This is a genomic window from Aggregicoccus sp. 17bor-14 (genome assembly GCF_009659535.1).
Classification (GTDB): Bacteria; Myxococcota; Myxococcia; order Myxococcales; family Myxococcaceae; genus Aggregicoccus.
This window is the reverse complement of record NZ_VJZZ01000001.1, coordinates 726709-840421: the sequence shown is the minus strand read 5'-3', so window position 1 is coordinate 840421 and position 113713 is coordinate 726709. Positions and strand designations below refer to the sequence as shown.

Genomic DNA, 113713 nt, shown 5'->3' with positions numbered 1-113713 from the left:
GCCTTCCTCGCGGTCTACTTCGGGGGGCGGCGGCAGCGCCCGCGCTTCGGACGGCCCTGGCTGTGGGCGGCGCGGGGGCTCTTCGGCGGGGCGGCGGTGTTCCTCTACTTCCTCGCCATCGACCGGCTCGCGGTGGGCCCCGCCACGCTGCTCAACTGCCTCTGGCCGCTGTGGGCCGCGCTGTTCAGCCTCGTCTTCCTGCGCGAGCGCGTGAGCTCGCACCTGGGCGCGGGGCTCGTGCTCACCACCGTGGGCGCAGGCCTGGTCATCTGGAGCACGGTGCGCACGGGCGTGGCGCTCACGGTGGGCCTGGGGGCCTGGGCGGGCATCGCCTCGGCGGTGCTCAGCGGCGCGGCCGTCACCGTGGTCCGCGCGCTGCGCAGCGACACGGATGCGCCCACCGTGTTCCTCTCCTTCAACCTCTTCGGCTTCCTCTTCGCGCTGCCCTTCGCGCCCGTGGGGTGGCAGCCGCTCGACTGGAGCCTCCTCTGGCCGGTGCTCGGCGTGGGGGTGACCAGCGTGGTGGCGCAGATGCTGCTGACGTATGCGCTGGGCTTCGTGAGCACGGCCACCGGCGGCGTCGCCACGCAGCTCACGCCGGCCTTCAGCTGGCTGCTGGGCGCGCTCCTGCTCGGAGAGCCCATCCTGCCGCTCGCGCTGGTGGGGGCGCTGGTGTGCATGGGGGGCGTGCTCTGGGGGACGGGCGTGCACCTGCGCCTCTTCGCAGCGGCGCCGGCGCCCGCGGGTCCTGATCCGGCGGACCCGTAGCTTTCCGGGGGTGCGCGTCACTTTCTGGCCGCTGGGGCCACGCGGGGCTCGACAGGGCGGTGTGGGCGCGCTTGAGTCGGTGGCCGATGCCACGGGACTCGCTGCTCATCGCCGCGGTCGGAGACATTCACGGGCGGTTCCACCGGGTGGAGACCTGGCTGGAGGCCCTGGAGGCAGCGCACGGCCGGCCGGTGGACGCCGTGCTGGCGGTGGGAGACGTGGAGGCCTTCCGCCGCGCGGACGACCACCGCCGCAAGGCCGCCAAGCGCGCGATGCCCGCCGAGTTCGCCGAGTACGCGGACGGCAGCCGCCGGGTGCGCCGGCCGCTCTACTTCATCGGCGGCAACAACGAGGACTTCGAGGCGCTGCACGATGCGCCCGGAGGCTTCGAGCTCGCGCCGGACGTGCACTACCTCGGCCGCGCGGGCCTGCGTGAGCTGCTGGGCCTGCGCGTGGCCTACCTCTCGGGCATCCACGCCCCGCGCTTCTTCGAGCAGCCGCTGCTGCGCCCGCGCACGCTCGACACCTCGAAGCAGGCCGGCTACTTCCGTCAGGCCGAGGTGGAGCGCGTTTCGGGCCTGCGCGACGTGGACCTGCTGCTCGTGCACGAGTGGCCGCGGGGACTCGTGCCGCGGCTGCGCGAGGGAGAGCTTCCGCCCGGAGGCCGCCCGCTGCCCTCCTCGTGGGTGGGCAACCCCATCACGCGCAAGGTGATCGAGGCGGTGCGCCCGCAGTGGGTGCTGTGCGGCCACTCGCACCGCGCCTTCGCGGCCACGGTGGGCGGCGGCGCGCACCCGCTCACCCGCATCGCCTGCCTGGACCAGGCCGCGCGGCCCGACGAGTCGCTGCTCTGGATGGAGTGGGAGGGCCGCTCGCCCGTGCGCGCCGGGTGGGGCACCTCCGCCTCGCCCGCGTGGGAGGCCCCCGGCCGCTGGAGCCTCGAGTCGCTGCCCGTGCGCGGGCAGGACGCCGCCGCGGACGCCGAGTCTCCGGGGATGGCCTAGAAGCGGCCGGAGAGCGCGAGGCTGCCCGGGCCCGCCGAGAGGTTCAGCTGCGCACCCTGCGCCGCCGCGCCCGGCGCCTGCGAGAGGCGAGGGTGCAGCAGCAGCGGGATGCCCACGCCGAAGGCCGCGCCCACCACGGCGCCGGTGGCCACGTCGGTGAGGTAGTGCTTGCTCGCGGCCATGCGCAAGAGCGGCACGGTCGCCGCGATGGGCAGCCCCACCGCCCAGATGTAGCCCGCGTGCTCGTAGCCGCGCAGCTCGGCCACCGTGCCCACGCTGGTGACGAGCGCGAAGGCGAAGCTGCTGTGTCCGCTGTAGAAGGAGAGGTTGTTGTCCTCGGGCTTGTCGGTGAGGGGGCGCTCGGAGGCCGGCAGCTCGTGCACGAAGGGCCGCTCGCGTCCCGCGATGAACTTCACCGCCTGGTTCGTCAGCGCCGAGAAGAGCACCGCCTGGGCCACCATCGTCGCGTCCTGCGCCAGCTCGGTGCCGCTCGCGCCGCTGCCGCGGGCCGCGTACAGGCCGGTGCCGAAGGTCCCCGCGGGCAGCACGCCCAGCGTCACGACGTTGCTCCAGGTCCGCGCGTTCTTCTGCGCCTGCGCGCTGCCGGCGATGCCCCGGCCCCAGCGGTCCAGCGCGTTGAGGGTGTCCTCGCCGGCCGCGTTGCGGTCGCACCAGCGGCAGGGCTCCGGGGCGAGCTCGTCCTTGAAGAACTCGCTCGTCAGAAGCAGCGCCGCGGCCCCGCCCGTGAGGCCCAGGTCGCGCGCCCAGTCGAAGCGCAGCGGCTGCACCCGCGGGGCGTCCGAGGCGTGGGGGGCAGGGGGCAGGGCCTCGCGGGGCACCGGAGCGCCGGACGCAGCGAGCGTGGAGGCGACCAGCAGCAGGGGAATCATCATGGGGCGGGCAGCATAAGGGGACGTCACCCGCGGTTCTAGAATGTCCCCTGGATGCTCTCCTCCGCCGCACAGTTCCTGCAGGTGCACCCGGACGCGGCGCGGCTGCGCGCGGCGGTGCGCGCGCGCCCGGGGCTGCATCCGGGCGTGCGGCACGCGACGTGGGAGGACTTCCTCGGCGAGCTCGCAGGAGCCCGCCTGCTCGGCCGCCGGGCGTGCTCGCCGCTGGAGGCGCGCACGCTGCTCGCGACCGAGGCGGCCGCCCTCGGCCCCACGCGCTTCGGCGCCTCGCTGCACGAGCCTGCGTTCGCGCGCGCGGCGCTGGAGGCCGTGCTCGCGCTCAAGGGGGCGCGGCTCGGCGCCGCGGCCCTCCAGGACGCCATCGAGGCGCTGGCCCCCGAGCGCCAGCCCCGGCTGCGCACGCTCGCGCGCCTGTATGACGGGTACGAGCACCGGCTCGAGGCGCTCGGGCTCGCGGACCGCGAGGACGTGCTGCGCGGCGCGCGGCTCGGGCTGGAGCAGGGGCGCTGGCCCGAGGCCTGGAGGGGGCTGCGAAGGCTGCAGCTCACGGGCGTCTACGATGCGCCGCCCTCCGTCCTCGCGCTGCTGCTCGCGCTCGCGCAGGCCTGCGACCGCCGGGGCGCGGTGCTCGAGGTGGAGCTGCCTCCGGGCGGCTCGGCCGCGGCGGATGCGGCGCTCGCGCCGGTGTTCCGCGCCTTCGAGCGGCTCGGCGAGGCTTCTGGACACGTGGAGCTGGCCAAGGCGGACGTGAGCTTCGAGCGCCGGCCCTTCGCGCCCCTCGCCCGCGCACTCTTCGACCTGCGCGCCGCGCCCGGGAGCCTGCGGCCGGAGGGGGCGCTCTCGCTGTGGAGCGCAGGCAGCGCGCAGGAGGAGGCGCGGCTCGTGGCACGCGAGGTGCGCCGCATCCTCCTCGAGGGCACAGCCCCCGAGAGCATCGCCGTGGCGGCGCGCGCGCCGGGCCCCGAGCTGCAGGCCGTGGCCGAGGCGCTGCGGGAGCTGGGCGTGGCGGTGCTCGCGCCCCACGCGGAGCCGCTGGAGCAGGCGGGCGCGGTGCGGCTCGCGCTGGAGCTGCCCCTGCTCGTGGAGGAGGGCTTCCCGGTGGAGCGGGTGGCCGCGCTGCTCGATGCGCGCTACGCGGCGGCGCTCGTGGCGCACGGGCCCGAGGCGCCGGCGACCCTGCTCTCCGAGGCGGGCGTTCGCGACGACCGCGTGGGCGCGCTCGGAGCGCGCGGCGCGTACGAGGTGCGCCTCGAGGCGCTCGCGCGCCGCCACGCCCGCGAGCCCCTGCGCGCGCACGCCGTGCGGCTGCTCAAGGAGCGCTGCCTGCGGCTCATCGCGCTCGTCCGGGCGCTGCCCGCGGAAGGTCCGGCCGCCGAGCTGCTCGAGGCGTGGTGGGCGTGCGTGCGGGCACTGGGGCTTACCGACACCGAAGGCCCCTTCGAGCCCTCCGCTCTGGGCGCGCTCGCGCTCGATGCCCGCGCGCGCGACGACGCGGCGCGCGCGGCGCTCGAGCTGCGGGTGGCGGAGCTGCGGCGGGCGCTCGCGCTCTCGGGAGGTGGCCCACGGCTCACGCGCGCGGCGCTCGCGCGCTGGCTGCGCGCGAGCGTGCGGGACGTGCGCCTGCCTGCGCGAGGCGAGGCGGCGCGCGCGGTGGAGCTGCTCGAGGTGGGGGCGCTCGGCGGGCGCAGCTTCGAGCACCTCTTCGTGATGGGGCTGCAGGAGGGGCACTTCCCGCGGCGCGGGGCACCCAACCCGGTGCTGGGGGACTCGGAGCGCGCAGAGCTCAACCGGCTGCTGGGGCGCGAGGCCTTCCGCCTCACCGGCGGCGAGTTCGAGGAGCGCACCGTGTGGCAGCTCGCCGAGGACCGGCTGCTCTTCGCCGGCGCGCTCGCCGCGAGCACCGGCACGCTCACGCTGAGCCACGCGGTGGCGAGCCCCGGAGGGCAGGAGCAGCCCGCCTCGCCCTTCCTCGAGGAGGTGGAGCGCCTGAGTGGCCTGCGCGCGCTCCCGCGCACGCTCGCGCCCATCCCCGCGCTCGGCGAGGTGCTGACGGAGGGGGAGCTGCGCCAGCGCGTGGCGCTGGAGGCGCTCGCGCCGGTGCGCCTTCGCGCGAGCGCGCCGCACCCCGCGGCGGCGCTCTGGGCCCGCCGCTTTGCGCAGGAGCCCTGGTTCGAGGAGGCGCGCGCACACGCGGCGGCGGAGGAGGAGCGCCTTCGCTTCTTCGGCGAACCCTCGCGCGCGCCGGGCCCCTTCAGCGGCGCCGTGGACGCGGAGGACCTGCGCACGGTGCTCGAGGCGATGTTCTCCTTCAGCGCCGAGCGCCCGCTGTCCGCCTCCACCCTGGGCCGCTTCGGCAACTGCGCGTTCCGCGGGCTGCTCTCCTACGGCCTGCGCATCCCGGAGCCGCCGCTCGCGCCCGAGGAGCTGGACCCCCGCGCGCGCGGCACCTTCTGGCACAAGGTGATGGAGGAGCTGTTCGCGCGCCTCGCCGCGGAGGGGCTGCTCGGCCGCCCGCTCGAGGAGGTGCCCGAGGCACTGTTGGACGCGGCGCTGGAGGCGGCTGCGGGCGCCATCGTCTCGCGAGGCCCGGTGGGGCACCCCGCGCTGTGGCGCCTCGCGCGCGAGCGGGCCCGCGCCATGGCCCGGCGCATCCTCTCCAGGGCGCCGCGCGGGCTGCCCTTCCCGGCGCTCACCCCGGAGGCCTTCGAGCTGAAGTTCGGCCCCGGCGCGCCCGACCCCGCCTGGGCGCAGGTGGGGCTGGAGGGGGAGGGCGGCGAGGCGCCCATCCACTTCGAGGGCAAGATCGACCGCCTCGACACCGGTGCAGAGGTGGGCGTGCTCGATTACAAGTCCGGCCTCCTCGACTCCCCGAGGGAACTGCGTGAGCAGCTCTTGAGCACCGACTTCCAGCTCCCGCTCTACCTCTTCGCTGCACGCGCGAGCGGGCGTGAGCGCGCGCGGCGCGCGGGCTGGCTCAGCCTGCGCACGGGGGAGACCACCTACCTCTCCGAGCTGCTCTCCGACGCGGAGCTGGAGGACCTGCTCTCCACGGACCCTGCGGTGCGCGCGCGCGTGGCGCAGGAGGGGGGCCTCAACCTGAGCAACGCCGTGCGCGACCTGGTGCGCTCGCTGCGCCAGGGCCGCTTCCCCGCGCGCCCGAAGGCCTGCGGGGACTGCGGCTACCGCGCGGTGTGCCGCATCAGCGCCCGGCGCCTTCCGGCCGGAGAGGAGGCGCCGTGAGCGAGACGACCGGGCAGCCCCTCGCACTCGAGCGCAACCTCGCCCTGATGGCGGGCGCCGGCGCGGGCAAGACGTACAGCCTGGTGACCATGGCGCTGCACCTGCTCGCCGGGGCGCGCGCGGGCCACGCGCCGCTGCCGCCCGCGCGCCTGTGCCTCGTCACCTTCACGGACAAGGCGGCAGCCGAGCTGCGCTCGCGCCTGCGCGACCGCCTGGACGCGCTCGCGCGCGGAGAGGCCGGAGCGGCGCAGGAGCCCGAGCTGAGCGCCTCGCTCGAGCGCCTCGGCCGCGCCTTCCCCTCGCCCGAGCAGTGGCGCCCGGTGCGCGCCGAGCTCGCCTCCGCCTTCGTGGGCACCTTCCACTCGCTGTGCGCGCAGCTGCTGCGCCGCGGGCCCGCGGGGCTCGGCGTGGAGTCTGGCTTCGAGGTGCTGGAGGCGCTCGAGGCCCAGGCGCTGGTGCGCGACCTGTGCGAGCGCGTGGTGCTCGAGGCGCTCGAAGCTCCGGACGCCGAGCAGGGGGCGGCGGTGCGCGAGCTGTGCCAGGAGCTCACCTTCGCGGGCACGGGCTTCTCCGAGGGGCTGGTCGCCTCGCTCGCGGGCGTCTACGGCAAGCTGCGCGAGGAGGGCCTGCGCGCCGAGCAGGCCTCCATCTCCTCCGAGCCCTCTGCGCGCGCCGCCTTCCAGCAGGACGTGGAGGCCTGCCTCCGGCTGTGCGCCGAGGCGCGCGAGGCAGATGCCGCGGGAGCGTGGACGGAGCTGTGCGCCGCGGCCGAGCGCACGCTCGAGGGGATGACGCCGGAGAACTTCCTCGCGCCCGAGCGCTTCGCGGCGCTGGAGGCCTTGCTGCGCGCGGACGGCCGGGACGTCTCGCGCAAGAGCCGCGCGCCGGAGGGGCGGGTGAAGGAGCTGCGCTGGCGGGTGCTGGGCAAGAGCGACGGCACTGCGCTGCGGCTCGTGGATGCGTACGCCGCGTGGCGCACGGTGCCGTACGAGGAGGCCTTCCGCGCGCTGCTCGCGCAGGTGGAGCAGCGGCACGCGGCAGAGCTGGCCCGGCGCGGCGTGCTGGACTTCACCTCTTTGCTGGTGACGGCGAGGGATCTGCTGCGCGACCGGCCCCCGTTCCGCGCGCAGGTGCAGGAGCGCTTCGGCGCGCTGCTGGTGGACGAGTTCCAGGACACGAATCGGCTGCAGCTCGAGCTGGTGCTGCTGCTGGCCGAGCGGCGCGAGGGCGCCCCGCGCGCGCTCTCGCCCGAGAGCGCCCTCGCGCAGGCGCTGCCGCTGGAGCCCGCCTTCCTCTGCGCGGTGGGGGACCGCAAGCAGTCCATCTACGACTTCCGCGGCGCGGATGTCTCCGTCTTCACCCAGCTGGCGGGCAAGGTGCTCTCCGAGGGCGGCGCCGAGCACTTCCTGCGCTCCAACCGCCGCGCGAGCCCCGCGCTGCTCGCCTTCCTCAACGCCACCTTCGCGCAGGTGATGGCGCCGCGCGCCGGAGCGCCCGCGTACGACGTCGCCTACGCGCCCTCCGAGGACGACCTCTCGCCCGTGCGCCCCGAGCTCGCGGCCGGCCCGGCCGTGGAGCGGCTGTGCGCGGGGGAGGGCGAGGTGAGCGAGTCACTGCGCGCGCAGGACGCCGAGGCCGTGGCGCGCCGGCTGGCGGCGCTGCTCGCCCCGGGCGCCGAGCCCTGCGTCGCGCAAGGAGGCGAGGCGGGCCTGCGCCCCGCGCGCGGCGGGGACGTGGCGCTGCTGTTCCGGACCTTCAACCACCTCGAGCTCTACCGCCAGGCGCTGGTGCGCCACGGCGTGCCGCACCGGGTGCTGCGCGGGCGCGGCTTCTACGGCGCGCAGGAGGTGCTGGACCTCGCCGCGCTGCTCGCGCTGCTCGCGGACCCGGAGGACGCGCTCGCCTTCGCCACGGTGCTGCGCTCGCCGCTGGTGGGATTGTCGGACGCCTCGCTGCTGCGGCTCGCAGACGCGGACGGGCTGCGCCCCACCTCGCCGCGCCTGCAGCAGCTCGGCGCCCTGGGACTGCCGGCCGCGGAGCAGCTGCGCCTCGAGCGCTTCCTCGCGGCGCTCCCGTCCCTTCGCCGCGAGCGCGATCGGCTCGCGGTGCGCGCGCTGCTGCAGGCGGCGATGCGGGTGACGGGCTACCTGGAGGCACTCGCGGCCAGCCCCCACGCGGAGCAGGCCAGCGCGAACGTGCACAAGCTGCTCGCGCTCGCGGACCGGCGGGACGCGGCCGGAGCGGGCGGCTGCGTCGCCTTCTCGCGCGAGCTGCGCCGGCTCGCCGAGTCCGACCCCTACGAGGCCCAGGCGGACCTGCTGGACGCAGGCGACCCGCACGCGGTGCAGCTGCTCACCATCCACCGCGCCAAGGGGCTCGAGTGGCCGGTGGTGGTGGTGCCCGGGCTCGGGGGGCGCCGCCGGCCGGTGCAGGGCCGGGCGCTGTACGCGCGGGGCGCGGGGCTCGGGCTGCGCCCGTGGCTTCCGGAGGGCGAGGCGCCGCTGCGCTCGGCGCGCCACGAGGCCGTGCGCGCGGAGCTCGCCGGGCGGGAGGCCGCGGAGGCCAAGCGCCTGCTGTACGTGGCCCTCACCCGCGCGCGCGACCGGCTGGTGCTCTCGGGCGCTGCCGAGCACGGCGCATCCCGCTCGGCGTGGCAGCTGCTGGAGTCCGCGCTCGCGGCGGACCCGGGGCTGCGCGCCCTGGTGCAGGACGTGCGGGTGGACGGGCTTTCGCTGCCCCCGCCGCCTGCGGTCGCCCCCCTGGATGTGACGGCGGCCGAGGCGGAGCTGGACGCAGCGCTCGCGCGCGTGCGCGGCCCGCACCCGGCGCCGGCAGGTGGCGCGACCGCGTGCGTGAGCGCCGCGGCGCTGCAGGACTTCGCGCACTGCGCGCGCCGCCACGCCCTGCGGCGCGAGGGCAGCGGGCTGAGGGAAGCAGGGGAGTGGTGGGAGCCGGGCCCCGCGTCGGTGGACCTGGAGGCATGGGTGGCTCCGCGCTCGCAGGGCGAGCGGGTGCGGCGGCTGCTCGAGCGGGTGGACTTCCGGCTCGCCGCGGCCTCCGCGGCTGCCCAGCGCGCGCACCTCGAGGCGCTGGCGGCGGAGGAGGGCTGGGACACCGCGCCGGGCGCGGGCCAGGACGATGCGCACGGCGTGGAGGCGGTGCTGCGGCTCGCCGGCGGGGTGCTCGCGAGCCGCTGGGCGCGCTCGCTGGGGCAGGGCGCGCTGCACCGGCGACTGCCCTACGCGCTCCCGCTGGAGCTGCCGGAGGGCGGGCGCCTCACGCTCGAGGGACAGGTGGACCTGCTGCGCGAGCTGCCCGGGGGCGGCGCGGAGCTCGTGCTCTACAAGGACAGCGCGCGCCACCCGCTCGGCGCCGGGGCGTACCGCGAGGAGCTCGCGGCGGTGCGGCTCGCGGCGCGCGCGCTGCTGCCCGCCGGGGTTCCCGTGCGCGCCGGGGTGCTGTTCCTGCGCGAGCCCTCCCCGGAGCCTGCGTTCCCCGCCGAGGGCGAGGAGGCCGCGGGGCTCGAGGCCCTCGCGCGGGCCGCGCAGGGGCTCCTGGCGGGCGCCCAGGGTCCTGGGCTCCAGAAGGAGGGCTGCCAGGCGCTCTGCTGCGGATTCACGGAAGTGTGTTTCCCGGGGCCCGGTGCGTGATAAGGCGCCGCCCATGCCGAACGTCGTCGTCATCGGAGCGCAGTGGGGAGATGAGGGCAAGGGCAAGGTCGTGGACCTGCTCACCGAGCACGCGCAGGTCGTCGTGCGCTTCCAGGGCGGCAACAATGCCGGCCATACCCTGGTGGTGGGCGGGCAGAAGACCGTGCTGCACCTCATCCCGTCGGGGATCCTTCACGCCGGCAAGATCTGCGTGATCGGCAACGGCGTGGTCGTGGACCCGGCGGTGCTGGTGGGCGAGATCGACGCGCTCAAGCCGCGCGGCTTCCTCAAGGACGACTCGCAGCTGGTCATCAGCGCGCACGCCCACGTCATCTTCCCCTGGCACAAGCTCATCGATGCCTTCCGCGAGAAGGCGCGCGGCGGTGCGGCCATCGGCACCACGGGCCGCGGCATCGGGCCTGCCTACGAGGACAAGGTGGCGCGCCGGGGCATCCGCGTGCGCGACCTGCTGCACCCGGACCGCCTGCAGCGGCGCATCGCCGAGCGGCTCGCCGTGGCGCTCGAGGAGCTGCGCGAGCTGTGCCGCGTCTCGGGCCAGAGCGTGCCGCAGCTCGAGGCCGGCCAGGTGTTCGCCGAGTTCAGCGCGCTGGGCGAGCGGCTGCGCCCCTACGTGAAGGACGCCTCGCTCTTCCTCGCCGAGCAGGTGGCGAAGGGCAGCCGCATCCTGTTCGAGGGCGCCCAGGGCACGCTGCTGGACGTGGACCACGGCACCTATCCCTTCGTCACCAGCTCCAACTGCGTGGCGGGCAACGCCGCGGTGGGCTCGGGCCTGGGCCCCACCGCGATCGACAAGGTGATGGGCATCAGCAAGGCGTACACCACGCGCGTGGGCGGTGGGCCCTTCCCCACGGAGCTCACGGACGCCACGGGCGATCAGCTGCGCAAGGTGGGCGACGAGTTCGGCGCCACCACCGGCCGCCCGCGCCGCTGCGGCTGGCTGGACGGCGTGGTGCTGCGCTACGCGGTGCGCGTGAACGGCCTGTGGGGCATCGCCCTCACCAAGCTGGACGTGCTCAGCGGCCTGAAGCAGCTGGCCATCTGCAACGCCTACGAGATCGACGGCGAGCGCGTGAGCGAGCTGCCCGGGGATTACGAGGACCTCGAGCGCGTGAAGCCCATCTACGAGACGCTGCCCGGCTGGGACGAGCAGCTCACCGGCGTGCGCACCTTCGAGGACCTGCCGGAGAACGCCAAGCGCTACGTGCGCCGGGTGGAGGAGATCTGCGGCGTGCCCGTGGTCTGCGTCTCCGTCGGCGCGGACCGCGGCGAGACCGTCATCCTGCAGAACCCCTTCCGCGGCGAGTAGCCGGCGCGGCAGGCGAAGTCGCAGCTCCCCGCACCGTTGCATCCTGCGGGGCGCTGCGCGTCTGCAACTTACTCCGTCCATCTGCAGACGAAGTGCGGGCCTCGTCCGGCTGAACGCTGGGTAGGGAAAGGGACGCGTGGCAGCCCTCGCCGAGGCGAACTAGCTTTGGTGCATGACGGGGCGCGACGCAGAGCCGGGCAGGCAGACCTTCCGCCCGCGCAGGGTGCTGGCGCTGGTGATGGGGGTGGCGGGCGCGCTCTGGCTCGGAGTGCTCGTCTACCTCCTGCGCTTCGACGAGGTCCCGCTCAAGACCTTCCTCTCCGCGCTCTTCTTCGTCGTCTTCTTCGGCGTGTCGCTCGCCTACTACGGCCGCACGCTCATCGTGGTGGACGCGGCGGGCATCACCTACCGGGGAATCCTGCGCACGCTGCGCCTGTCCTTCCAGGACATCCGCAAGGTGGACGTGCTGCCCGGCCCGGTGACGGTGTACGCGGTGCGCGGCAACGGCCGCTTCCTGCACTTCACCAGCTTCTTCGAGCAGCACCGGGCGCTGGCCTCGCTGCTCATCGAGCGCGCGGGGCTCGGCCCCCTCGCGCTCTGACGCGCGCGGGCGGGACTAGCCGCCGGTGAGGGCCCAGGTCGCCGCGAGCCCCGCGAGCGCCAGCGCCGCACCGAGGCCGACGAGCCACCCCTCGAGGCGCGAGCCCTGCTCCCCGCGCGCCTCCACCGGCTCTCCGGGCTCCATGGGCTCGCTCGGCGCGTCCGACGCCGCGGCGGGCTCGGCAAGCGCGTCCGCAGCAGGCGCTGCGGCGGGGGCTGCGGGCTCGGCGAGCGGGGCCTGGTAGCGCAGCAGCGAGTGCCCCAGCTCGAGCACGTCTCCGTCCGAGAGCGCCGCCTCGCCGCGCAGCCGGTGGCCGTTGAGGTAGAGGCCGTTGGGGCTGCCCAGGTCCTGCACGCAGTACCCCTCGCCGTCGCGGCGCAGGCGCGCGTGGGCGCGCGACATCGCGCGGTCGCGCAGGCGGATCTGCGCGCGCTCGCCGCGGCCCACCTCCAGCACGGCCTCGGCGAGCGGGAAGCTGCGGCCGAGGTCCAGCCCGGTGAGGCAGGTGAGGCTCGCCGCGCGGCAGGGCGGGGCCGCGGCCGCATCCGCGAGCAGGCCGCGCAGCAGTGCCACCGTGCCCACGCCGCGCTCTGCGGCCGCGCCCGGCACGGCGCGCAGCCGCATCTCTCCCGGTAGCCACAGCACCTCGCCGGGCAGCAGCAGCCGCGCGACGCCGCAGGGCAGCGGCACGCCGTCCACGCTCAAGGGCTGGGTGGACTCCACCAGCAGGCGCTCGCCCTCCACGCGCAGCGTGAGCAGGGCCGCGGGCAGCCCCTCCAGCCGCACCGCGTCCCCCTCGCCGCCGCCCAGCTGGTGCTGGCCCGGCGCCAGCTCGAAGTGGCTCGTGCTCCCCAGGTGCTCGAACTCGAAGTGCATGGGGACGAGGACTGAGCAACGTGGGTGCCAGCGGGCGCCCCGGGCAGAAGTGCGCCGCGCCGTCCCGCCGCGTGGCGCGTGGTCTCGCCCTCCGGACGCCCTCCGGGGGCCGTCCAGGCGCCTGCGCCCGTGGCCGCACGTCCCGCTCCGCATCAGGACGTGGGACACGGCGCGCGCGCGGGCCCTAGGATGCGGCCCTCCGATGCGCGCCCTCGCTCCCGTCCCCGTGCTGCTGCTGCTCGCCCTCGCCACCCCTGGCTGCCGCGACGAGCAGGCCGGCCCGCCCGTGCGCTCCGCGCGCCTGCCGCCCGCGCTCGCGCCGCGCGTGCTGGACGCGGCGCCCCCGGATCTCACCTTCCGCAGCGGGGCCACCTTCGGCGGCGGCGCGGTGCAGTACCTCGGCTCGCGCGTGACGCCCGCGGACGCGCGGCCCGGCGAGGAGGTGCGGCTCGCCCACTACTTCGTCGCGCGCACGCCGCCGCCCGCGGGCTGGCGCTTCTTCGTGCACGTGCTGGACGCCGCCACGGGTCAGATGGTGCTCAACGCGGACCACGACTTCCAGGACGGCGCCGCGCCGCTCGGCGCATGGCCGGTGGGCAAGGTGATGGAGGACGTGCACCGCGTGCCCATGCCCTCGGCGCCGGCGCTCGTGGTGCTGGGCTTCTGGCAGGAGTCCGCGCGGCTGCCGGTGGACGACCCGCGCGCCTCGGCGGGCGCGGACCGCATGCGCGGCCCCACGCTGGGGGGCGCGGCGCCGCCGCTGCCCGAGTACCACGTGCCGCGCACCCGCAAGCCGCCGCGCATCGACGGCGTCGCGGACGAGCCCGCGTGGGCCGCCGCGCCCCAGGTCACCCTGCGCGGCAGCTTCGACGGGCGGCCCGCGCCGCTGCGCACGCAGGCGCGGCTGCTCTACGACGACCAGAACCTCTACGTGACCTTCGACGTGGAGGACCCGGACGTGTGGGGCACCTTCCGCAAGCGCGACGAGCCCATCTACGAGCAGGAGGTGGTGGAGATCTTCCTCGACGCGAACGCCGACGGGCGCACCTACAACGAGCTCGAGGTCTCCCCGCACGGCGTCATCTTCGACGCGTACTTCCCCGCGCGCCGCCAGGGCATGGACCTCTCGTGGGACTCGGGGATGCGCGCCGCGGTGAAGGTGCGCGGCACGCTGGACGACCCCAGCGACCGCGACGAGGGCTGGACGGTGGAGCTGCAGATCCCGCTCGCGCGGCTCGCCGAGGTGCCGCACCTGCCGCCGCGCGCGGGCGACCGCTGGCGCTTCAACCTCTACCGGCTGGACCAGCCGGACCGCCGCACGCAGCAGGGGCAGGCGCTCTCGCCGCTCTTCGTGGGGGACTTCCACGCGCTGCCGCGCTTCGCCTGGCTCGTGTTCGAGTAGGGCGCTGGGCCCGCGCGCCGCCGGGTTGCGAGCCGGCGGGCCCTAGCCGCCGAGCCCGTCGTGGAACTCCCAGTGGGAGTCCGCGACGGAGCGCTCGGTGGGGTCGCCGAGGAAGCGCAGGAAGCCGCGCAGCTCGAGCGTGTCCACGAGCTCCTCGGCCTCGAGCTCGGAGAAGTTGCGCCGGTGCACGAGGATGTCGCGCATCAGTGACTTGCCGCGCAGGTAGCCCACGGGCTCGCCGGGGCCGAGGGACGTGCGCAGGTCGCTCACCAGCTGCTGGAGGTCGAGGTCGTCCGAGATCATCGGCTCAAGGCTGGGGATGGCCCCCCGCCGCCGCAAGCGCCGGAAGGTCACGCCCGGCACTGCGCGGCAGGTAGGGGACCAGGCGTACGTCCCGGCCGTCACTCTCCAGGGTCACCGCCCCGTCGATGTCCGTGCGCAGACACTCCGTGCCCATCTGGCGGTAGCGCGCCTCCACCTCGGGGTGGGGGAAGCCGAAGCGGTTGTCCCGCCCCACGCAGAACACGACGTAGCGCGGCCGCAGGCGCTCGAGCAGCGCGGGGCTCGAGGAGGTACGTGAGCCGTGGTGGGGCGCCTTGAGCACCGTCACAGGGCCGAGCGAGGGCAGCAGCGCCGCCTCGCCCTCGGCCTCGACGTCCCCGGCGAGCAGCACGCTCACCGCGCCGTGGCGCACCCGCAGCACGATGCTGCGATCGTTCGCCCCCTCCAGGAGCACCCGGTCTCGCGGCGGCCCCAGCACCTCCAGCGTGGCCTCGCCGAGCGGGAAGGGCGGGTGGCCCACCTCGATCTCCTCCACCTGCGCGCCCGGCCCCGCTGCGGCGATGACCGCGCGCGAGAGTGGCCCGTCCGTCGTGTCCGCCGAGAGCCACAGCCGCGCGGTGGGCACCTTCGCGAGCACCGAGCGCAGGCCCAGCGCGTGGTCCGGGTGCGGGTGCGAGAGCACCGCGAGCGCGAGCCTTCGCACCCCGCTCGCCGCGAGGAAGGGCAGCACGTAGCGCTCCCCGGTGTCCGCGCCGCCCGGCACCCCGCCCGCGTCCACCACCGCGCTCTCGCCGCCCGAGGTGAGCACGATGGCGTCGCCCTGGCCCACCGAGAGGAAGGTGATGCGCAGGCCGGGCTGGGGCGCGAGCGCTGGCAGGAAGAGCGCAGCGAGCAGCCCCACTGGCGCGAGCCACCCGAGCCTGCGCGCGCGCCCCTCGCCCAGCGCCCACGCGAGCAGCCCCGCGCCATAGAGCGCGGCGGGCAGCGCCCCGAACGCGTGCAGGGGCAGGGTGGCGAAGGGCGCCGCGGCGAAGGCCCGCGTGAGCACGATGAGCAGCTGCGAGGCCCACGCCCCTGCCCACAGCACGGGCGTGGCGAGCGGCGCCGCGGCCACCGAGAGCGCCGCGCCTCCCGCGGCGAGCCCCGTGAGCAGCCCACACAGCGGCATGCAGACGATGTTGGACACCAGCCCCGCCACGCTCACCCGCCCGAAGGTGGCTGCCACCAGGGGGAGGCTCGCGAGCACCACCGCGGCGCTCGCGCACAGCGTCTCCTGCACGCTCGCACGCACCCGCGAGAGCCCCCGCCGCCATGCGCTCGCCGTCTCGGGCGCGGGCGTCACCTCGGGCAGGGCGAGCTGCAGCGCGGGGCCCAGCAGCAGGAGGCTGAAGACGGCCAGGAAGGAGAGCTGCAGGGAGAGGTCCGCCACCGCCGCGGGCTCCCACGCCACCATCAGCGCGCCGGCGGCCGCGAGGCAGTTGAGCCCGTCCGCGCGCCGCCACAGGCTCAGGCCCAGCAGCACCACCGTGGCCATGACGGCGGAGCGGATGGCGGGAGGCTGGCTGCCGGTGAAGAGCACGTAGGCCCAGACGAAGGGCACGGCCGCGGGCGCCGCGAGCCGGCGCGCATCCAGGCGGCGCGAGCGCGCGGGGCCCAGCCGCGGCAGCGCGCGCACGAGCCCGCGGCGCAAGAGCGCGAGCGTCATCAGCGCGAGCGCCGCCACGTGCAGCCCGCTCACGCTCAGCACGTGCGCGAGCCCGCTGCGGCTGAAGGCCTCCTCCAGCCCGTCGTCCAGCGCGGCGCGCTCCCCGGCCGCGAGCGTGAGGAAGAGGGCCGCGGACTCCGGCGTGGGGGCGAGCGCCCGCACCCGCTCGCCCAGCAGCGCCCGCTCGCGGCTCACCCAGCGCCGCCAGGGCGGGGCAGGGGAGAGCACCAGCAGCGCCCCGGCCGGCGCGCTCGCCGTGTAGCGCTGGGCGCGCCGGCGCCGCGCGGCGCCCGGGTCCGGCTGGCCGGGGTTCGCCACCGGCTCCTCCGGCCGCAGCCGCGCGGGCACCTGCACCCGCTGCCCGGGCTCGAGCGCCGGCGCTGCCCCGCGCAGGGTGAGCCCCACCCGCAGCCGCGCGGGCGCTCCGTCCACGCGCGCCACCCTCAGCAGCAGGCGCGTCGTGGCCCCGGTCGCATCTCCGAAGGGCTCGACCCGCTCCACCTCGCCCTCCAGCCTCACCGGTCCGGCGCCCACGCCCGGCGGCAGCTCCACCCGCGCCTCGCGGCGCGCGAGCCCCGCCCCCGCGAAGAGGCAGCCGAGGAGCACGGCCAGGTGGGCGCCTGCCCGCCTGCCCAGTGTCCAGGACAGGACGGCGAGCGCCGCTCCGAGCGCGAGGAATTCAGCGCGAGAGGGGCTCGTTGGGTCCGGGAACGCGGCGCCCAGCCCGAGGGCGAGCGCCGGGAAGACCAGAGGACGCGCGCCAAGGTCGCGCCACGACAGCCGTTCCACCCCTCACCCCCAACCCCGACCCGCCCCAACCGCCGTACCGCAGGAAAACCAACACCGTACTTGGGCGCCTTCTGAAGGGTCAAGCACCTCGCGTTGCTCGGAGGCGCGGATTGTGGTAAGAGTGGACGGCTTTCGCAGTGGCCGGCGTGTGAGCCATGCAAGGAGGCTGTACGAGTGCAGACCAGCTTTAAGACGGGCGACAAGGCCGTGTACCCCGGCCAGGGCGTTGGCGAGGTGATGGGCATCGAGCACACCGAGGTGGCCGGTCAGCGCCAGTCCTTCTACGTCCTGCGGATCCTCGAGAACGGGATGCGGATCATGATCCCGATCAACAAGGTGGGCTCGGTGGGCCTGCGCGAGATCATCTCCGAGGAGGACGTGAAGCAGGTCTACTCCATCCTCAAGGAGAAGGACATCTCGGTGGACTCCACCACCTGGAACCGCCGCTACCGCGAGTACATGGAGAAGATCAAGACGGGCTCCGTCTTCGAGATCGCCGAGGTGCTGCGCGACCTCTACCTCCTCAAGGGCGACAAGGACCTGTCCTTCGGCGAGCGCAAGATGCTCGACACCGCCCGCTCGCTGCTCATCAAGGAGCTCTCGCTCGCCAAGGAGTGCACCGAGGACGAGATCGAGGCGGACCTGAAGCGCATCTTCAACATCGCCGCCTAGGCCGCGCTCCCTGCCGTACCCCGTGCCCCGCCGCTCCCCGTCTCCGGGGCGCCGCGGGGCGCGGTCGTTTCAGGGGCGGGGCAGCCCCTCGAGCGCCTCGCGCGCCTCGCGGTTGTCCGGGTCCAGGCGCAGCGCCTCGCCCAGCGCCTCGCGCGCCGCCGTCCACTCCCGGCGCTGCAGGGCGCGCGCGCCCTGCGCTCCGAGTGCCCGCGAGAGCCGCCCGCGCAGCTCGCGTGCGAGCGGCCCCACGCCGTGCGCGAGCGCCGCGTCGTGCACCAGCGCGCTGCGCAGCCCGGCGACGGCCGCCTCCGGAGCGCCCTCGCGCAGCGCCCGCTCGGCGCCGAGCCAGTCGGCGCGCAGCGCGGCGAGCGGGGGCGTGAGCGCCTCGAGCCCCTCGTCGCGCGCGAGCGCGAGCGCCGCGTCCAGGTCTCCCGCCTGGTAGCGGGCGAGCACGGCGGCCTCGGCGCCCGCGGAGGGCACGCGGCGCGGCGGGCGCCAGAGCTGAAGCCCCGCGCCCACGAGCAGGGAGAGCAGCAGCGCGGCGGAGGCCGTCCCGAGCAGGGTGCGGCGCGGAGAGGAGGCGCGGGGCGCCGCGGGCTGGCCGGCGGGGCGGCGTGGAGCGCCCGCGCCGCGCAGCCGGAGCACCGCGCTGCCCAGGCGCAGCTCGTCCCCGCAGAAGATCTCCACCTCGCCGCGCACGCGGGCGCGGTTGACGAAGGTGCCGTTCTGGCTGCGCAGGTCGCGCAGCGCGAAGCGCTCGCCGTGGCGGGTGAGCTCGGCGTGGCGGCGGCTGATGGAGGGGTGCGAGAGGCGCAGGTGCGCGGCGGAGGAGCGCCCGATGACGAGCGAGCCCGGCTCCACCGGCAGGAGCTGGCCTGCGCCGGGGCCGCGCTCCACGTAGAGGAAGCGCTGCGGCAGCCCGGCCTCGTCCGTGCCGGGGACGCGGGAGGCCTCGTAGCGCGCCGCGAGCTCGCGGTCCTTGCGCCCGCTGCGCCGCCCCCGGGAGCGCTTGCCTGCCGGGAACTGGGGGACGCGCTGGGGCCGGGGGTCATCTGCCTGCAGCGGCGCCACCTCGCCGGCCTCGAAGGGGAGCTCGGCGTCCGGGAGCTCGGCGTCCCCGAGCTCCAGCGGCTGGGAGTCCTCGGGCGAAGCGGGGTGCGGCGGGCGCTTCGGGTCCGGAGGGGCCATGGGCGCGCATTCTTCCCCAGAAGGCCCCGGACAATCCATGCCGCGGCGCGGCGGTGCGCTACAGTGCCCCCCTCACCCCGCCATCCCCGCACTCCCGGGAGGTCCCCGCCGTGGCCGCGACGTCGATCAAGCTCTTCAACACGATGACGATGCAGAAGGAACCGCTCGAGACGCTCGAGCCCGGCGCCGTCGGCATCTACGTGTGCGGGCCGACGGTCTACAGCTACATCCACATCGGCAACGCGCGCACCTTCACGCTCTTCGACGTGGTGGTGCGCTACCTGCGCTACCGCGGGCTCCGGGTGAACTACGTGCGCAACTGCACGGACGTGGACGACCGCATCATCAAGACGGCGATGGAGTCGGGCGAGGAGGCCGTGGCGGTCTCCGCCCGCTTCATCCAGGCCTTCGTGGAGGACGCGCGCAGGCTCAAGCTGCTGGAACCGGACGTGGCCCCCAAGGTGAGCGACCACCTGCCGGAGATCGTCCGCATCATCTCGGTGCTGGTGGACAAGGGCGTGGCGTACGAGTCGCAGGGGGACGTGTACTTCTCCGTCAGCCGCTATCCCGCCTACGCGAAGCTCTCCAAGCGCAACGTGGACGACCTGCGCGCGGGCGCCCGCGTGGACCCGGGCGAGCAGAAGCGCGAGCCGCTCGACTTCGCGCTCTGGAAGGCGGCGAAGCCCGGCGAGGTCTCGTGGGAGAGCCCCTGGGGCCGCGGGCGTCCCGGCTGGCACATCGAGTGCTCGGCGATGAGCGAGAAGTACCTCTCCGAGAGCTTCGACATCCACGGCGGCGGGCTGGACCTCATCTTCCCGCACCACGAGAACGAGATCGCCCAGAGCGAGGCCGCGAGCGGCAAGCGCTTCGCGCGCTACTGGATGCACTGCGGCTTCCTCGACCTCGAGGGGGCCAAGATGTCCAAGAGCCTGGGCAACGTGGTGCACCTGCGCGACGCGCTCGACCGCGTGGACGCCGAGGCCCTGCGCTCCTTCTTCGTCTCCACGCACTACCGCAGCCCGCTCAGCTTCGCGGACAAGAGCCTCGCGGATGCAGAGACGCGCATGGAGTACTTCTACGAGACCCTGCGCAAGGTGGACGAGCGGGTGGGGGGCAAGGACTTCGGGAAGGGCGCGCTGCACGGCGAGCCGGGGCGCTTCCTCGCCGAGTTCGAGGCCGCCATGGACGACGACTTCAACACCGCGGGCGCGCTCGCCTCGCTCTCGGGGCTCTTCAACCTGATGAACGAGCTGTGCGACCGCCCGCCGGTGAAGGACAAGGCGCTGGTGGGCCGCACGCTGCAGGCGCTGCGCGCGGACGTGGGGCGCATCGGCGGCGTCCTGGGGCTGTTCGGAGACGCGCCGGCCGAGTGGCTGCTGCGCCGCCGCGAGCGCGCCGTGCGCGAGCGTGGCATCGACGTGGCCGAGGTCGAGCGGCTCATCGCGGCGCGCGGGGCGGCGCGCGCGGGCAAGGACTTCGCCGAGGCGGACCGCGTGCGCGGGGCGCTCAAGGCGCTGGGCGTGGAGATCATGGACACGCCCGCCGGCACCACGTGGAAGGTGGCTCCAGCCTGAGTTCGTGCTAACGCTTCGGGGACCATGAGAGGGTCCCCGATGCGCTCGCTCGCTGTCGCCGCCTGCCTCTTCGTCACCCCCGCCGTCACCGCCACCGCCCTCGCCGCCGAGCCGCTCGTCACGCCGGCCGAGCGCAGCGCCGCGAAGACGCTCGATGCGAGCGCGCTGCGCGCCCACGTGCGCTTCCTCTCCTCGGACCTGCTCGAGGGGCGCGGGCCCGCCACCCGCGGCGACAAGCTCGCCCAGAGCTACATCGCCGCGCAGCTCGAGGCGCTGGGGCTCGAGCCCGTGCCCGGGCCTGGCATCGACGGCTACCTGCAGCCCTTCGACCTGGTGGGGGTGAACGGCCACCCGCAGACGCTGGAGGCGCGCGCGGGGAGCAAGCGCACCGAGCTGCGCTTCCACGACGACTTCATCGCGGTGGCCGGCGAGCAGAAGGCGCGCTCCGAGCTCGCCGACTCCGAGCTCGTCTTCGTGGGCTACGGCATCGTGGCGCCCGAGTACGGCTGGGACGACTTCAAGGGCGCAGACCTCAAGGGCAAGACGCTGCTCATCATGAACAGCGACCCCGAGGACGACCCCGCGCTCTTCGCCGGCAAGACCCGCCTCTGGTACGGGCGCTGGGACTACAAGTACGAGCAGGCCGCGAAGGCGGGCGCCGCGGGCGCGATCATCATCCACACCACCCCGAGCGCGGGCTACCCGTGGAAGGTGGTGCAGAGCTCGTGGACGGGCGAGCAGTTCGACCTGCCGGCGGGGCAGGGGCCCCGGCTCGCGGTGAAGGCGTGGACCACCGAGGAGGCCACGCGCAAGCTCGTCTCGCTCGGCGGCAAGGACCTGGACGCGCTGCGCACCGCGGCGCAGCGGCGCGACTTCCGCCCGGTGCCGCTGGGCGTGAGCGTGTCCACCGCCTTCACCAACACCGTCTCGCGCCGCCCCACGGCCAACGTGCTCGCGCGCCTGCCGGGCAGTGACCCCCGCTTGCGCGAGGAGGTGGTGCTCTACACCGCGCACCACGATCACCTCGGGGTGAACGCGGACGCGAAGCCGGGCGAGGACGCCATCTACAACGGCGCGGTGGACAACGCCTCGGGCGTGGCCGAGATGCTCGCGGTCGCGCGCGCCTTCCGCGCCCTGCCCAAGGCGCCGCCGCGCACCATCGTCTTCGCCGCGGTGGCCGGCGAGGAGCAGGGCCTGCTGGGCAGCCAGTACCTCGCCGAGCACCTGCCCATGCCCAGCGGGCGCGTCGCGGCGAACATCAACCTGGACGGCGCCAACATCTGGGGCCGCACCACGGACGTGACCGCCATCGGCCTGGGCAAGAGCACCCTGGACGGGCCGCTCGTCGCGCTCGCCCGCCTGCAGGGCCGCACGGTGAAGCCGGACCAGATGCCCGACCGCGGCTTCTTCTACCGCTCGGACCAGTTCAGCTTCGCGAAGCTGGGCGTGCCGGCCGCCTACTTCAGCAGCGGGCAGAGCTTCCGCGGCCGCCCGGAGGGGTGGGGCAAGCAGCAGCGCGAGGCGTGGGAGGAGGAGCACTACCACCAGCCCTCCGACGAGCTGCGCCCGGACTGGGATCTCTCCGGCGCGGTGGAGGACATGCAGCTCGCCTTCCTGCTCGGCGCCCACCTCGCCCGCCAGCCGCAGATGCCCACCTGGAAGCCCGGCGACGAGTTCGAGGCCCCGCGCAAGAAGGCGCTCGAGGCCCTGAAGGCGGCCCCGCAGGCGCCCGGCGCGACCCCCTCGCGCTAGCGCGGGGCCGGTGCCCCGTCGCCTGCTGGGCAGCCGGGGCCCGAAAGGTGAAAAAGAGGGGCGCGAGGACCCGGCGACCGTGGCCTGCGGGTGTTAGATCCGCAGGCCATGCCCGACTTCAAGATCGTCAGTGATCACAAGCCCCAGGGCGACCAGCCCCGGGCCATCGGCGAGCTCACGGAGGGCATCCTCCGCGGCGACAAGCACCAGACGCTGCTGGGCGTCACCGGCTCGGGCAAGACCTTCACCATGGCGAACGTCATCGCCAACGTGAAGCGGCCCACGCTGCTCATCGCGCACAACAAGACCCTGGCCGCGCAGCTGTACGGCGAGTTCAAGGCGGTGTTCCCCGAGAACGCCGTCGAGTACTTCGTCTCGTACTTCGACTACTACCAGCCCGAGGCCTACATCCCGTCGTCCGACACCTTCATCGAGAAGGACTCCTCGGTGAACGACGAGATCGAGCGCATGCGCCACTCGGCCACGCACTCGCTGCGCACCCGCGACGACGTGCTCATCGTGGCGAGCGTCAGCTGCATCTACGGCCTGGGCAACGCGCGCTCCTACGTGGACCTGGCCATCACCGTGCCGCTGGGGGCGGAGCTGGGGCGCGACACCTTCATGCGCCAGCTGGTGGCGGCGCAGTACGAGCGCAACGACCTGGACTTCCACCGCGGCACCTTCCGCGCCCGCGGCGACACGGTGGAGGTGTTCCCCATCTACGAGGAGGAGCGCGCCGTCCGCATCAGCTTCTTCGGCGACGAGGTGGAGAAGATCATCGAGTTCGACCCGCTGCGCGGCACCACGCTCGCGGCGCTCGAGAAGGTCGTCATCTTCCCCGCGAGCCACTACGTGACGGAGGAGAGCACCCGCAAGCGCGCGCTCACCACCATCCGCGACGAGCTGCAGGAGCGGCTCGCCGAGTTCAAGCGCGAGGGCAAGCTGCTGGAGGCGCAGCGGCTCGAGCAGCGCACCATGTTCGACCTCGAGATGATCGAGCAGGTGGGCTACTGCAACGGCATCGAGAACTACTCGCGCCACTTCTCGGGCCGCCAGGCGGGCGAGGCCGCGCCCTGCCTCGTGGACTACTTCCCGCGCAACATGCTGGTGGTCATCGACGAGAGCCACCAGACCGTCCCGCAGATCGGCGCGATGTACCGCGGCGACCGCAGCCGCAAGGAGACGCTGGTGGGCTTCGGCTTCCGCCTGCCCAGCGCGCTGGACAACCGCCCGCTCAAGTTCAACGAGTTCGAGGAGCTGGTGCCGCAGGCGGTCTACGTGTCCGCGACCCCGGCCGAGTACGAGCTGCAGAAGAGCAAGGGCGTGGTGGTGGAGCAGATCATCCGCCCCACCGGCCTCATCGACCCCGAGGTGGAGACGCGCCCCGCGGGCAACCAGGTGGACGACCTGCTCGAGGAGGTCCGCAAGCGCGTGGCCAAGGGCGAGCGCGTGCTGGTGACCACGCTCACCAAGCGCATGGCCGAGGATCTCACCGAGTACTACACCGACGTGGGCGTGAAGGTGCGCTACCTGCACTCGGACATCGGCGCCATCGAGCGCACCGCCATCATCCGCGACCTGCGCCGCGGCGAGTTCGACGTGCTCGTGGGCATCAACCTCCTGCGCGAGGGCCTGGACATCCCCGAGGTGAGCCTGGTGGCCATCCTCGATGCGGACAAGGAGGGCTTCCTGCGCAGCCACGTGAGCCTCATCCAGACCATCGGCCGCGCCGCGCGCAACCTGCACGGCCACGTGCTCATGTACTCGGACCAGATGACCGACTCGATGAAGAAGGCCATCGAGGAGACCAACCGCCGCCGCGCGGTGCAGAAGGCCTACAACGAGCAGCACGGCATCACCCCGCGCCAGGTGAAGAGCAACATCCTGGACCTCTCCGCCGGGCTCTACGACGCGAGCCCCGACGCGCTCCCGCTCGCGGCGGAAGGCAGCCCCGCGGACCTGCTCAGCGAGAAGGACATCAAGCGCCTCATCCAGGAGGCCACCGACGAGATGCAGAAGGCGGCGGACGAGATGCGCTTCGAGGAGGCGGCGGCCGCGCGCGACCGCATCGTGCTGCTCAAGGACATGGACCTGGGGCTCAAGCCGCCCAGCCGCGCGCTGCTCGCCGCGCCCGTGAAGCAGGAGAACACCGCCGGCATGGCGGGGCGCAAGAAGGGCGGGCGCAGCGGCAGCAGCTCCTCCAGGGCCCGGGCGAAGCGCTAGAGGGACATGGACCGCAAGCTCGAGGAGAAGCTCGAAGCGCTCCCCACGGAGCCCGGCGTGTACCTGATGAAGGACCGCCGCGGCACCATCGTGTACGTGGGCAAGGCGGTGAACCTGCGCAGCCGCGTGCGCAGCTACTTCACCCGCTCGGGGGACACGCGCGTCTTCGTCTCGCTGCTGGATCAGCTGCTCGGCGACATCGAGACGGTGCTGGTGCACAACGAGAAGGAGGCGCTGCTCCTCGAGAACGAGCTGATCAAGAAGCACAAGCCGCGCTTCAACGTCCTGCTCAAGGACGACAAGCAGTACATCAGCTTGCGCCTGGACAAGACGCACCCCTACCCGCGGCTCGAGGTGGTGCGCCGCTTCCAGAAGGACGGCGCGCGCTACTTCGGCCCCTTCTCCAGCGCCTCGTCCATCCGCGAGATGCTGCGCATCATCAACCGCTACTTCCAGCTGCGCACCTGCACGGACCACGCGCTCGCGAACCGGCGCCGCCCCTGCCTGCTGCACCAGATCGGCCGCTGCCCCGCGCCGTGCGTGTACCCGGTGCCCGAGGCCGAGTACCAGAAGAGCGTGGACGAGGTGGTGCTCTTCCTCGAGGGCAAGGCGACGGAGCTCGTCGCGGGGCTGAAATTGCGCATGCGGCGCGCGGCCGGGGAGCTCAAGTTCGAGGAGGCGGCGCGCATCCGCGACCAGCTGCTCGCCATCGAGCGCAGCCTCGAGCGGCAGAAGATCGCCACCGACGACTTCACCGACCAGGACGTGTTCGCCTTCCACCGCGAGGCGGACCGGCTGCTCTTCTACGTCCTCTACGTGCGCCAGGGCCGGCTCACCGGCGGCCAGGCCTTCCCGCTCGGCGCGCAGGAGTTCCCGGACGAGGAGCTGCTCGAGAGCTTCGTGAACCTCTACTACGACCAGGAGAACTTCGTGCCCTCGGAGGTGCTCCTGCCCTCGATGCCGGAGAACCACGCGGGCCTCGAGGCGCTGCTCACCGAGCGCAAGGGCGAGCGCGTGCGGGTGATGGCGCCGCAGCGCGGGCAGAAGCACGACCTGGTGCGCATGGCGGCGAAGAACGCGGAGCAGGCCTTCAGCGAGCGCAAGCGCACGAAGGACGAGACCGTGGCGGTGCTGCAGCGGCTGCAGACGCGGCTCGGGCTCAAGAAGCTCCCGCTGCGCATGGAGTGCTTCGACATCAGCCACTTCCAGGGCTCGGCCATCGTGGCGAGCCAGGTGGCCGTGACGGACGGCGAGGCCGACAAGAGCAACTACCGCCGCTACAAGATCAAGACGCTCGAGAGCCAGGACGACTTCGCCAGCATGTACGAGGTCATCGGACGCAGGCTCAAGCGCGGCCTCAAGGACGGAGACCTCCCGGACCTGCTGGTCATCGACGGCGGCAAGGGCCAGCTCGCCAGCGCCCACGCGGCGATGAAGGACGCGGGCGTGACCGACCTGGACGTGGTGGGGCTCGCCAAGAGCCGCGACCTCGAGGTGCACGACCGCGACGCCGAGAGCGCGAGGAGCCCCGAGCGCATCTTCGTGCTCGGGCGCAAGGACCCGGTGGTGCTGCAGCAGAACAGCGCCGAGCTCTTCATGCTCACCCGCATGCGCGACGAGGCGCACCGCTTCGCCATCACCTTCCAGCAGAAGCTGATGCGAAGGCGCAACTTCCGCTCGGTGCTCGAGGACATCCCGGGCGTGGGCGAGGGGCGCAAGAAGCTCTTGCTGCGCCACTTCGGCAGCCTCAAGCGCGTGCGCGAGGCCGCCATCGAGGAGCTCGCCGAGGTGGTGGGCCCCAGCGTCGCGGAGCGCATCCACGCCGCGCTGCACGGCGACGCGGAGGAGGCGGAGGGCCAGGACGAGGTGCGCGAGGCCTCGCTGCAGGACGCGGGCGGAGAGAGCGCCGACGCCGTGTCCACTGCGCCGCCAGATGGAGCGGCCGGCGCAGAAAACAGCGAAGAAAAGCGCTCGGAAGGCTCGCCAGCAGGGGGGCAGTGATTAGTTTCTGCCCGGGGGCGTTGGCCGCAGAAAAAGCGCCAAAACCTCAACGAATCTGGGCTTTTTCGTTGCGACACGGCTTGGCGCTGATTTATAGCGGACACAGCTTTTCGAGCGCCAATTCAGAGAGAAGGGACCGATATGAGGCTCTATCCGAAGGTGATCCCCATCATCTCGCGGGAGTGCATCCAGCAGCTGATGCAGGACGGGGACATCGAGGTGGAGCCCATGCGCGTCGCGGACGCGGAGATGGACCTCTCGGCGATCATGCGCGAGTACCTCGCCAACGAGGAGCGCGTGAACCAGGCCACCCGCGAGGCGCTCGAGCGCCGCGGCTATGACTACTCCAAGTTCAACCAGGTGAAGCGCGAGATGGCGGACGTGCGCGGCTTCAAGATGGGGGACGAGGGCATCGAGTACGTCATCAACCAGATGATCGAGTTCCTCCTCATCAGCCGCAACGTCGAGGAGGTCTTCGCGCCCGACAACGTGCTGCGCGGCAAGATCTTCGCCGTGGCCAAGAAGCACCTGGACGTGGACGACGAGATCGACAAGGAGGCGCGCGCCCGGCTGAAGCACCTGCAGGAGGGCACCAGCGCCTTCGACATCGAGTACAACAAGACCGTCGAGCAGATCCGCCGCGCCCGCGGCCTCATCTAGGCGCTGCAGCAACCGCCCGCGCTGCCTACCTTCCCTGGAGGAGGGCAGCGCACGATGGCGGGACTCGCTTTCTCACTGGTCGTTTCCGGTCTGCTGACTGCAGCCGCGGCTCCGGACCCCTTCTCCTTCGAGGGGCCGCGCGCCCGGGCGGCGACCGAGCGGCCAGGCGGCTTCTTCCTCCACGGCAACGTGCCCTTCACCCTCGTGCCCGAGCAGGGCACGGGCTCGGCCACGCTGGAGGTGCAGGACCGCGTGGACGCCGAGCGCGCCACCTACGGGGACGCGGGCCACCTCAGCGCCACCTTCCGGCTGGGCGGCACCACCTACGGCGTGGAGCTCACCCAGGTGGGCTTTCCCCCGCTGGCCGGCGGCCCCCGCAGCATCTGGCACCCGGTCTCGGGCGGCGTGATGCTGGACCGGGACCTGTACGGCGACACCGGGGTGGGCTTCCCGTACATGACGCGCGTGCACGCGGCCGCCGCGGTGTGGGGCGTGGGGCGCGTCAGCCGCAACGGCCAGCTGCTCACCGACCACGCCATCATCCACGCCGCCGCGCTGAGCGCCGGCGCCTTCGCGGACGACGACACCCACGCGCTCCTGTCCTCGGCGCGCGCAGGCGACAGCGAGCTGGTGGTGCTCGCGTGGAACCTGCCGGTGGACCTGGAGCCGCGCGGCTTCATCCAGTTCGTCTTCGACGACGTCTCCATCGACGTGCAGGGCCAGTCGCTCCCGCGGCTCGCCGTGGTGCCCACCGGCAGCGGGGCGCCCTCGAGCGAGGTGCCCGGAGGCGCCTCCCTCGGGGCCGCGCCCACGCTGGAGACGGGCGGCACGGGGACCGGCGGCTCGGGGCAGGGGACCAGCGAGGTGTTCGCGGAGCCCTCGGCGACCACCGCGCTGCAGGGCGGCATCGTCGGATTGGTCGGGGTTGCGGCGGTGGCCTCCGGCGCCACGCTGCCCACCGTTCCCGGCACGGTGCAGTCCGCGACCGGCGGCACTCCTGCCGCCACCGCAGTCCCGCCGACCACCGCCGGGGTCTCCACCACCGGAGCGCCGCCCACCTCGGGTGCCGCGGTGGCCGTGAGCGTGCAACTGGCGGCCAGCCCCCAGTCGGGCACCCCGGGCGTGGCGACCAACGGCCAGCTGCCGCCCGCAGGAGACGTGCAGGGCTTCGGCGCTCCAGCGACCGCGGGGACGACGGCCGGTACCGTCTCCACCATCGGCGGCTTCACCGTGGTGCCGCTCACCGCGGGCAGCTCCTCCGCCTCGGCCACGGCCGTTGCCACCGGGACGGGGACCAGCGCCGTCGCCGGCGCCCCGCGCGAGCAGAGCCCGGGCCTGCCCGCGACCCCGGCACCGGCGAACGCGAGCCCGGCCACCCCCGTCACGCCGCTGCCCGCGAGCCCGGCCCCCGCAAACGCGGCCGCGGCGGTGCCGCTGCCCGCCACGCCCGCGCCCCTCAACGCTTCACCCGCGGCCTCCGCTGCCACGCCCCTCATCGCGACGCCGGCACCTCTCAACGCGGCGCCCGCCTCGGCCGTCACGCCCGTGGTCCCGGTGCGCTAGTCGCCCGAGACGTGCGCGGGCTCCCTGGGGAGAGGGCTCACGTGGGCAAGGAGCGCAGGCCGCGGCGCGGCCCGAAAAATTGACCCGCCGCTACCGGCCTGTAGCGTCCTCGGCCATGGCCCCCACCGCACTCGCCTCGCGCTCTCCGCACCGCCGCCACGCCCCGGACCCGCTGCGCGAGGCCGTGCAGCGGCTCGCCGCGGCGCTGCCCGAGCGCGCGGACGCCACGGTGCTGCTGGACCTCCTCGAGGACGACCTGCGCGAGGGGCTCGGCGCGCTGAGCGACGTGGAGGCCCACTTCACCGACGTGCTGGACGCGCTGCGCGCCCCGCGCCTCTCGCCCGCGGCGCTGCTCGAGGCGGGAGACGAGCTGCGCGCGCTGCAGCGGCTCGAGGGCCTGCTCACGGTGGTGTGCCAGCTGCGCCGCCGCCTCTCCCAGGCGGCCGGGATGCTGCACCGCTCCGGGCGCTAGCCGGCTACCACTTCATCTCCTCCTTGCCCTGGGCGCGCTTGGGCGCCTCGCCCGGGCGGGAGACGGCGGTGAGGGTGGCGCGCACCGCGCCGAGGTCCACCGTGCCCACCGCGGCGAGCGGGAGGCGGCGCGCGTCGTCGGTCACCCACAGGTGCACGTCGCGGCGCATCTCCGGCTTGTCGATGCGCACGGCGGTGCCCGTCAGGTGCCACGCGTCGAACTCGCCCAGCGGCAGCGAGACGTGCTCGCGCTTGAGCACCGTGCCCGTCATGCGCCACATGCGCCGCACCCCGTACACGTCGAAGCACATGCTCAGCCCCTGCTGCAGCGGCAGCTGGCGCAGCAGGTAGAGCGCGCCGGCGACGTCCAGCCCGTCGTGCAGGTAGTGGTAGTCGTAGTGGCCCTTGCTGCGGCCCTGCGTGTAGTCCACGGTGACGCTGCGGTCCTTCTCGCCGAACACCGCGTTCACGGTGCGCGGCTGCTCGTTCTCCACCGTGTCCTCGGTGTGGCGCAGCGGGCGCAGCGTGCGCGGGTGCAGGTAGCTCATGGCCACGCCGTTCACCCGGCGCACCTTGCTGAAGAAGGTGTTGGTCTGCACGTGCACCTCCACCGGGAGGGTGCCGTCCTTGGGCGGCAGCACGCGCATCGTCATCTTGCCGGCCTCGGCGCCCAGCGCGTCGAGCGTGAACTCGAGCAGCTCGCCGCGCGCGAAGGTGGGCGCCGTGCGCAGCGCGGGCAGCGGCTTGCACTCCGCGGGGCCCGGCACCGTGGGCGCGGGCGCCTTCGCCGGGGGCGCGGCGCCCGCGGGCTCGGCGGCAGCGGCGGGAAGGCTCAGCAGGCCAGCGAGTCCGAGGAGGGCGAGGCGGAGGGGGCGCATGGGGAGAGAGTCTCGTGCAGGGGAGGGGCGCTGCGCTAGGGAGGGGCGCTGGCGCGGTCGGCGAGCCTGGAGCGGGCCCAGCGGGCGCGCAGGCGGGCGGTCATGTCCCGCCGCACCTGCTCCCAGACGGCGGGGTCGTGCTCGATGTCGTAGCCCGAGCGGGCGAGCCGCTGGACGCAGGCCCGCGCGAACTCCCCCTCGCCGAGCTGCGTGAGCAGGCGCAGGTACTCGTAGTCCTCGAGCCCGTCGCGCAGGTGCTTGAGGCGCAGGGACACCACGGGCGCGTGGCGCGCCGTGCCGAGGTGCGCCGGCGTGCCGGGGTAGAAGAGGGTGCCGTCGCCGTTGCCGCCGAACTCGAAGAGGTCCTGCCAGGGGTCCTTCGTGTTGTAGGCGAAGACGGTGTCGAAATAGAGCTCGCCGTCTACGCCGGTGGCGAAGGCGAGCGGGCCCATGGCGCGGTTGAGCACCGCCGGGTGGTCCACCATGTACGAGGCCCAGCCCCGGTAGACGCGCTCGATGGCGGGGTCCGCGGCGGGCCCCCCGGTGCAGCCCTGCGAGTTGCAGCTCTGGTACCACCACACGCGCGTGCCCGGAGCGAGCCGCGCGCGCAGGCTCGCGAGCGGCACCACGTTGCGGCAGGTCTGCGGCCCCGGGCGCGGGAAGAAGCAGTTGAGGGTGGGCGCGAGGATGTCCGCCGAGCTGCGGAAGGCCTCGTCCAGCGGGGCGGTGACGAGCACCGGCACCCGGGTGGCCGCGCTCCGGGCGCTGGGCTGCTCCGGCGCGGAGGCAGCCCGCACGCGCGCCGCCTGCGCGCGCACCAGCGCGGCGTCCTCGGGGCGCGGCTCGTCCTTCGCGTAGAAGAAGAGCTGCGCCGTCCACCCCTTCTCGCGGAAGTGCTCGGCGAAGGCGCGGTAGTACGCGGCCTTCTCCGCGTCCGTCTTCGCCTGGCGGCTGTCGCGCAGCTCGGCGGTGGTGGCGCGCGCGCCGGAGGGCAGGGCGCTGCCGTCCAGCAGCGGCCCCACCTCGGCGTCGTAGGCGCGGAAGTCCACGCGCGCGCGGCCCTCCTCGAAGTGCACCGGCGGCGCCTCCATGGAGAGCCCGTGCGGGCTCACCCGGTGGGCGAGCATCGCGCGCGCGTACTCCGCGAGCAGCTGGTGCGCCTCGGGGCTCTCGGGCGCGAGCCCGTGGCCGCGCGCGATGCTGTAGAGCGAGATGCCGAAGCTGTTGGGCAGCGAGGAGGTGGCCGGGATGGCGAAGGGCTGCACCTCCGCCGTGAAGGGCACGCGCGCCGCGCCGGGCGTGCCGGCCTTGCCCAGCGCGAGCTCACCGCGGTAGGTGCCGGGCGTCTGGGTGGCCGGCGCGCACAGCTCGGCGTAGAGCACGCGCGGCGCGGCGCCCGGCTTCGGCTCGGGCGCGGAGAGGGGCAGGAGCGCGTCCGGCCAGGCGCCCGCGGCGCCCTCGGAGTTGGAGGGCGTCTTCACCTCCAGGTAGGCCTCGCGCAGGAGCGTCACCGGGAGCACTGCGCCTGCGGGGCCGCGCAGGGTGAGGGGCGCCGCGGCGAGGAGCGCCGCGTCGCCTCCGGGCACCCACACCTGCACGCCCTCGCACTCGCCGCGCGCGAGGCTCACCCGCGCTTCGGCTGCGCCCGCGGGCGCCGCGCCCGGCCGCACCTTCTCGAGCACCGAGACCACCCGTGGCGCGCTCGGCGCCGGCGCGGCGGCCACCGCGTGCAGCGCCCCGAGCGCCCACAGCCCCGTCCAAGCCCCCATCACCCCTCCCGTGCGTGCTGCCTTCGTGCTGCGTGGGCCGCGGACGCGCGCGGCTAGCGCCCGCCGCTGCCGCCGCTCGCCGGCGCCGTGGAGCCCGGCATCGGTCCCAGCGCGGCGAGGTCGCGGCCCTGCTTGTAGTCGGTGAGCTCGGCCACCATGGTGCCCACCACGAAGTCCGCCTCGATGCGCAAGGGGACGTGGAAGGGGTCGTCGCTGAAGAAGGCGACGATGTCGCGCTTGCTCTCCAGCTTGCCGCTGAACTCGGTCTTCACCCGCACGCGCACCACGTCGCGCAGGCCCAGCGGCGTCTTGATCTTCTGGCGCCCCTCCACGTGCGCGGCCAGCGTGAAGCTCTTGCTCCCGGTGAACACCGGGTAGGAGTAGCTCTCGCCCACCTTGAGCGGGCGGTTGCGCAGCGCGAAGGTGGCGCCCGCCACGTCCGTGGTGCCCGGGGGCAGCTCGTGGGTGCTCTCGTGAGGAGGCTCGCCCTCCTTCTGCTTCACCACCACCGCGCTCTTGCCCGTGTCGTCCAGCTTCACCCGCTGGCGGCGGCGCTTGCGGTTCTCGTCCGCGAAGAGGTCGCTTCCCAGCACCGTCTGGCGCACCGGGTGGAAGTACGTGACGTACTTGTCCTTGATGGGCCACACCCCGAGGTCCGGGTCCGACTTGGCCACCGAGACGATGGGCCACACCTCCTGGCCCGCGAACTTCGTGGGCGCCCCCACCGTCACCTGCGTGGAGCCCGCGGTCACGCCGAGGTAGGCGACCTTGTAGGTGGACTGCTCCCCGGGCCCGAAGGCCACGCAGCCTGCGCTCGCCGCCGGGGCCGCGGCCGTCTGGGCCAGCGCGCCACCTGCCGCGAGCAGCCCCACCGCCAGTGCTGCCCTCACCGTGCTCCAGCGCTTCTGCATGCCCATGTGCTCCTCGCTGCTGCCTGCACGCCCTGCCGCCGACCGGCAGGGCAACTTAGGTAGACGACCCCTAACCGCCAACGGCGCCAGGGCCATCCCTGCTGCCTACACCGTGCCCAGACGCGCCCCAGCGTTGGCGATTCAACCCACCCCCGGGGGGACTCCTCGCCAGCACGCGGATGCTGTACAGTGCGGCCACACGTTTACGGAGGAGCGGTTTGAGTCAGACGGGTGATGCAGCGACGGCGGTGACGCGCGTGGGGCTCAAGCGCCTGCACGTGGGCGAGCTCGTGCGCACCGATGCGCTGCTGCGCGGCTGTGGCCTGCTGCGCTCGCTCGACGAGGTGGGGGTGCAGCGGCTGCTCGACGAGGCGGTGGCGCGGCGCTACCCCCAGGGGGCCCAGCTGCGGCGCGAGGATGCAGGCGAGCGCCCGCTGCTCCTCATCCTCTCCGGAGAGGTCGCGCTGCTGGCGGGCGCCGGCGGGGCGGCGGCCGAGGTGGGCATCGCGCGCAAGGGCGAGGTGCTGGGCGAGGAGGGGCTGCTCGCGGGCGGCGCCGAGGCGCTGCAGGCCGTGGCGCAGGGGCCGGTGGACGTGGCCGAGCTGCCGCTCGCGGCGGTGCGCGGCGCCGCCGAGGCCTCGCCCGCGCTCGCGCACTACCTGCGCAGCGTGCACGGCGCGCGCGCGGCCGCGTGCAGCGAGATGTCCGACTTCCTCGGCCGCTGGTAGCCTCGCACGTCCCCCCGCAACGGAGCGCTGCGCATGCCCATCGACGCCTACGACGACGACGACGTCCGCGAGAAGGACCGCAGCGGCCGCGGCCCCACCGACTTCGACTGCCCCTCCTGCAACGCGAACAACCCCACCGAGTCCCCGCTGAAGGACCGCGACGAGGTGCTCTGCAACTACTGCGGGAGCCACTATCAGGTCCGGATGTCGGACGAGGGGCGCGTGAAGTTCCGGGAGCTCTGAGCGCCGGCTCAGCGCTCTCCGAACAGCGCCGTGCCCACGCGCACCAGCGTCGCGCCCTCCTCCACGGCGAGCTCGAAGTCGTGGGTGGTGCCCATGGAGAGGCCGCGCAGGCCGTTCGCGTGGGCGAGCGTGCGCAGGCGGGCGAAGTGGGCGCGTGCCTCGGCCGCGTCGTCCGTGGGCGGAGGCAGGGCCATCAGCCCCTCCACGCGCAGGCCCGGCAGGGCGCGCACGCGCTCGAGGAAGGCGGGGAGGGCGTCGGGCGAGAGCCCGCCCTTGGTCGCCTCGGCGCCCAGGTTGAGCTCCACGTAGCAGGGCAGGGGCGCCTCGAGCCGCCGCCGGCTGAGCTCCTCGGCCACCTCCAGGCGATCCAGCGCGTGGAAGGCGCAGGCCGCGCGCGCCACGTACTTCACCTTGTTCGTCTGCAAGGGGCCGATGGCGTGCCAGCGCAGCCCGGAGAGCGCCGAGAGCTCCTGGGCCTTGTCGCGCAGCTCCTGCGCGTAGTTCTCGCCGAAGTCGCGCTGCCCGGCGGCGTAGGCGGCGCGCACCGCGAGCGCGGGCTTGAGCTTGGACACGGCCACCAGCGTCACCTCGGACGGGGCCCGCCCCGCGCGGGCGCACGCTGCGGCGATGCGCGCGCGCACCTCCGAGAGCCGCCCGGCCAGCGCCTGCACCTCGGCGTCGGACACCGTCTCGCCCGTCGCCCCGCTCTTCGCCTCACTCATCGGCAGGACTCCTCGGGCGGGCTCCACGGCAGGGCGAGCCCGGCGCGCGCGAGCAGCGCGAGCGTCTCACCCAGCGGCAGCCCGATGACGTTGGTGGGGCTCCCCGCGAGCGCCTGCACGAGGAAGCCGCCCTTGCCCTGCACCGCGTAGCTGCCCGCCTTGTCCAGGGGCTCGCCGGTGCCCACGTACCAGGCGATCTCCTCCGCGCCGAGAGGGCGGAAGGTCACCTCGGTGCGCACCAGGGTCTCGGCGGGCGCTCCGGGCCCCGCGAGCGCCACGCCGGTGAAGACCGAGTGGGTGCGCCCGCTCAGGCGCGCGAGCATGGTGCGCGCCTCGGCCGCGTCGAGGGGCTTGCCCAGGATGTCTCCGTCCAGCACCACGGTGGTGTCCGCGGCGAGCACCCACTGCCCGGGCCGGTGCGCGGCGACCGCGCGCGCCTTCTCGCGCGCGAGCCGCTGCACGTAGGCCTCCGGGGGCTCGCCCGGGTGGGGCGTCTCGTCGATGTCCGCGGCGCAGACCTCGAAGAGCAGCCCCAGCTGCGCGAGCAGCTCGCGGCGGCGGGGCGAGGCGGAGGCGAGCACCAGCCGCAGCGGGGCGGCGGCAGGGGAGGGGCGGGTTTGAAGATCCGGGGTGTGCATGTTACGGGTCGAGTGGACTCCCCGGCGCCTTAGCAGAAGACCGGCCCTCGGGGGCAATCTCGGCAATCTCCGGTGGGGAGGAGCGGATGAACCCGGCAGAGCTGCTCGCGGCGATGCGGCGCACGGTGGAGCAGCTGGCCGCCTCCAACGAGATCGCCAAGGCGCTCACCTCCACGCTCGAGCTGCGCGAGGTGCTCTCGCTGGTGATGCAGAAGGTGCGCGAGCTGCTCAAGCCGCGCAACTGGTCGCTCCTCCTGTACGACGAGCGGACGGGCAGGCTTTACTTCGAGATCGCCGTGGGCGAGGGCGCCGAGGCGCTGAAGCGGCTGCAGGTGGCGCCCGGCGAGGGCATCGCCGGGGCGGTGTTCGCGAGCGGCCGCGCCCAGCGCGTGGACGACGTGAGCGGCGAGCCCGGCTTCTCGCGCCGCTTCGACGCGGCGAGCGCCTTCCACACCCGCTCCCTGCTCGCCGTGCCGCTGGTCGCGCGCGGGCGGGTGCTCGGCGTCATCGAGCTGGTGAACGGGGAGGGCGATGCGCCCTTCTCGGATGGAGATCTCCAGGTGCTCACCGCCATCGCGGACTACGCGGCGATTGCCCTGGAGAACGCGCGCAACTTCCGCCGCGTGCAGGAGCTCACCCTCACCGACGAGCACACCGGCATCTCCAACGCACGCCACCTGCGCGCGCAGCTGGAGCAGGAGGTGCTGCGCTCGCTGCGCTTCCACCACCCGCTCTCGCTGGTGTTCCTCGACCTGGACCGCTTCAAGGCGGTGAACGACACGCACGGCCACCTGGCCGGCAGCGCCGCGCTGCGCGAGGTGGGCGAGGTGCTCGTCTCCTGCGCCCGCCAGGTGGACGTGGTGTGCCGCTACGGCGGAGACGAGTTCGCGCTGCTCCTGGTGGAGACCGGGCTGGACGGGGCGCAGCCCATCGCCGAGCGCGTGCGGGACGCGCTGCGCGAGCGCCGCTTCCTCGCCCAGCAGGGCCTGGACGTGCGGCTCACCGCGAGCCTCGGCGTGGCCACCTTCCCCGAGCACGCGCAGGACGCGCTGGGCCTGCTCAAGGCCGCGGACCAGGCCATGTACGCGGCCAAGGCGCGCGGCCGCGACGACGTGTGCATCGCGCCGCCCCTGCCCACGCCGCTCGCCTCGGGCGGGTAGAAAGAGCGCGGGCCCCGCTCCCGTGAAGGAGGGGGCCCGCAGGTCCTGCACGGCGGAGGCGGGGCTAGCTCGCGTCCGTCACGCCGGCGAGGGCGTCGGGGTTCGTCTGCACCTTGCCCTCCTTCTTGAGCGCCTCGAGGAAGGCGCTGCGCAGCTCGATCTGCTTCGCCTGGCGCGCCTGCTGCTGCAGCTCGGCCTTCGCCTGGGCGAAGGACTCGTCGCTGGGCTTCTTGCGCTCGGTGACCTGGGCCACCACGTAGCCCTCACCCAAGTTGAACACGCTGTCGAGCGGGCCGGCGGCGTCCTTCTGGAAGGCGGCGCGCACCAGCTCGGGCGCGGGTCCCAGGTGGGGCACCGTGTCGCCCGCGGCGGTGAACGCGTCCGTCTCCACCGCCTCGGGGCGGGTCTCGGTCTCGAAGCGCAGCAGCGCGGGCTGCCCCTCCTTCTCGGGCGGGAAGAGGGCGCTGAGGCTCTTGCCGGCCTTCACCTGCGCGAGCGCGGCCTCGGCCGCCTTCTTCGCGAGCGCGAGCGCCTGCTCCTTCGTGTACAGCGTGCGGGCGATCTCCGCGGTGGCGTCCTGCAGGCTCTTGCTCTTCGCCGCCTGCTTCTCCTCCACCTTCACCAGGTGCACGCCGAACTGCGACTCCACCGGCTGGCTCACCTCGCCGGCCTTGAGCGCGAACACGGCCTCGCCGAGCGGCTGCGGCAGCGTGCCCTTCTCCACCCAGCCCAGGTCCCCGCCGCGCGCCTTGCTGCCCGCGTCCTCGCTCTTCGCTTGCGCGAGCTGGGCGAAGTCCTTGCCGCCCGCGAGCTCCTTCTGCAGCGCCTGGGCCTTCTGCATCGCCTCGGCCTTCTGCGCAGGCGTCGCCTCGGGGGCGAGCTTCACCAGGATCTGGCGCGCGTGCACGCGCTCGGCCTGCTGGTACACGAACTTGTTGGCCTCGTAGTAGTCCGCGATCTCCTTCTGGTGCGCGGCCTGCCACGCGGTGAGCTCCGCCGGCTTCGGCGCGGGCACCTTGTCCGTGTACATGGAGGGCAGGAAGCGGGCGAACACGAGCTTGGCCTGGTTGCCCTCCTTCTGGAAGCGCGCGCGCACCTCGTCCTCGGACACGGTGGCCCCGCTCTCCACGAGCTCGAGCAGCTTCACCGCGGCGAGCCGGCGGCGCAGCTCCGTCTCGTACTGCGGCGCGGTCTTGCGGTAGTAGTCGCGCAGCACCTGGGTGTAGGTGTCGAAGCTGAACTCGCCGTCCTTCTGGAAGTCCGGGTTCTGGTGGATGAGCTCGCGCAGCTCGTCATCCGAGGGCACGACCCCCCGCTTCTCCGCCGCCTGGGCGAGCAGCTCGGTGTTCACGAGCTGGTCCAGCACCTGCTGCGGGATGCCGATCTGCTTCGCGAGGCTCTCCGGGATGGGCTGGCCGCGCGCGCGGAAGAACTGCAGCTGGTTCGCGTACGCGCGCTGGAACTCCTGGAGAGGGATCTCCTGGCCGTTGACCACCGCCGCCGAGCCCGGTGCGGTCTTCTTGGACGTGCCGAAGCCGTGACCGCCGGGACCGAACTGCAGGATGAACACCACCGCGATTGCGGCGATGAAGAAGAGGGAGATGAGCCGCCGGGGCTGGAGACCGTCCTTCATGTTCCTCGTACCAGTGCTGCGAGAAGCGCCGAGGGACCGTCCAGGCTCGTGCAGACGCGCGGAAGACCTTGCGACGCGGTGTTGTTGGTAGCCCGGCCAGAGGAGGGACAGCAGCTGTCCGCCTCCGGACGAAGGCCTTGACTGCGTAGGATAACACACCAGAAAATGCAAGCGATTTACGGTAGTTAGCCGCGCCCCCGCCCCGCCCGCTCCCCCCCTTGCCACCCCCGGTTCCCCTCACGTGCTGACGCTCCTCAAGCGCCACCGCCAGCTGCTGCTGGTGGGCCTGCTGCTGCTCTATCCCCTCGGGAGTTTCCTCGCGGGCGGGCCTCGCCCGCGCTGGCTGGATCGCGCGATCATCGCGCTCACCGCGCCCCTGCAGCGCGGCATCACCGGCGGCATCGATGGAGGTGTGCGGATGGTGCGCGCCTACATCACCCTGCACGGCGTGCGCGAGGAGAACGAGGTGCTGCGCCTCGAGAACCTGCGCATGCACGCCGCGGTGCAGGCGCTGGGCGAGGCGCGGCTCGAGAACGAGCGGCTCAAGAAGCTGCTCGGCTACACGGAGGCGGCCTCGGGCCCCGAGATCCCCGCGCGCGTGCTGGGCGTGAACCCGGCGCCCAAGCTGCTCAGCGTGCGCATCAACCGCGGTGAGGCCGACGGCGTGGAGCGCGGCATGAGCGTGGTGACGCCCGAGGGCATCGTGGGGCAGGTGGTGCGCACCACCGGCGGCTACGCGGACGTGGCGCTCGTCACGGACCCGATGAGCCGCGTGGCCATCCGCGTGCAGCGCAGCCGCGCGCGCGCCACGGCGGCCGGCGCGGGGCTCAACCCGCTGCGCCTGGAGACGGCGCTGCGCACCGAGGACATCAGCGAGGGCGACCTGGTCATCACCGCGGGCACGGACGGGGTGTACCCGCCGGGGCTGGTGGTGGGCCGCGTGAGCGCGCTGGAGAAGAGCACGCAGGGCATGTTCCAGCACGCGGAGATCATCCCCGCGGTGGACACCACCAAGCTCGAGGAGGTGCTGGTCATCCCCTCGAGCGGGCTCGCGCAGTACGCGCCGGCCACTGCAGGAGAGAGCACCCGATGAAGTTCTTCGTCACCGTCCTGCTCGCGCTCGGGCTGCTCACGCTCGAGAGCGTGGTGGTGCAGAAGGCCGGCATGGCCATCACCCGCATCGACGTCACCGTGGTGCTCATCGCCTTCCTCGCGCTGCGCGCGCGGCTGGTGGAGGGGGCGCTCTCCTCCTTCGCCGTGGGCTACCTGCTGGATCTCATGAGCGGCCAGCCCACCTGGCTCTTCACCTTCCTCGCGGTGCTCAGCTTCCTCGTCGGGCGCGTGGTCGCGACCCTGGTGGACGTGCGCAGCCCGCTCTCCTTCGCGCTCTTCACCATGGGCGGCGACATCGGGCACGGGCTGCTCGCGGCCTTCTTCACCTGGCTCACCACCAAGGGCGGCAACCCGCTCGCCGCGATGCTGCCCAGCCTGCCGATGCAGGTGGGGCTCACGGGGCTCGCCGCCTTCCTCCTCTACCCGCTGCTGCGCCGCTTCGATCAGGGCCACGAGCGGCCGCTGGGGCTGCTGCGATGAGCCAGACGCTCGGCCAGACCACGCCGGGGCGCGACCTCAAGAAGCGCTTCCTGTACCTCGGCCTCGCGATGCTCGCGGGGATGTTCCTCATCGCGATGCAGCTCTATCGCCTGCAGATCACCGAGCACGAGGAGTACGCCGCCAAGAGCGTGGCGAACTTCGTGAAGGAGGTGCGCCTGCGCGCCGACCGCGGGATGATCAAGGACCGGCGCGGCACCATCCTGGTGGACAGCCGCCCCTCCTTCGACGCCTTCATCATCCCCGCCTTCTGCACCGACTGCTCCGAGGTGGTGCTGCCCAAGCTCGCCGAGCTGCTGCACTGGGACGAGGCGCAGGTGGCCAAGGTGGACGCGCAGGTGAAGGCGGCCAAGCGCAACGCCCCCTTCCAGCCGGTGCCGGTGAAGATCGACCTCGAGCGCGACGAGTACGACCGCCTCAACGCCCGCCGCGACATCCTGGACGGCGTGGACGTGGTGCCCGTGCCGCACCGCAACTACCGCGCCGGCAGCGTGCTCAGCCACGTGCTGGGCTACATGAACGAGATCACCCCCGAGGAGCTCGAGAAGCTCGACGCGGAGGGGATGCACTACGCGCTGGGCGACTACGTGGGCCGCCGCGGCCTGGAGCGCTACTTCGAGCCGCAGCTGCGCGGCCAGGACGGCGTGCGCAAGGAGGTCGTGAACGCGCGCGGCCAGACCATCGACGAGCTCAACGGCAAGCTGGGCATGGACGCGGTGACCCCGCCCACCCCCGGCGCCAACGTGGTGCTCAGCCTGGACATGCGGCTGCAGGAGGTGGCGGAGAAGGCCTTCCCGGGCGTGGCCGGCGCCGTGCTCGCGGTGGACGTGAAGACCGGCTTCATCCGCGCGCTCGTCAGCCGCCCCGGCTTCGACCCGAACCTGCTCACCGGCCGCATCACGCCCACGCAGATGGCGGCGCTCGCGCGCGACCCGATGCAGCCCATGATCAACCGCGTGGCGGCCGAGCACTACAGCCCGGGCTCCATCTTCAAGGTCGTCACCGCGCTCGCGGCGTACAAGTCCGGCCACTTCAGCCCCAGCACCACCATCTTCTGCCCGGGCGGCTACCGGCTCGGTGCGCGCGTGTGGCGCTGCCACAAGGACAGCGGCCACGGCAACCGCGACGGCGTGCAGGCGCTGCAGTCCTCGTGTGACGTCTGGTACTTCAAGGCCGCGGACACCATCGGGCTGGATCCCATCGCGGAGATGGGCCGCGCCTTCGGGCTCGGCGCGCCCACCAACGTGGGCGTGGTGAGCGAGGTGCCCGGGATCATGCCGAGCAGCGAGTACCACGACAAGGTGACCCCCGGCGGCTACTCCAAGGGCCTCGCGCTCAACAGCGCCATCGGGCAGGGCGACGACAACGTCACCGTGATGCAGATGGCCATGCTCTATGCCGCCATCGCCAACGGCGGCACCCTGCTCAAGCCGCAGCTGGTGGAGCGGCTCGAGAGCGCGGACGGCAAGACGGTGGAGAAGTTCGACCGCCAGGTGGTGCGCAAGATCGACATCCCCGAGGCCCACCGCAAGGCGGTGGTGGAGGGGCTGGTCGCCACCGTGAACGAGGCGGGCGGCACCGCGCTCAAGGCGCGCAACATGTACCGCGAGGGCATGGAGGACATCACCATCGCGGGCAAGACGGGCACCGCGCAGGTGGTGCGCATCGGCACCGTGCGCCTCAAGACCTTCCAGATGGACTACTTCACCCGCGACCACGCGTGGTTCGCCGGCTTCGCGCCCGCGGACAACCCGGAGATCGCCATCGTGGTGCTCAACGAGCACGGCGGCCACGGCGGCCTGGATGCGGCGCCCACCGGCATGGCGGTGCTGCAGAAGTACTTCCAGCTCAAGCGCGAGGACGCCAAGGCCCCGGCCGCGCCCCGCCTCAACACGCCCTACAACCCGCCCGCGCCCAGCGCGCCCGTGGCGGAAGAGACGCTGACCCGCGGTTAGCGAGAGACCCAGATGCAACTGCGTATCGAAAAGCGGATGGTCCCGCACATCCCCTGGGGGCTGGTGTTCTGCGTGCTCGCCATCGCCGGGCTCGGGGTGTGGAACCTCGCCTCCGCGAGCCGGCCGCCGCACGCGCCCGTGTGGAGCGCGCAGGCGCTGTACATCGGGGTGGGGCTCTTCGTGGTGCTGCTGGTGTGCCTCGTGGACTACCGGTGGATCCAGCGCATGGCGCTGCCCATCTACCTGGCGAACATCGCCGCGCTCATCGCGCTGCGCTTCATCGGCCACAAGGCCAAGGGCGCCGAGAGCTGGTTCGTCGTGGGGCCCTTCCGCATCCAGCCCGCCGAGTTCATGAAGATCGGCGTGCTCCTGATGCTCGCCAAGGTCTACCACGACGACTACCGGCCCCACGCCGAGAGCTACGGGCTCGTGCGCCTGTGGAAGCCCGCGCTGGTGGTGGGCGTGCCCACGCTGCTCGTGCTGGTGCAGCCGGACCTGGGCACCGCGCTGATGATCATCCTCACCGCGGGCACCGTCATCCTCTTCGGCAAGGTGCGCTGGTACCTCGCCACGGTGCTGGTGGCGGGCGTGGTGCTGGTGGGCGGCGTCATCTGGAACGACTACATCCGCGAGCAGCCCGAGCCGCGCACCACCGTGGTGCGCCACCTGCTCAAGCCGCACCAGAGCCAGCGCATCAGCGCCTGGCTGGACCCGGAGAGCGACCTGCGCGGCAAGGGCTACCACGCGGCCCAGTCCAAGATCGCCGTGGGCAGCGGCGGGCTCACCGGCAAGGGCTGGCGCGAGGGCACCCAGACGGGGCTCTTCTTCCTCCCCGAGCAGCACACGGACTTCATCTTCTCCGTGTGGGCCGAGGAGCACGGCTTCCTCCTCTGCCTCACCCTGGTCGCCCTCTACGGGCTCGTCTTCGTGTTCGCGCTCGGGGTGGGCTTCAACGCGCGCGACCGCTTCGGCGCCTTCCTGGCCGTGGGCGTGACCGCGAGCCTCTTCTGGCAGGTGTTCGAGAACATCGGCATGGTCATCGGGCTCCTGCCGGTGACGGGCATCACCCTGCCGCTGCTCAGCTACGGCGGCTCGTCCATGCTCACCGTGATGATCAGCATCGGCCTGCTCGTCAACGTGAGCATGCGCCGGCACATGTTCTAGCGGGGTCCTGCTCGGCAGCGCCCCACGCGCGCCCGCGCCTGGTGTATGAAGCGCGCTGGCGCCAGAGCGGATCTTTGCAGTGCGCCGGAGGCGACGATGGAGAGGAAGGGCGCCCGCAAGGGCAAGAGCGCAGCGACCCGCACACTGCCGGCACCGGCTCCCGCGGCGGCTCCCGCTTCAGGTGCGGGCTCCGCAGGGGCCGTGGCGCGCGCCGCGGCGGCCGCTGCCGCACCCGCGCCCAGCCGCGCGAGCGACGGGGCGCGCGGCGCAGGGCCTGCGGCAGGGGCTGCCGGGGCGCGCCGCGCCGAGCCCGCCTCGGCGCCGCGCACCAGCGTGGCGGCGGCAGGCGCGCTCGCGCGTCCGGCCGCGGCCCCCGCGCTCCCGGGCGCGCGCCGGGCGGCCGCTGCGGCGGTGATCATCGAGCCGCACGCGGGCGAGGCCGAGCACCGCCACTTCCCGCGCGCGCGGCTCGCCGCGCGCTTCGAGCTGTGGCGCGAGGGGGAGGGGGCGAGCCGCAGCTTCTCCGCCTCCCTGCGCTCGGTGAACGTGAGCGTGAGCGGCGCCTTCCTGGAGAGCAGCTTCTTCCTGCCGGTGGGCACCGAGCTGCGCGTGCGCTTCGAGCTCGAGGACGACGCGGAGCCGGTGGAGGCGCGCGCGGTCATCGTGCGCGAGCAGCGCGGGGGCGAAAGTGGTCTCAGCGGCTTCGGCGTGCGCTTCGAGGAGTTCTTCGGGCAGACCGAGGTGGCGCTGGCCAAGCTCTTCCTCGGCCTGCGGCTGCGCAGCTTCGCGGAGGAGTACCTGCAGTCCAAGCGCGCGCGCGGCCTGCCCAACGAGCTGGAGCGGGTGGTGGATGCGCTGGCGGCCTGGGAGCTCATCAAGGCCACCAGCGAGACCGACCCCTGGCGCGGAGAGTAGCTCCCCGCGCGTGAGGCCTCAGGCCTGCTTGGCGAGCTCGGCGCGCCGGCGGGCCTGGTAGTGCGCGGAGCACAGGCCCTTCGAGCGGGCCTCGCGGTCGCAGCCGGGCTCCTGGCAGCGGCGGTCGGCCGGCACGGGGCCACCGGACACGGCCTTGGGCGGGCGGCCGCGGCGCCGCGCGCCCGGCATGCCCCCACCCAGCCCCACCCCCGCCACGCCCGCGTTGATGCCGCGGGCGACGCCGCGGCCCACGGCTTCGCCGAGCGCCTCGGCCCACTGCGTGAGCGCCGGCGTCAGGGTGGGGCTGAAGCCTGCGGAAGCCTTGCGGGGGCGCGCCATGTGCACTCCTTTGAAACAGTGGATAACGATGTGTTGCAGCACCTGTTTGGTGCAACTTGCTGCAACGGCTCACGTCTATTTCACTCCGGGCCGCGCACATGTCAACACGCGTTCGAGGTGAAACATGGCTCGGAAGGTGAAATCACACAGCAGCGACCGCACCCGCGAGGCCTTCGAGTTCGACGTGTATCCGGCCGGCACGCTGTCCCTGGACGCGGTGGACCTCTCGCAGGAGGTGGAGGACAAGGACGCGTACGAGGAGGAGCTCGCGCAGCTGCAGGAGGAGCTGTACCGGCTGCAGATCTCGCAGTACCTCGCCGGCCGCCGCACGGTGCTCGCCTTCGAGGGCTGGGACGCCTCCGGCAAGGGCGGCGCGATCAAGCGGCTCACCGCGCAGATGGACCCGCGCGGCTACAAGGTGTGGCCCATCGCGGCGCCCTCGCAGCAGGAGGCCGAGCACCACTACCTCTGGCGCTTCTGGCAGCGCACGCCGGCGCGCGGCGAGCTCGCGGTGTTCGACCGCACCTGGTACGGCCGGGTGCTGGTGGAGCGGGTGGAGAAGCTGGCCTCGCCGCGCGAGTGGGGCCGCGCCTACGACGAGATCAACGCCTTCGAGCGCACGCTCACGGCGGACGGCGTGCGCGTGGCGAAGTTCTTCATCCACATCGACAAGAAGACCCAGCTCGAGCGCTTCCGCGCCCGCGAGGACGATCCGGTGAAGCAGTACAAGATCGGCCCGGACGACTGGCGCAACCGCCAGAAGTGGGGTGCCTACGCGCGCGCCATCCAGGAGATGCTGGACCGCACGCACCGCCCGGACGCGCCCTGGCACGTCGTCGCCGGCAACGACAAGAAGCACGCGCGCCTGGAGATCCTGCGCACCTGCGCGGACGTGCTGCGGGCCTGAGAAGAGGCCCGGCAGCACGCCGCGGGACTGCGAGCGCTACAGCGCCTTGCGCAGCGCGTCCTCGATGCGCGACTTGTCCACGCGCCCCACGATCTGCTCCACCACCTGGCCGCCCTTGAACACGAGCAGGGTGGGGATGGAGCGGATGCCGTACTGCTGCGGGGTGTTCTGGTTGTCGTCGATGTTGATCTTCGCCACCTTTACCTGCCCCTTGTACTGGGTGGCCAGGTCGTCGATGAGCGGGGCGATGGCGCGGCAGGGGGCGCACCACGTGGCCCAGAAGTCCACCAGCACGGGCTGCTGGGACTCGAGGACTTCCTTCTTGAACTCCCCGTCGCCGATGTTCTGCACGTCTGCGCCAGCCATGTCGTCGTCTCTCCTGTGAAGGGCCCGGTCCGGGCGGCCCGCGCCTGCAGGCTACCCGGACCTCCGGCGGGCGCTTAGTACGCACCGGCCGGGGGATTCCAGCGCTTATTCCAGTGATGCGAGCCGGTAGATGCGGTGCGCCGCCCCGCGTTGCAAGCCTGGGGCGCGCGGCCGGGGGGTGCTAAGGTGTGCTGCGTGACCAGGCTCTTCCTTCCCCAGACCCAGCTCGAGGAGTGGGTGCTCGCCGACAAGGCGGACCTCCAGGACGGCCAGCTGGTCGTCACCGGCGAGCCCACCCGGGTGCCGGTGGTGCCGGCCGTGCACTTCGTGAAGCTGGTGAGCGGCGCGGACGAGCACACCCTGCTGGCCAAGGTGAAGACCGAGCCCCAGCTCCAGGGCCTGGGGGCCGAGCAGATGGCCGACTCGGTGCTGCTCGGCGAGGCCGCCTACGAGGTGGTCCCGGGCTACGTCGCCGAGGTCGCGGGGCCTGCTGCTGCGCCGCGCAAGGACGCCTCGGAGGCGGACCTGCTGGCCGCCTTCCTGCTCAACAAGATGGGATGATGCGCCGTCCCATTTGAGTTAGTCGTTCTTCCACAGCTCCTCTCCAGCTCTCACCGAGCGCCCCCATGAGTCACACCCTCGCCTCGCTCGCCGCCCACGCCTACATCGTCGCGGCCCTGGTGTACCTCGCGTTCCTGGTGCGCCAGTCCCCGCGGCTCGCCACGGCGGGGCGCGTGCTGGTGGGGCTGGGACTCGGGCTGCACGCGGTGGGGCTGGGGGCGCTGCTGGGGGCGGAGGGCGGCGCACCGGCCGGGCTCGCCAACGGGCTGTCCATGCTGGCCTTCCTGCTGCTGGCCATCTTCCTCGGGTTGGATCTGCGCTACCGGCGCCCGGTGCTGGGCGCCTTCGTGACGCCGCTCGCGGTGATGATCATGCTGCCCGGGCTGCTGATGCGCGGCTCGGCGGCGCCCTTGCCCGCCACGCTGCGCGGGCCGCTGCTGCCGGTGCACGTGCTCATCGCGCTGCTGGGGCTCGCGGCCTTCGCGGTCGCCGCGGCCGTGGCGGTGATGTACCTGGTGATGGAGCGGCAGGTGAAGAGCAAGCACTTCGGGCTGCTCTTCGCGCGCATGCCCTCGCTCGAGTTCCTCGACCGGCTCAACCGCAGCCTCGTCATCTGGGGCTTCATCGCCCTGTCGGTGACGCTGGTGACGGGCATCTTCTTCGCGAGCGGCACGCCGGGGCTGTTCTGGACCTGGGATCTCAAGCAGGTGGTGACGCTCGGGGCCTGGGTGGTCTTCGCGCTGCTGCTCAACGCGCGCGTCTTCGCGGGCTGGCAGGGGCGGCGCGTGGCGCTGCTCACCATGGCGGGCTTCGGCCTGCTGCTGGTCTCCTTCCTCTCTTCGTATACCCCCGCGCTCTCCGCCGGCGGTCTGCACTGAGTCACCGGGGCACGGACGTCATGGAACTGCTCTGCATCGGCCTCTCCCACCGTAGCGCGCCCCTCGCGGTGCGCGAGCGGCTCGCCTTGCCGGAGCCGCGCCAGGTGGAGCTCACCCAGCGGCTCGCGCAGGCGCCCTCCGAGGCGCTGGTGGTGTCCACCTGCAACCGGGTGGAGCTGTACGTGGCGGCGCAGGACGGGGACGCGGCGCGCGAGCAGGCGCGCGCGCAGCTGAGCCTGCTCGGCGGCCCCGAGGCGCTGGACCACCTCTACGAGCACCGCGGCGAGGCGGCGCTGGTGCACCTTTTCCGCGTGGCCTCGAGCCTGGACTCGATGGTGCTGGGCGAGGCGCAGATCCTCGGCCAGGTGAAGGAGGCCTTCGAGCGGGCGCAGGGCGCAGGCGCCGTGCGCGGCGAGCTCACCCGGGTGTGCGCCGCGGCCTTCGGCTGCGCGAAGCGGGTGCGCACGGAGACGGCCATCGGCCGCTCGGCCACGAGCATGGCGAGCGCGGCGGTGGCGCTGGCAAGCAAGGTGTTCGACGGGCTGCACGGCAAGACGGTGCTGGTGGTGGGCGCGGGCGAGATGGGCGAGCACGCGGCGCGCCACCTGCGGGCCGCGGGGGCGAGCCGGCTGGTCATCACCAACCGCACCCTCGCGCGCGCCGAGGCGCTCGCGCGCGAGGTGGGCGCGGGCTGCGAGGCGCGCCCCTTCGAGGAGCTGCAGCAGCTGCTCACCGCGAGCGACGTCGTCGTCTGCTCCACCGCGAGCCCCGTGCCGATCTTCACGAAGGAGAACGTCGGCGCGGTGGGCAAGGCGCGCAAGCTGCGCCCGCTCTTCATGGTGGACCTCGCGGTGCCGCGCGACATCGCGCCGGACGTGGGCGAGCTGCCCTGGGTGACGGCCTACGACGTGGACGACATCCAGAAGTTCGTCGCGGACAACGCGGCGGCGCGCGCGGGCGAGGCGGAGAAGGCGAGCGTGCTCGTGGCCCAGGAGGTCGCGCGCTTCGTGAAGGAGCGCAGCCTTCGCGAGGGGCTGCCGGTGCTCGCGCGCCTGCGCAAGAGCGCCGAGGAGATCGCGCGCGCCGAGGTGGAGCGCACGCTGGCCGCGATGGGCGACGGGCTCACCGAGCGCCAGCGCAAGAGCATCGAGGCCATGGGCCGCGCCATCGTGAACAAGCTCTTGCACGGCCCCACCGCGAAGCTGCGCGCCGTGCACCTGGACCCGGACAGCCACCCGGATGGGCACCGGCTCGCCGGGGCCGCCGCGGAGCTGTTCGGGCTGGCGGAGGCGCAGGAGGCGGTGCGCGCCGAGGCGAGGGAAGAGGGCAGGGCGGAGGCCGCCAACAGCGACGCGAGGAGTGCCAAGGGATGAACGCCGTGAGAATCGCCACCCGCAAGAGCCCGCTGGCCCTGTGGCAGGCCCGCCACGTGGGCGCGCTGCTGCAGGCGGCCCACCCGGGGCTGGACGTGAGCCTGGTGGAGATGAGCACCGAGGGAGACCGCTTCCTCTCCGCGCCCCTGTCCGCCGTGGGCGGCAAGGGGCTGTTCGTGAAGGAGATCGAGCAGGCGCTGATCGAGAATCGCGCGGACCTCGCGGTGCACAGCCTCAAGGACATGACCTCGGTGCTGCCCGCGGGGCTGATGCTCGCCGCAGTGCCCCGGCGCGAGGACCCGCGCGATGCCTTCTGCAGCCCGGCGGGCCTGCGGCTCGAGGCGCTGCCGCACGGGGCGCGCGTGGGGACCAGCTCCCTGCGCCGCAGCTGCCTCTTGCGCTCGTGGCGGCCGGACCTGGAGATCGTCTCCCTGCGCGGCAACGTGCAGACGCGGCTCGCGCGCACGCGGGAGCTGGGGCTCGCCGGCGCGGTGCTCGCGCACGCGGGGCTCAAGCGCCTGGGCCTCGAGGCGGAGATCACCGAGGTGCTCTCCGCCGAGCGCAGCCTGCCCGCGGTGGGGCAGGGGGTGCTGGCCATCGAGTGCCGCGAGGCGGACGCGCGGGTGCGCGCGCTGCTCGCGCCCCTGGAGGACCCCGTCACCCGCACGGCCGTGAGCGCCGAGCGCGCGCTGCTCGCGCGGCTCGAGGGCGGCTGCACGGTGCCGCTCGCGGGCTACGCCACGGTGGAGGCCGGTGAGGTGCACCTGCGCGGCCTGGTGGGCCGGCCGGACGGCAGCCGCGTGGTGCGCGGCGAGCGCCGGGGCCCCGCGTCCGAGGCGGCCGCCCTGGGCGAGGCGCTGGCGGAGGAGCTGCTCGGCCGCGGCGCGGGGGAGATCCTGCGCGATTTTGGCCGCGCGCACGCGCCCTCGCGGACCTAGAGTGCGCCCCGTGCAGAGGCGACTCGAAGGCATCCGCGTCCTGGTGACGCGCCCCAAGGAGCGCGTGGAGGCGCTCTGCTTCCTGCTCGAGGACGAGGGCGCCGAGGTGATCTCGCTGCCCCTGCTCGAGCTCAAGCCCCCGGACGATCCGCGCCCGCTCGCGGCCGCGGCGGACGGCGTGCACCGCTACCGCTGGGTGGTGTTCGCGAGCCCCTCCGCGGTGGACGCCTTCGCGGAGGCGCTGCGCGAGGCGGGCACCCTGGAGCGCATCGCGCGGGTGAGCCTCGCGGCGGTGGGCCCGGCGACCGCGCGCGCGGTGGAGGGCCACGGCTGGAACGTGGCGGCGCAGCCCGAGGCGGGCACCGGCGAGGCGCTGTTCGAGTGCCTCAAGGATCGGCTGGAGGCCGGCGACGAGGTGCTCCTGCCCGCGGCCGAGCACGGCCGGCGCGAGCTGGAGGAGGCCCTGCTCGAGCACGGCGTGCGCGTGGCGCGGGTGACGGCGTACCGCGCCGAGGCAGCGGGGCTCGCCCCCGAGTCGCTCGCGCAGCTGGACGCCACCCCGCCCGAGGTGGGGTTGTTCGCGAGCCCGCGCACCGCGGAGGCCTTCGCGGAGGCGGCGGGCCGGGCGCGGATGGCGGGGATGCGCCGCGTGGCGATCGGCCCCACCACGGCGGCGGCGCTCGCGCGCCTGGAGCTGCCGGCGGCCGCCGTGGCCGAGCGCCCCACGCCCGAGGCACTGGTGGAAGCGGCAGTGCAGGCCCTGCAGCAGCCCTGAGGCCGCCCGCGCTCCAGGGGCAGGGATTGCCGCCCCGGAGCCCCGGGTTCACAGGGGCGCAAGGAAAGGGGCGCCGCCGCGCTCCTGGCGCATACTGCGCCCCTGCCCGCCCTTCCGGAGGTCTCTGCCTTGGCCCAGCCCCAGCCCACCCCTGCGCCCCTCGCGCGCTCGCGGGGTGACTTCTCCACGCTGTTCGTGCTCGAGGCGCTGGTGGGGCAGGGGCTGCTGCAGCCCGCGCAGGCGCAGGACGTGCTCTCGCGGGAGACGGCGGCGCGCGCGCGGGTGCTGAAGGCGAAGGGGGCCACGGGCAAGGAGGCGGCGCGCTACGAGGTCAGCCCGGTGGAGATCGTCGCGGCGTTCCAGGTGGCGCTGCCCGACGGGCGCGGCGTGCTGGACGAGGACCGGGTGACGGAGGCGGCGGCGCGGGCCGCAGGGATCGCCTACCGGAAGATCGACCCGCTCAAGGTGGACATGCAGCTGTCGACACGCACGGTGTCGCGCCCCTTCGCGCAGAAGCACGTGCTGCTCCCGCTCGAGCGCGGGGAGGGAGGCCGGCTGGTGGTGGCGGTGGCCAACCCCTTCGACGGGGAGCTCTTCGCGAACCTGCAGCAGCTGGCGGGCGTGCCCATCACCCCGGTGCTCTCGGCGAAGGGGGACATCCTCAAGCTCATCGCGGAGATCTACGGCTTCAAGCGCACCTTGGCGCAGGCGGCCACGGACTTCGGTGTGGCGCCGCAGATCGCGAACTTCGAGCAGCTGGTGTCGCTCAGCGGCAACCAGGAGCTCGAGGCGAGCGACCGCCCCATCGTGCAGGCGGTGGACTACCTGCTGCGCTACGCCTACGACAACCGCGCGTCCGACATCCACATCGAGCCCAAGCGCGAGGCGAGCCTGGTGCGCCTGCGCATCGACGGCGTGCTGCACCCCGCGTACACGCTGCCGCAGGGCGTGCACGCGCCGGTGGTCAGCCGCGTGAAGATGCTCGCGCGCATGGACATCTCCGAGCGGCGCAAGCCGCAGGACGGGCGCATCAAGACGGAGCGCGAGGGGCGCGAGATCGAGCTGCGCGTGAGCACGCTGCCCACCGCCTTCGGCGAGAAGGTGGTGGTGCGCATCTTCGACCCCGAGACACTGGTGCAGGACATCGCGGAGCTGGGCTTCGAGCCGGACGAGAAGGGGCTGTTCGAGTCGTGGATCGATCAGCCGCACGGGCTGGTGCTGGTGACCGGTCCCACGGGCAGCGGGAAGACCACCACGCTGTACTCGGCGCTCAAGGCGCTCGCGGGCACGGACGTGAACGTCACCACCATCGAGGATCCCATCGAGATGGTGTGGGACGCGTTCAACCAGGTGCAGGTGCAGCCCAAGGTGGGGCTCGACTTCGCGGGCGCGCTGCGCCACATCCTGCGCCAGGACCCGGACGTGATCATGGTCGGTGAGATCCGCGACGCGGAGACCGCCGAGAACGCCATCCAGGCGGCCCTCACCGGCCACCTGGTGCTCAGCACGCTGCACACCAACGACGCGCTCGGCGCGGTGAGCCGCATGCGCGACCTCGGGATCCCGCCCTTCCTGCTCGCCTCGGCGCTGCTCGGCGTGATGGCGCAGCGCCTGCTGCGCCGCGTCTGCGCGCACTGCGCCCAGGAGACGGTGCTCACCCCGGACGAGCTCACCGCGCTGCAGGCCCCGCTGCCGCTGCTCCCCGGAGGCGTGCGGCTCCTGCGCGGGGGTGGCTGCGTGCGCTGCCGCGGCACCGGCTTCTACGGCCGCACGGGCGCCTTCGAGATCGTGGGCACCGCGGGAGAGCTCAAGGAGCTCATCGCGCACGGCGCCCCGCAGCCCGAGCTGCTGCAGGCCGCGAGGAGGGCCGGCATGCGCACCCTGCGCGAGAGCGCGGTGCGCAAGCTGGCCCAGGGCACCACCTCCTTCGAGGAGGTGGTGCGGATGACCTCCGCCCACTGACGCTGCGAGCGGAGGCCGGGACGCGCGCCGTTAGAAGCGCGCCTGCAGCATGGTGTTGAAGCCCACGCCGTGGGGATCCACGAAGCTGGGCTGCGCCACGCCGGTGAGGTCGTCGCGGAAGGTCACGCGGTTGGTGTCGTAGGTGTAATAGACCTCGCCCACCGCGGCGACGCTCTCCGAGATGTCCCAGCGGAAGGTGGTCTTCGCGCTGAAGATGGGCTGCGCGTCCTCGCCCTCGGGCAGCACCGTGACCTGGTTCACGTCACGGAAGACGACGGTGCGGCCGCCAGTGAGGCCCGGGGGCGGGTTGTTGCCGCCCAGGCCCTGCGTGGTGCGCGCGCTCGCCGGCTGCTGCACGCCGAGGATGAAGCCGGGCGTGAAGTGGATGGAGGGGAAGTGGTAGTCGGCGCCGCCGGCCACGAACATCTCCGGCTTGAGCTTCGTGCCGTCCGGGAAGTCGGTGAAGGGCGGGAAGCCGGGCACCTCGAACTGGATGAACGAGATGTCGCGCGCGAGGCCGAGCAGGTGCACGCGCAGGAAGTCGTACTTCATGCTCGCCTGCAGCGCCGCGGCGCGCGCGCCCTGGGGCACGGTGGTGCCGAACTCGTCCGGGTCCGAGAGCGTCTGGGTGAGGTAGCTGGCCTCCGCGCTCACCGAGTAGCTCAGGCCGCCCGGGTACTGCACGGGGGTGAAGAAGCGCTGATACACGTCCGGGTCGTTGCGGTACAGGCGCAGGTCCACGCTGGTGCCCACGGGCACGCCCACGTGGTACACGGCCTGCGCGCTCACGCCCGCGGAGTTCACCGGCGCCTCGATGCCCAGGGTGGCGAGCGCCGGGATGAGCCCCTTCTGGAAGAAGCCGCCGTTGGCCTCCAGGCGCAGGTTCTCCGTCAGGTCCACGCCCGCGCCCGCGAGCGCCCCGTACACGGTCTCCTGCTCGCGGATGATGTCGTTCTGCACCACGCCCGTCTTGGCGCCCACGAAGGCGTACCAGCGGTCGCGCGTGAGCTGCAGCTTCGCGCCCGGCACGCCGTTGCTGAAGGCGCGGCTCGCGAAGATGCCCGAGCCGCCCCAGCTGATGCGGTAGGCGAAGCCCAGGCGCATGCGGTCCGCGTCCACCGGGAAGCCGGTGAGCGAGATGCCCTCCCGCTCGCCCCAGCCCGGCGGCGTGTAGTTGAGCCGGATGTAGCTGGAGTTGTCGCGCAGCGTGATGCCGCCGGACGGCTGCTCGAGCACGAGCACCGTGAAGGCCGCCTCGGTGGTGAGCCCCGTGAAGAAGGCCGGCATCTTCTTGTAGAGCACCAGGTTCGACAGCGTCTCGAAGCCGGAGAACTTGGTGTTGAAGTTGTCGTAGAACTGGGTGTTCTGCCGGCCCGCTCCGAAGCGCGCGCTGGGGCTGTTGGGCGAGGTCTCGCCCGCGCCCTTGAGGATGTTGTCGTCGGCGAAGACGAAGGACAGACGGGTGTCCACGAAGTCGCCGGCCCACGCGGGCGCGGAAGCGAACAGGAGCCCGGTCAGGGCCATACGGCGCAGCATGTTGTTACTCCCTCTCCTCAGACGCAGCCGCTTTTGGGGGCGGGCTGCGCCCTCCTGCGCCCTGCCCGCGAGGGCAGGGCGCCTGGTGTGACGTTCAGCGTTGTGGGGTGAAGGCTACGGACAGGCCTTGATGGACTTGGGGCAGCTGAGCCCCTTGCCCGGGTAGCAGCAGATGTCGTCCACGTCGCGCGGGGTGACCAGCCACCGGGGCCGGCCCGCCTGGATCTGCTTCAGGTGGCCCGTGATGTCGTAGGTGGCGGCGCGCAGGGCGCGGCAGTTGGCGGCCTCGGCCGTGCTGCCGCTGTCGTCGCAGTCCGGCTTGAGCTCCGGCGCCGCGTCGCGGGTGAGCACGCTGATGCGGGTGTGGGAGTTGGCGCCCACCCAGCACGCGCTGTCGGCAGCGGTGGTGCCGTCCGCGAGGAAGGACACGTAGCCGCCGCTGCTGTCCACCAGGTGCTCCAGGCGGGTGTTCGCCTCGAGCAGCGCGTCGTCCACGGTGGCCGTCACCGCGCTCTGGCCGAAGGCCACGTGCACCGGCACGTTGCACCACACGCGCAGCTGGCTGCCCGCGGGCCAGAAGGTGGTGGTGCGCGCGGGGGTGCCCGCCGTCACGGCGGTGCTCGGCAGGCGCGCCGGCACGCTGTCGTCCAGGTGGGCGGCGGCCGGGCCCGGGCCCGCCATCTCCACCACGAACTGGCCGAAGCTGTTGTAGGTGGTCTTCTCGGCGCACACCTTGCCCTCGAACTGGCCGTGGCCGCTGGTGCAGTCCGCGTTGCAGGTGCGCTCGGCGGTGTCGTTGGCGCTGAGCGCGCCGCCGGGGCACTCGCCCCACAGCCACTGCCCGTTCGCGTCCTTCGTCTGGCAGAAGAAGGGCACCTGGCCGTCGCCGTTCTTGTCGCAGCTGACCATCACCTCGGGCAGCTTCACGCCCTTGAGCTGCACCAGCGCGGACTCGAGGCTCTCGATCTTCACGTTCGCGTTGCTGTAGCCGCACAGCTCGTCGGTGACGAAGGGCGCGAACACGTTGGAGACCGCGCAGGTGCGCAGGTTCAGCTCCACCGGGGCCGGGATGTACTTCTCCCACTTGGACGGGTCCTTCTCCGTCTGGCGCACGTGGTCGCGCACGGTCCAGGCCGGGAAGGACATCTGGGTGGCGCCGGAGAACTCCGCCACCGAGCCGGAGAGCGTCCACAGCAGGTCGCCGCGGTCCAGGCCCTCGGGGTAGTTGTAGTTGTAGACGAACATCGCGCCGTAGGTGCCCGGGAAGAAGCCCGAGGGCTCGAGCATGATGCTGCTGCCCGAGCGCACCTCCGGGATGCGGCAGGAGGTGACGTCCGTCACGTAGAAGCCGGAGGGGTCCGTGCCGGTGACCACCAGGGTCATGGGCTGGCCGTCGTTGGGGTCACCCGGCAGGCAGTGGTGCAGGAGCGGCGCACCGGCCTCGGGCGCGCGGCCGATCTTGACGAACTGCCCCACGAAGGGAGAGGACTTGTTGTCGAAGCCGTCCGGCTGCTGCACCGCCGCGAGGCTGGGCTCGTCGAAGAGCACCGCGGGCGAGACGCCGCTCACGTAGGTGTGCGCGACGTTGCTCTCCGGAGGCAGCTGGCCCGCCACCTCCACGCCGCCGTCCATGTCCAGGCGCACGCCGCCGTCCACGTAGTCCACCGCGATGGGGGCGTCCTCCACCCAGATCCGCACCTCGCCGTAGACGTGCGAGACGCGCACGGTGCCGGTGGCGAGGCCCTCGGTCACCTGCGCCCAGCGGGTGGTGTTCGCGTCCGTGAGGTCACCGGGCACCACGCGGAAGGCGACCGGGCCGCTGAAGCCGGTGAAGCGCTGGCCGTCCGCGTCCAGCGCGGTGATGGCCAGCGCCACGTCCACCGAGCCGTGCGGGATGACGTAGCGGCAGCCCTCGGTGCCGCGCTTGTCCGCGGGCACCTGGGTCTGGTCGTTCCCGTACTGCGCCGCGCAGGTGACCTCCACGGGCAGCGGGGCGCGCGTGCCGTCCGCCGCCGCGGCTGCGGAGGCGGGGTACAGGCCCTTGATCTCCACGCGGAACGAGCTGACGCCGGCGGCGGCGGCGTCCGGGGTCTTGGTGTAGCAGGCGGGAGCGGCGAGCAGCAGGGCCGCCGCGGCAAAGGTCAGGCGCTTCATCTACTTCACCCTCCGGCCGATGCGGCCGTCCTCGACCACCGGGGCCACGGCCACCGAGGTCGGGTTCTGGCAGAACTGCTTGAGCTGCGGCGTGATGAAGCCGCACGCGGACTCGGTGCCCTCACCGGCGGTGAGCGCCTCCTTGCAGCTGCAGCGGCCCGTGTAGGGGCCGGCAGGCACGTCGCACTGGGCCTGCGCGTCCGCCGCGGTCGCCACGCCCTCGGCGTTGCAGCCCGTGGGGTCGAAGCCCTTCTGCAGCAGCTGCCCGCAGGTGCAGCTGCCCACCTTCTTGGACAGCGCGTCCTTGAAGGCCTTGGCGGTCTGGCACGCGCCGATGGTGGCGGTGTCCACCTCGTAGTGGCCGTTGGTGAGCACGCCGCAGTACTCGCCCGTCTTCGAGGTCGTCGCGCCGGCGAGGATCTCGTCGCAGCTGCACAGGCCCTGCATGTAGCCGATGAGCGAGTCGCGCAGGCTGATGCCGGTCTCGAAGCGCGTGGTGTTGCGCTTGAGCACGTTGAAGCCCGAGCCGCCCTTGGCGATGTAGTCGTTCACCGCGACCGCGTAGGTGGTGTGCTTGTCCAGCGCCTTGCCGTTGATGGAGATGTCGTAGGCGGGGTTCGCGTAGCAGCGGTAGCCGTTGAGGTCGCTCTCGAGGCACTGCCAGGGGTTGTGCCCCTCGCGCTCGGCGGCCGTGCCCGGGCACATGTTCGCGCCGCCCTGCTGCGGGTCACAGGGGAAGCGCAGGTCGTTGAGCTGCACCTGCACGCAGTCCATGGTGAAGCGCGCGCCGGAGATCTGCGCCTGGGCCGCGCAGCCGCGCGAGGCGGAGCGCTCGGCGACGAAGTCCAGCATCTCCTGCACCTCGGTGCCGGAGAGGTACATGCGGTTGATGGTGTTCTCGAAGGGGAACACGTTGAACATGGACTCCTGGGTGATCACGCCCGCGTAGAGGTTGTCGCGGATGCCCAGGGTGTTGGTCAGCGCCATCTCCACGTCCACGTTGCGCCGCTTGCGCATCGAGTCCGCGGTGAGGTTGCCCAGCGGCGAGTCGCCGCCCGCGTTGTTGTTGCGGCGGGTCACGTCCTTGGGCGCGTAGGCGAAGATGCTGGTGAGCTGCAGGCCGTAGTCCATGCCGAGGATGTAGGGCTGCAGCAGCTCGGTGGTGAGGCGGTCCTCCTGGTTGCCGCAGGCCGCCATGGCGCGGCGCACGTCCGCGTTGGCGAGGAACTCACCGGGGGCCCAGAAGCGCGCCACGTCCTGGTAGTACTTGCGCATGGCGTCGTCGCACCAGAGCCCGTCCACCGGCAGCACCCTGTAGTCGTGGCTCACGACCTCGGCGCCGTTGAGGTTGCCGTTGGCCGCCACCTCCTCCGCGGAGGGCACGTGCACCATCAGGTCCAGGCGGCCCACGTACTTGGCGAACGCGCCGGAGTGGCTGAGCACCACCTTGCGGCCCGAGGGGTCCGTCACCGTCTGCGGCGGGTTGAGCACCACGTGCAGGTGGCCGCCCAGCACCACGTCGATGCCCACCACGCCCGGGATGCGCACCTTCACCACGCTCTTGGGGTCGCTCTCGTCGCCGGTGCGCTCGAGCACCGTCCAGGGCTGGTTCTTGCGCTGCACGAACTCCTTGGCGCGGCTCCACTCGTAGTAGGCGGTGTAGCCCTGGATGAGATCCTGGTCCTCGGTGAGGCCCAGGTGGCTCACGATCACCACCAGGTCCACCACCGGGCGCAGCAGGTCCACGTAGGCGCGCGCGATCTCGTTCTGCTCGAGCGGGGTGGCCTGCATGCTGTTGCCGCCCTCCACCAGCGAGTTGAGCGAGCTGATGTTGGCCATGCCGATGACGGCCACCTTCAGGCCCTGCACGTTGTGGATGGTGTAGGGCTCGGTGCGGTAGGCGGTCTGGTTGCTGCCGGGCTCGCGCGGGTCCTCCCACTGGTAGTTCGCCGCGAGCAGGGGGAAGGTCGCGAAGTCGCGCGCCTTGTTGGAGAAGTTGAGGGCGCCGGCGTCGAACTCGTGGTTGCCCACGACCGCGCTGTTGAGGCCCACCTGGGAGAGGAAGCGGAACTCCGCCTCGCCCGAGTTCAGGTTGAAGATGGGCGCGCCCTGGAAGCAGTCACCGGAGTCCAGGTGCAGCACGCGGCTGCTCTTCGCGCGCTCGCGCTTGAGCAGCGCGGCGATGCGCGTGGCGCCGCCGAAGGGGCCCGCCTCGGGGATGATGCCCAGGTCCGTGTCCGTCTTCAGCGGAGCGAAGTCGTACGGGATCAGGCGCGAGTGGATGTCCGACGTGTGGAGCAGGGTCAGCCGCACGTCCTGGCCGGCAAGGTTCGTATCCTGTCCGTCCAGGACCGGCATGCACGAGGCACTGCCGAGGGCGCAAAGGAGGCCGACGAGGCCAGCGAGGGCGCGACGCATCGAGGAGATTGTCCGGGGAGTGGTGTGAACTGACAATTACAGGGCGGCGCAAGGTACGGGATTCGCTAGCGCCGTTCAAGCAACGGGCCGAGCACGCCCGCCTGGACTATGGAGCGCACCATGACTCCCACCTTTCCCCCCACGGCCTCACCCGTGTCCTCGCCCGTCGTCGAAATCGAGGTGATCGAGGACTTCTCGGCGAGCGCGCGCTGCGACGAGGGCTTCCTGCAGGTGCGCCGGCTGCGCTGCCACAACGTGCGCGCGGACGGCACGCACTCGAAGGTGTACCGGGTGGACGTGGTGGACCGGCCGCGGCTGGACGCGGTGGCGGTGCTGGTGCACCGGCGCGGCGCGGGCGGCGCGCGCGAGGTGCTCACGCGCATGAACCTGCGCCCCGCGGCCTACTTCCGGCGCGACAAGACGCCGGCCGTCGCGGACCCCGCGCCCTACCTGCGGGTGGAGGAGATCGTGGCCGGGCTGCTCGAGCCCGAGGACCGGGGCGAGGCCGGGGTGCGCGCGCGCGCCGCGGCGGAGGTGTGGGAGGAGGGGGGCTACCGCGTCGCGCCCGAGGCGGTGCAGCTGCTGGGCGCACCCTTCTTCGTCGCCCCGGGCATCCTCTCGGAGAAGATCTTCCTCGCGGCCGTGGACGTGACGGGGCTCGAGGGCGCGCCTCCGCCCGGGGACGGCTCGCCGCTGGAGGAGGGCGGGGAGCTGCGCTGGCGGCCCCTGCCGGAGCTGCTCGCCGCGTGCCGCGCGGGCGAGGTGCCGGACGCGAAGACGGAGCTCGCCCTCACCCGGCTGGTCGCGCTCGAGGGGGCCGCGGCCCGCGCGCCGTAGGGGCGGGCGGGCGGCCGGGACCCCTGCGTTGACGGGCCGGGGGGCGGTAGGAAAGAGTGCCGGCCCCCATGCACGGCGCCTCGTCCTCGTCCTCTCCTGCTCCCCAGCACACGCGCGCCTTCCGCATGCGCCGCGGCCAGAACTGGTTCACGCTCGGGTGCACCTACGCGGCCATGTACATGGGCCGCTACAACTTCTCCTTCGCCAACGCGCGCCTGAGCGAGACCTACGGCTGGAGCAAGACGCAGGTCGGCACCATCATCAGCGTGGCGACGTTGATCTACGGCTTCTCGGCCCTCTTCAACGGCCCGGTGGCGGACCGCATCGGCGGCCGGCGCGCGATGCTGCTCGGGGCGAGCGGCGCGGTGGTGTTCAACATCGCGTTCGGCCTGGGCGCCTACCTCGGCTTCCTGGGCACGGGGCCCCTGCTGCTCGGCTACCTGGCCACGGCCTGGGGCCTGAACATGTACTTCCAGTCGTACTCGGCGCTCGCCCTCATCAAGGTGAACGCGGGCTGGTTCCACGTGGCCGAGCGCGGCGTGTTCAGCGCCATCTTCGGCTCCATGATCCAGAGCGGCCGCGCGCTCGTGTACTTCATCGGGCCGTTGCTGGTGCTCGCGCTGCCCTGGCAGTGGGTGTTCTTCGTGCCCGCCGCGATCATGGCGCTGCTCGCCGGCGCCACCTTCCTCTTCGTGCGCGACGCGCCGGACGAGGCGGGGCTGCCCCCGCTGGACACGGCGGACGCCTCGAGCGGCTACACCGGCAAGGTGGACCTCAAGTACGTGGCGCGCGTGGTCTTCACCAACCCGGTGACGCTCACCATCGCCGCGGCCGAGTTCTGCACCGGCGTGGTGCGCCACGGCTTCGAGCAGTGGTTCCCGCGCTACATGACGGAGGCGCAGCACCTGAAGCTGGACAGCGCCATCTTCAAGAACGGGGCGACCGGCGTGGTGCTCGCCGGCATCCTGGGCGCCTTCGCCGCGGGCTTCCTCTCGGACAAGCTGTTCAAGGCGCGCCGGCCCCCGGTGGCCTTCCTCGGCTACGTGCTCCAGGTGCTCTGCCTCGCCGTCGTCTGGCGCGCCCCCAGCCTCACGCTCGTCATCTGCGCCTTCGTGCTCAACTCGTTCGCGATCAGCATCGTGCACTCCATGCTCTCGGGGACCGCGTCCATGGACTTCGGCGGCAAGAAGGCCGCCGCCACCGCGGCCGGCATGTTCGATGGCATGCAGTACGTGGGCGGCGCGGTGGTGGGCAGCGGCATGGGCGCGCTGCTGGATGCGTTCGGCTGGGGCGTGTGGGGCCCGAGCATGATCGGCTTCTCCGTGCTCGGCGGCGTGCTGATGCTCACCCTGTGGAACGCGCGGCCCCGCTCGCACCAGGCGCCGTCTTCGGCCGGGGGGGCTGCGGCGGTGTCCCTGCCCACCCCGGGCGCGAGTCCCCGCGGCACCGGCACGGACGGGTAGGGCGCTCCCTGGTCCCACGGACCGGATGCGCGTCACGCACGCGTGACATAAGCTCACGCTCGTGACGCAGTCCTCCTCCATTCCGCGGCTCTCCAACCGGCTCGACATCCACGACCGCAAGCAGCTGGAGCTCAAGCTCGAGTACGAGCCCAGCTGCGCCGAGGGCACGGCGCGCTACCTGGTGGAGGCCTTCCTCTTCCTCCCCGCGAGCCTCAACGTGGACGAGGAGACCTACCCGCGCGCGGACTTCTACGCGGGCATCCACAACTACGTACGCTTCAAGACCCCGGTGATGTCGCTGCAGGAGCTCTTGAGCGAGCCGCAGAGCCCGCTGCTGCACCTGGAGGCGAGCCTCGCGCCGGGCGTGGGGACGGCGCGCGGCGAGCCCGAGCTCGTCTACCACGCGAAGCTGCTCTCCTGCGTGGTGCGCGGCGCGCTGCGCCGCTTCGCGCAGGGCGTGGAGCAGGGGTGCGCGGCCAACGCCGTGCCGGACGCGAGCGCGCTGGAGGCGCGGGTGGAGGGCGCGCGCACCGCCATGGCGCAGGTGCTCGAGCGCTACCGCACCTGGGCGCGGCTCGCCCAGACGCCCGTGCTGCAGGAGAAGACGCGCGCCTCCCTGCGGCTCGTGGACGAGTACCTCAGCCTCTCGGTGGAGCAGTGCTTCCGGCGCGCGGTGGCGGACATGGAGGGGCTGCCGCGCTCGGGCGGCTACCTCGCCGCGCGCAAGGGGCTGATGGCGGACGTGCTCCAGGAGGAGGCGTACCGCAAGCAGCACGGGCTCAAGAGCGTGCTGGTGCCGGGCGGGGACAACGAGGAGTACATGCACCGCCTCGGGTTCCTGAAGAAGTTCTGCATGAACATCCTCTTCCTCTCGGCGCGAAGGAAGCAGAAGCGCCAGGGCGTGGAGGAGGTGCTCTTCGCCTTCGCGGCGGGGCTCGCCATGACCTTCGCCACCGCGGTGGCGTTCTGGGCCCAGGCGCGCTTCAGCCAGGTGAGCCTCAACTTCTTCCTCATCGTGGTCGTGGGCTACATGATGAAGGACCGCATCAAGGAGGGGCTGCGGCGCATCTTCAGCCAGGCCGCGCGCACGCACCTCTACGATCGCACGATGCAGATCGTGGACCCGGTGACCCAGCGCCACCTGGGCACCTGCGAGGAGCGCGTGGACTACGGGCGCGCGGCGCGCGTGCCCGCGGACGTGCAGGCGCTGCGCCGGCGCGACGACTTCGCCACCGTGTCCCAGGGCGAGCTCACCGAGACCGTCATCCGCTACGCGAAGAAGATCGTCCTGCAGGCGGAGCTCTTGCCCCGCACGCTGCACGGGCGCGCGGGCGTCACGGACATCATCCGCCTGAGCGTGGAGCGCTTCCTGCGCGACATGGACGAGCCCGAGTACGCGCTCGAGTACGTGGACATGGAGGACTTCAGCGTGGGCCACGTGCGCGGCGCCAAGCGCTACCAGGTGGACCTGGTGCTGCGCTGCACCGTGAGCGGCCCGCGCGAGTCGGGCACCCCGCGCGTGAGCCTCTCGCTGGTGCGCCTGGTGCTGGACCGCAACGGCATCGCCCGCCTGCAGCGGCTCACCCCCGAGCCACCCGCACAGGGGGAGCCACAGCGCTCGGCTGCCTGAGCGCTGCATGCGGGCCGGAACAGGGTAGGGTGGCGCCCGCCATGGCCTCCCCCGCGAACGAGAACCCGCACCAGAACCACGCGCACCGCGTCCAGCCGGGCTGGCAGCGCTCGCTCGAGCAGATCCTCGAGCGCGCTCGCAGCCTGGGCGCGCGCGCCGTGCTCGCCTTCGACCTGGACTCCACCCTCTTCGACAACCTGCCGCGCCAGGCGCGCATCCTGCGCGAGTTCGGCCAGCACGCGCGCGTCCCTCCGCTCGCGGCCTGCGGCACGCACCACTGGACGAGCGGCTGGGACATGCGCTCGGCCATGCGCAACTGCGGCCTCGGGGAGGCCGAGCTCGAGCAGCACTACGAGGCCGCGAAGCGCTTCTGGCAGGAGCGCTTCTTCACCAGCGAGTACTGCGCGGACGACGAGCCCATCCCGGGCGCGAGCGCCTTCACCCACGCCGTCGTCGCCACCGGCGCCCAGCTCGCGTACGTGACCGGCCGCCACGAGGAGATGCGCGAGGGCACCGTGGCCGCCATGCGCCGCGCCGGGATGGCGCTGCCGGACGGCGGCCGCGTGAGCCTCATCATGAAGCCCACGCTCGCCGAGGACGACGACGCCTTCAAGCGCGAGGCGCACGCCCAGCTGCGGCGCCTGGGCGAGCTCGTGGCCGCCTTCGACAACGAGCCCACCCACGCGAACGACTACCGGCGCACCTTCCCCGGGGCCACCGTGGTGCACCTCGCCACGGACCACTCGGGCCGCCCCGTCCCCCTGCTGGACGGCATCGTCTCCGTGCCCCACTTCTCGCTCGCTCGCTGAGCCAACGCGCGAGCGCTTGCGTGACGCAGCGCGCTGTGCGCGCGCAGTGTCCAAAGCGCTTTGCAGTGCCCGCGCTGCACGTTATGAGGCGCACGGCGTGTGCCGCCCCGAAGCGTGCGCTTGTGACGGCGTGTACGGGCGGCCCCCTCACGGATGACGGAGGCTTCGCGGTGGCGAGCGCGTATTCGAAGGACCTGCTGTTGACGATGTACCGGAAGATGTTCCTCATCCGCCGCTTCGAGGAGCGGGCGGGCCAGCAGTACGGCCTGGGGAAGATCGCCGGCTTCTGCCACCTGTACATCGGCCAGGAGGCCGTGGCGGTGGGCACGAACGAGGCGATCCGCCCGGACGACTACATGCTCTCGGCCTACCGCGACCACGGCCAGCCGCTCGCGCGCGGCTCGGACGCCGGCATGGTGATGGCCGAGCTGTTCGGCCGCACCGGCGGCTACAGCAAGGGCAAGGGCGGCTCGATGCACATCTTCGACATCGAGCACCACTTCTACGGCGGCTACGGCATCGTGGGCGGGCAGATCCCGCTCGCCGCCGGCATGGCCTTCGCCAGCCGCTACCGCAACGAGGACCGGGTCACCGTCTGCTTCTTCGGCGACGCGGCGGCCAACCAGGGCGCGCTGCACGAGACCTTCAACATGGCCGCGAAGTGGAAGCTCCCGGTCATCTACATCTGCGAGAACAACCGCTACGGCATGGGCACCGCCGTGGGGCGCACGGCCTCCGTGCCGGAGATCTACAAGCGGGCGAGCGCCTACAACATGCGCGGCGAGCCGGTGGACGGCATGGACGCGCTCGCCATGTACGAGACGGTGAAGGACTGCGCCGACTACTGCCGCGCGGGCAAGGGCCCCGTGCTGCTCGAGGCCAACACCTACCGCTTCCGCGGCCACTCCATGGCGGACCCCGCCACCTACCGCTCCAAGAGCGAGGTGGAGGAGGAGCGCAAGAACGACCCCATCCCCAAGCTGCGCGCCTTCGCCCTCAAGAAGAAGCTCGCGGCGGACGCGGACTTCGAGGCCATCGAGGAGGAGGTCAAGGCCCAGGTGGATGCGGCGGTGAAGTTCGCCGACGAGAGCCCCGAGCCGGACCTCGAGGAGCTGTGGCGCGACACCATCGTGGAGGAGGGCGAGGAGGACGTGCGCCCCCGCCAGCGCGTGCTCGGCCACAACGTGACGAACTGGCCCTCCTACCCCTCGGGGCAGGAGCTCAAGGTGACCTGGGACCTCGAGCCGCGCGAGCAGGCCGAGAAGGAAGACAAGAAGGCCGGCCTCGTCCGCTAGCGCTTCCCTGTCCTCCCCCTTCACTTCCCCTTTCTTTCGAACTTCGAGCTGGAGCCAACGATGGCTGAGTTGATGTACCGCGAGGCGCTGAACCAGGCGCTCGACGAGGAGATGAAGCGCGACGCCAACGTCTTCCTCATCGGTGAGGAGGTCGGCCGCTACAACGGCGCGTTCAAGGTGTCCCAGGGTCTGCTGGACCGCTACGGCAGCGCGCGCGTCATCGACGCGCCGATCAGCGAGCTGGGCTTCGCCGGCATGAGCGTGGGCGCCGCGATGGTGGGCCTGCGCCCGGTGGTGGAGATGATGACCTGGAACTTCGCCATCCTGGCGATGGACCAGATCGTGAACAACGCGGCGAAGCTGCGGCACATGTCCGGCGGCCAGCTGCGCTGCCCCATCGTGTTCCGCGGCCCGGGCGGCGCGGGCGGCCGGCTCAGCAGCCAGCACAGCCAGGCGCTCGAGGCCAACTACGCGCACTTCCCCGGCCTCAAGGTCATTGCCCCGGCGACCCCCGCGGACGCCAAGGGCATGCTCAAGAGCGCCATCCGGGACGAGAACCCCATCATCATGTTCGAGGGCGAGCGCCTCTACGCCATCAAGGGCGAGGTGCCCGAGGGCGAGCACGTGGTGCCGCTGGGCAAGGCGGACGTGAAGCGCGAGGGCAAGGACGTCACGCTCATCACGTGGAGCCGCATGTACTACTTCTGCGAGCAGGCCGCGCAGGAGCTGGAGAAGGAGGGGATCTCCGTGGAGATCCTCGACCTGCGCACCCTGCGCCCCCTGGACGAGGAGGCCATCCTCGCCAGCGTGCGCAAGACCAACCGCGCGGTCATCTGCGAGGAGGGCTGGGCGCTCGCGGGCGTCGGCGCTTCCGTGGTGGACATCATCCAGTCGAAGGCCTTCGACGACCTGGATGCCCCCGTGCTGCGCGTCACCGGCCTGGACGTGAACATGTCCTACGCCGCGAACCTCGAGAACGCGATCCAGCCGGACGCGCCGAAGATCATCGCGGCCGTCAAGCAGGTCCTCTACCGCCAGGGAGCCTGAGCCACATGGCCACGCCCATCCAGATGCCGGCCCTCTCTCCGACGATGAAGGAGGGCAAGATCGTCAAGTGGCTCAAGAAGGAGGGCGACAAGGTCTCCTCCGGTGAGGCCATCGCCGAGGTGGAGACCGACAAGTCGAACCTCGAGGTGGAGGCCTACGACGACGGCGTGCTCATCCAGATCGTCGTCCCCGAGGGCGAGATGGCCACCGTGGGCGCGCCCATCGCGTTCCTCGGCGCCAAGGGCGAGAAGGTGGCCGCAGGTGCCGCCGCCGCGAAGCCCGCCGCTGCGTCCGCGCCCGCACCGCAGGCCGCCGCTCCCGCCCCCCAGGCCGCCGCGCCGGCCGCGAGCAGCAGCAGCGCCGGCGAGGGCATCCCCGTGCAGATGCCCGCGCTCTCCCCCACGATGAAGGAGGGGAAGATCGTCAAGTGGCTCAAGAAGGAGGGGGACAAGGTCTCCTCCGGCGAGGCCATTGCCGAGGTAGAGACGGACAAGTCCAACCTCGAGGTGGAGTCCTACGAGGACGGCACCCTCGCGAAGATCGTCATCGGCGAGGGTGAGATGGCCCCGGTGGGCGCGCCCATCGCGTACATTGCCGGCAAGGGCGCGAAGGCCGCGGCGAAGCCTGCCGCCGCGCCGGCTCCGGCCCCGGCGGCCAAGCCGGCTGCGGCGCCGGCTCCGGCCGCTGGCAACGTGGTGGCGATGCGGCGCGAGGAGCCCGCGGCGGCCGCCAGCGGCTCTCGCCGCGTGCGCGCGAGCCCGCTGGCCAAGCGCATCGCGCGCGAGCGCGGCCTGGACCTGAGCGCCCTGCAGGGCTCGGGGCCCAACGGCCGCGTGGTGAAGCGCGACGTGGAGACGGCGGTTCCCGGCAAGGCCGCGGCCGCTCCGGCGGCGAAGGGTGCGGCCCCCGCGGCGGCGCGCACTGCGGTCGCCGGCGTGCGCGCCGAGCCTCGCGCGGTGCCGCTGTCCACGATGCGCAAGGTCATCTCCCAGCGCATGGGCGAGGTGAAGCCGGGCGTGCCCCACTTCTACCTCAGCGTGGACGTGGAGATGGACGCGGCGCTGAAGATCCGCGAGGAGGCCAAGGCGCTCGAGTCCAAGGTCAGCGTCAACGACATCCTGGTGAAGGCGGCCGCCATCGCGCTGCGCCGCAGCCCCAAGATGAACGTGTCCCTGCAGGGTGACAGCATCCTGCACTTCGACACCGTGGACATCGGCATCGCGGTGGCGATCGAGGACGGCCTCATCACCCCGGTCATCCGGGACGCGGACCTCAAGGGCCTCTCGGCCATCTCGGGCGAGGCGCGCGACCTCGCCGAGCGCGCCCGCAAGCGCGCGCTCAAGCCGGCCGAGTACACGGGCGGCTCGCTCACGGTGAGCAACCTGGGCATGTACGGCATCGATGCCTTCATCGCCGTGATCAACCCGCCGCAGGCCGCGATCCTCGCGGTGGGCTCGGTGGCCGAGAAGGCGGTGGTGCGCGACGGGCAGCTCGCGGTGCGCAAGATGATGACCGTGACGCTCTCGGGCGATCACCGCGTCATCGACGGCGCCATCGGGGCCGAGTACCTGCGCGAGCTGAAGAACCTGCTCGAGCACCCCATGCGCCTGCTGTTCTAGGCGCGGGCGCTGCCCCGGCAATGCTTCACAGGCCCAGGAGCCCTCCGCGGCTCCTGGGCCTTTTCATGTCGCTAGCGGCGCGTGTGCATCTCGCGCTCGAGCTCGCGCTGGGCCTCGGTGCTGTCCGAGCCGCCTCCCGCGCCACTCTCTGCGTTGCGCTCGGTCTCGGGCTCGCCCTCGTGCTCCTCCGAGCGGCCCTTGATGCCGGGCCACGGATCCGGCCGGGTGGCCTGCACGTGCTCGATGTCCTCCGAGTAGCCCTTGTCCTGCTCCTTCTTCGCCATGGTCTCTCTCCCGCGCTCCCCCGGCGCCGTGCAGGCTCCCCTGCAGGCTCGATGGAGGGTGTGTGGGGCAAGGGTGGGGCGTGCGGCGCGCAGGAGCCACCCGCGGCCAGGGAGGGGCGCGCTCGCCCTCCTGCTCGCCAGGCACCAAAGATTGGTTCCTCCCGGGGCGCGTCTGCTGCTTAACTTCGCCCGTACATGAGCCCCGAACCGGAACGGCCTCGAGAAGCGCTGCAGCCCTCCCGTACCTCTGACGCGACACCTGCCGAGGCGCTGGACCTCGATGTCCCCGCCGCCCTCGCGGGGGCGGTGTTCCCCCTCTCCAGGGCGCAGCTGGTCCGCGTGGCGCGCGAGAACGAGGCGCCCGGCCGTCTGCTGACCCTGCTGAGCGGACTGACGCATGCCCGCTTCGACTCGCTCGAGGCGGTGGCCCAGGGCCTCGCGCACGCCTCCCAGGACGCGCACCCGCGCTAGCCCCGGCCTCCCGCTTGCGCGCCAGGCGCTCAGCGCGCAGCAGGCGCTGAAGTAGAGGCCACCGCTGCGCTGGCACCGGCCGTCGCGCCGTGCGGCACGGCGAGCGTGCCTTTCCAGCCCGCCGCGCTGAGGCCGCGGGCGAAGGCCGAGAAGTCCGCCATCACGCCGAGCCGGTACACGCGCGCGGCGCGCGGGGCAGGGCGCTCGGCCGAGGCGCCGCTGCCCACGGTGACGCCCACGCTCTCGCCGGTGGCCGGCACCTCGAGGCCCTCCACGTGCTGCTCGATGTTGCCGAGCCGTCCGCCCGGCACGCGCAGCACCATGCGCTCGGGGCAGGACCCCTTGAGGCACTCGCGCACGCGCACCTCCACCTCGCTCTGCAGCAGCCGCGCGCCGGGAGCAGGCGTCAGCGTGCGCACCGCCACCACCTCCGTGGTCGCGACCACCGAGGCCTCGCTCACCGCGGCCTGCTGGCGCACCTCGCTCGCCTGCGCGCCGGCTGCAGCGAGCAGCAGCGCGGTGGCGCAGAGCGCGGAGGCCGCCACCGGCCGCCCGCCGCGGCGGCGCAGCAGCAGGGGCAGGAGCAGCAGCGCGAGGCCGAGCGCCGCGCCGCTGCCGCTCGCGCTGCAGCCCGCGGGGGGCTCCTCGGCGCTGGCGCCGCCATAGAGCACCGCGAGCCCGGCCTGGTCGTCCTCGTGCAGCGCGCGCTTGCGGGTCTCGCCGCGGCGCGCCGAGGGGTACATCACCGCGTCCGGCAGCGCGCCGTTGTGCGCGAGGCCGAAGGCGTGGCCCAGCTCGTGGGTGAGGGTGTTCTGCACGTCGTCGTAGAGGCCGCCCTCGGTGGCGTCGCTCGCGAGCACCGCGAAGCGGCGGCTGGACACGTTGAAGGCGATGTCCGCGTCCAGGATGCGGTGGGTGCGCGTGTCCAGGGTCACCACCGTCACCGCGAGGCTGTCCGGATCGTAGGGCCAGTCCTCCAGCGCCACGATCTCGCTCTGGTTGTGCGCGCCCTCGGCGGTGTCGTAGCCCACCGCGTCCGGGGTGCCCTCGACCACCGTCACCGGCAGCGAGCCCAGGGCGCGCTGCACCGTGCCCACGGCCGCGTCCGCAGCGCCGATGGCCCCCGGCGCCCCCAGGTGCTCCGCCAGCTTCGCGTCCACCACCAGCTGCACCGCGCCCTCCCAGCGCACCGGGTTGCCGCTCGAGTCGCGCTTGAGCTCGTACGCGTGCGCGCCCGCCGGGGCGAGCAGCGTGAGCGCCGCCAGCACGAGGACCGCGAGGCCCCGGCACAGCAGGTGGGCAAGGCAAGCAGCAGACGGGAAGCGAGGTTCGGTCACCACGCCCACCAGCAAGGCAAGCGTCGTGCCCGCGGTGGAATGTTGTGATTTCAGTGCGATGCGGGGGCTTGCGCGCGGGCCTTGCCGGACTGGGCAGTCAGGATCACCCCGGGGGTGGGAAAAAAATGCGCCAGCGAGAGAAATCCGCTGGGATAGCGTGTCGCACCCCCTGCCCCCCGAGGGCTTCAGGGGTGCGGACCCATGACCGGACCCTTCACCCACTCCGTCCTGTACGTCGACGACGACGCGCTCAACCTGCGCGTCTTCGAGGCCAACTTCGGGCGCCGCCTGCCCATCATCCTGTGCGCCTCGCCCGCCGAGGCCCTGGGGGTGCTGGAGCAGCGGCGCGCGCAGATCGGCGTGGTGCTCAGCGATCAGCGCATGCCCGGGATGACCGGGGTGGAGCTGCTCGAGCGCGCGCGCAGCCTCGCGCCCGAGGCCCGGCGCATGCTGGTGACGGCGTACGCGGACATGCAGGCGGTGATCGACGCGGTGAACCGCGGCCAGGTGACCCGCTACTTCGTGAAGCCGTGGGACCGCGCGGACCTGCTCTCGGCGCTCGAGGAGGGCCTGCGCATGGCCACGCTGGAGCAGCGCGTGCGCGAGGTGGAGGGGCGCATGCTGCAGGCGGAGCGGCTCGCCACGCTGGGCCAGGTGACGGCCGGCATCGCGCACGAGCTGGGAGCGCCCGTCTCGTACATGTCCCAGAACGTGGCGAGCCTGCGGCGCGACCTGGGCACGCTGCTCGCGCACGTGGGGCCCTCGCTCCAGAAGGACCCGGCCCTGCGCGACATCGCCTCGGACCTGCCGGACCTGCTCCGGGACCTGGAGCAGGGCACCCAGCACCTGCGCCGCGTGGCGGACAGCCTCAAGGCCCAGGCGCGCGGCGAGGACGCGGAGCAGAGCTCCGAGGTGTCCGAGGTGTCCGACTTCGTCGCCCGGCTCGCCCGCCCCCAGCTGCGCGAGCGCGCCCGGCTCAGCACGCAGGGCGACCCCGTGCACGTGCGCTGCGGCCCGGTGCGCCTCACCCAGATCCTCCTCAACCTGGTGGTCAACGCCGCCCAGGCCATGGAGGGCACGGGGCGCGCGGGGCGCATCGAGCTGCGCTGGCTCGCGCGCGAGCAGGACGTGCAGCTGACCGTGGTGGACAACGGCTGCGGCATCCCGGTGGACCTGCAGGAGAAGGTGTTCCAGCCGCTGTTCACCACCAAGCCGGTGGGGGTGGGCACGGGGCTGGGCCTCGCCATCTGCCGCGACCTCGTGGGCCAGCTGGGCGGCGCGCTCACCCTGCAGTCCGTGCCGGGCGAGGGCACCCGCGTGGACGTCACCCTCCCGCGCGCGCCGGCTCCCTGAGCCACCTGTACGTCTGAAGTGCTCCTGTAATCCCAAGCGTTTAGCGGTGGGCGCCCGGGGGAGGCGGAGGCGGAGGGGGAGGGCGGGTGCGCTAGGCTCTCGCCCTCATGGACCTTCCCTTCGACGTGGACATCCCGCTCGGGGACCTGGACGACGTGCGCGAGCTCGCGCGCGCGCCCGGGGGGCCCGGCCTGCGCACGGACGGACCGCCCGAGCGCCCGGGGCTGCCCCCGCTGCCGAACCGCGCGCCACGGCACGCGCGCCCGAGCCTGCCGGAGGACGGCGTGGACGTGGAGCTGGACACGCCGGTGCCGCCGCCGCTGGGCCCGGCGTCCCAGGCCACCGAGCCTCCCGGGGGCCAGCTCGGCACGCTCGCCGGCCGGGTGCTGGTGGTGGACGACGAGGCGGTGGTGCGCGACGTGGTGGCGCGCATCCTCACGCGCGAGCCGGACCTCGCCGTCACCGCGGTGGAGGACGCGGAGGCGGCGCTCGCGCTGCTGCGCACCCACCGCTTCGACGTCCTCGTCACCGACAAGAACCTGCCGGGCATGGGCGGCACCGAGCTCATCGCCGAGGCGCGCAGCCTGCAGCCCAGCCTCGAGGCGCTGATGATCACCGCCTACGCGAGCGCCGAGTCCATCGTGGCGGCGTACGCGGCCGGCGCGAGCGACTACCTGCTCAAGCCCTTCGAGGACCTGCGGCTGGTGCGCGCGAAGGTGCGCGCGGCGCTCGAGCGGCGCGCGGGCCGCGTGCAGGGACGCCAGCGCGCGCGCACCGTGGCCCAGGCGGCCGCGGCGCTGCTCAAGCAGGGCCGCCAGGCGCCCCCCGAGGCGCGCGAGGCCCTGGAGCTGCAGCTCAACGCCTACGAGGATCTGATCCGCGCCGGCGCCACCGGCCGGGTGGCCGTCATCGGGAGCCCGCTCGCGGCGAGCCTGCTGAGCAAGGCCGGGCTGGATGCGCACCTGATGACTGCGCACGACGTGCGCCTCGCCACCGCGGACGTGGTGGTGCTCTACACGGGGGAGCCGCGCTGGCAGGAGCTGGCCGCGCGCCTGCGTGCGCTCGCCGCCCCGGACGTGCTCCTGCTCGCGGCCCCCGAGGCGGACCTGGCCGAGCTGCTCGAGGCCATCAGCCTGCGCCTGGACCTGGTGGGCTTCGGAACGGGCAGCGCGGGGAGCCTCCCGGACAAGGTGCGCACCCTGCTGATGCGCCGTGCGGTGGAGCGCGCCCAGGCGCTGCTCGCCGGGGCGCTCGCGCGCTTCCACGCCCGGCTGCACGGCCCGCTGCCCAGGCGCTGAAAAGAGAAACGCCCGCTCTCCAGGAGGAGAGCGGGCGCTTCGGTGTGACCCTGCCGGGATTCGAACCCGAGTTTGAGCCGTGAGAGGGCTCCGTCCTAACCACTAGACGACAGGGCCGGCTGCAACCCTTGCTGCGTGCTGCCACTGCGTGCTTCGTGCGGCGCTTACTACCTTTTTGCTTCCTCGTCCGTCAACCGAAGAAGTGAGCTGGGGAACTAGGATTCGAACCTAGATAAGCAGAGTCAGAGTCTGCTGTCCTGCCGTTAGACGATTCCCCAAAGACTGCGACTTCGACTGCGCCTTCTACAGCAACTGCCCTGCGACTCGCATCACTTTTTCGCCGGTTTCGGGGCGGGCCGCTTGGGCTTCGCCGTGGACTCCAGCGGGACGATGTAGATGCGGACTTCGTCGTTGGCTTCGTAAATGTTCAGGCCTTCGAAGTTCTTCCCCGAAGGGTTGGAGATGTGGACCGCCTTCACGCCCGGCTGGTTCACGATCGACTTCCGGGGGTAGCTGCCCGCCGAGTACACCGCGCGGTAGTACTTCAGCGTGTCCTCGAAGTCGCCCGGTGCCCGGTACCGGTTCTCCCCGACCTTCTGCGCGCCGTCCGGAATCTGCGCCCCGCCCACCACGTCCGCGCGCGCTGCCACCGCCACCAGTCCTGCCACCGCCGCCGCGAACGGGCGCGCCTTATAGAGAGCGCGCTGGAGCCTGTCAAGACGCTGGGTCATGGGTCGCGAAGATAGGGAAGGCGGAGCGGGGCGTCCAGCGCCCCGTCGCGCCGCTGTCCGCTTTAGCCTCGTGCGAGCGCGGCGTCGATGCGCGCGAGCGCCTCGTCGCGCCCCAGCAGCTCCAGGGTCTCTCCGATGCCCGGGCTGGTGGTGTTGCCCGTCACCGCCACGCGCACCGGCTGGGCGACCTTGCCCATGCCCACGCCCGCCCGCTCGCTCACCGCCTTGATGACGGCATCGAGCGCCGGGACGCTCCAGTCTGCCGTCGTCAGCTGCTCGCGCACCTGGGCGAGCAGCGCGCGCGAGTCGGGCCCCAGGTGCTTCGCCGCCGCCTTCTCGTCCAGCGTGACGCCGGGCACGAGGTAGGGCGCCGCCATCGCCGCCATCTCCTCAAGCGTGTGCACGCGCTCGCGGAAGGAGAGCACGATGCGCTGCAGGCGCGCCGGCGAAGGAACCGCGAGGCCGCGCGCCTGGAGGAAGGGCAGCAGGCGCTCGCCCACGCGCTCGGGAGACAGCAGCTTGAAGTACTGCTGGTTGAGCCACAGCAGCTTCTCCGGGTTCCACACGCCGGAGGTGGTGCCCACGTGGTCGAAGCCGAACCACTCGATCATCTGCGGCAGCGGGATGACCTCGTCGTTGCCGTGGCCCCAGCCCAGGCGCACCACGAAGTTGAGCAGCGCCTCCGGCAGCACGCCCGTCTTGGCGTGCAGCATCACGTCCGCCTCGGGGTGGCGGCGCTTGCTGAGCTTCTCGCGGTCCGGGCCGAGGATGAGCGGGAAGTGGGCGAACTGCGGGGGCTGCCAGCCCAGCGCGCCGTAGAGCATCAGCTGGGGGAAGGTGGAGTTGATGTGCTCCTGGCCACGGCCCACCAGGGTGATCTCCATCAGGTGATCGTCGATGACGCAGCCGTAGTTGTAGAGCGGGATGCCGTCCGCGCGCAGCATCACCCAGTCGTCCAGGTCCGAGTGCTCCTTGGTGATGGTGCCGATGACCTGGTCGGTGAAGGACACGCTGCCGCCGTCCAGCGGCATCTTGAAGCGCACCACGCTGGTGCGCCCCTCGGGCACGTCCTTGCGCTCGCGGCAGGTGCCCTCGTACTTGTACGTGCGCTTCTCGCGCTCGGCCACCGCGCGCCGCTCCTCCAGCTCCTCGCGGGTGCAGTAGCAGCGGTAGGCCTTGCCCTCGGCGATGAGCTGGTCCGCGTACTTCTTGTAGAGGTCCAGCCGCTGCGTCTGGAAGTAGGGGCCGTGGTCGCCGCCGCGCTCGGGGCCCTCGTCCCAGTCGATGCCCAGCCACTTGAGCCCGTCCAGGATCGCCTTCACGGACTCGGGCGTGGAGCGCTCGAGGTCCGTGTCCTCCATGCGCAGCAGGAAGGTGCCGCCCTGCTGGCGCGCGTACAGGTAGTTGAAGAGGGCCGTGCGGGCGCCACCGATGTGCAGGTAGCCCGTGGGCGAGGGGGCGAACCGGACGCGAGGCTTGGACGGGCTGGGAGAGGTGGCCATGGCGGGGGCGCGGATTAACAGAGGGGTGGGGGGTGGTCAACGCGACCCGCACGCAAGCGGGGCACCCCGTCCGCGGGTTTGGGATAACCTCGCGCCTCCGAGACCTGCCATGACACGCTCCCTGCTCCGACCTCCGCTCGCGGCCCTCGCCCTCCTCCTCGCCCTGCCTGCGGGCGCCACCAGCCTGCTGCGCGCAGACGTGCCGGAGCTCACCGCCGCGTCCGACGCGGTCGTGCGCGGCACCGTGCGCCGCGTGCAGAGCCGCTGGTCCGGGGACGGGCAGCGCATCGTCACCGACGTGGAGATCGAGGTCGCCGAGGCGCTCAAGGGAGACCCGGGCCACACCGTGCTCGTCACCCAGCCGGGTGGAAGGGTGGGGGACGTGGGCCAGAAGGTGAGCGGGCTCGCCGCCTTCGCGCCGGGCGAGGAGGTGGTGGTGTTCCTGCAGCGCCGCGGCCCCTCGGCCTTCGGGGTGCGCGGCATGGCGCAGGGCAAGTTCCACGTGCAGCGCTCCGCGGACGGCAAGAGCGTGCTGGCCGTGCCCGAGTCGCTCGGCGACGCGCGGCTGGTGGACGCCGCCACGGGCGCCGAGGTCGCGCCCACCCAGCGCACGGTCTCGCTCGAGAGCCTGCGCGGCACGGTGCGCGCGGCCGCCGCGCGCCCGGCGCCGGCGGGGAAGCCGCGATGAGCCTCGCCTCGCCTGCAGCACTCGCCCTGGCCCTCGCGCTCGCGCAGACCGGCACCGCGCCCTACGTGCGCTCGCGCTCCCAGGACACCCAGTACACGCCGCCCGCCTGCCTCTACTGGACGGCCCCCACCCTCACCTGGCAGCAGTCCACCGCGGGCAACCCCGGCACCACCGGGGACACCGAGTTCGGGGCGGTGAGCGCGGCCTTCCAGACCTGGGAGAACCAGTTCGCCGCGTGCGGCAACCTGAACCTGGTGGAGGGCGCGCGCGTCGCGGACCGGCGCGTCGGCTACAACCCCACCCAGGCCAACCGCAACCTGGTGCTCTTCCGCACCCAGGCCTGCAAGGGCACCGTCCCGGACACCAACGCCTGCTGGACGGACGAGAGCTGCGCGAACACCTACGACTGCTGGGCCTTCGACGACAACGTCATCGGCATCACCACGGTGAGCTACGACGTGCGCACCGGCGTCATCTACGACGCGGACATCGAGCTCAACGCGGCGCGCTTCAACTTCACCGCCGTGGACTCGCCCTGCGGCGGCGTGCCCGGCAGCCTCGGCTGCACCTCCACGGACATCCAGAACACGGTGACCCACGAGGCCGGCCACTTCATCGGGCTGGATCACTCGAGCGTCAGCGGCTCGACCATGGCGCCCGACGCGCGCACCGGCGAGACGAGCAAGCGCGTCCTCGACGACGCGTCCAAGCGCTTCGTGTGCGAGGTGTACCCGAAGGGCCAGCCCAGCGTGAGCTGCGTGGACCGGCTGCCCACCCCCGAGGGCTCGGCGGGCGGGGACGGCGGCGGAGGTGGCTGCGCGAGCGGCGCGGGCCTCGCGCCCTCGCTGCTCGGCGCGCTCGCGCTGCTGCCCCTGCTGCGGCGCAGGCGCGCGAGGCGCGCATGAGCCGCGCGCGCGGCGTGCGCCTGCTGTGGGCGGGCGCGTGCCTGCTCGCCGCCGGCGCGGCGCACGCCCAGGACTTCCGGCGCACCGCCGTGCCCGGCAAGCCGCTGTGCCTCTACTGGCCGGTGCGCGAGTACGTCTACCACTACGACGCGGCCGGCAGCGCCCGCACCCCCGAGCGCACCGAGCTCGCCGCGATGGAGGCCGCCTTCGACAGCTGGCGCACGCTGTCGGGCACCTGCAGCGACTTCGCGTTCGTGCGCGGCGCGGACCTCGAGGCGCCGGACGTGGCGTACGTGCCGGGCGGCGACAACGTGAACGTGCTCACGTTCCGCGAGCGTGCCTGCGACGAGGTGGTGCCGCCCACGGACCCCTGCTTCAGCGAGGAGAGCTGCGCGAACCGCTACCGCTGCTGGAGCCACGACGAGGGCACGCTCGCGCTGACCACCACCACCTTCAGCTTCCGCTCCGGCGCCATCCTGGATGCGGACATCGAGTTCAACGCGGCGCCGCTCGGCGGCGGCGAGGGCTACCTCTTCACCACCGTGGCCGGCCCGCCCTGCGGCAGCGAGCAGCTGCCCAGCTGCGTGGCCATCGACCTGCAGAACACGCTCACCCACGAGCTCGGGCACGTGGTGGGCCTGGACCACGTGCTGAGCACCGGCTCCACCATGGAGGCCACCGCGCCCCCGGGCGAGACGCAGAAGCGCATCCTGGACCCGGGCACCGCCGAGGGCTTCTGCGGCATCTACCCGCGCGGGCAGCCCTCCGTGCAGTGCGTGGATCCGGCCACCGTGCGCGAGCAGCTGGTCGCGCGCGGCGAGGGGCTGAGCGGTCTGGGCTGCACCGCCGCGGGAGGCGAAGCGGCCCCGCTCGCCGGGGCGCTGGGGCTGCTCGCGCTCGGGCGCCGCCGCCGCCGCCGGGCCGCGGCGGGCGGGTAGGGGAGGCGCGCGCGCATGGCCGTGGCCTTCTTCGACCTGGACAAGACGCTGCTCGCCGCGAACTCCGGCGTGCTGTGGCTGCGGCGCGAGCTGGCGGAGGGCCACATCAGCCGCCTGCAGGCGCTGCGCGCGAGCGTGTGGCTCGCGCGCTACCACCTGGGCTTCGTGTCCATGGAGGATGCGCTGCTGCGCGCCATCGCGCAGCTGGCCGGCACCGAGGCGGCGCCGATCGTGCGGCGCACCGAGGCCTTCTACGCGGAGCAGGTGCGCGCGCTGTACCGCCCCGGGGCGCTCGAGGCGCTCGCGCGCCACCGGCGCGCGGGCGACCGCTGCGTGCTGCTCACCTCCTCGTCCGGCTACCTCTCGGAGCTGGTGGCGAAGGATCTCTCGCTGGATGCCGTCCTCTGCAACCGCTTCGAGGTGGACGCGGCGGGGCGGCACACCGGGCGGCCGCTGGGGGGCCTGTGCTTCGGCTCCGGGAAGCTCGCGCACGCACAGGCCTACCTCGCGAGCCTCGGCGGCGGCGTGGGCTTGCGCGACTGCGCCTTCTACACGGACTCGTACTCGGACCTGCCAGTGCTCGCCGCGGTGGGGCACCCGGTGGCGGTGAACCCGGACCCGCGGCTGCGCCGCGAGGCGCTGCGGCGCGGCTGGCCCGTGGTGGACTGGGGCACGCCGGGCCTCGCGCCCGCCCCCGCAAATGCGAAGCCCCCCGCCTGAGGGCGGAGGGCTCCGGGTGCAGCTCGGTGTTCAGCGCCGTCGCTGCGCCTAGCGGCGCGGCGGCACGAGGCGCATGTTGAAGGTGTAGTCCACCGCGACGGGGCGGCCCTGGTAGGTGATGGGGGCGTAGACGCGCGACTTGAGCGACTCGAGCACCACCTTCTCCATGAAGGGCAGCGTCTTGAGGGTGCGGCAGTTCTCCAGCCGGCCCTTCACGGTGATCACGCACTTCACGATCATCGTGCCCTCCACCTTCGCGGCGATGGCCTCACGCGTGTACGTGATGGCCTTGCCCTCCTGCACCACGGACGGGGGCACCATGCCCTCGCCGAAGGGCAGCACCACGTCGCCGGTGGGCGCCGCGGCGGACGGGGCCGCGCTGAGGTTGCCGATGCCGGCCGCCACGAGCGAGGCCGTGTCCGGCGCGCTCGCGACCGCGGGCGCCGCCGCGGCGGACGCCGGGCTGCTCGCGGCAGGCGCGCTGGAGGCCGCGGGCACCACGGCCGCGGGCGCGGAGGACGAGGACGAGGCCTGCTCCACGCGGCCGCCGCCGTACGAGCGGCTGCTCACGGTGGGCGTGGGCGCGCGCTTCTGCAGCTTCTGCATCAGCACCACCTCGCCCGAGCCGCCGGTGATCACGGTCTCCGGGTTGTAGCCGTCCATGGTGAAGGTGAGCTCGGCGGTGACCGAGCCCTCGTCCGTGGCGGGGATCTCCAGGACGAAGGGCGTGGTGCCGCGCTCGCGGCCCCGGTAGTACACGCGCGCGCCCGTGGGCTGGCTCATCAGGCGGAAGCGCACCGGCGGGCCCTTGCTCGGGTCCACGTTGGGGTCCGCCGCCTGCACCACCTTGGCGTTCGCGGCGGCCGCAGCGGCCTCGCCCTCGCCGTCCACCGTGACGGTGCCGGCGCCGGCCACCTCGGTGAGGTTGGGCTTGCGCTCGGCGGGCGCCTTGTTGCCGCCCAGCATCAGCATCGCGCCGAAGCCGAGCAGCACGCAGGCGCCCACCACCGCGGCGGCGATGACCTTGCGCTTGCGGGCGCGCGCTTCGTCGTCCACGTTGACGTCCACCGCCACGTCGCCGCCCGCGGCGGCCGCGAACATCGGCTGGCTGTGCTGGCCGCTCGCGCTCGGCGAGCCGTACTGGCCGGAGCCGGTGGGCGAGGCGTACTGGCCCGAGCCCGTGGGGGAGGGGTAGTTGCCGGACGCCGTGGGCGAGTTGTACTGGCCCGAGGGCGGCTGGGCGAACTGGCCCGACGCGGACACCGACTGCTTGAAGATGCCGCTGTGGCCGCCGGCCGCCATGTTCGCGGTGCGCAGGCCCTCGAGCACCTCGTCCATCGTCTGGTAGCGGCGCGCCGGGTCCTTCTCCAGGCAGCGGCGCACCATGGCCTCGATCTCCTGGGGGATGGCCAGGTCGGGACGCAGCGCGCTGAAGAAGGGCGGGGCCTCCTTGTAGTGCGCGAAGATGAGCTCGATGTGATCCTTGGACACGAAGGGCGGGCGGCCCATCAGCATCTGGAAGAGCACCACGCCCAGCGAGTACACGTCGCTGCGCGCGTCCGCCACGTTGCGGGCCTGCTCGGGCGCCATGTACTGCGGGCTGCCGAGGAAGGTGCCGTTCTGGGTGACCTCGGGGCCCACCGGGCCCTCACCGGCCGGCGCAATGGACTTCACCAGGCCGAAGTCGAGCACCTTGACCAGGTCCTGGTCGCGCTCGTTGAGCAGGATGATGTTCGCGGGCTTCAGGTCGCGGTGCACCACGCCCAGGTTGTGCGCCTCGCGCAGCGAGCGGCAGATCTGCTGCGCGATGGAGAGCGCGCGGCCCCAGGGCAGCGCGCCCTGCTGCTGCAGCACCTGGCCGAGCGTGCGGCCCTCCAGGTACTCCATGGCGATGTAGAAGATGCCGTCGTCCGTCTGCCCGTAGTCGATGACGGTCACCGTGTTCGGGTGACGCAGCTTCGAGGTGAGCGAGGCCTCGCGCAGGAAGCGCTTCTGGAAGCCCGGGTCGCGGCTGGTGGCGAGGCTCGGGTTGAGCACCTTCAGCGCGACCACGCGCTCGAGCGGCGTCTGCAGGGCGCGGTACACCTTGCCCATGCCGCCCACACCGAGTGGCTCGAGGATGCTGAAGCGACCGTTGAGGGTCCGCCCGATGAGCGGATCCGCCGACGGAATCCTGGGGTCCTGGGAGTCGCCCCCGACCATGTGATGCCCCCGCTGTGCGTAGGAGAGTGGCTGGATGGAGCTCCAGCGACACGTACTGGACATGAAAGCACAGCGCTGCCACGCGCGGAAATCCCTGCCGCGCGATCGCCTGCGTGTTCGTGCGGATGTGCGAAGGGTAGGTGCGCGTAGGTGCGCACGCGCGCCGCCGCGGCAGGGGCGAGCAGGTGAGCTCGCAGGCCGCCTTTGACGCACCCACTGTGGCGCAGGTAACTTTTCACTCCACCTGCCCTGGCTCCTCCTCCCGGGAGCGAGGGCCCTCCATGCACAAGAACAGCTCTCCCACCGGTGATCCCGAGGCGCACCGCTCCGCGGTCCAGCGCCGCCTCGCTGCCCTCGAGTCCGAGGTCGCGCAGCTGCGCCAGGAGCTCGCGGGGCTCGGGCGCGAGCAGGTGCTGCAGGGGCTCTTCCTCACGGTGGAGGTGGCCGGCGCGCTCGCGCTGCTGCCCACCGAAGCGGTGCAGGAGGTGGTGCGGCTGGTGGAGCTCTCGCCGCTGCCGGCGGCGCCCGAGCACGTGGCGGGCACCTTCCTGTACCGCGGCGCGCCCGCGGTGGTGGTGGACCTCGCGGTGCTGCTCGGCGTGCGGCGCGAGCCCGAGCTGGATGCGCACCTGGTGGTGTGCGGCGGCGCGCGCCCCGTGGCGCTGCTGGTGGACCGCGTGCGCGACATCGTGGAGCAGCCCACGCTGGTGGACGCCGCCGCGGAGGGCGAGCGCACCGCGTGGGATCGCACGGGGCTCATGGCCGGGCTGTGCCGCACGCCTGCGGGGCTGGTGCCGCTGCTGCGCGCCTCCACCGTGCTCTTCGTTCCCGCGTCCGGTGGCGCCGTGCAGGAGGGCGTGTGAGCGCTGCGCCGCGCACCGGGCCGCTGCTGGACGAGGGGGCGCTGCAGAGCCTGGAGGCGCTGTTGCGCGCGGCCTGCGGGCTCACGCTCGCGCCGGGCCTGCGCCGCTCGCTCGAGCCCGCGCTGGTGCGCGCCGCACACCAGCGCGCCGCCGCGCCCGAGCTCTTCCTCGAGCGGCTGCTCGCGCGCGAGCCCGCCGCGGTGGAGTCCTTCATCGAGCAGGCGCTGATCGGCGAGACCTACTTCTGCCGGCACCCCGAGCACCTCGAGGTGCTCACGAAGTACGCGCAGGGGCGCCAGGACCCGGCGCCCCTGCGGGTGTGGAGCGCGGGCTGCGCCACCGGCGAGGAGCCCTACAGCGTCTCCATGGCGATGATCGCCGCGGGCGTGCCCCCCTTGCGCTTCAAGGTGGTGGCCACGGACGTGTCCAACCGCGCACTCGCCCGCGCGCGCGCCGCGCGCTACGGCCAGTGGTCCATGCGCCGCATCCTGCCGGAGCTCGAGCGGCGCTACCTGCGGCCGGACGGGCCCTTCGTCACCGTGAGCCCCGAGGTGACGGCGCGCGTGGAGCTGCGGCGCCACAACCTCGCGACCGACCCGGCACCGGTGTCCGGCGTGCAGGCGGTGTTCTGCCGCAACGTGCTCATCTACTTCCCGCCGGAGCTGGTGCGCACGGTGCTGCAGAAGCTCGTGGGCACGCTGGTGCCCGGAGGCCTGCTCTTCCTCGCGCCCGCGGAGATCCCGATGGCCGCGGGGCTCGGGCTCGAGCAGCACGAGCTGCGCGGCACGCCGTATCTGCGCCTGCCGCTCAGCGCGCGCACGCCCCCTCCCTCGCTGTACCTGACGCCCATCCCCATGCGCAGCCCGCTGCCCAGCGCCTCGCAGGCGGCGGAGGTGGTGGACGTGGCCGGGCCCCGAGCGGGCTCGGAGCTGGAGCAGGCACTGGAGGCGGCGCGCGAGGGCCGCTACGAGGCGGCCGAGCGGCTCGCGCAGGCGGCCGCGCGCCAGCTCTCGCCCGAGGCCTACCTGCTGCTGAGCATGGTGGCCGAGGGGCGCGGGGACCTCGACGCCGCGGTGAGCGCGGTGCGCAAGGCGCTCTACCTGGAGCCGCAGCTGGCCATGGGCCACGCGGCGCTGGTGAGCCTGTACGGAAGACTGCGGCAGCCCTCGGAGGCCGAGCGCGCGCGCACCAACGCGCTGCGGGCGCTCGAGGGACTCGAGGACGACGAGTTGCTTCGCGGAGTGGAGGCGGTGACGGCCGGTGGCCTGCGCCGCGCGCTCGAGCCGGCCCAGCGCCGCGAGCGGTGGGGTGAGACGTGAGCAGTGAAGGAGGACACGTGGTGGAAGTGACTGAAGGGGCAGCCTCCAAGCGGGAGCGTGCCGGGCTGGGGCGCTTCAGCCTGCGCTCGAAGATCGTCGGGGTGACCGGCTTCACCGGCGCGCTGGTGGCGACCATCCTGGTCATCGCCTTCTCGCTGCAGATGAAGGACGCGCTCCACGACGAGCTCGGCAAGCGCGCCAACGCCGTGGCGGTGGAGCTCGCCAACAACCTCGCCTTCGCCACCTTCTCCGGTGACAAGGAGGGGCTGCAGCGCGCGGCGCTCGCCACCCAGCGCGACGTGCCGGACGTGGCCTACGTGCTGGTGCGCGACTCCAAGGGCGAGATCCTGGCGCGCGCGAACGGCAAGGGCTTCGACGCGGCCGACCAGGTGGCGCTCAAGGAGGCGGACAAGCTCGTCACCCGCGACATCCGCGTGAGCGGCGTGGCGGTGTTCGAGGCCGCGAGCCCCGTGGTGTTCGAGCAGCGCTCGGGCGACGCGGCGAACCCTTTCGATGGGCTGGGCAGCAACGGGCTCGGCAGCAACGCCCCGGGCGCCGGCGCCAAGCCCGAGGACCGGGTGCAGGTGGGCACGGTGCAGGTGGGCCTGAAGCTGGACACGCTCAACTCCACCACCTCGTCCATCACCCTGAGCGCGCTCGCGCTGGGCATGCTGGTGCTCCTGGGCTGCCTCGCGGCGGCCGCGGTGCTCGCGCGCCTGCTCATCATCCCGCTCGAGCGGCTCGCGCACGCGGCCGCGGGCATCGCCGCGGGCGACCTGCGCCAGCGCATCGACACGCGGGGCGGGGACGAGATCGGCGAGCTCGCGCGCTCCTTCTTCACCATGTCCCAGGCGCTCAGCACGCTGATTGCGGACCTGCGCGGCGCGGCGGCGGACATCGAGCGCGAGGCGGCCAGCGTGCTCACCACCAGCACGCAGCAGAGCGCCATGGCGCACCAGCAGGCCAGCGCCATCAACGAGACCAGCTCCACGGTGGCCGAGATCGCGCAGACCTCCAAGCAGGCCACCACCTACGCGGACAACGTCATCTCCGGCACCCAGAAGTCCGAGGCGCTCAGCGCCGAGGGCCAGCAGGTGGTGGGCGAGAGCGTGGAGGGCATGAACAAGCTGGGCGAGCAGGTGAAGAACATCGCGCTCGCCATCACCGACCTCTCCGAGCGCACCCTGCAGATCGGCGACATCATCGCCACGGTGAAGGACGTGGCCGAGCAGTCCAACCTGCTCGCGCTCAACGCCTCCATCGAGGCGGCGAAGGCGGGCGAGCACGGCCGCGGCTTCGCGGTGGTGGCCACCGAGATGCGCACCCTGGCCGAGCAGTCCAAGGTGGCCGCGAACCAGGTGCGCGGCCTGCTGGGTGAGGTGCAGAAGGGCACCCGCACGGCGGTGAGCGCCACGGAGGAGGGCAGCCGGCGCGCCCAGGCCGCCACGGCGCTCGCGCAGAGCGCGGGCTCGGCCATCCTCGGGCTCTCGGAGCTGATCAAGGACTCCAGCGCGGCGGCGCGGCAGATCGCCGGCAACACCCGCCAGCAGACCATCGGCGTGGAGCAGATCGCCGCGGCGATGACCGAGCTGTCCACCGCCATGTCCGACAGCGTGGAGGGCACGCGCCGCATCGAGCAGGTGGCGGGCAACCTCTCCGCTCTTTCCAAGCGCTTCTCCGAACTGGTCGCGAGCTACCAGCTGTGAGCGCGGCGCCCGCGCCTCGCGGAGGCACCATGATGAAGGTACTGATTGTCGAAGACACGAAGACCATCGCCAACCTGCTCCAGGTGTACCTGATGGGGTGGGGGCTCGAGTTCTTCGATGCGACCAACGGCGTGGTGGGCCTGCAGCGGGCGAGAGAGGTGAAGCCGGACCTCATCATCTCGGACGTGCAGATGCCCGAGATGGACGGCTTCGCGCTGTGCGCGGCCATCCGGGCGGACACCGCGCTCTACGCCACCCCCTTCGTGCTGCTCACCTCGCTCAAGGACGACGCGAGCCGGCAGCGCGGCCGCCTGGTGGGCGCGAGCGCCTTCCTCAACAAGCCCATCGCCGTGGACGACCTGCGCGAGAAGGTCCGCGACATCCTGAAGCTGCCCGCGAAGCGCTTCTAGCCCGCCCCTCCCGAGACGCTCATGTCCGCCGAGTCCTCCCCCTCCAGCGCCCAGGTCAACTTCGCCGAGCTCTACCGCCGGCTCGACGAGGCGCGCGCCGTGCTCGAGCGCGGCCAGGCCGTCAGCGAGGGGCACCGCAAGGAGGTGCTCGCAGCGCGCGCGAAGGCGCTCGCGGGCTCGCGCGAGGAGGTGCGCCAGGAGCTGCTCAGCGTGCTCGCCTTCCAGGTGGGCGGCGAGCGCTACGCGGTGCCGCTCGCGGCGGTGGACCACGTGCTGGAGGCGCGCGGCCTCTGCCCGCTGCCGGGCGCGCCGCGCCACGTGCTGGGGGCGCTGGTGAGCCGCTCGCGCGTGGTGGCGGTGCTGGACCTGCGCCAGCTGCTCGGGCTCGAGGGCGGCGGCATGTCCGACCTCACGCGGGTGGTGGTGGTGGACGTGGGCGAGGAGTCCTTCGGGCTCGCGGCCGAGTCGGTGGACGGCCGGCTCGAGCTGCCGCGCGCCGAGCTGATGCGCCCGCCTCCGGGCCCCTTCAGCCACCTGGGCCCGCAGCGACTGACCATTCTGGACCTCGAGCAGCTCGGCGACGCCGGCGCGGCGCGGCGGGAGTAGGAACGCCATGGACTTGCAGGTGCTGCGCAGCATCTGGCCCGTGTTCTCCGCGGAGACGCGCGAGCAGATCCAGACCATCGGGGCCAAGGTGCTGGGCCTCGAGGAGGACCCGGCCGGGCGCGACCCGGACCTGATGGTCACCCTGAAGCGGCTGGTGCACAGCCTCAAGGGCTCGGCCGGCAGCCTCGGGCTCGAGGACATCGAGAAGGTGGCGCACGCCATCGAGGACGGCATCGAGCGCTTCGAGCCGACCGCGAAGCTCTCGCGCGACGTGGTGCAGACCACGCTGCAGGGCCTGAGCGCCATCGAGGCGGCGGTGGCCCGCGGCGACATGGGCGAGACCCCCCTCATCAGCGGCCTCGAGGACCTGCTCGCGGCGCTGGGCGCGGGCGGGCCGGGGGCGGAGCAGGGCGCGGGCGCCGCCGAGACCTTCTCCACGCGCGGCCTCTCCACGCTGGGTGCGCTGGAGGCCGCCCTGGGCGAGCTGTGCAGCCCGCGCGTGGAGGACCGCGCCGCCAAGGTGGGCAGCGCCGTGGAGCTCGCGCAGGCGCTGCAGTCCGCGGCCGAGGCGAACGGCGACTTCACGGTGGGCCGGCTCGCCGAGGACGCGGCGCGCGGCTTCTCGGACCTCGTGGGCGGCGGCGACGCGGTGGGCCAGGTGGCCTCGAACCTCGCCGGCGCGCTGGTGGAGCTGCGCACGGCCCTGAGCGCGAGCGCTGCGCCCACGCCCGCTCCGAAGCCTGCGCGCGCGCCTGCGCCGCGCGCCGCCAAGACTGCGGCCCCGGCACCGGCGCCCGCCGCTCCTGCCGCGAAGGCCGAGCCCGCGGCGCCCCCGCGCGCCGAGGCGACCGGCGCCGGCGGCAGCGGCGACAAGGTGGTGCGCGTCTCGGAGAAGACGCTGGACTCGCTCGCGCTGCAGGTGGAGCAGCTGGTGTCCGGCCGCGCGCAGCAGGCGCGCCGGCACGAGAACCAGCGCGAGCTGCTGGAGATCGCGAACCAGGCGCTGCTGCAGCTCGAGCGCGTGGCCTCGCAGCTCACGCTGGCGGGAGACGAGAACTCGCTCGAGCCCCTGCGCGCGGGCGTGGCGGAGGTCCGCCGCCTGCAGAAGGGGCTGCTCGAGCTGGCCAAGGTGAGCGGCCGCGAGACGGAGCAGCTGGGGCTGGTGTCCCAGGTGGTGCGCGACGACCTGCGCGACCTGCGCATGGTGCCGGCCTCGCAGCTGCTCGAGCCGCTCAAGCGCGCGGTGCGCGAGGTGAGCGGCAAGCTGGGCAAGGACGTGGAGCTGGTGCTGGGCGGCACCGAGGTGCGCATCGACCGGCGCATCCTCGAGGCGCTGCGCGACCCGCTCATGCACCTGGTGCGCAACGCGGTGGACCACGGGCTCGAGACGCCGGAGCAGCGCGCGGCGGCGGGCAAGGATCCGCGCGGCCGGCTCGAGGTTCGCGTGGAGCCGCGCGGCACGCGCATCGCGGTGGTGGTCTCGGACGACGGCGCGGGGCTGGACCCCGAGCGCGTGCGCGCGACCGCCGTGCGCCGCGGGCTCCTGAGCGCCGAGGCCGCGGCGCAGCTGACGGACGCGCAGGCGGCGCGGCTCGTGTTCCAGCCGGGCTTCAGCACCCGCGAGTCGGTGACGAACATCTCCGGCCGCGGCGTGGGCCTGGACGTGGTGCAGTCCACCGCCACCCGCCTGCAGGGCGCGGTGCACATCCACTTCACGCCGGGCCAGGGCACGCGCTTCACCGTGGACCTGCCGCTCACGCTCGCCGCGGCGCTGGGCCTGCTGGTGCGCACGGGCACCAGCGTGGTGGCGCTGCCCTCGGACGCGGTGAAGCGGGTGCTGCGCCTGCCGCCCGCGGACGTGGGCACGGTGGCGGGGCGCGTGCTGGTGAAGGTGGACCAGGAGCAGCTGCCCTTCCACACGCTCTCCGAGGCCATCGGGATGCCGCGCCTGCCCCACGCGCTGGACGCGGGGCGGGTGCAGCCCGCGGTGCTGCTGCAGCTGGGCGAGGACCGGGCCGTGTTCGCGATCGACGAGATCGTGGGCCAGCAGGAGATCGTGGTGCGCCCGCTGGGCCGCCACCTCAACGGCGTGCCGCACCTGGCGGGTGCGAGCGTGCTGGACGACGGCCGGCTCGTGCCCGTGCTCAACGCACCGGAGCTGCTGCGCGCCGCGGCGCCCACGCTGCAGGGCAGCGCCCAGACGCAGCGCCCGCGGGTGCTGGTGTGCGACGACTCGCTCACCACGCGCTTCGCGATGAAGGCGCTGCTGGAGATCGCGGGCTACCCCGTGGTCACCGCGGCGGACGGCGAGGAGGCCTTCGAGGTGCTCGAGCGCACGCGCTGCCAGCTGGTGGTGAGCGACTGGCAGATGCCGCGCCTGGACGGCGTGGGGCTCGCGCGCCGCATCAAGGCGCACCCCACGCTCGCGCGCACGCCCATCATCCTGGTGACGAGCCTGGACAGCCCCGAGGACCGCGCCGCGGGGCTCGAGGCCGGCGCGGACGGCTACATCGTCAAGAAGGACGTGCAGCGCGGCAAGCTGCTGGACCTCGTGCGCCAGCTGCTGCCTTCCGCCTGAGCCGCTAGCCCGCGGCGGGCAGCAGCAGGGTGAGGCCCTCGGCCCAGAGCTCGAGCCTGCCGCCCAGCGCCTGCGCGAGTGCCGAGAGGCGGCGGGTGTCCGCCTGCGCGAGCGCCGCGCCCCGGGGCCAGCGCAGCTCGAGCTGGCAGGGGCCGGGCGCTGCCTCGGGCCCACGCACGTGCAGGGCGGCGCCGCTCACCCCGTGCAGCGCCTGGGCGAGGCCGCGCGCGAGCAGCCGCACCTGCGCGCGCGTCGCCCGCACGCTCACGCCTCCCGCCGGAGCGTGCAGGGGGAGGCCCGCGGCGAGGGCGCGCGCGAGGCCCGAGCGCAGCGCGGGGAGCAGCGGCGTGCAGGCGCCGCGCTCGGGCGCGAGGTGGCGCGCGATGAGCCCGTTCTGCTCCTCCACGGCGCGCGAGAGGCGGTCCGCGTAGCGCTGCAGCGCGGGGGAGAGGGGCCCGGCGAGCCCGCGCTGGATCATGTCCACGTAGCCCTTCATCACCACCAGCGGGGTGCGCAGGTCGTGCGAGGCCCGCGAGCGGTGGGCCTCGAGCCGCGCCGCGCGCTCGGACACCGTGCGCAGCTCGAGCCGCAGCCGCGTTTGCTCCGCCCGCGCCTCGCGCTCGCGCTCGCGCGCGGCGAGCAGGGCGGGCAGCCCGCGCAGCAGCGCCTCGAGCTCGGCGCGCTGGGAAGGTGCGAGGGCAGGGGTGCGCAGCAGCAGCCGGTGCGGGCCCCGCGAGAGCCGCTCCACGCCTGCGCGCTCGTGGAGGGCCGGCGGAAGGAGCCCCGCGCGGCCGAGGCTCTGTCGCCCCTCGCACAGCAGGGCGCCCGTGGCGCCGCTCAGCTCGAGCGCAGCCTGCGCCAGCGCCTCGAGCCCCGCCTGTGCGCCCGAGCGCAGTGCCCGCTCGTTGACGCTCTGCAGGGCACGCGCTGCCGCTGCGCGCTCCGCAACCCCGGGCCCTGCTGCTGTGGCCCGTCTTTCCCTGTGGAGTCCCTCGCGCACGGTCGGAAGGGGTGTGCACGCCACCGCGAGGGCGCAATGGGCGCAACGGCGTGGGCAGCTGTCGGCCGACGGTGCGGAAAGGCTTTCCCGCCGCGGGTGGCGCCTGCACCCGCTTTTTTACCGAGCGGGGCCCCGGGAGGGAGGGGAAAGCCCAGCAATTTCGCAGCGTCGCCGCGTGGCAGGCCGATTGCTTAGGGCCACCGCCCAGAGGCGCGAGCACTGCGGCACGGGGACGGCGAGGCGATGGGGACACTGGGCTACTACACGACGATTGCGCGGCTGGCCCCCGGGGCGCTGGCCCGCGTCCCCGCGCGGCGGGTGCAGGGGGTGGCGCGCCAGGCGCTCTACCGCCGCAGAGAGCCCACCGACGAGCTCGCGCTCCTGCGCGCCTACGGCGTGCAGCACGCGCAGGCGCTGCCGGAGCGGGCGCTCGGGGTGAGGCCCGGGGCCGCGTGGTGCGAGGTGGATCAGCGCGCCGCGGTGCTCGAGGCGCTCGCGCAGCTGCCTGGCGCGGAAGGCCGGGCGCTCGCGCGCGCCGGGGCCGCGCTCGCCCAGCGCTTCGACGTGTTCGGCACCTCCGTCACCTTTGGTGAGGGCCGCCCCGTGGACTGGGGTCTGGACGTGGTGAGCGGCCACCGCTACCCGCTCGAGCCGGTGGAGTCGCTGCGGCTGTTGCGCCCGGGGGTGGATCCCAAGTTCCCCTGGGTGCTGGGGCGGCTCGACAGTGCGCTGGCGCTCGCGCAGGGCTACTGGGTGCACCGCGAGCCCGCCGAGCGCTCGCGCTGTGCGCGCGCCTTCGTGGCCCAGACGCTGGACTTCCTCGCGGCGAACCCGGTGGGGCAGGGGGTGCACTGGACCTGCCCCATGGAGATCGCCCTGCGCGCGGCGAACCTCGCGCAGGCGCTCGCCATGTTCGCGGATGCCCCCGAGGTGCGCACGCCCGAGTTCGCCCTCGCGGCGCTCGGCGCGCTCGCGGACCACGCGGCCTTCGTGGAGGCGCACCTGGAGGACCAGGGCGCGGTGCCCAACAACCACCTGCTCTCCAACTACGTGGGGCTGCTGGTGGTGGGGCTGCTCTTCCCGGAGCTGCCGGGCGCAGCGCGCCAGGTGCAGCTCGCGCGCGAGGGACTCGCACGCGAGGCGCTCGCGCAGGTGCACCCGGACGGCCTCTCCTTCGAGGGCTCCGTGCCCTACCACCGGCTCGCGGTGGAGCTGCTCACGCTCGCGCACCTCGTGGCGCGCGGCAGTGGCGTGGGCCTGGGGGACGCGTACGAGGCGCGGCTGCAGGCCATGTTCGCCGCCTCGCGCACCCTGTGCTCGGAAGGCGGGCTCGCGCCGCAGGTGGGGGACAACGACTCGGGGCGCGTGCTCACCCTGTGCGACCGCGAGAGCCTGGACCACGGCTACCTCGCGCCCCTGGGCGCCGCGCTCTTCGAGGACGGGGCGCTCGCGGGCGGGCGCTTTCCGGACGAGGCGGCGTGGCTGCTGGGTGCGCCGGGCCTCGAGCGCTACCGGCGCCTGGGGCAGGCGCCCGAGCCGCGCTCGCGGGTGTTTCCGGACGGCGGGCTGCAGGTCCTGCGCGGCGCGGGCGCAGTCGTGACCGTGAGCGCGGGCACCCAGGGCCAGATGGGCGTGGGCGGCCACAACCACAACGACAAGCTCTCCTTCGAGCTGCACCTGCACGGCGTGCCGGTGATCGTGGACCCGGGCAGCCCCACGTACACGCGCGACGCCGGCGAGCGCAACGCGTTCCGCGCCACCGGCGCCCACAACACGCTCGAGGTGGATGGGCAGGAGCAGACGCCCCTGGACCCGCAGCGCCTCTTTGCGCTGCCCGAGGCGGCGCGCGCCCGCGTGGAGCTGTTCCACGGCGGCGCCCAGCTGGACCGGCTCGTGGTGCGCCATGACGGCTACCGCTTCCTGCCGGCGCCGGTGGGCGTGCAGCGCAGCTTCGTGCTGGACAAGCGCGAGCGCGCGCTGGGCGTGAGCGACACTTTGACGGGGGTGGGGCTTCACGAAGTCGTGGGGCGGATCCACCTTGCGCACGATTCAGCGCGCCTGCGGGCGCCGACCGCGCAGGAGCGTGCGCGGGCCCTGGGCGTCCCGCAGGCTCCCGAAGTGTTCTCGCCCGTGGCGGTGGAGCTGGGCCCCGAGGGAGCGCACCACGCGGTGCTGCTCTTCGCCGAGGGGCTCGAGCCCGAGCTGCTGCCCTCCCGGTACTCGCCGGGCTACGGGCAGTCGCGCGAGGCGCGGGTGGTGGTGTTCCGGGGGCGCGTGGCGCCGCCGGCGTGTTTGAGGTGGGTCGTTGTTTTCAGGTGAAGGGCTTGGGCGTCCCGTCCAGAGCGGCGGGGCGACCTTAGAGGGAGAGGAACATCAGATGCGCGTCATGGTGAGCCCGCTGTTGGACAAGATCCGCAAGCGGGAGGCGAAGGTGGGCGTGGTGGGGCTGGGCTACGTGGGTCTTCCGCTGGGGATGGCGTTCGCGGAGGCCGGCTACCCGGTGCTGGGGCTCGACATCGACAACCGCAAGATCGAGAAGATCGAGAAGGGGGAGAGCTACATCAAGCACATCCCCTCCGAGCCGCTCGCGAAGCTGTCCGGCGAGGGCCGCCTCAAGGCGACCACGGACTTCGCCCGCGCCAAGGATCTGGACTGCCTCATCATCTGCGTGCCCACGCCGCTGACCGCGTCGCGTGAGCCGGACATGAGCTACATCATCAAGACCGGCGAGGCGCTGGCGCCGCACGTGCGCGCAGGCCAGCTCTACATCCTCGAGTCCACCACCTACCCGGGCACCACGGACGAGGTCCTCAAGCCCATCCTGGAGAAGGGCGGCCTCAAGGCGGGCGTGGACTTCCACCTGGCCTTCAGCCCCGAGCGCGAGGACCCGGGCAACAAGAGCTTCAACACCAAGACCATCCCGAAGATCGTCGGCGGCTACACCCCCGCCTGCCTCGAGGTGGCCCAGGCGCTCTACGGCAACGCGCTCAAGGACACGGTGCCCGTGTCCAGCACCCGCGTGGCGGAGCTCTCCAAGCTGCTGGAGAACATCTTCCGCTGCGTGAACATCGCCATGGTCAACGAGATGAAGATGCTCTGCGACCGCATGAACCTGGACGTGTGGGAGGTCATCCAGGCGGCGAGCACCAAGCCCTTCGGCTTCATGCCCTTCTACCCGGGCCCCGGCCTCGGCGGGCACTGCATCCCCATCGATCCCTTCTACCTGACGTGGAAGGCGCGCGAGTTCGAGTTCCACACCAAGTTCATCGAGCTCGCCGGTGAGGTGAACACGCAGATGCCCTACTACGTGGTGCAGCGCACCATGGAGGCGCTCAACAAGCACAAGAAGACGCTGAATGGCGCCCGGGTGCTCGCGCTGGGTGCGGCGTACAAGAAGGACATCGACGACATGCGCGAGAGCCCCAGCCTCCGCGTGATCACGCTGCTCAAGGAGAAGGGCGCCGAGGTCGAGTACCACGACCCCTACGTGCCCGAGCTGCACGCGGGCCACGGCTTCAACTTCGACATGAAGAGCGTGCCGCTCACCGAGGAGTCCATCGCCCAGTACGACGCGGTGGTCATCCTCACCGACCACTCCAGCATCGACTACAACATGCTGGTCGAGCGCGCCCAGGTGGTGGTGGACACCCGCAACGCGACCAAGAAGGTCACCCGCGGCCGCGAGAAGGTCACCAAGGCCTGACGGGCCCGCCCGCTCGCCGGGTAGGCAGATGGCCCCTGCTCTCCGCCCACGGCGGGGCAGGGGCCTTTGCGCGTCTGCAGGAGCCGCGGCCGCGCTAGGCTTGGGTGGTGATCCTCCGCCTTCGCCTGCCCCTCGCCCTCCTCTCGCTCTCCCTCCCTCTGGCGGGCGCCGCCGCCGCCGCGCCCGCGCCGGCCGCCGCATCCACCGAGCCCGTGACCGAGCCCGTCACTGTCGCGGCGCGCGACCCGCGCGTGGCGCTGCTGGACGCGATGGCCACGGAGCTCGCCCGAAACCAGCAGCAGCTGCGCCTGCAGAGCCACGAGCCGCCGTACTTCCTGAGCTACCAGCTCAAGGACTACGACGAGTACCAGGTGGCCGCCCGCTTCGGCGCGCTCTTCGAGGACGATGGCAGCCGCCAGCGCAAGCTCTACGTGGACGCGCGCGTGGGCTCCTACGACTTCGACAGCTCGGTGGCGGAGAACGAGTTCGAGATGAACTTCTCCACCAAGGGCCAGAGCTACATGGCGCGCAACGACGCGCCGCTGGACGACTCGCCGCTCGCGCTGCGCACCGCGCTGTGGCTCGCCACCGACAGCAAGTACAAGTCCGCGCTCTTCCAGTTCCTCAAGAAGAAGGGCGACAGCGTCTACACGGTGGACGACCCCAAGCGCCCGCCCTCCTTCAGCAAGGAACAGCCGCACCAGTTCGTGGAGCCGGCCAAGCCCTTCTCCTTCGCGCGCGAGCGCTGGGTGCAGCTCGCCCGCGCGACGAGCGCGCGCTTCAACGCGCACCCCGAGATCTTCGACTCCGAGGTGCGCATCACCGCGGACAAGGTGGTGCGCACCTTCGTCTCCAGCGAGGGCGCGCGCCTCATCACCGAGAGCACGCTGTACGGCGTGCACATCAGCGCGCTCACGCGTGCGCCGGACGGGCAGCTGCTGGACGACTCGCGCGACTTCTACGCCCCCACCGAGGCAGGGCTCCCCGGCGACGCAGCGATCGCCGAGGCCGCGCAGAAGGTCATCACCGAGCTGCTCGCCCTGCGCGAGGCGCCGGCCATCGACCCGTACACGGGCCCCGCCATCCTCGCGCCCGAGGCCGCGGGCGTCCTCTTCCACGAGGCGGTGGGCCACCGGCTTGAGGGCGAGCGCCAGGACGACGACAACGAGGGGAAGACCTTCGTGGGGCAGCTGGGCAAGCAGATGCTCCCGCCCTTCATCAGCCTCGTGGACGATCCCACCCGCGCGCAGGTGGAGGGCGAGCCGCTCAACGGCTACTACCTCTACGACGACGAGGGCGTGAAGGCCCAGCGCGCGGACCTGGTGGAGAACGGCGTGCTGCGCACCTACCTGCTCTCGCGCCACCCGGTGGAGGGCTTCCTGCACTCCAACGGCCACGGCCGCAGCCAGGGCGCGCTGCGCTCCATCGCGCGCATGGCGAACCTCATCGTGGAGTCCAAGCGCCAGGTGAGCGACGCCGAGCTCAAGCGCATGCTGATCGCCGAGGCCAAGCGCCAGGGCAAGCCCTACGGGCTCATCATCCGCGACATCACCGGCGGCAACACCAACACCTCGAGCTACGGCTACCAGGCCTTCAAGGGCGTGCCGCGCATGGTGTACCGGGTGGACGTGCGCGACGGGAAGGAGACCCTGGTGCGCGGCGTGGAGATCGTGGGCACGCCGCTGTCCGCGATGAACCGCATCCTCGCCACCGGCAAGAAGGCGGGGGTGTTCAACGGCTTCTGCGGCGCGGAGAGCGGCAACGTGCCGGTGTCCACCGTGGCTCCGTCCACCCTGCTGCAGGAGCTGGAGCTGCAGCGCGCGGTGGAGGGCAAGGACCGTCCGCCGCTCCTGCCCAGCCCCGCGGCGGCTGCCGCGCGCGCCCAGGCGCCCACGCCCTGAGGGCTCAGCGCGGCGCGACCGGAGCCGGAGCGGGCGCGGGCGGCTGAATCGGATCACCGGGCAGCGCCACGGTGTGCCGCAGCCGCCCGGGCCGGAAGCCGCGCAGGCGCACGTAGCGCAGGAAGTCCTGCAGGAAGCTGTCCACCGGCAGGCCCACCACGGACGCGAAGGCCTCGGGGAACGTGGGCCCGCGCTTCATCTCGGCGAGCAGCGCCCGCACGCGCGGCTCGCCGTAGCGCAGCACCAGGAAGGTGAAGGCCTGGTGCGCCGCGCCGTACACGAGGTCGCTCTCGTCGCGGTACAGCTCGTCCCCTGCGCGCAGGGGATCCTCGCCCGGAGAGGACTCGAGGTGGCGCGCGAGATCCTCGAGGCTGGCCCAGCGGCTGCCCTGCTCGGCCGTGTACGAGGCCATGCCCTCGCGGAACCAGAGCGGGATGCGCTTGCGCGACCAGCTCAGGCGCGAGGCGGCGAGCTGGTACATGAGGCAGTGGGTGAGCTCGTGCAGCATCAGCTCGTTCACCTCGCGCTGCGCCGCGCTGCCCAGGTACCAGGTGCTCGGAGACTGCACGAACACCTCGTCGTAGCGCGCCCACGCGCGCAGCCAGCCGTAGCCCGAGCGGTCCACCGCGTGCTCCAGCGCGCGGTGGCTGGGCAGCACCTGCACCTGCACGGGCTCATCCAGCGCGCCCCAGCGCGCGAGGCGGGGGCCGGCGCGCTCCAGTGCCTCGCGCACCTGCGCCGTCGCCTCGTCGTCGCCCTGGGCGTAGGCGAGCTGGAACTGCCCCACGGCCGTCCTCGCCGCGAGGTGCCCGCGCAGCTCGGGGGTGCTCGTGGCGCAGCCCGTCCCCAGCCAGAGCAGGGTGAGCGCCAGCGCCCACCGGACATGCCCCGTTCCCCTTTTCCCTGCGGCCTTCCTCACGCGTCTCCCCGCTCCACTCCGAGCCACCGCAGCACCTGCAGCCCCACGTCCGCCACGGTGGCCAGGGTCCCCAGCGGCTGCGGCTCGCCGAAGTACAGCACGGGCACGCGGTTGAGGGTGTGCTGGCGCGTGCGGAGGTCCTCCACATTGCCATGATCGCTACACACCAGCACCCGCGCGTCCGGCGGCCGCAGCCGCACCACCTCGCGGGCGAAGGCGTCGAAGGTGCCCAGCGCCTGGAGCGCAGCGTCCCAGTCCTGGGCGTGGCCCGCCTCGTCGGCGAGGTAGTGCTCGAAGAGGGTGAAGTCGTGGCCCTCGGCGATGCGCCAGAACACCTGCGCGGCCTCCTCGGGCGTGCGCGGGGGGAGGTCGAGCCCGCGTGCCCGCGGGCGCTCGCCCGTGACGTCGTGGCTCAGGCCCAGCCCCGCGCGAGCGTCGTCCAGCGTGCGCAGGGGGACCTTCGCCGCGGCGAAAGAGAGCGTGGAGGCCGAGGCGCGCAGCCGCCGCGTGGCCGCGGGGGGCAGCTGCAGGTCGGGCCCCGCGGAGGCGCGGCGCGCGAGTCCCAGCGCATCGAGGTAGGCGGCGGGGTAGGCGTTGGCGAAGGTGGCGCTGCGGCCCGCCTCCACCAGCCTGCGCACGAGCGAGTGCTCGGCGAGCAGTGCGCGCAGGGGGGCGTTGGGAAAGCCCAGCACGTGCTTGCCCAGCTGCGCCGGGGCGGGCAGGCCGGTGAGGATGGCCGTCTGGTTGCTCGCCGACTGAGGGCGCCCCGGCACGCCGAAGGTGGTGTCCACCGGCAGGCAGCGCCCGCCGTGCGGGAGGGGCTCGCCGGGCGCGTCGTGGAACTGGGAGAGCAGGTGGCCTGCCCGGGCGAGCGGGTTCTCGTCGGGTGCCTGCCGACCCACTCCCACCCCATCGATGAACAGGAGCGCGACGCGCACGGGAAGCGACTGTATCCTCGTTCCTGGAACCATGGCCCTCCACGGCGACCTCTTCAGCTTCCCGCTCCCCGAGCTGCTGCAGTGGCTGGACAGCTCGCGCAAGACCGGCGCCCTGCAGGTCTCGTGGGAAGGTGGGCAGCGAATCGTCTTCGTGCTCAGCGGACAGGTGATGGCGACCGCGAGCGTCGGCCAGCGCGAGCGCATCGCGCGGCTGCTCGAGCTCACCGGACTGTCCACCGGCTCACGCGTGCTGGGGGCCTTTGCCGCGCTCAAATCCGCAGGCGACGCCGACCCCACCTTCGCCGGCGTGGGCGTGGAGTCGCGCTGGGTGCGCGAGCTCGCGCGCGACGAGCTGTGCGCCGCGACCGCGGACCTCATCCAGGCGGGCGACGGCCAGTTCCACTGGACCGAGGACGCGGACCTGTCCGGCGAGGAGTGGACCCCGGCCGAGATGGGCATGCGCGAGCTGCTCTTCGAGTCGCTGCGCTGGGTGGACGAGCAGCCGGACGTGGAGAAGACCCTGCCCGCGGACTCGCTGCAGGTGCGCGCGCTGGCCAAGCCCGGCGCGAAGACGCCCACGCTGCAGCGCGCGGTGCTGCAGCTGAGCGCGGGTGGGCAGAGCCTGGGGCGGCTGCGGCTCTCGCTCGGCCTCAGCCGCACCGCCGTCACCCGGCGCATCTACGAGATGCGGCGGGTGAAGCTGGTGGCGGTGGACGGCGCGCCCCAGCTCGAGGCGGACCCCATCTCGGACATGCTGGAGAAGGGCGCGGTGCTGGTGCGCGAGGGCCAGCACGACGCGGCGGCGCTGGTGGCCAGCTCCCTGCTCGCGAGCGACCCCTCGGACCGGCGCGTGCGCGAGTTCGCGCGCCTGGTGCAGCAGGAGCACGTGGCGGCGCTCTACGCGGAGCTGCCGCCGCTGTCCGTGCCGCAGCTCTTCCACGATCCGGCCGCGCTCGCCCTCCTCAAGCCCGAGGAGCGGCAGATCGCGAGCCTGGTGAACGGGCAGTGGGACGTGTCCACCATCGTGCTCGCGAGCCCCGCGCGCGAGCTGGACACGCTGCGCACGCTCGCGAAGCTCACCCGGCTGGGGCTGCTGCAGCAGGCGTACTAGCCACCCGCCTAGGGACGGCCTGCGTCCGTATCCGGCAGCCCCGCGGCGTGCAGGCGGGCGAACACCTGCATCAGCACGTAGAGGCTGAAGGCCGCGTCGTCCACGCGCAGGTGGGTGCGCGTGGCGAGCCCCTCGAGCCGCAGCAGGTCTCCGCCGTCCACGCGCAGCAGGAAGGACTGGCGCTCCGGAGGCCCCTCGCCGGCGAAGGCGAGACCGCGGCGCACCGCCTCGAGGCAGGCCAGCACGCAGGCCGCGTTGTCGCCGCTCGCGAAGGCGGCCTCGGCGGCGCGCGCGTGATCGAAGAGGTCTCCGGGCGCGAGCGCGCTCGCGGCGCCCAGCGGGAGCTGGCCGGTGAGGGCAGGGGGCGCCACGGGCTGCACCGTGCGGGCGGCCGGGGCGCGCGGGCCGGTGGCCTGGGCCTGAGCCGAGGCAGGCGCCTGCTGCGGGCGGCTCGCGAGGTGCTGGGTGAGCTGGGCCTCGAGGCCCGCGCTGCCGCCCCCCGCCGCGCCGAACACCGGCGCCTGGGGCGCCGCGCGCGGGGCAGGGACGATGCGCTTGGCGCGCAGGTCCTTGATGACCAGGCGGGTGATGGCCTTGAGCGCGTCCAGCACGCCCACTCCGCTCGTCGCCTCGGTGGCGAAGTCCGGCACGCCGCGCGGGTTGAGCTCCGCGCGCAGCTGCTCCACGGGCAGCGCGCTCTCGAGGTCGCGCTTGTTGTACTGGATGACGAGCGGGAAGCGCTCGAGCCGGATGCCCTGCTCGAGCAGGTTCTCCTGCAGGTTCGCGAGCGACTCGCGGTTCGCGTCCATCGCCTCGGGCTGGGAGTCCGCGACGAAGACCACGCCGTCGGCGCCCTGCAGCACCAGCTTGCGGGTGGCGTTGTAGAAGACCTGGCCGGGCACGGTGTAGAGCGCGAGCCGCACCGAGCAGTCGCCGACCTTCTCCACCTTGATGGGCAGGAAGTCGAAGAAGAGCGTGCGGTCGCCCTCGGTGGCGATGGACATCATCTCGCCGCGGTGCGCCGGGCGCACGGTCTCGTAGACCTTGCGCAGGCTGGTGGTCTTCCCGGACAGACCCGGTCCGTAGAAGACGATCTTCGCGGCCACCTCGCGGGCCATGAGGTTCACGCTGCTCACGGAGAGAGCTTTCCTAGAACGACTTGGCGCCGCGCGCCAGTTGCCGACGGCACATTCGCCGGCGTCCCGGCCAGAAACTCGCTCGCGAGCAGCGCGAAGCAGGCCGCCTCCTTCGCCGCCTCGGGGAAGCCCAGCGCGTCCAGCGGGCGCACCGGCAGGGGCGCGAGCCTCCGGGTCAGCCCCTCCCAGAGCACGGGGTTGCGCGTGCCTCCGCCCGAGACGTACACGGCCTCCGGATGTGCGTGCGGAAGCACCCAGGCCTCCAGCGCGCGCGCCGTGGCCTCCACGGTGAACGCGGCCGCGGTGGCGAGCAGGTCCTCGGCCCGCAGGGGGCCGCGCTCGGCCCACAGCCGCTCCACCAGCGGCTCGCCGAAGCCCTCGCGCCCCGCGCTGCGCGGCGGGGGCTGCTGGAGGAAGGGGTGCGCGAGCAGGCGCTGCAGCAGCGCCGCGTCCACGCGCCCTGCGCGCGCGAGCCGCCCGTCCACGTCGCAGCGCAGCTGGCCGTCCGAGGCGCGCTGTGCGAGCCCGTCCAGCACCATGTTGCCGGGCCCCGTGTCGAAGGCGAGCGTGTCCTCGAGCCGGTCGCCCACCACGCTCACGTTCGCGATGCCGCCCACGTTGAGCAGCGCGCGCGTGTGGCCCGGGAGCCGGAACAGCGCCCAGTCGAGGTAGGGCACGAGCGGAGCGCCCTCGCCGCCGGCCGCGATGTCGCGCGTGCGGAAGTCGCTCACCACCGGGCAACCCGTGCGCTCGGCGATGACCGCGGGCTCACCGAGCTGCAGCGTGGAGGCCACGTGGCCCGGCGCCTCGGCGAGGCTCGGCGGCAGGTGCGCCACCGTCTGCCCGTGCGAGCCGATGGCCGCGATGGCCGCGGGGGTGAGGCCCGCCTTCGCGATGGCCGCGAGCGCGGCGCGCGCGAAGTGCTCGCCGAGCAGGAAGTTCAGCTCGCAGGCCTCGCGCACGTCGTGCAGCGCGAGCACCCGGTGGGTGAACTCGGGCGTGAAGGGCTCGGAGACGTGCGCGAGGAGCGTGAGGCGGAGGCTCGCCCCCGTGCCCTCGATGCGGCACACCGCCGCCTCGGCCGCGTCCACGCTGGTGCCCGAGAGCACTCCCACGCACAGGCGCACGCCGGGCTCTGCAGCTGGGGCCATGCCCCCGAGTTAACCGGGAAGGCGGCCGGGCTGCCAAACGGGGCTCCAGTGCTCGCTCGGCAGGTGGGCGGGAGCGCTGCAGTCCCGGGTGCCACGCTGGCCCCGGCCACGGGGACAGCGCTTCGCCCGGCACCCTCACCCCAGCCCTCTCCCAGAGGCAGAGGGGGACTCAGCAGGGCTCGAGGTCTCGCAGGGAGCGCCGTCGCAGCGCGCGGGCGGCCTCGGGGCGGGGAAGCCCCGTGAAGTGCATGGCGAGCGCGAGCCGCACCTCTCCGCCGGCCTCGGCGAGCAGCCTCGCAGCCCGCGCAGGGACGAGGCCGGTCAGCTCCGCCACGGTGCGCGCCGCCCGCGCCCGCAGCTTCGCGTTCGTGGGCTGCAGGCCCACCATGCGCCCGCGAAAGACGCTGCCCAGCTGCACGAAGGCCGCCGTGGTGAGGGCGTTGAGCACCAGCTTCGTCGCGGTCCCCGCCTTGAGGCGCGTGGAGCCCGAGACGAGCTCCGGCCCGGTGGCCACGTGGATCACCTGGTCCACGCCCCGCGCCCATGCGGGCGGCGGGTTGCAGCAGAGCAGCAGCGTGGTGGCGCCCGCGCGGCGCGCCTCTCCCAGCGCTCCGCGCACGAAGGGCGTGCGCCCGCTCGCGGTGATGCCGCAGACGACGTCGCGAGGGGTGGGGGAGAGCCGGCGAAGTCGTGCCGCGCCATCCTCCGCGCTGTCCTCCGCGCCCTCCACGGCGCGCGTGAGCGCCGCGCGCCCTCCGGCGATCAGCGCCTGGACCTGGCGGGGCGGGGCACCGAAGGTGGGCGGGCACTCGCTCGCGTCCAGCACGCCGAGCCGGCCGCTGGTTCCCGCGCCGACGTAGAGCAGACGACCGCCGTCACGCAGGGCACGCGCCACCCGGGAGGCCGCGCGGGCCACGTCCGGGAGCGCCGCGCCCACTGCGCGCACGGCAGCGAGATCGGCTTGATGCAGCCGACGGACGACCGACTCCACGGGGAGGAGGTCGAGGTCATCCGCCAGCGGGTGCAGCCGCTCCGTGGGCAGGAGCGCGGTCCTCGAGGGACGCGCGCCTCCGCCAGCAGAGCGCTTGCGACTCAAGCGGCCTTGGTCACCTTGCCCGCCTTGATGCAGCGGGTGCAGGCCAGCACGCGCTGGGTGCTGCCAGCGACGTTCGCGCGGACCTTCTGCAGGTTCGGCAGGGTGCGCTTCTTGGTCTTGTTGTTCGCGTGGCTGACGTTGTTACCCACCAGCGGACGCTTCCCACAGATGTCACACTTCCACGCCATGACCGCTAACTCCTTGAAAACAGGGCGAAATATCGCCGCCCATAGAAACGAGGGGCGGAACCTACCAGAAACCGCCTGGAAATCCAGCCGTTAAAGTGCAGCTAGCCCTTCAGAGGGTCCTTCTTCTTCAGGGTCTCCTGCACCAGCCGCGCGGCGCGCATGCCCGCGAGCAGCTCGCCCTCCAGCCCCAGGCCGGGCAGCACCTCGCGCCCGGCGAGCAGCAGGTTCTTCACCGGGGTGCGCTGGCCCAACCCGCTGACACCCAGGAAGGCTTCCGCCTCGAAGGCGTAGAGGGGGTGGGGGAGCAGGCGGCTGCCGCGCACGCCGCCCGCGTCCAGGTAGGGCGCGGAGCGCAGGAACCGCTTCTCCTTCACGAAAGGCAGCAGGTGCGAGAGCTGCGCGTCGATGCGCTCGGCGAGCTCCTTGAGGTGATCCTCGCCCAGGTCGCGCGCGCTCGCGGGCACGAAGGCCCCTGCGCAGATCACGCGCTGGCTCTCGTCCTCGCGCGGCGCCACGTCCTTGCCCGCCTGCTCCTTGCCGGGCAGCAGGCGCGCGGGGTGTTGCTGCAGGAGCAGCGGCCCCAGCGCATCGGCCGCCTGCGCCTCGCTGCCCGAGGGCTGCACCAGCGTGAGCTCTCCGAGCCCCTTGGGCAGCAGCTCCGCGGGGACCACCCAGTTCACGGTGAAGAGGAAGCGCTTGGTGGTGGAGAGGTCCAGGTGGGTGGCGAGGCTGCTCTGGCGCTTCTTGTCCGCGATGAGGCGGCGCAGCGCGCCCGCATCCGTGGCCGCGACGAGGCAGTTGCCGCGGTACAGCGTGTCCGAGCGCAGCACCTTGAGGCCCGCGAACTTGCCGCCCTCGAAGGAGAGCTCCTCCACGATGAAGGCCTCTCCGCCCTCGCGGGTGAGCACGTCCCCGCCCAGCTCGGTGATGCGCTTGGCGAGCAGCTCGCGCAGCCCCTCGCGCCCGCCGGGGAAGCGGTACGGGGAGCGCAGCGCCTGGGAGAGCGGCCGCGTGAGGGCGAGCGGGCCCTGCGGCGCGTCCAGGTGCGTGACGAAGGGCAGCAGCCCGCGCAGCAGCGCGCTCGCCGCGTCGTCGCCGCCCAGGCGCGAGGGGGCCTCGAGCGCCGGGTGCTGGCGCACCTGCTTGCGGAAGGCCCAGGTCTCGAACATGCCGTCCGGGGGCAGCTCGGGGCCGGCCTTGAAGAAGGCGTCCCCCTCCTCGTGCTGGCGCGAGGCCTGGGTGAGCGCCTCCTGCAGCGCGGCCGCCCCGTCGCCGAACTCGCGCGCGAGCTCCGCGCGGCGGCGCGCCTCGTCCGCGTGCAGGTCCACGCGGTGGCGCGGCAGCACCAGCTGCAGGTCGGGGTGGTGGGGCTTGAGCGCGCGCTGCACGGCGGTGGAGAGCCCCAGCTCCGTGAAGGCCTCCTCCACCGCGGGCATCGTCTTCAGGCTGGGGATGAGGCTGGGCGCGTAGGGCAGCAGGTAGCGGCCGTGCTCGTAGCCCGGGCCCATGCCGTCGTGCTCGACGAAGAGCACGCGGTGGCCGCGCTTGGCGAGCAGCGCCCCGGCGAGCGCACCGCCCAGCTGGCTGCCCAGGACGATGACGTCGTAGACGTGGCGGGAGGGGCCGGCGGGGATCTTCGGTCGGGCGGGGGGCTGCATCGGGGCCGCAGACTACACAACGGGCGCAGCCCCGGGGGAATGCAGTGAGGGGGGCCCTAGGCGCGCCCGGGGCTGCGCAGGGAGAGCTCGCCGACGGAGGGGCTCGCGCTCACCCGGGTGCGCGCGCCCTCGAGCGCCACCGCGCCCTGGGCCACGAGCCGCACCGCGAGCGGGTAGAGCTGGTGCTCCTCGGTGAGGATGCGCGCGGTGAGGGCCGCCTCGTCGTCCCCGGGGAGCACGGGCACGGCGGCCTGGGCGATGATCGGCCCCGTGTCGGTGCCCGCGTCCACGAAGTGCACGGTGCAGCCGGCCACCTTCACCCCGCGCTCGAGCGCCTGGCGCTGGGCGTGCAGCCCCGGGAAGGCGGGCAGCAGCGAGGGGTGGATGTTGAGGATGCGGCCCGCCCAGAAGTCGATGAAGGGCCGGCTCAGCAGGCGCATGAAGCCCGCGAGGCAGACCAGCTCCACGCCCGCCGCCTGCAGCGCGGCGAGCAGCGCCGCGTCGAAGGCCTCGCGGCTCCCGTAGCCCTGGTGCTCGAGCACCAGGGTGGGGACGCCCGCGCGGCGCGCGCGCTCGAGCGCGAAGGCCTCCGGCTTGTTGGAGACGACGAGCACGACCTCCGCCGGGAAGTCCGGCTGGGCGCAGGCGTCCAGCAGGGCCTGCAGGTTGCTGCCGCTGCCCGAGACCAGGACGCCCAGGCGCCGACGCGCCGTCACGGCTGCACGACCGCCGTGGCCTCGCCCGTGCCCTGCTCGATGCGACCCACCTCGCTCGCGTCCACGCCGCGCGCGCGCAGCACCTCGAGCGCGCGCGGGACGTCCGCGCGGGCGACCACGGCGATGAGGCCCAGGCCCATGTTGAAGGTGCTGTACATCTCGTCGCGCTCCACGCGGCCGAGCTTCTGGATGAGCCCGTAGATGGCGGGGCGCTTCCACGTCTTCTCGTCCAGCACCGCGCGGGTGCCGTCCGGCAGGCAGCGCGGCATGTTGCCGGGGATGCCGCTGCCAGTGATGTGCGCGAAGCCCTTCACCTTCACCTCGGCCATCAGCGCGAGCGCGTCCTTCACGTAGATGCGGGTGGGCTCGAGCAGCGCGTCCACGAGCGGGCGGTCCAGCCCCTCGGGCACCTGGTCCAGCGCGAGCTTCGCGTCGTCCAGCAGCACCTTGCGCGCGAGCGAGTAGCCGTTGGAGTGCAGGCCGCTCGAGGGCAGGCCGATGAGCGCGTCGCCCGGGACGATCTGCTTGCCGGTGATGAGCGCGCTCTTCTCCGCCACGCCCACGCAGAAGCCGGCGAGATCGTACTCGCCGCGCGCGTAGAAGCCGGGCAGCTCCGCCGTCTCGCCGCCCAGGAGCGTGCAGCCCGCCTGCTCGCAGCCATCCGCGATGCCGCGGATGACCTCGGCGGCCGCGTCCACCTCGAGCCGGCTGGTGGCGAAGTAGTCGAGGAAGAAGAGGGGCTCGGCGCCGCAGGTGAGGATGTCGTTGACGCTCATCGCCACCAGGTCGATGCCGATGGTGGAGTGGCGCCCCGCCATGAAGGCGACCTTCAGCTTGGTGCCCACGCCGTCGGTGCCGGCCACGAGCACCGGCTCCTTGTACTTGCCCGGCGGCAGGGCGAACAGGCCGCCGAACCCGCCCACGCCGCCCATCACCTCGGGGCGGGTGGTGCGCGCCGCAAAGGGTTTGATCCGCTCGACGAGCGCGTCGCCCGCCTCGATGTCCACGCCGCTCTGCTTGTAGGTCGTTCCCACGGTGCGGGCCTTCTACCGACTTTGGACGTACGATGCCACCTGCCCGATGAGCCTCCTCTCCCGCCGCCGCTTCGAAGTCCTCGCCCTCGCGCTCGCCGCGGTGCTCTGCACGCTGCACTGGCTCGCGGACACCACGCCCACCAACCCCGGGGCGGAGGGCGCCGCGCGGGCCGCCGGCGTGGGCGAGACGCTGGTGCGCGGCGCGCAGATCCTCGAGGGGCGCGCGACGGACCTGAAGTTCCGCCTGCGCGGGCCCCGCGCGCCGCACCCCGACGTGGTGGTGGTGGCCGTGGACGAGAAGAGCGCGCAGGCCTACGGGCTGTGGCCCTGGCCGCGCGAGCGCATGGCGCAGGCGGTGGACCGGCTGCGCGAGGCGGGCGTGCGCGCGGTGGGTCTGGACGCGATCTTCACGGACGCGGCGGGGGACGGGCGCATGCACGCGTACGCGGACGCGCTGCTCGCCTTCGACCGCGCGAGCCCGCAGCGCCCGCCGCCCGGAAGCAGCCTCGAGGCCTTCCGCGCGCTGCTGGCCGAGCAGAGCCTGAAGAACCCGGACGAGCAGCTCGCCCAGGCGCTCTCGCGCGCCCCCTTCGTGGTCCAGGGCGTCATCGCCTACGACGAGGCGGGCCGCGAGGCCTTCACCGAGCGCGCCGCCGAGCAGCGCGCCCTGCTCGAGCCGCACCTCTTGCGCCGCTTCCCGGGCAGCGTGCCCGGCTCGCAGCTGGAGGTGGACTTCCGCCAGGTGCCCGGCTGGCGCATGTACAGCGCCCAGATGGCGCTGCCGGTCATCGCGCGAGCCTCCCCGCGCGTGGGCTACTTCAACACCGCGCCGGACCCGGACGGCACCCTGCGGCGCGTGCCCACGCTCGCGAAGCTCGAGGCCCACGGCGGCTTCCTCGCCGCGCTCGAGGTGCAGACGGCCGCCGCCTACCTCGACGCCAGCGTGGAGCCGGTGTTCGACCCGGAACTGGGCAAGCTCACCGGCGTGCGGCTGCGGCGCGCGAGCGGGGCGCCGTACTTCGTCCCGCTGCAGACCTCCGAGCCCTACACCCTCATCAACCACCTGGGGCCCAGCAGCGCCTTTCGCACCTACAGCCTCTCGGACGTGCTCGACGGCAAGGTGGGGAAGCGCGAGCTCGCGGGCAAGGCGGTGCTCTTCGGCGTGACGCTGGTGGGGGACTACGATCAGCGCGTCACCCCCTTCAAGGAGATGGAGGCCGGCGTGTACGTGCACGCGAGCTTCCTCTCCAACATCCTCTCGCAGGACTTCCTCACCCGGCCTGCGTCCCTGCGCGGGCTCGAGCTGCTCTTCATGCTCCTGAGCGCGCTCGCGCTCGGGGTGCTGCTGCCGCGCGTCTCCTACGCCTGGAAGCTGGGTGCGGTGGCGCTGCTGGGCGCGGGCTGGCTCGCGCTGGACCAGCTGCTCTTCGAGCGCGGGCTGCAGGTGGCCACGGTGCTGCCGCTGGTGAACCTGCTCTCGGTGGCCTTCGGCACCATCTTCCTCGGCTACCTCTCGGTGGACCGCGAGAAGGGCGTGCTGCGCCAGACCTTCAAGCACTACCTCGACGCGAGCGTGATGGAGCAGATGCTCGCGCACCCCGAGAAGCTGAAGCTGGGCGGCGAGAAGAAGGAGCTGACGGTCCTCTTCTCGGACATCCGAGGCTTCACCACGCTGAGCGAGCGGATGACGCCCGAGGGGCTGGTGAAGTTCGTCAACGCCTACCTCACGCCGATGACGGACATCGTGTTCGAGCAGGGCGGCACGCTCGACAAGTACATCGGCGACGCGATCATGGCCTTCTGGGGTGCGCCGGTGGACCAGCCGGACCACGCGCTGCGCGCCTGCCGCGCGGCGCTGCGCTTCCTGGAGAAGCTCGAGGAGCTCAAGGCCCAGTGGCGCGCGCAGGGGCTGCCCGAGTTCGACATCGGGGTGGGCATCAACAGCGGCCCCATGAACGTGGGCAACATGGGCACCCACGGGCGCTTCAACTACACCGTGATGGGCGACGCGGTGAACCTGGCGAGCCGCCTGGAGGGCACGAACAAGGAGTACGAGACACGCGTGCTCATCTCCGAGGCCACCTGGCAGCGGGTGCGCGAGCAGGTGGTGGCGCGCCGGCTCGGCGCGGTGCGCGTGAAGGGCAAGCGCCGCCCGGTGCGCATCTACGAGCTGCGCGCGCTGGGCCAAGCGCAGGGCGCGGACGCCGAGGCGCTCGGGGCGTTCGAGGCCGGCGTGGACCACTTCGAGGCGCAAGCGTTCGACGAGGCGCAGGGCGCCTTCGAGCGCGTGCTGCAGCTGTGGCCCGAGGATGCGCCGAGCCGCCGCTACCTCGCGGAGCTCGAGGCGCTCAAGGCCCAGCCTCCGGGGCCCGGGTGGGATGGGGTGTACACGGCCACGCGCAAGTAGGCCGCACCATCACTTATTTGACCCTCTATTTGACCCTCGGGAAGAGGGCAGCTTAAGTCTGGAGACTTCATGGGCGCCGAGGAAACCCTCTTCCAGCGATTCGGCAAGGAGTTCGCCCGCGGCACGGTCCTCTTCAGCGAGGGCGAGCCCGGCAAGGAGATGTACGTCCTGCAGTCGGGGCGCGTGACCATCTCCAAGCAGGTGCGCGACGTGCAGAAGGTGCTCGCGGTGCTCGGGCCCGGCGAGTTCTTCGGCGAGATGGCGATCATCTCCAACAAGCCGCGCAACGCCTCGGCCACGGTGAGCGAGGATGCGAAGCTGCTGGTCATCGACCCCAAGACCTTCGAGGGGATGATCCGCGGCAACAGCGAGATCGCGGTGCGGATGATCAAGAAGCTCGCCGAGCGCCTGAGCGAGGCGGACGCGCAGATCGAGAACCTGCTGCTCTCCGACCCCTCCAGCCGCGTGGTGCACCAGATCCTCCAGGCGGCGCAGACGCGCGGCCGGGCGCTCGAGGAGGGCGTGGAGATCGAGCTGCCCGTGCGCGAGCTGCCGCGGCAGATCGGCGTGGGAGAGCCCGCCATCCGCAGCATGCTGGACCGGCTCACCCGCGCCGGCCTCATCGAGCGCAGCGGGGACCGGCTCACGGTCTACGACACGGCGCGCCTGCAGGACTTCCTGCAGTACCTCGAGATGAAGTGGAAGTTCGGAGACCTCTAGCGTGAAGCTCCAAGTGCTCGGCTGTCATGGAGGGGAGCTGCCCACGTGCCGCACCACGTGCTTCCTCGTCGATGACGTGCTCGCGCTGGACGCCGGCGCGCTCACCGGCACGCTCACGCTCGAGCGCCTGTGCAAGGTGGACCACATCCTCGTGGGCCACAGCCACTTCGACCACGTGAAGGACCTGCCGCTGCTCGCGGACCTGGTCATCGGGCGCCGCGAGCGGCCGGTCACCATCTGGGCCTCGCGCGAGTGCGCCCGGGCGCTGCGCGAGAACATGTTCAACGACGCGCTGTGGCCGGACTTCACGCGCATCCCCTCGCGCCGCAAGCCCGTGCTGCAGATCAAGACCTTCCGCGCCGGGAGCTCCTTCCAGGTGGGCCCCTACAAGGTCCGCAGCGTTCCGGTGAGCCACCCGGTGGAGTCCTGCGGCTTCGTCATCTCGGACGGGCAGAGCACGCTCGCGATGAGCGGCGACACCGGGCCCACCGAGCGCCTCTGGAAGGTGCTCAACCAGACCCCGGACCTCAAGGCGCTGCTGCTCGAGACCAGCTTTCCCAACGGGATGCAGGCGCTCGCGGACGTGTCCGGGCACCTCACCCCGCAGACGCTCGGCACCGAGCTGGCCAAGTTCCGCCGCAACGGCGCCGAGGTGCTGCTCTACCACCTCAAGCCGGCCTTCGTGGCGGAGCTCAAGCGCGAGCTCAAACACCTGCCGGTCGAGGTGCTGGAGCTGGGCGACACCTTCGAGTTCTAGGGCGTCGGAGGCTCAGCGCACGACGGCGTCGGTCTCGTGGTGGCGGTCCTGCACCACCACGGTCTCGGCCACCTTGTCGTGCAGGCACTGGCGGCTCGGGTCCCACATCACCTGGATGAAGCCCATGAAGCCGGTGAGCATGGACGCGGCGTAGCCGTGGAAGCGCTCGAAGGAGCGCCACAGCGTCATGGGGCGGCCGTCGATGCGCACCACGCGGATGCCAAAGAGGCGCTTGCCCGGGGTGTGGCCCTTCCAGAGCACGAGGAAGCCGATGAAGTACACGTAGCTCCAGCCGATGCCGAAGCCCAGGTCGTGCACGCTGACCATGAGGAAGTGGCGGATGCCGTGCTCCTCCTGGGCCTCCTTGAGCTCCTCCTCCAGCCGGTCCTTCGTCTTGTCCAGGCGCGCCACCTGCGCCGCGAGCGTGAGGTTGCGCCGCTGCAGGGTCGCGAGCTCCGCGAGGTGCGGATCCGGGGCCGCGCCCGCCGCCGCCGCGTCAGCCGGGGCGGCCACGGGCTGCGCCGGGGCGCCCGCCAGCGGCGAGAGCACGCGCGTGAGCTCGGCGCGCGAGACGTCCGAGATGGGCACGTCCTCGTTGTCCACCATCTCGAGCAGCATCCCGGCCGCGCGCGCAGGGTCCTTCTCCTTCTTCACCCGGGCGCCCAGCTTCTCGGCGAGCGCGCGCGCCTCCTCCGGGCTCGTCGTGGTGGCCAGGCGCATCAGCTCGCCTGCGCCCAGGCCCAGCGTGTTGAAGGTGATGGGGGACTCGCCGTGCCTCCCCTCGGCGCGCTCGCGCGCGTCGGAGGCGATCTCCTCCTCGTCCTCGCGGGCCTTCTCCTGTGCCTCCTGCTTCTCGTGCACGCGCGTGACCATGCGCCCCACGCCGATGAAGGCGATGCAGAGGGCGAAGGCGAGCGCGATGCGCGTGGTCTTCTGGCGCATCCACGTGGGCGCGAAGGGCCGGCCGGCTGCCCAGTAGAGGAGGGTGCCTGCGAAGGCCCCGGCGAGCAGCGCGAGCGAGCTGAAGGCCAGGCTGAGCACGCCCACCAGCGCGAGGTCCACCAGGATGGCGCCCAGGCGCTGGCGGCGGCGGGCGAGCGGGAGCCGGGCCACGTCGGGCGAGAGCGTGAAGTGCTCGGGGTGCAGGTGGGGCTCGTCGCCGTGGGTCCCGGCGTGCGCCGCGCCGTGCGCGCTGCCGTGGCCCGCCGCGGGGGCGAGGGCCGCGGGGGGCGTCCCGGCGGCGACCAACGGCGCGGTGGGAGTCTCGGGGGTGGGGGGACCGGACGGGGAGGAGGGGGCGCTCATGGCGGTGGGGACTGTAGCAAGACGGCGCAGCGCGGCACGAGGGAACGGTTGACGGAGGCGGCCCCGGCGGTTTAACCCGCCGCCCCATGGCCGCCTGGTTCTCGAAGAAGCCCCGCATCGCCGTGGACACCGAAGCGCCCGCGGACACCCGCTCCGCTCCCAGCCGCATGCAGGGGCTGTGGGCCAAGTGCGAGAGCTGCGACGAGATCATCTACCGCCAGGAGCTGGAGAAGAACTGGAACGTGTGCCCGCTGTGCGGCCACCACATGAACTGGCCCGCGCGCGTCCGGCTGCAGGCGTTGCTGGACGAGGGCAGCTTCGAGGAGTTCGACAAGGAGCTCGAGCCCGAGGACCCGCTCGGCTTCAGCGACTCCAAGAAGTACAAGGACCGCCTCAAGAGTACCCGCAAGGCGCTCGGCGAGAACGACGCCTTCATCTCCGGCGTGGGCCGCATCGAGAACCACCCGGTCTCGGTGGGCTGCTTCGTGTTCGAGTTCATGGGCGGCTCCATGGGCTCGGTGGTGGGCGAGAAGGTGACGCGCGTGTTCGAGCGCGCGCACGAGCTCAAGTGCCCGGCCATTGTGTTCAGCGCCTCGGGCGGCGCGCGCATGCAGGAGGGCATCTTCAGCCTCATGCAGATGGCGAAGACCTCTGCGGCCATCGCGCGCTTCCGCACCGGCACCAAGCCCTACGTCTCGGTGCTCCTGCACCCGACCACGGGCGGCGTCGCGGCCTCCTTCTCCTGGCTGGGCGACATCATCCTCGCCGAGCCCAAGGCGCTGATCGGCTTCGCGGGGCCGCGCGTGATCGAGCAGACCATCCGCCAGAAGCTGCCCGAGGGCTTCCAGCGCTCGGAGTTCCTCCTCGAGCACGGGATGATCGACGCCATCGTGCACCGCAAGGAGATGCGCACGAAGCTCGCCCAGGTCATCGGCCTGCTCGGCTAGGCGAGGGCCGGGGACGATGCCGCTCCCGCGCACGCCGGACGAGGCGCTGACCTTCCTCGCCAGCCTCTCGCCCTCCACCATCCGCCTGGGCCTCGAGCGCGTGCAGGCGGTGCTCGCCCAGCTGGGCCACCCCGAGCGCCGCTACCCCGCGCTGCACGTGGCGGGCACCAACGGCAAGGGCAGCACCTGCGCCTTCGCCGCCGCGGCGCTGCGCGCGGCGGGCCACCGCGTGGCGCTCTACACCTCGCCGCACCTGGTGCGCGTGAACGAGCGCATCCAGGTGGACGGCGAGGAGATCGAGGACGCGGTGCTGGGCAGGCGCATCCTCGAGGTGCTCGAGCGCGCGCCCGGGGCCGCCGAGGAGCTGACCTACTTCGAGTTCGGCACGGTGGTCGCGCTCTGGCACTTCGCGAGCGAGGCGGTGGACGTGGCGGTGCTCGAGACGGGGCTGGGCGGCCGGCTGGACGCCACCAACACCGCGCGCCCGCTCGTCACCGCGCTCACCCCCATCTCGATGGACCACCAGGCGCTGCTGGGGGACACGCTCGCGGCCATCGCGGGTGAGAAGGCGGGCATCCTCAAGCCGGGCGTGCCGGCGGTGTGCGCGCGCCAGGCGCCCGAGGCGCTCGCCGTCATCGAGGCGCGCGCGGCCGCAGTGGGCGCGCCGCTGCTGCTCGAGGGGCGCGACTTCGCGATGGAGGGGCAGGGCGCGGGGCTGCACTACCGCAGCGCCTCCGGGCACCTGGAGCGCCTGGTGCTCTCCCTTCGCGGCCCGCACCAGCGCCAGAACGCGGCCGTGGCGCTCGCGGCGCTGGAGCAGCTCTCGCAACGCGGCCTGGGCGTGAGCGCGCGCGCGGCGCGCGAGGGGCTCCTGCAGGCGCGCTGGCCCGGGCGGCTCGAAGAGCTCGGAGGCCTCGGAGGCCTCGGAGGCCTCGGGCTCGCCCCCCAGGCGACCGTGCTGCTGGACGGTGCGCACAACCCCGCGGGCGTGCAGGCCCTGCTCGCCGCGCTCGACGCCGAGTATCCGGGGCGCCGCGTACACGCGGTGTTCGGGGTGGTGGCGGACAAGGCGCTGGAGCCGATGGCGCGCGCGCTCTTCCCGCGCCTCGCCTCGCTGCACCTCACGCCGCTGGACACCCCGCGCTCCCTGCCCCCCGAGCGCTACCTGGACCTCGCCCGCTCCCTGTGTGGGCAGGTGTCGGCCTATCCGGTGCTGGACGCTGCGCTGGCGGGGGCGGCGGCCGCGTGCGGTCCGGGGGAGCTGCTGCTGTGCACCGGCTCGCTCTTCCTCGTGGGCGCGGTGTCCGGGCTCGCACGCGCGCGCGCCTGAGCCTTGGCGCGCTGCAGCAGCGACCGTAGATTGGCGCGAGATGCGCCTCCCCCACCCGCGCGCCACGCCGTCCGAGAGCTCCGCGGGCACCCGTGCGCCCACGGTGGACGAGGTGAGCTTCCGCTCGCTGTACGCGAAGACGCAGTACGTGGTGGAGACGGAGGACGGCTGGTCGCTGGCCGTCACCCGCTACCGCCCGCTGGAGCAGCCCTTCGCGCAGCCGCTGTTCGGCGAGCCGCTGCTGCTCGTGCACGGCTTCTCGCAGAACCGCCACACGTGGACGAGCGGCGAGTTCGTGAAGAACCTGCTGTACTTCGGCGTGGACATCCACGTGCTGGAGCTGCGCGGCCACGGCAAGAGCTCGCTCGCGCTGCAGCGTGAGCGCGCACGGCACTTCGGGCGGCCCCTGCCGGCGGACCTCGACTACGGCTGGGACCTGGACAGCTACTTCCTCTACGACCTGCCCGCGGCGGTGGCCGCGGTGAAGCGGGTGACGGGCCGCGAGCGCATCTTCTACTGCGGCCACTCCATGGGAGGCATGCTCGGCTACGGCTACGCCGGCCTCCGCGACGACTTCGAGGGGCTCATCACCATCGGTGCGCCGGCGGACCTGGGGCGCGGCTTCCTCGCGCTGCGCGCGCTCGCGCTCACGGCGCCCGCGGTGGGGGGCCTCATCGACGCGGCGCTCGCCGGGGTGAACCTGGGACGCGGGGGGCAGCAGCGGCTCGCCAACGGGGCGCGCGCGCTGCTGGGCCGCCCGCGCGAGGCCCCCCGCGAGCCGGTGTCCTTCCGCTACGTGCCGGTGAACAGCTGGCTGCGCTTCCTCGAGCGCCAGCTCGCGCGCGCCGAGGAGTTCCCGCTCTACGAGCGCGTCACCACGCGGGTGAACTGGCTGTCCAACCCGAAGCGGGTGAGCGCCCAGGACATCCGCTGGCTGCTGCGCGAGGGCGGTGAGCGCGAGCCGCGCAAGGTGATGGAGCAGTTCGCGCGGTGGATCCGCAAGGGCGAGCTCACCTGCTACCGCACCGGCTACGACTTCAAGCGCGGCTTCGCGAAGATCCGCGTCCCCATGGCGATCATCTTCGGGGACCTGGATCCGCTCGCCTCGGTGGCCTCCACGCGCAGCGTGTACCGCGCCGCGCAGAGCGAATATCTCCTCTGGCGGCCGGTGAAGGGCAACAGCCACATCGAGCTCACCATGGGGCACGACATCCGGCAGATCTGCTACGACATCAAGAACCTCATCGAGTACGCGTGCACCCACCGCGCGCGCCCGCCCTCGATGGCGCGCACGCGCTGAGCGCGCGGCGCTCTTTCCCGCCGTGGGCAGGGCAGGGGGGTGGAAAAGTTCCTGGCTGCCACCCGCGTGCTACCATTCCGGGGTTGCTGACCTGCCCCTGGAGTGGTCGATGAAGGCCTCGGCGCTGTCCCTGCTCGCTCTCGTGCTCACCCCGTTCCTCGCGCTCGCGCAGGGTCCGGCGGACCTCAACACCATCACCCGGGTAGAGGTGCGCGGCAACTCGGTGGTGATCACCGGGACGAAGAAGCCGAACTTCACCACCTTCACGATGACCGACCCCGCGCGGCTCGTGATCGACATCTCCGAGGCCGTCTTCTCCGGCGTGCCCGAGGAGCTGCCGGTGACCAACGGCACCGTCACCGGCATCCGCACCGCGAGCTACGGCTCCGAGGCCACCGCCATCGCGCGCGTGCTCATCGGCTTCTCGCGCGAGGTGGAGACCGACTTCCAGGCCGACGGCACCACCCTGGTGGTGAAGGTGCTCGGCGAGCCCGCGGCCGTGGCCCAGGCGGCGCCGCAGGCCCCCGCGCAGCAGCCTGCGGCGCAGCAGCCCGCCCCCGCGCAGCAGCCCGCCGCGGCGAAGCCCGCGGGCCCTGCGCCCGTGGCGGCCGCTCCCGCGGCCCCGGCCGATGCCGGCACCACGGGCGATGCGACGGCGGCCGCGCGCGCGGACCGCGACGCGCAGGAGAAGGCCGCGGCCCAGGCGGCCGCCGCGGCGAAGGCGGACCGCGACGCGCAGGAGAAGGCGGCGGCGCAGGCCGCGGCCGCGGCGAAGGCGGACCAGGAGGCGCTGCAGAAGGCCGCGGCGGAGGCCACGGCGCGCAACGATCAGCAGCGGCGCGAGCAGGCCCAGGCGAAGGCGGACGCCGAGAAGCAGGCCAAGGCCGACGCGGCGAAGCAGGCGCAGGCCGAGAAGCAGGCCCAGGCCGATGCGGCTGCCGCGGCGAAGGCCGAGAAGCAGCGGCTCGCCGAGGAGGCCAGGAAGGCCGAGGCCGAGAAGAAGGCCCAGGCGCAGGCGGAGAAGCAGCGCGCCGCCGAGGAGGCGCGCGCCGCGGCCGACGCAAAGAAGGCCGAGGCCCAGAAGGAGGCGCAGGCGCGCGCGGCGGAGGCTGCCGACAAGAAGCAGGCCGACGCCGAGGCCCGGCGCCAGGCGGCCGCCGAGGCGCAGGAGAAGAAGCGCGCGGACGCCGAGGCGAAGAAGCAGGCGCTCGCGGACGCGCGTGCCGAGCGGGCCGAGGCGGCGCGCGCCAAGCGCGAGGCGCAGGCGTCCCAGGGGGCCGAGGGCTCCGGGGACGGGCAGCTCGCCGTGCGCGGGGGCCGCAGCACCATGACCTTCGTGGGCTTCAAGCAGGAGGCGAGCAGCTCGCGCGTGTTCGTGCGCACCTCCGCCCCCGTCCGCTACACGGTGAGCGAGGGCGAGGGCGGCACGCTGATCCTTGAACTGGAGAACACCCGGATCGGCCTCACCAACAATACGCGCGCGCTGGACACCTCGTTCTTCGATACTGCGGTCGCGGCGGTGGACCCGTCGGCGGGGCCGTCTCGCACCGTGCGGATCGCGATCCGCCTCAAGTCGCAGGTGCCCTACCAGGCGCGGCAGGAGGGCAACGAGGTGTCGCTGGAGTTCCCGCGCCCGTCCCGGCGCTGACCGCGCACGCCGCGGAGGACGGCGTTCGAAACGGTCATGATCCTCCTGCTCCCCGTGACCGCTGCGCTGCTCGTTTCGGCGCAGATTCCGCTGTCGATGCAGCTGGAGCTGCCCACGGGAGACGTCGCCGAGCTCTCGGCGGACGAGCTCGTGGTGGAGAACGGCTTCCAGAGCCTCTCGGCGCGCGGCCACACGGTGATGCGCACCGGTGAGCTGCTGCTGCGCGCCGACGAGCTGAGCTACGACCAGACGCAGGAGCGGGCGGTCGCGCGCGGCAACGTGATGCTGGTGCGCGGGCTCTTCGCCGCCGTGGCGGACGAGATCTCGGTGGACATCAAGTCCTTCGAGGCCAACGTCAAGGGCGGCGTCTTCATGCAGAAGAAGAACGTCTCGGTGGAGCAGCTGCTCGCCACGAAGACGCCCAAGGAGCTGCGCGAGATAGGCGAAACCCCGGTGATCATCACCGGCACCCGCATCCGGCGCACCGGGGCCAACGGCTTCGCGGTGGACGACCTCGCCTTCACGCCTTGCGAGTGCGACCCGAAGGAGCCCTCGTGGCGCGTGGAGGCCAAGCGCGCGAAGGTGGAGGTGGGCGAGCGCGCCATCCTCAGCTGGCCGGTCGTCTACGTGTACTCGGTGCCGGTGTTCGCGCTGCCCTGGCTCTACCTGCCCCTGTCCGAGCGGCGCTCGGGCGTGCTGGTGCCCAAGATCACGAAGACCGCCCTCAACGGCCCCCAGCTCGAGCAGCCCTTCTTCCTCACGCTGGGCCGCAGCTACGATCTCACCCTCACGCCGGGCTTCTACCTGGGCTCGTCCGCGCGCGACGTGGACCCGAACCCGGACGTGGACCGGCGCGAGCCGAACCTGGTGGGCGTGCGGGGGCCCCGGCTGCACACCGAGTTCCGCTACGTGCCCAGCGAGCGCACCTCGGGGCGGCTCAGCCT

General features: G+C 73.1%; 94 protein-coding genes and 2 tRNA genes (2 of these 96 running past the window's edge). 62 read left to right on the top strand and 34 right to left on the bottom strand.

The genetic code is table 11. The features are described from left to right. Both FGE12_RS03680 and FGE12_RS03675 read left to right on the top strand, forming a co-directional pair. Positions 1–768, top strand: the 3' portion of a protein-coding gene (locus FGE12_RS03680) for a DMT family transporter (RefSeq protein ID WP_153864742.1). It extends 153 nt beyond the left edge of the window; the window shows 768 of its 921 coding nt (coding positions 154–921); its start codon lies off the left edge, out of view; the stop codon is at positions 766–768. Positions 769–854: 86 nt separating this feature from the next. Continuing rightward, the gene (locus FGE12_RS03675) at positions 855–1772 is read left to right on the top strand and encodes a metallophosphoesterase (RefSeq protein WP_153864741.1); all 918 of its coding nucleotides are present in this window, start codon (positions 855–857) and stop codon (positions 1770–1772) included. Here FGE12_RS03675 and FGE12_RS03670 read toward each other — a convergent pair. Beyond that, positions 1769–2665 carry a phosphatase PAP2 family protein gene (locus FGE12_RS03670; RefSeq protein ID WP_153864740.1) on the bottom strand — a complete coding sequence of 299 codons (897 nt, stop codon included), beginning with the start codon at positions 2663–2665 and terminating at the stop codon, positions 1769–1771. The genes FGE12_RS03675 and FGE12_RS03670 overlap by 4 nt on opposite strands. Positions 2666–2716: 51 nt before the next feature. Here FGE12_RS03670 and FGE12_RS03665 point away from each other — a divergent pair, with 51 nt between their 5' ends. From FGE12_RS03665 to FGE12_RS03650, 4 genes are all read left to right on the top strand, one after another. Further along, complete coding sequence (locus tag FGE12_RS03665; RefSeq protein WP_153864739.1) at positions 2717–5923, top strand: PD-(D/E)XK nuclease family protein; 3207 nt, start codon at positions 2717–2719, stop codon at positions 5921–5923. Further along, on the top strand, positions 5920–9573 hold the full coding sequence (locus FGE12_RS03660; protein ID WP_194797540.1) for a UvrD-helicase domain-containing protein: 3654 nt from the start codon (positions 5920–5922) through the stop codon (positions 9571–9573). The genes FGE12_RS03665 and FGE12_RS03660 overlap by 4 nt, the downstream gene beginning before the upstream one ends. 13 nt (positions 9574–9586) lie before the next feature. Then, positions 9587–10900 carry an adenylosuccinate synthase gene (locus FGE12_RS03655; protein ID WP_153864738.1) on the top strand — a complete coding sequence of 438 codons (1314 nt, stop codon included), beginning with the start codon at positions 9587–9589 and terminating at the stop codon, positions 10898–10900. A 172-nt stretch (positions 10901–11072) separates the two neighbouring features. Then, on the top strand, positions 11073–11501 hold the full coding sequence (locus FGE12_RS03650; protein ID WP_153864737.1) for a PH domain-containing protein: 429 nt from the start codon (positions 11073–11075) through the stop codon (positions 11499–11501). Between the two features lie 15 nt (positions 11502–11516). On the opposite strand, the gene FGE12_RS03645 is transcribed toward FGE12_RS03650, so the two are convergent. Beyond that, positions 11517–12377, bottom strand: a complete 861-nt coding sequence (locus FGE12_RS03645; protein WP_153864736.1) for an FHA domain-containing protein — start codon at positions 12375–12377, stop codon at positions 11517–11519. Positions 12378–12579: 202 nt separating this feature from the next. Between FGE12_RS03645 and FGE12_RS03640 the strand changes: the two genes are divergently transcribed. Further along, positions 12580–13779 carry a carbohydrate-binding family 9-like protein gene (locus FGE12_RS03640; RefSeq protein WP_153864735.1) on the top strand — a complete coding sequence of 400 codons (1200 nt, stop codon included), beginning with the start codon at positions 12580–12582 and terminating at the stop codon, positions 13777–13779. Positions 13780–13821: 42 nt separating this feature from the next. Here FGE12_RS03640 and FGE12_RS03635 read toward each other — a convergent pair whose 3' ends face one another. Beyond that, positions 13822–14082, bottom strand: a complete 261-nt coding sequence (locus FGE12_RS03635) for a hypothetical protein (RefSeq protein WP_153864734.1) — start codon at positions 14080–14082, stop codon at positions 13822–13824. Between the two features lie 4 nt (positions 14083–14086). Beyond that, on the bottom strand, positions 14087–16555 hold the full coding sequence (locus tag FGE12_RS03630) for a DNA internalization-related competence protein ComEC/Rec2 (protein WP_194797539.1): 2469 nt from the start codon (positions 16553–16555) through the stop codon (positions 14087–14089). A 174-nt stretch (positions 16556–16729) separates the two neighbouring features. Between FGE12_RS03630 and FGE12_RS03625 the strand changes: the two genes are divergently transcribed. Then, positions 16730–17227, top strand: coding sequence for a CarD family transcriptional regulator (locus FGE12_RS03625; RefSeq protein WP_194797538.1), 498 nt, complete (start codon positions 16730–16732; stop codon positions 17225–17227). Positions 17228–17296: 69 nt separating this feature from the next. On the opposite strand, the gene FGE12_RS03620 is transcribed toward FGE12_RS03625, so the two are convergent. After that, positions 17297–18415 (bottom strand): FHA domain-containing protein, encoded by a 1119-nt coding sequence (locus FGE12_RS03620; protein WP_153864733.1) that lies wholly within the window; start codon positions 18413–18415, stop codon positions 17297–17299. Positions 18416–18525: 110 nt separating this feature from the next. On the opposite strand from FGE12_RS03620, the gene cysS reads away from it, so the two are divergent. The 7 genes from cysS to FGE12_RS03585 all read left to right on the top strand — a co-directional run bounded on the left by cysS (position 18526) and on the right by FGE12_RS03585 (position 28660). Next, a complete protein-coding gene (cysS, locus tag FGE12_RS03615; RefSeq protein ID WP_194797537.1) occupies positions 18526–19989 on the top strand; it encodes a cysteine--tRNA ligase in 1464 nt (487 codons plus the stop codon). Between the two features lie 39 nt (positions 19990–20028). Further along, positions 20029–21741 (top strand): M20/M25/M40 family metallo-hydrolase, encoded by a 1713-nt coding sequence (locus FGE12_RS03610; RefSeq protein ID WP_194797536.1) that lies wholly within the window; start codon positions 20029–20031, stop codon positions 21739–21741. A gap of 108 nt (positions 21742–21849) precedes the next feature. After that, on the top strand, positions 21850–23964 hold the full coding sequence (gene uvrB / locus FGE12_RS03605) for an excinuclease ABC subunit UvrB (RefSeq protein ID WP_153864731.1): 2115 nt from the start codon (positions 21850–21852) through the stop codon (positions 23962–23964). A 6-nt stretch (positions 23965–23970) separates the two neighbouring features. After that, positions 23971–25965 carry an excinuclease ABC subunit UvrC gene (uvrC, locus tag FGE12_RS03600; protein WP_153864730.1) on the top strand — a complete coding sequence of 665 codons (1995 nt, stop codon included), beginning with the start codon at positions 23971–23973 and terminating at the stop codon, positions 25963–25965. Between the two features lie 141 nt (positions 25966–26106). Next, entirely contained in the window at positions 26107–26625 is a 519-nt protein-coding gene (locus tag FGE12_RS03595; RefSeq protein WP_153864729.1) for a DUF507 family protein, read from the top strand. A gap of 54 nt (positions 26626–26679) precedes the next feature. Further along, positions 26680–28188: a hypothetical protein gene (locus FGE12_RS03590; protein WP_153864728.1), complete on the top strand. Its 1509-nt coding sequence runs from the start codon at positions 26680–26682 to the stop codon at positions 28186–28188. 115 nt (positions 28189–28303) lie between these two features. Continuing rightward, entirely contained in the window at positions 28304–28660 is a 357-nt protein-coding gene (locus tag FGE12_RS03585) for a hypothetical protein (RefSeq protein ID WP_153864727.1), read from the top strand. 4 nt (positions 28661–28664) lie between these two features. Here the strand turns inward: FGE12_RS03585 and FGE12_RS03580 are convergent, their stop codons facing one another. The 3 genes from FGE12_RS03580 to FGE12_RS03570 are packed head-to-tail and all read right to left on the bottom strand — an operon-like array spanning position 28665 to position 32217. Further along, complete coding sequence (locus tag FGE12_RS03580) at positions 28665–29537, bottom strand: DUF3108 domain-containing protein (protein ID WP_153864726.1); 873 nt, start codon at positions 29535–29537, stop codon at positions 28665–28667. Positions 29538–29572: 35 nt separating this feature from the next. Next, positions 29573–31306, bottom strand: coding sequence for a DUF4091 domain-containing protein (locus FGE12_RS03575; RefSeq protein WP_153864725.1), 1734 nt, complete (start codon positions 31304–31306; stop codon positions 29573–29575). 53 nt (positions 31307–31359) lie between these two features. Then, positions 31360–32217 (bottom strand): DUF3108 domain-containing protein, encoded by an 858-nt coding sequence (locus FGE12_RS03570; protein ID WP_153864724.1) that lies wholly within the window; start codon positions 32215–32217, stop codon positions 31360–31362. A 218-nt stretch (positions 32218–32435) separates the two neighbouring features. On the opposite strand from FGE12_RS03570, the gene FGE12_RS03565 reads away from it, so the two are divergent. Together FGE12_RS03565 and FGE12_RS03560 are read left to right on the top strand one after the other, a co-directional pair. Continuing rightward, positions 32436–32945, top strand: a complete 510-nt coding sequence (locus FGE12_RS03565; RefSeq protein WP_194797535.1) for a cyclic nucleotide-binding domain-containing protein — start codon at positions 32436–32438, stop codon at positions 32943–32945. Positions 32946–32978: 33 nt separating this feature from the next. Continuing rightward, positions 32979–33188 (top strand): hypothetical protein, encoded by a 210-nt coding sequence (locus FGE12_RS03560; RefSeq protein ID WP_153864722.1) that lies wholly within the window; start codon positions 32979–32981, stop codon positions 33186–33188. An 8-nt stretch (positions 33189–33196) separates the two neighbouring features. On the opposite strand, the gene FGE12_RS03555 is transcribed toward FGE12_RS03560, so the two are convergent. Together FGE12_RS03555 and FGE12_RS03550 are read right to left on the bottom strand one after the other, a co-directional pair. Continuing rightward, positions 33197–33910 carry a YggS family pyridoxal phosphate-dependent enzyme gene (locus tag FGE12_RS03555; protein WP_153864721.1) on the bottom strand — a complete coding sequence of 238 codons (714 nt, stop codon included), beginning with the start codon at positions 33908–33910 and terminating at the stop codon, positions 33197–33199. After that, positions 33907–34548, bottom strand: coding sequence for a nucleoside triphosphate pyrophosphatase (locus FGE12_RS03550; RefSeq protein WP_153864720.1), 642 nt, complete (start codon positions 34546–34548; stop codon positions 33907–33909). The genes FGE12_RS03555 and FGE12_RS03550 overlap by 4 nt, the downstream gene beginning before the upstream one ends. 86 nt (positions 34549–34634) lie before the next feature. Between FGE12_RS03550 and FGE12_RS03545 the strand changes: the two genes are divergently transcribed. Further along, entirely contained in the window at positions 34635–35708 is a 1074-nt protein-coding gene (locus FGE12_RS03545; protein ID WP_153864719.1) for a diguanylate cyclase, read from the top strand. Positions 35709–35772: 64 nt separating this feature from the next. On the opposite strand, the gene FGE12_RS03540 is transcribed toward FGE12_RS03545, so the two are convergent. Further along, positions 35773–37341, bottom strand: coding sequence for a peptidylprolyl isomerase (locus tag FGE12_RS03540; RefSeq protein WP_153864718.1), 1569 nt, complete (start codon positions 37339–37341; stop codon positions 35773–35775). A gap of 241 nt (positions 37342–37582) precedes the next feature. Here FGE12_RS03540 and mreC point away from each other — a divergent pair, with 241 nt between their 5' ends. From mreC to FGE12_RS03515, 5 genes are all read left to right on the top strand, one after another. Continuing rightward, complete coding sequence (gene mreC, locus FGE12_RS03535; RefSeq protein WP_194797534.1) at positions 37583–38434, top strand: rod shape-determining protein MreC; 852 nt, start codon at positions 37583–37585, stop codon at positions 38432–38434. Further along, positions 38431–38934, top strand: coding sequence for a hypothetical protein (locus tag FGE12_RS03530; protein ID WP_153864717.1), 504 nt, complete (start codon positions 38431–38433; stop codon positions 38932–38934). The genes mreC and FGE12_RS03530 overlap by 4 nt, the downstream gene beginning before the upstream one ends. Further along, positions 38931–40907, top strand: a complete 1977-nt coding sequence (gene mrdA / locus FGE12_RS03525; protein ID WP_153864716.1) for a penicillin-binding protein 2 — start codon at positions 38931–38933, stop codon at positions 40905–40907. The genes FGE12_RS03530 and mrdA overlap by 4 nt, the downstream gene beginning before the upstream one ends. A gap of 12 nt (positions 40908–40919) precedes the next feature. Further along, complete coding sequence (gene rodA, locus FGE12_RS03520; protein WP_153864715.1) at positions 40920–42071, top strand: rod shape-determining protein RodA; 1152 nt, start codon at positions 40920–40922, stop codon at positions 42069–42071. Between the two features lie 201 nt (positions 42072–42272). Further along, a complete protein-coding gene (locus FGE12_RS03515) occupies positions 42273–42986 on the top strand; it encodes a PilZ domain-containing protein (RefSeq protein WP_370458871.1) in 714 nt (237 codons plus the stop codon). 18 nt (positions 42987–43004) lie between these two features. Here the strand turns inward: FGE12_RS03515 and FGE12_RS03510 are convergent, their stop codons facing one another. Beyond that, complete coding sequence (locus FGE12_RS03510) at positions 43005–43325, bottom strand: hypothetical protein (RefSeq protein ID WP_153864713.1); 321 nt, start codon at positions 43323–43325, stop codon at positions 43005–43007. Between the two features lie 124 nt (positions 43326–43449). Here FGE12_RS03510 and FGE12_RS03505 point away from each other — a divergent pair, with 124 nt between their 5' ends. Continuing rightward, positions 43450–44232, top strand: a complete 783-nt coding sequence (locus tag FGE12_RS03505; protein ID WP_153864711.1) for a polyphosphate kinase 2 family protein — start codon at positions 43450–43452, stop codon at positions 44230–44232. Positions 44233–44268: 36 nt separating this feature from the next. Here FGE12_RS03505 and trxA read toward each other — a convergent pair whose 3' ends face one another. After that, positions 44269–44598, bottom strand: a complete 330-nt coding sequence (trxA, locus tag FGE12_RS03500; protein WP_153864710.1) for a thioredoxin — start codon at positions 44596–44598, stop codon at positions 44269–44271. A gap of 195 nt (positions 44599–44793) precedes the next feature. Between trxA and FGE12_RS03495 the strand changes: the two genes are divergently transcribed. From FGE12_RS03495 to FGE12_RS03470, 6 genes are all read left to right on the top strand, one after another. Beyond that, positions 44794–45159 carry a hypothetical protein gene (locus tag FGE12_RS03495; protein WP_194797533.1) on the top strand — a complete coding sequence of 122 codons (366 nt, stop codon included), beginning with the start codon at positions 44794–44796 and terminating at the stop codon, positions 45157–45159. Positions 45160–45224: 65 nt separating this feature from the next. After that, positions 45225–46037 carry an inner membrane protein YpjD gene (locus FGE12_RS03490; protein WP_153864709.1) on the top strand — a complete coding sequence of 271 codons (813 nt, stop codon included), beginning with the start codon at positions 45225–45227 and terminating at the stop codon, positions 46035–46037. A gap of 20 nt (positions 46038–46057) precedes the next feature. Further along, positions 46058–47410: a glutamyl-tRNA reductase gene (gene hemA / locus FGE12_RS03485; RefSeq protein WP_153864708.1), complete on the top strand. Its 1353-nt coding sequence runs from the start codon at positions 46058–46060 to the stop codon at positions 47408–47410. Beyond that, entirely contained in the window at positions 47407–48348 is a 942-nt protein-coding gene (hemC, locus tag FGE12_RS03480; protein ID WP_153864707.1) for a hydroxymethylbilane synthase, read from the top strand. The genes hemA and hemC overlap by 4 nt, the downstream gene beginning before the upstream one ends. A 10-nt stretch (positions 48349–48358) precedes the next feature. Then, positions 48359–49123, top strand: coding sequence for a uroporphyrinogen-III synthase (locus FGE12_RS03475; RefSeq protein WP_194797532.1), 765 nt, complete (start codon positions 48359–48361; stop codon positions 49121–49123). Positions 49124–49252: 129 nt separating this feature from the next. Further along, positions 49253–51085, top strand: coding sequence for a GspE/PulE family protein (locus tag FGE12_RS03470; protein WP_153864706.1), 1833 nt, complete (start codon positions 49253–49255; stop codon positions 51083–51085). A 30-nt stretch (positions 51086–51115) separates the two neighbouring features. On the opposite strand, the gene FGE12_RS03465 is transcribed toward FGE12_RS03470, so the two are convergent. From FGE12_RS03465 to FGE12_RS03455, 3 genes are all read right to left on the bottom strand, one after another. Then, positions 51116–52621, bottom strand: a complete 1506-nt coding sequence (locus FGE12_RS03465; protein WP_194797531.1) for a hypothetical protein — start codon at positions 52619–52621, stop codon at positions 51116–51118. A gap of 114 nt (positions 52622–52735) precedes the next feature. Then, on the bottom strand, positions 52736–54775 hold the full coding sequence (locus FGE12_RS03460; protein ID WP_153864705.1) for a hypothetical protein: 2040 nt from the start codon (positions 54773–54775) through the stop codon (positions 52736–52738). After that, positions 54776–57133: a bifunctional UDP-sugar hydrolase/5'-nucleotidase gene (locus FGE12_RS03455; protein WP_228530509.1), complete on the bottom strand. Its 2358-nt coding sequence runs from the start codon at positions 57131–57133 to the stop codon at positions 54776–54778. It abuts the gene before it with no gap. 180 nt (positions 57134–57313) lie between these two features. On the opposite strand from FGE12_RS03455, the gene FGE12_RS03450 reads away from it, so the two are divergent. The 7 genes from FGE12_RS03450 (at position 57314) to FGE12_RS03420 (ending at position 65893) form a co-directional block, all read left to right on the top strand. Next, positions 57314–58030, top strand: a complete 717-nt coding sequence (locus FGE12_RS03450; RefSeq protein ID WP_153864703.1) for an NUDIX hydrolase — start codon at positions 57314–57316, stop codon at positions 58028–58030. Between the two features lie 68 nt (positions 58031–58098). Then, on the top strand, positions 58099–59493 hold the full coding sequence (locus tag FGE12_RS03445; protein WP_153864702.1) for an MFS transporter: 1395 nt from the start codon (positions 58099–58101) through the stop codon (positions 59491–59493). Between the two features lie 61 nt (positions 59494–59554). Further along, entirely contained in the window at positions 59555–61123 is a 1569-nt protein-coding gene (locus tag FGE12_RS03440) for a hypothetical protein (RefSeq protein ID WP_194797530.1), read from the top strand. 41 nt (positions 61124–61164) lie between these two features. Beyond that, positions 61165–61932, top strand: a complete 768-nt coding sequence (locus FGE12_RS03435; RefSeq protein ID WP_153864701.1) for an HAD family hydrolase — start codon at positions 61165–61167, stop codon at positions 61930–61932. Between the two features lie 170 nt (positions 61933–62102). Then, positions 62103–63227 carry a pyruvate dehydrogenase (acetyl-transferring) E1 component subunit alpha gene (pdhA, locus tag FGE12_RS03430; protein ID WP_370458877.1) on the top strand — a complete coding sequence of 375 codons (1125 nt, stop codon included), beginning with the start codon at positions 62103–62105 and terminating at the stop codon, positions 63225–63227. A 60-nt stretch (positions 63228–63287) separates the two neighbouring features. Beyond that, entirely contained in the window at positions 63288–64274 is a 987-nt protein-coding gene (locus tag FGE12_RS03425) for a pyruvate dehydrogenase complex E1 component subunit beta (protein WP_153864699.1), read from the top strand. A 5-nt stretch (positions 64275–64279) separates the two neighbouring features. Then, positions 64280–65893 carry a pyruvate dehydrogenase complex dihydrolipoamide acetyltransferase gene (locus FGE12_RS03420; protein ID WP_153864698.1) on the top strand — a complete coding sequence of 538 codons (1614 nt, stop codon included), beginning with the start codon at positions 64280–64282 and terminating at the stop codon, positions 65891–65893. A gap of 71 nt (positions 65894–65964) precedes the next feature. On the opposite strand, the gene FGE12_RS03415 is transcribed toward FGE12_RS03420, so the two are convergent. Further along, on the bottom strand, positions 65965–66177 hold the full coding sequence (locus FGE12_RS03415; protein WP_153864697.1) for a hypothetical protein: 213 nt from the start codon (positions 66175–66177) through the stop codon (positions 65965–65967). 195 nt (positions 66178–66372) lie between these two features. Between FGE12_RS03415 and FGE12_RS03410 the strand changes: the two genes are divergently transcribed. Then, positions 66373–66648 carry a DUF2795 domain-containing protein gene (locus FGE12_RS03410; protein ID WP_153864696.1) on the top strand — a complete coding sequence of 92 codons (276 nt, stop codon included), beginning with the start codon at positions 66373–66375 and terminating at the stop codon, positions 66646–66648. Between the two features lie 29 nt (positions 66649–66677). Here FGE12_RS03410 and FGE12_RS03405 read toward each other — a convergent pair whose 3' ends face one another. Then, complete coding sequence (locus FGE12_RS03405) at positions 66678–67985, bottom strand: matrixin family metalloprotease (protein WP_194797529.1); 1308 nt, start codon at positions 67983–67985, stop codon at positions 66678–66680. Positions 67986–68186: 201 nt separating this feature from the next. Between FGE12_RS03405 and FGE12_RS03400 the strand changes: the two genes are divergently transcribed. Together FGE12_RS03400 and FGE12_RS03395 are read left to right on the top strand one after the other, a co-directional pair. Next, positions 68187–69338 (top strand): sensor histidine kinase, encoded by a 1152-nt coding sequence (locus FGE12_RS03400; protein WP_153864694.1) that lies wholly within the window; start codon positions 68187–68189, stop codon positions 69336–69338. A gap of 107 nt (positions 69339–69445) precedes the next feature. After that, positions 69446–70636, top strand: coding sequence for a response regulator (locus tag FGE12_RS03395; protein WP_153864693.1), 1191 nt, complete (start codon positions 69446–69448; stop codon positions 70634–70636). A 45-nt stretch (positions 70637–70681) separates the two neighbouring features. Here FGE12_RS03395 and FGE12_RS03390 read toward each other — a convergent pair. The 4 genes from FGE12_RS03390 to gltX all read right to left on the bottom strand — a co-directional run bounded on the left by FGE12_RS03390 (position 70682) and on the right by gltX (position 72869). Further along, positions 70682–70753, bottom strand: a tRNA-Glu gene (locus FGE12_RS03390). 90 nt (positions 70754–70843) lie between these two features. Further along, positions 70844–70914: transfer RNA gene (locus FGE12_RS03385), tRNA-Gln, on the bottom strand. 51 nt (positions 70915–70965) lie between these two features. Further along, a complete protein-coding gene (locus FGE12_RS03380) occupies positions 70966–71367 on the bottom strand; it encodes a hypothetical protein (RefSeq protein WP_153864692.1) in 402 nt (133 codons plus the stop codon). Between the two features lie 62 nt (positions 71368–71429). After that, complete coding sequence (gene gltX / locus FGE12_RS03375; RefSeq protein ID WP_153864691.1) at positions 71430–72869, bottom strand: glutamate--tRNA ligase; 1440 nt, start codon at positions 72867–72869, stop codon at positions 71430–71432. Positions 72870–72978: 109 nt separating this feature from the next. Here gltX and FGE12_RS03370 point away from each other — a divergent pair, with 109 nt between their 5' ends. The 4 genes from FGE12_RS03370 to FGE12_RS03355 are packed head-to-tail and all read left to right on the top strand — an operon-like array spanning position 72979 to position 76120. Next, complete coding sequence (locus FGE12_RS03370; protein WP_153864690.1) at positions 72979–73557, top strand: hypothetical protein; 579 nt, start codon at positions 72979–72981, stop codon at positions 73555–73557. Beyond that, positions 73554–74462 (top strand): myxosortase-dependent metalloprotease, MXAN_2677/MXAN_2678 family, encoded by a 909-nt coding sequence (locus FGE12_RS03365; protein WP_153864689.1) that lies wholly within the window; start codon positions 73554–73556, stop codon positions 74460–74462. Before FGE12_RS03370 ends, FGE12_RS03365 begins: the two co-directional genes overlap by 4 nt. Next, positions 74459–75400: a myxosortase-dependent metalloprotease, MXAN_2677/MXAN_2678 family gene (locus tag FGE12_RS03360; RefSeq protein WP_153864688.1), complete on the top strand. Its 942-nt coding sequence runs from the start codon at positions 74459–74461 to the stop codon at positions 75398–75400. The genes FGE12_RS03365 and FGE12_RS03360 overlap by 4 nt, the downstream gene beginning before the upstream one ends. Positions 75401–75415: 15 nt before the next feature. After that, a complete protein-coding gene (locus FGE12_RS03355; RefSeq protein ID WP_153864687.1) occupies positions 75416–76120 on the top strand; it encodes an HAD family phosphatase in 705 nt (234 codons plus the stop codon). Positions 76121–76168: 48 nt separating this feature from the next. On the opposite strand, the gene FGE12_RS03350 is transcribed toward FGE12_RS03355, so the two are convergent. Then, complete coding sequence (locus tag FGE12_RS03350) at positions 76169–78322, bottom strand: protein kinase (protein WP_153864686.1); 2154 nt, start codon at positions 78320–78322, stop codon at positions 76169–76171. Between the two features lie 281 nt (positions 78323–78603). Between FGE12_RS03350 and FGE12_RS03345 the strand changes: the two genes are divergently transcribed. Genes FGE12_RS03345 through FGE12_RS03320 form a run of 6 tightly spaced genes read left to right on the top strand, consistent with a single transcriptional unit; the run spans position 78604 to position 85804 of the window. After that, the gene (locus tag FGE12_RS03345; RefSeq protein WP_153864685.1) at positions 78604–79185 is read left to right on the top strand and encodes a chemotaxis protein CheW; all 582 of its coding nucleotides are present in this window, start codon (positions 78604–78606) and stop codon (positions 79183–79185) included. Continuing rightward, complete coding sequence (locus FGE12_RS03340) at positions 79182–80504, top strand: CheR family methyltransferase (RefSeq protein ID WP_370458870.1); 1323 nt, start codon at positions 79182–79184, stop codon at positions 80502–80504. Before FGE12_RS03345 ends, FGE12_RS03340 begins: the two co-directional genes overlap by 4 nt. A gap of 20 nt (positions 80505–80524) precedes the next feature. Continuing rightward, positions 80525–82210 carry a methyl-accepting chemotaxis protein gene (locus FGE12_RS03335; protein WP_370458876.1) on the top strand — a complete coding sequence of 562 codons (1686 nt, stop codon included), beginning with the start codon at positions 80525–80527 and terminating at the stop codon, positions 82208–82210. A gap of 32 nt (positions 82211–82242) precedes the next feature. Beyond that, positions 82243–82620 carry a response regulator gene (locus FGE12_RS03330; protein WP_153864883.1) on the top strand — a complete coding sequence of 126 codons (378 nt, stop codon included), beginning with the start codon at positions 82243–82245 and terminating at the stop codon, positions 82618–82620. Between the two features lie 21 nt (positions 82621–82641). Then, positions 82642–83226: a chemotaxis protein CheW gene (locus FGE12_RS03325; protein WP_153864684.1), complete on the top strand. Its 585-nt coding sequence runs from the start codon at positions 82642–82644 to the stop codon at positions 83224–83226. A gap of 7 nt (positions 83227–83233) precedes the next feature. After that, entirely contained in the window at positions 83234–85804 is a 2571-nt protein-coding gene (locus FGE12_RS03320; RefSeq protein ID WP_153864683.1) for a hybrid sensor histidine kinase/response regulator, read from the top strand. A gap of 4 nt (positions 85805–85808) precedes the next feature. Here the strand turns inward: FGE12_RS03320 and FGE12_RS03315 are convergent, their stop codons facing one another. Continuing rightward, entirely contained in the window at positions 85809–86552 is a 744-nt protein-coding gene (locus FGE12_RS03315) for a histidine kinase dimerization/phospho-acceptor domain-containing protein (RefSeq protein WP_194797528.1), read from the bottom strand. 495 nt (positions 86553–87047) lie between these two features. Here FGE12_RS03315 and FGE12_RS03310 point away from each other — a divergent pair, with 495 nt between their 5' ends. The 3 genes from FGE12_RS03310 (at position 87048) to FGE12_RS03300 (ending at position 92408) form a co-directional block, all read left to right on the top strand. After that, positions 87048–89123, top strand: coding sequence for an alginate lyase family protein (locus FGE12_RS03310; protein ID WP_153864681.1), 2076 nt, complete (start codon positions 87048–87050; stop codon positions 89121–89123). 58 nt (positions 89124–89181) lie between these two features. Beyond that, positions 89182–90507: a nucleotide sugar dehydrogenase gene (locus FGE12_RS03305; protein ID WP_153864680.1), complete on the top strand. Its 1326-nt coding sequence runs from the start codon at positions 89182–89184 to the stop codon at positions 90505–90507. 107 nt (positions 90508–90614) lie between these two features. Continuing rightward, positions 90615–92408: a TldD/PmbA family protein gene (locus FGE12_RS03300; protein WP_370458869.1), complete on the top strand. Its 1794-nt coding sequence runs from the start codon at positions 90615–90617 to the stop codon at positions 92406–92408. Positions 92409–92412: 4 nt separating this feature from the next. Here the strand turns inward: FGE12_RS03300 and FGE12_RS03295 are convergent, their stop codons facing one another. Together FGE12_RS03295 and FGE12_RS03290 are read right to left on the bottom strand one after the other, a co-directional pair. Further along, positions 92413–93327 (bottom strand): hypothetical protein, encoded by a 915-nt coding sequence (locus FGE12_RS03295; protein WP_370458868.1) that lies wholly within the window; start codon positions 93325–93327, stop codon positions 92413–92415. Next, entirely contained in the window at positions 93324–94265 is a 942-nt protein-coding gene (locus FGE12_RS03290; protein ID WP_194797527.1) for a metalloenzyme, read from the bottom strand. The genes FGE12_RS03295 and FGE12_RS03290 overlap by 4 nt, the downstream gene beginning before the upstream one ends. Positions 94266–94296: 31 nt before the next feature. Here FGE12_RS03290 and FGE12_RS03285 point away from each other — a divergent pair, with 31 nt between their 5' ends. Then, the gene (locus FGE12_RS03285; RefSeq protein WP_153864678.1) at positions 94297–95376 is read left to right on the top strand and encodes a DUF4388 domain-containing protein; all 1080 of its coding nucleotides are present in this window, start codon (positions 94297–94299) and stop codon (positions 95374–95376) included. A gap of 8 nt (positions 95377–95384) precedes the next feature. Here the strand turns inward: FGE12_RS03285 and FGE12_RS03280 are convergent, their stop codons facing one another. The 7 genes from FGE12_RS03280 to purM all read right to left on the bottom strand — a co-directional run bounded on the left by FGE12_RS03280 (position 95385) and on the right by purM (position 102355). Then, the gene (locus FGE12_RS03280; protein ID WP_194797526.1) at positions 95385–96512 is read right to left on the bottom strand and encodes an ADP-ribosylation factor-like protein; all 1128 of its coding nucleotides are present in this window, start codon (positions 96510–96512) and stop codon (positions 95385–95387) included. Further along, on the bottom strand, positions 96509–97663 hold the full coding sequence (locus FGE12_RS03275) for an anhydro-N-acetylmuramic acid kinase (protein WP_153864677.1): 1155 nt from the start codon (positions 97661–97663) through the stop codon (positions 96509–96511). Before FGE12_RS03275 ends, FGE12_RS03280 begins: the two co-directional genes overlap by 4 nt. 169 nt (positions 97664–97832) lie before the next feature. Then, complete coding sequence (locus FGE12_RS03270; RefSeq protein WP_153864676.1) at positions 97833–98759, bottom strand: N-acetylmuramic acid 6-phosphate etherase; 927 nt, start codon at positions 98757–98759, stop codon at positions 97833–97835. After that, entirely contained in the window at positions 98756–98947 is a 192-nt protein-coding gene (rpmB, locus tag FGE12_RS03265; RefSeq protein ID WP_153864675.1) for a 50S ribosomal protein L28, read from the bottom strand. Before rpmB ends, FGE12_RS03270 begins: the two co-directional genes overlap by 4 nt. A 101-nt stretch (positions 98948–99048) precedes the next feature. After that, a complete protein-coding gene (locus tag FGE12_RS03260; protein WP_153864674.1) occupies positions 99049–100605 on the bottom strand; it encodes an NAD(P)-binding protein in 1557 nt (518 codons plus the stop codon). Between the two features lie 56 nt (positions 100606–100661). Beyond that, positions 100662–101321 carry a phosphoribosylglycinamide formyltransferase gene (purN, locus tag FGE12_RS03255; protein ID WP_194797525.1) on the bottom strand — a complete coding sequence of 220 codons (660 nt, stop codon included), beginning with the start codon at positions 101319–101321 and terminating at the stop codon, positions 100662–100664. Next, the gene (gene purM, locus FGE12_RS03250; protein WP_194797524.1) at positions 101318–102355 is read right to left on the bottom strand and encodes a phosphoribosylformylglycinamidine cyclo-ligase; all 1038 of its coding nucleotides are present in this window, start codon (positions 102353–102355) and stop codon (positions 101318–101320) included. Before purM ends, purN begins: the two co-directional genes overlap by 4 nt. Before the next feature lie 46 nt (positions 102356–102401). On the opposite strand from purM, the gene FGE12_RS03245 reads away from it, so the two are divergent. The 3 genes from FGE12_RS03245 to FGE12_RS03235 all read left to right on the top strand — a co-directional run bounded on the left by FGE12_RS03245 (position 102402) and on the right by FGE12_RS03235 (position 106239). Continuing rightward, positions 102402–104762, top strand: coding sequence for a CHASE2 domain-containing protein (locus FGE12_RS03245; protein WP_153864673.1), 2361 nt, complete (start codon positions 102402–102404; stop codon positions 104760–104762). 69 nt (positions 104763–104831) lie between these two features. Then, entirely contained in the window at positions 104832–105482 is a 651-nt protein-coding gene (locus FGE12_RS03240) for a Crp/Fnr family transcriptional regulator (protein ID WP_153864672.1), read from the top strand. 1 nt (position 105483) lies between these two features. Continuing rightward, the gene (locus tag FGE12_RS03235; RefSeq protein ID WP_194797523.1) at positions 105484–106239 is read left to right on the top strand and encodes a 3',5'-cyclic-nucleotide phosphodiesterase; all 756 of its coding nucleotides are present in this window, start codon (positions 105484–105486) and stop codon (positions 106237–106239) included. A 12-nt stretch (positions 106240–106251) separates the two neighbouring features. Here FGE12_RS03235 and FGE12_RS03230 read toward each other — a convergent pair whose 3' ends face one another. After that, positions 106252–107544: an RDD family protein gene (locus FGE12_RS03230; protein ID WP_153864671.1), complete on the bottom strand. Its 1293-nt coding sequence runs from the start codon at positions 107542–107544 to the stop codon at positions 106252–106254. A gap of 86 nt (positions 107545–107630) precedes the next feature. On the opposite strand from FGE12_RS03230, the gene accD reads away from it, so the two are divergent. The 5 genes from accD to FGE12_RS03205 all read left to right on the top strand — a co-directional run. Then, positions 107631–108491 (top strand): acetyl-CoA carboxylase, carboxyltransferase subunit beta, encoded by an 861-nt coding sequence (accD, locus tag FGE12_RS03225; RefSeq protein ID WP_153864670.1) that lies wholly within the window; start codon positions 107631–107633, stop codon positions 108489–108491. Between the two features lie 16 nt (positions 108492–108507). Next, positions 108508–109821 carry a folylpolyglutamate synthase/dihydrofolate synthase family protein gene (locus FGE12_RS03220; protein WP_153864669.1) on the top strand — a complete coding sequence of 438 codons (1314 nt, stop codon included), beginning with the start codon at positions 108508–108510 and terminating at the stop codon, positions 109819–109821. Positions 109822–109861: 40 nt separating this feature from the next. Continuing rightward, positions 109862–111121, top strand: a complete 1260-nt coding sequence (locus FGE12_RS03215; protein ID WP_153864668.1) for an alpha/beta fold hydrolase — start codon at positions 109862–109864, stop codon at positions 111119–111121. Between the two features lie 109 nt (positions 111122–111230). Beyond that, positions 111231–112769 carry an AMIN domain-containing protein gene (locus FGE12_RS03210; RefSeq protein ID WP_153864667.1) on the top strand — a complete coding sequence of 513 codons (1539 nt, stop codon included), beginning with the start codon at positions 111231–111233 and terminating at the stop codon, positions 112767–112769. 36 nt (positions 112770–112805) lie between these two features. Then, positions 112806–113713, top strand: partial view of an LPS-assembly protein LptD gene (locus FGE12_RS03205; RefSeq protein WP_153864666.1) — the beginning only. 1663 nt of this gene lie beyond the right edge of the window; only the first 908 of its 2571 coding nucleotides appear in the window; it begins with the start codon at positions 112806–112808; the stop codon falls past the right edge of the window.

Coding starts and splice junctions, on each gene's coding strand:
- FGE12_RS03675 (WP_153864741.1), top strand. CDS start 855: ATGCCACGGGACTCGCTGCTCATCGCCGCGGTCGGAGACATTCACGGG.
- FGE12_RS03670 (WP_153864740.1), bottom strand. CDS start 2,665: ATGATGATTCCCCTGCTGCTGGTCGCCTCCACGCTCGCTGCGTCCGGC.
- FGE12_RS03665 (WP_153864739.1), top strand. CDS start 2,717: ATGCTCTCCTCCGCCGCACAGTTCCTGCAGGTGCACCCGGACGCGGCG.
- FGE12_RS03655 (WP_153864738.1), top strand. CDS start 9,587: ATGCCGAACGTCGTCGTCATCGGAGCGCAGTGGGGAGATGAGGGCAAG.
- FGE12_RS03650 (WP_153864737.1), top strand. CDS start 11,073: ATGACGGGGCGCGACGCAGAGCCGGGCAGGCAGACCTTCCGCCCGCGC.
- FGE12_RS03645 (WP_153864736.1), bottom strand. CDS start 12,377: ATGCACTTCGAGTTCGAGCACCTGGGGAGCACGAGCCACTTCGAGCTG.
- FGE12_RS03640 (WP_153864735.1), top strand. CDS start 12,580: ATGCGCGCCCTCGCTCCCGTCCCCGTGCTGCTGCTGCTCGCCCTCGCC.
- FGE12_RS03635 (WP_153864734.1), bottom strand. CDS start 14,082: ATGATCTCGGACGACCTCGACCTCCAGCAGCTGGTGAGCGACCTGCGC.
- FGE12_RS03620 (WP_153864733.1), bottom strand. CDS start 18,415: ATGGCCCCTCCGGACCCGAAGCGCCCGCCGCACCCCGCTTCGCCCGAG.
- FGE12_RS03610 (WP_194797536.1), top strand. CDS start 20,029: ATGCGCTCGCTCGCTGTCGCCGCCTGCCTCTTCGTCACCCCCGCCGTC.
- uvrB (WP_153864731.1), top strand. CDS start 21,850: ATGCCCGACTTCAAGATCGTCAGTGATCACAAGCCCCAGGGCGACCAG.
- uvrC (WP_153864730.1), top strand. CDS start 23,971: ATGGACCGCAAGCTCGAGGAGAAGCTCGAAGCGCTCCCCACGGAGCCC.
- FGE12_RS03595 (WP_153864729.1), top strand. CDS start 26,107: ATGAGGCTCTATCCGAAGGTGATCCCCATCATCTCGCGGGAGTGCATC.
- FGE12_RS03590 (WP_153864728.1), top strand. CDS start 26,680: ATGGCGGGACTCGCTTTCTCACTGGTCGTTTCCGGTCTGCTGACTGCA.
- FGE12_RS03585 (WP_153864727.1), top strand. CDS start 28,304: ATGGCCCCCACCGCACTCGCCTCGCGCTCTCCGCACCGCCGCCACGCC.
- FGE12_RS03580 (WP_153864726.1), bottom strand. CDS start 29,537: ATGCGCCCCCTCCGCCTCGCCCTCCTCGGACTCGCTGGCCTGCTGAGC.
- FGE12_RS03575 (WP_153864725.1), bottom strand. CDS start 31,306: ATGGGGGCTTGGACGGGGCTGTGGGCGCTCGGGGCGCTGCACGCGGTG.
- FGE12_RS03570 (WP_153864724.1), bottom strand. CDS start 32,217: ATGCAGAAGCGCTGGAGCACGGTGAGGGCAGCACTGGCGGTGGGGCTG.
- FGE12_RS03560 (WP_153864722.1), top strand. CDS start 32,979: ATGCCCATCGACGCCTACGACGACGACGACGTCCGCGAGAAGGACCGC.
- FGE12_RS03555 (WP_153864721.1), bottom strand. CDS start 33,910: ATGAGTGAGGCGAAGAGCGGGGCGACGGGCGAGACGGTGTCCGACGCC.
- FGE12_RS03550 (WP_153864720.1), bottom strand. CDS start 34,548: ATGCACACCCCGGATCTTCAAACCCGCCCCTCCCCTGCCGCCGCCCCG.
- FGE12_RS03545 (WP_153864719.1), top strand. CDS start 34,635: ATGAACCCGGCAGAGCTGCTCGCGGCGATGCGGCGCACGGTGGAGCAG.
- FGE12_RS03540 (WP_153864718.1), bottom strand. CDS start 37,341: ATGAAGGACGGTCTCCAGCCCCGGCGGCTCATCTCCCTCTTCTTCATC.
- FGE12_RS03530 (WP_153864717.1), top strand. CDS start 38,431: ATGAAGTTCTTCGTCACCGTCCTGCTCGCGCTCGGGCTGCTCACGCTC.
- mrdA (WP_153864716.1), top strand. CDS start 38,931: ATGAGCCAGACGCTCGGCCAGACCACGCCGGGGCGCGACCTCAAGAAG.
- rodA (WP_153864715.1), top strand. CDS start 40,920: ATGCAACTGCGTATCGAAAAGCGGATGGTCCCGCACATCCCCTGGGGG.
- FGE12_RS03510 (WP_153864713.1), bottom strand. CDS start 43,325: ATGGCGCGCCCCCGCAAGGCTTCCGCAGGCTTCAGCCCCACCCTGACG.
- FGE12_RS03505 (WP_153864711.1), top strand. CDS start 43,450: ATGGCTCGGAAGGTGAAATCACACAGCAGCGACCGCACCCGCGAGGCC.
- trxA (WP_153864710.1), bottom strand. CDS start 44,598: ATGGCTGGCGCAGACGTGCAGAACATCGGCGACGGGGAGTTCAAGAAG.
- FGE12_RS03490 (WP_153864709.1), top strand. CDS start 45,225: ATGAGTCACACCCTCGCCTCGCTCGCCGCCCACGCCTACATCGTCGCG.
- hemA (WP_153864708.1), top strand. CDS start 46,058: ATGGAACTGCTCTGCATCGGCCTCTCCCACCGTAGCGCGCCCCTCGCG.
- hemC (WP_153864707.1), top strand. CDS start 47,407: ATGAACGCCGTGAGAATCGCCACCCGCAAGAGCCCGCTGGCCCTGTGG.
- FGE12_RS03465 (WP_194797531.1), bottom strand. CDS start 52,621: ATGCTGCGCCGTATGGCCCTGACCGGGCTCCTGTTCGCTTCCGCGCCC.
- FGE12_RS03460 (WP_153864705.1), bottom strand. CDS start 54,775: ATGAAGCGCCTGACCTTTGCCGCGGCGGCCCTGCTGCTCGCCGCTCCC.
- FGE12_RS03455 (WP_228530509.1), bottom strand. CDS start 57,133: ATGCCGGTCCTGGACGGACAGGATACGAACCTTGCCGGCCAGGACGTG.
- FGE12_RS03450 (WP_153864703.1), top strand. CDS start 57,314: ATGACTCCCACCTTTCCCCCCACGGCCTCACCCGTGTCCTCGCCCGTC.
- FGE12_RS03445 (WP_153864702.1), top strand. CDS start 58,099: ATGCACGGCGCCTCGTCCTCGTCCTCTCCTGCTCCCCAGCACACGCGC.
- FGE12_RS03435 (WP_153864701.1), top strand. CDS start 61,165: ATGGCCTCCCCCGCGAACGAGAACCCGCACCAGAACCACGCGCACCGC.
- FGE12_RS03425 (WP_153864699.1), top strand. CDS start 63,288: ATGGCTGAGTTGATGTACCGCGAGGCGCTGAACCAGGCGCTCGACGAG.
- FGE12_RS03420 (WP_153864698.1), top strand. CDS start 64,280: ATGGCCACGCCCATCCAGATGCCGGCCCTCTCTCCGACGATGAAGGAG.
- FGE12_RS03415 (WP_153864697.1), bottom strand. CDS start 66,177: ATGGCGAAGAAGGAGCAGGACAAGGGCTACTCGGAGGACATCGAGCAC.
- FGE12_RS03410 (WP_153864696.1), top strand. CDS start 66,373: ATGAGCCCCGAACCGGAACGGCCTCGAGAAGCGCTGCAGCCCTCCCGT.
- FGE12_RS03400 (WP_153864694.1), top strand. CDS start 68,187: ATGACCGGACCCTTCACCCACTCCGTCCTGTACGTCGACGACGACGCG.
- FGE12_RS03395 (WP_153864693.1), top strand. CDS start 69,446: ATGGACCTTCCCTTCGACGTGGACATCCCGCTCGGGGACCTGGACGAC.
- FGE12_RS03380 (WP_153864692.1), bottom strand. CDS start 71,367: ATGACCCAGCGTCTTGACAGGCTCCAGCGCGCTCTCTATAAGGCGCGC.
- gltX (WP_153864691.1), bottom strand. CDS start 72,869: ATGGCCACCTCTCCCAGCCCGTCCAAGCCTCGCGTCCGGTTCGCCCCC.
- FGE12_RS03370 (WP_153864690.1), top strand. CDS start 72,979: ATGACACGCTCCCTGCTCCGACCTCCGCTCGCGGCCCTCGCCCTCCTC.
- FGE12_RS03365 (WP_153864689.1), top strand. CDS start 73,554: ATGAGCCTCGCCTCGCCTGCAGCACTCGCCCTGGCCCTCGCGCTCGCG.
- FGE12_RS03360 (WP_153864688.1), top strand. CDS start 74,459: ATGAGCCGCGCGCGCGGCGTGCGCCTGCTGTGGGCGGGCGCGTGCCTG.
- FGE12_RS03355 (WP_153864687.1), top strand. CDS start 75,416: ATGGCCGTGGCCTTCTTCGACCTGGACAAGACGCTGCTCGCCGCGAAC.
- FGE12_RS03350 (WP_153864686.1), bottom strand. CDS start 78,322: ATGGTCGGGGGCGACTCCCAGGACCCCAGGATTCCGTCGGCGGATCCG.
- FGE12_RS03345 (WP_153864685.1), top strand. CDS start 78,604: ATGCACAAGAACAGCTCTCCCACCGGTGATCCCGAGGCGCACCGCTCC.
- FGE12_RS03330 (WP_153864883.1), top strand. CDS start 82,243: ATGAAGGTACTGATTGTCGAAGACACGAAGACCATCGCCAACCTGCTC.
- FGE12_RS03325 (WP_153864684.1), top strand. CDS start 82,642: ATGTCCGCCGAGTCCTCCCCCTCCAGCGCCCAGGTCAACTTCGCCGAG.
- FGE12_RS03320 (WP_153864683.1), top strand. CDS start 83,234: ATGGACTTGCAGGTGCTGCGCAGCATCTGGCCCGTGTTCTCCGCGGAG.
- FGE12_RS03310 (WP_153864681.1), top strand. CDS start 87,048: ATGGGGACACTGGGCTACTACACGACGATTGCGCGGCTGGCCCCCGGG.
- FGE12_RS03305 (WP_153864680.1), top strand. CDS start 89,182: ATGCGCGTCATGGTGAGCCCGCTGTTGGACAAGATCCGCAAGCGGGAG.
- FGE12_RS03285 (WP_153864678.1), top strand. CDS start 94,297: ATGGCCCTCCACGGCGACCTCTTCAGCTTCCCGCTCCCCGAGCTGCTG.
- FGE12_RS03275 (WP_153864677.1), bottom strand. CDS start 97,663: ATGGCCCCAGCTGCAGAGCCCGGCGTGCGCCTGTGCGTGGGAGTGCTC.
- rpmB (WP_153864675.1), bottom strand. CDS start 98,947: ATGGCGTGGAAGTGTGACATCTGTGGGAAGCGTCCGCTGGTGGGTAAC.
- FGE12_RS03260 (WP_153864674.1), bottom strand. CDS start 100,605: ATGCAGCCCCCCGCCCGACCGAAGATCCCCGCCGGCCCCTCCCGCCAC.
- FGE12_RS03245 (WP_153864673.1), top strand. CDS start 102,402: ATGAGCCTCCTCTCCCGCCGCCGCTTCGAAGTCCTCGCCCTCGCGCTC.
- FGE12_RS03240 (WP_153864672.1), top strand. CDS start 104,832: ATGGGCGCCGAGGAAACCCTCTTCCAGCGATTCGGCAAGGAGTTCGCC.
- FGE12_RS03230 (WP_153864671.1), bottom strand. CDS start 107,544: ATGAGCGCCCCCTCCTCCCCGTCCGGTCCCCCCACCCCCGAGACTCCC.
- accD (WP_153864670.1), top strand. CDS start 107,631: ATGGCCGCCTGGTTCTCGAAGAAGCCCCGCATCGCCGTGGACACCGAA.
- FGE12_RS03220 (WP_153864669.1), top strand. CDS start 108,508: ATGCCGCTCCCGCGCACGCCGGACGAGGCGCTGACCTTCCTCGCCAGC.
- FGE12_RS03215 (WP_153864668.1), top strand. CDS start 109,862: ATGCGCCTCCCCCACCCGCGCGCCACGCCGTCCGAGAGCTCCGCGGGC.
- FGE12_RS03210 (WP_153864667.1), top strand. CDS start 111,231: ATGAAGGCCTCGGCGCTGTCCCTGCTCGCTCTCGTGCTCACCCCGTTC.